The 90,551-nt window shown below is 59.9% G+C and carries 82 protein-coding genes (1 of these 82 only partly in view); 44 read left to right on the forward strand and 38 right to left on the reverse strand.

Annotated features, from left to right (window positions below):
• Both I7X13_RS17500 and I7X13_RS17505 read left to right on the forward strand, forming a co-directional pair.
• Positions 1-688, forward strand: partial view of a tyrosine-type recombinase/integrase gene (locus I7X13_RS17500; RefSeq protein WP_198076462.1) — the 3' portion only. Its footprint begins 563 nt before the window's first position; 688 of the gene's 1,251 nt are visible here — the last part of the coding sequence; its start codon lies beyond the left edge, outside the window; its stop codon occupies positions 686-688.
• Between the two features lie 92 nt (positions 689-780).
• Positions 781-1,398 carry a hypothetical protein gene (locus I7X13_RS17505; protein ID WP_198076463.1) on the forward strand — a complete coding sequence of 206 codons (618 nt, stop codon included), beginning with the start codon at positions 781-783 and terminating at the stop codon, positions 1,396-1,398.
• 65 nt (positions 1,399-1,463) lie between these two features.
• Here I7X13_RS17505 and I7X13_RS17510 read toward each other — a convergent pair whose 3' ends face one another.
• From I7X13_RS17510 to I7X13_RS17540, 7 genes are all read right to left on the reverse strand, one after another.
• On the reverse strand, positions 1,464-1,739 hold the full coding sequence (locus I7X13_RS17510; RefSeq protein ID WP_198076464.1) for a hypothetical protein: 276 nt from the start codon (positions 1,737-1,739) through the stop codon (positions 1,464-1,466).
• A 115-nt stretch (positions 1,740-1,854) separates the two neighbouring features.
• Positions 1,855-2,268, reverse strand: coding sequence for a hypothetical protein (locus tag I7X13_RS17515; protein ID WP_198076465.1), 414 nt, complete (start codon positions 2,266-2,268; stop codon positions 1,855-1,857).
• 478 nt (positions 2,269-2,746) lie between these two features.
• The gene (locus tag I7X13_RS17520) at positions 2,747-3,538 is read right to left on the reverse strand and encodes a hypothetical protein (RefSeq protein WP_198076466.1); all 792 of its coding nucleotides are present in this window, start codon (positions 3,536-3,538) and stop codon (positions 2,747-2,749) included.
• A 142-nt stretch (positions 3,539-3,680) separates the two neighbouring features.
• Positions 3,681-4,445 carry a hypothetical protein gene (locus I7X13_RS17525; protein WP_198076467.1) on the reverse strand — a complete coding sequence of 255 codons (765 nt, stop codon included), beginning with the start codon at positions 4,443-4,445 and terminating at the stop codon, positions 3,681-3,683.
• Between the two features lie 140 nt (positions 4,446-4,585).
• Positions 4,586-6,046 (reverse strand): hypothetical protein, encoded by a 1,461-nt coding sequence (locus I7X13_RS17530; RefSeq protein WP_198076468.1) that lies wholly within the window; start codon positions 6,044-6,046, stop codon positions 4,586-4,588.
• A 100-nt stretch (positions 6,047-6,146) separates the two neighbouring features.
• On the reverse strand, positions 6,147-6,728 hold the full coding sequence (locus I7X13_RS17535) for a recombinase family protein (RefSeq protein WP_198076469.1): 582 nt from the start codon (positions 6,726-6,728) through the stop codon (positions 6,147-6,149).
• Complete coding sequence (locus tag I7X13_RS17540; protein ID WP_198076470.1) at positions 6,725-7,693, reverse strand: TIR domain-containing protein; 969 nt, start codon at positions 7,691-7,693, stop codon at positions 6,725-6,727. The genes I7X13_RS17535 and I7X13_RS17540 overlap by 4 nt, the downstream gene beginning before the upstream one ends.
• A 220-nt stretch (positions 7,694-7,913) precedes the next feature.
• Here I7X13_RS17540 and I7X13_RS17545 point away from each other — a divergent pair, with 220 nt between their 5' ends.
• From I7X13_RS17545 to I7X13_RS17555, 3 genes are all read left to right on the forward strand, one after another.
• Positions 7,914-8,771, forward strand: a complete 858-nt coding sequence (locus tag I7X13_RS17545; RefSeq protein WP_198076471.1) for a S1 family peptidase — start codon at positions 7,914-7,916, stop codon at positions 8,769-8,771.
• A gap of 14 nt (positions 8,772-8,785) precedes the next feature.
• A complete protein-coding gene (locus I7X13_RS17550) occupies positions 8,786-9,367 on the forward strand; it encodes a recombinase family protein (RefSeq protein WP_198076472.1) in 582 nt (193 codons plus the stop codon).
• Between the two features lie 84 nt (positions 9,368-9,451).
• Entirely contained in the window at positions 9,452-9,742 is a 291-nt protein-coding gene (locus I7X13_RS17555) for a hypothetical protein (RefSeq protein WP_198076473.1), read from the forward strand.
• A 93-nt stretch (positions 9,743-9,835) separates the two neighbouring features.
• On the opposite strand, the gene I7X13_RS17560 is transcribed toward I7X13_RS17555, so the two are convergent.
• Both I7X13_RS17560 and I7X13_RS17565 read right to left on the reverse strand, forming a co-directional pair.
• On the reverse strand, positions 9,836-10,654 hold the full coding sequence (locus tag I7X13_RS17560; protein ID WP_198076474.1) for a DUF2971 domain-containing protein: 819 nt from the start codon (positions 10,652-10,654) through the stop codon (positions 9,836-9,838).
• A 24-nt stretch (positions 10,655-10,678) separates the two neighbouring features.
• On the reverse strand, positions 10,679-11,920 hold the full coding sequence (locus tag I7X13_RS17565; RefSeq protein ID WP_198076475.1) for a tyrosine-type recombinase/integrase: 1,242 nt from the start codon (positions 11,918-11,920) through the stop codon (positions 10,679-10,681).
• A gap of 254 nt (positions 11,921-12,174) precedes the next feature.
• On the opposite strand from I7X13_RS17565, the gene I7X13_RS17570 reads away from it, so the two are divergent.
• Positions 12,175-14,223 carry a HelD family protein gene (locus tag I7X13_RS17570; RefSeq protein ID WP_198076476.1) on the forward strand — a complete coding sequence of 683 codons (2,049 nt, stop codon included), beginning with the start codon at positions 12,175-12,177 and terminating at the stop codon, positions 14,221-14,223.
• 16 nt (positions 14,224-14,239) lie between these two features.
• Here I7X13_RS17570 and I7X13_RS17575 read toward each other — a convergent pair whose 3' ends face one another.
• Together I7X13_RS17575 and I7X13_RS17580 are read right to left on the reverse strand one after the other, a co-directional pair.
• The gene (locus tag I7X13_RS17575; RefSeq protein WP_198076477.1) at positions 14,240-14,443 is read right to left on the reverse strand and encodes a hypothetical protein; all 204 of its coding nucleotides are present in this window, start codon (positions 14,441-14,443) and stop codon (positions 14,240-14,242) included.
• Between the two features lie 73 nt (positions 14,444-14,516).
• Complete coding sequence (locus I7X13_RS17580; RefSeq protein WP_198076478.1) at positions 14,517-14,831, reverse strand: hypothetical protein; 315 nt, start codon at positions 14,829-14,831, stop codon at positions 14,517-14,519.
• A 275-nt stretch (positions 14,832-15,106) separates the two neighbouring features.
• Here I7X13_RS17580 and I7X13_RS17585 point away from each other — a divergent pair, with 275 nt between their 5' ends.
• Both I7X13_RS17585 and I7X13_RS17590 read left to right on the forward strand, forming a co-directional pair.
• Positions 15,107-16,303 (forward strand): lactonase family protein, encoded by a 1,197-nt coding sequence (locus tag I7X13_RS17585; RefSeq protein WP_198076479.1) that lies wholly within the window; start codon positions 15,107-15,109, stop codon positions 16,301-16,303.
• Positions 16,304-16,510: 207 nt separating this feature from the next.
• Positions 16,511-17,665: an AI-2E family transporter gene (locus I7X13_RS17590; RefSeq protein ID WP_198068900.1), complete on the forward strand. Its 1,155-nt coding sequence runs from the start codon at positions 16,511-16,513 to the stop codon at positions 17,663-17,665.
• A gap of 100 nt (positions 17,666-17,765) precedes the next feature.
• Here the strand turns inward: I7X13_RS17590 and I7X13_RS17595 are convergent, their stop codons facing one another.
• Positions 17,766-18,197, reverse strand: a complete 432-nt coding sequence (locus I7X13_RS17595) for a hypothetical protein (RefSeq protein ID WP_198076480.1) — start codon at positions 18,195-18,197, stop codon at positions 17,766-17,768.
• Positions 18,198-18,396: 199 nt separating this feature from the next.
• On the opposite strand from I7X13_RS17595, the gene I7X13_RS17600 reads away from it, so the two are divergent.
• The gene (locus tag I7X13_RS17600) at positions 18,397-18,810 is read left to right on the forward strand and encodes a hypothetical protein (protein WP_198076481.1); all 414 of its coding nucleotides are present in this window, start codon (positions 18,397-18,399) and stop codon (positions 18,808-18,810) included.
• On the opposite strand, the gene I7X13_RS17605 is transcribed toward I7X13_RS17600, so the two are convergent.
• A complete protein-coding gene (locus tag I7X13_RS17605) occupies positions 18,807-19,706 on the reverse strand; it encodes a DUF6929 family protein (protein ID WP_198076482.1) in 900 nt (299 codons plus the stop codon). The two genes, I7X13_RS17600 and I7X13_RS17605, sit on opposite strands and share 4 nt — an antisense overlap.
• A 126-nt stretch (positions 19,707-19,832) precedes the next feature.
• Here I7X13_RS17605 and I7X13_RS17610 point away from each other — a divergent pair, with 126 nt between their 5' ends.
• The 7 genes from I7X13_RS17610 (at position 19,833) to I7X13_RS17640 (ending at position 26,478) form a co-directional block, all read left to right on the forward strand.
• On the forward strand, positions 19,833-20,201 hold the full coding sequence (locus tag I7X13_RS17610) for an S-adenosylmethionine decarboxylase family protein (protein WP_198068904.1): 369 nt from the start codon (positions 19,833-19,835) through the stop codon (positions 20,199-20,201).
• The gene (locus I7X13_RS17615) at positions 20,198-21,487 is read left to right on the forward strand and encodes a DUF4178 domain-containing protein (RefSeq protein WP_198076483.1); all 1,290 of its coding nucleotides are present in this window, start codon (positions 20,198-20,200) and stop codon (positions 21,485-21,487) included. The genes I7X13_RS17610 and I7X13_RS17615 overlap by 4 nt, the downstream gene beginning before the upstream one ends.
• Positions 21,488-21,497: 10 nt before the next feature.
• Positions 21,498-21,698 carry a hypothetical protein gene (locus I7X13_RS17620; RefSeq protein WP_198068906.1) on the forward strand — a complete coding sequence of 67 codons (201 nt, stop codon included), beginning with the start codon at positions 21,498-21,500 and terminating at the stop codon, positions 21,696-21,698.
• A gap of 11 nt (positions 21,699-21,709) precedes the next feature.
• Positions 21,710-21,925 (forward strand): DUF350 domain-containing protein, encoded by a 216-nt coding sequence (locus tag I7X13_RS17625; RefSeq protein WP_198068907.1) that lies wholly within the window; start codon positions 21,710-21,712, stop codon positions 21,923-21,925.
• Positions 21,918-23,495: a polyamine aminopropyltransferase gene (locus tag I7X13_RS17630; RefSeq protein ID WP_198076484.1), complete on the forward strand. Its 1,578-nt coding sequence runs from the start codon at positions 21,918-21,920 to the stop codon at positions 23,493-23,495. The genes I7X13_RS17625 and I7X13_RS17630 overlap by 8 nt, the downstream gene beginning before the upstream one ends.
• 183 nt (positions 23,496-23,678) lie before the next feature.
• Positions 23,679-25,325, forward strand: a complete 1,647-nt coding sequence (locus I7X13_RS17635) for an NAD(P)-binding protein (RefSeq protein WP_198076485.1) — start codon at positions 23,679-23,681, stop codon at positions 25,323-25,325.
• A 118-nt stretch (positions 25,326-25,443) separates the two neighbouring features.
• Positions 25,444-26,478 carry a hypothetical protein gene (locus tag I7X13_RS17640; RefSeq protein ID WP_198076486.1) on the forward strand — a complete coding sequence of 345 codons (1,035 nt, stop codon included), beginning with the start codon at positions 25,444-25,446 and terminating at the stop codon, positions 26,476-26,478.
• A 29-nt stretch (positions 26,479-26,507) separates the two neighbouring features.
• On the opposite strand, the gene I7X13_RS17645 is transcribed toward I7X13_RS17640, so the two are convergent.
• Positions 26,508-28,556 carry an RICIN domain-containing protein gene (locus I7X13_RS17645; RefSeq protein ID WP_198076487.1) on the reverse strand — a complete coding sequence of 683 codons (2,049 nt, stop codon included), beginning with the start codon at positions 28,554-28,556 and terminating at the stop codon, positions 26,508-26,510.
• Positions 28,557-28,735: 179 nt separating this feature from the next.
• Here I7X13_RS17645 and I7X13_RS17650 point away from each other — a divergent pair, with 179 nt between their 5' ends.
• Entirely contained in the window at positions 28,736-28,951 is a 216-nt protein-coding gene (locus I7X13_RS17650; protein WP_198076488.1) for a hypervirulence associated TUDOR domain-containing protein, read from the forward strand.
• A gap of 75 nt (positions 28,952-29,026) precedes the next feature.
• On the opposite strand, the gene I7X13_RS17655 is transcribed toward I7X13_RS17650, so the two are convergent.
• Positions 29,027-30,610 carry an amino acid permease gene (locus I7X13_RS17655; protein WP_198068913.1) on the reverse strand — a complete coding sequence of 528 codons (1,584 nt, stop codon included), beginning with the start codon at positions 30,608-30,610 and terminating at the stop codon, positions 29,027-29,029.
• A gap of 272 nt (positions 30,611-30,882) precedes the next feature.
• On the opposite strand from I7X13_RS17655, the gene I7X13_RS17660 reads away from it, so the two are divergent.
• Complete coding sequence (locus tag I7X13_RS17660) at positions 30,883-31,314, forward strand: hypothetical protein (protein WP_198076489.1); 432 nt, start codon at positions 30,883-30,885, stop codon at positions 31,312-31,314.
• 170 nt (positions 31,315-31,484) lie between these two features.
• Positions 31,485-31,943 (forward strand): hypothetical protein, encoded by a 459-nt coding sequence (locus I7X13_RS17665; protein WP_198076490.1) that lies wholly within the window; start codon positions 31,485-31,487, stop codon positions 31,941-31,943.
• An 80-nt stretch (positions 31,944-32,023) separates the two neighbouring features.
• On the opposite strand, the gene I7X13_RS17670 is transcribed toward I7X13_RS17665, so the two are convergent.
• Positions 32,024-33,343 (reverse strand): T9SS type A sorting domain-containing protein, encoded by a 1,320-nt coding sequence (locus tag I7X13_RS17670; protein WP_198076491.1) that lies wholly within the window; start codon positions 33,341-33,343, stop codon positions 32,024-32,026.
• A 246-nt stretch (positions 33,344-33,589) separates the two neighbouring features.
• On the opposite strand from I7X13_RS17670, the gene I7X13_RS17675 reads away from it, so the two are divergent.
• Positions 33,590-34,969, forward strand: a complete 1,380-nt coding sequence (locus I7X13_RS17675; protein ID WP_213019101.1) for an MBL fold metallo-hydrolase — start codon at positions 33,590-33,592, stop codon at positions 34,967-34,969.
• Between the two features lie 87 nt (positions 34,970-35,056).
• On the opposite strand, the gene I7X13_RS17680 is transcribed toward I7X13_RS17675, so the two are convergent.
• The gene (locus tag I7X13_RS17680) at positions 35,057-35,989 is read right to left on the reverse strand and encodes a DMT family transporter (protein WP_198076492.1); all 933 of its coding nucleotides are present in this window, start codon (positions 35,987-35,989) and stop codon (positions 35,057-35,059) included.
• Positions 35,990-36,124: 135 nt separating this feature from the next.
• On the opposite strand from I7X13_RS17680, the gene I7X13_RS17685 reads away from it, so the two are divergent.
• Complete coding sequence (locus I7X13_RS17685) at positions 36,125-37,453, forward strand: replication-associated recombination protein A (protein ID WP_198076493.1); 1,329 nt, start codon at positions 36,125-36,127, stop codon at positions 37,451-37,453.
• A 105-nt stretch (positions 37,454-37,558) separates the two neighbouring features.
• Positions 37,559-39,331: a signal peptide peptidase SppA gene (gene sppA, locus I7X13_RS17690; protein ID WP_198076494.1), complete on the forward strand. Its 1,773-nt coding sequence runs from the start codon at positions 37,559-37,561 to the stop codon at positions 39,329-39,331.
• A 184-nt stretch (positions 39,332-39,515) separates the two neighbouring features.
• Here sppA and I7X13_RS17695 read toward each other — a convergent pair whose 3' ends face one another.
• Both I7X13_RS17695 and I7X13_RS17700 read right to left on the reverse strand, forming a co-directional pair.
• Complete coding sequence (locus I7X13_RS17695; protein WP_198076495.1) at positions 39,516-40,217, reverse strand: PKD domain-containing protein; 702 nt, start codon at positions 40,215-40,217, stop codon at positions 39,516-39,518.
• 172 nt (positions 40,218-40,389) lie between these two features.
• Positions 40,390-41,061, reverse strand: coding sequence for a hypothetical protein (locus I7X13_RS17700; RefSeq protein WP_198076496.1), 672 nt, complete (start codon positions 41,059-41,061; stop codon positions 40,390-40,392).
• A 35-nt stretch (positions 41,062-41,096) separates the two neighbouring features.
• Between I7X13_RS17700 and I7X13_RS17705 the strand changes: the two genes are divergently transcribed.
• Positions 41,097-41,921, forward strand: coding sequence for a purine-nucleoside phosphorylase (locus tag I7X13_RS17705; protein WP_394368600.1), 825 nt, complete (start codon positions 41,097-41,099; stop codon positions 41,919-41,921).
• A 93-nt stretch (positions 41,922-42,014) separates the two neighbouring features.
• Here the strand turns inward: I7X13_RS17705 and I7X13_RS17710 are convergent, their stop codons facing one another.
• The 5 genes from I7X13_RS17710 to I7X13_RS17730 all read right to left on the reverse strand — a co-directional run bounded on the left by I7X13_RS17710 (position 42,015) and on the right by I7X13_RS17730 (position 46,785).
• Positions 42,015-42,446 carry a lipocalin family protein gene (locus I7X13_RS17710; protein ID WP_198076498.1) on the reverse strand — a complete coding sequence of 144 codons (432 nt, stop codon included), beginning with the start codon at positions 42,444-42,446 and terminating at the stop codon, positions 42,015-42,017.
• Positions 42,447-42,536: 90 nt separating this feature from the next.
• Positions 42,537-43,391 (reverse strand): DUF4249 domain-containing protein, encoded by an 855-nt coding sequence (locus I7X13_RS17715; protein ID WP_198076499.1) that lies wholly within the window; start codon positions 43,389-43,391, stop codon positions 42,537-42,539.
• Between the two features lie 78 nt (positions 43,392-43,469).
• Complete coding sequence (locus I7X13_RS17720) at positions 43,470-45,830, reverse strand: TonB-dependent receptor (RefSeq protein WP_233454832.1); 2,361 nt, start codon at positions 45,828-45,830, stop codon at positions 43,470-43,472.
• An 86-nt stretch (positions 45,831-45,916) separates the two neighbouring features.
• Positions 45,917-46,228, reverse strand: coding sequence for a thioredoxin (trxA, locus tag I7X13_RS17725; protein WP_198068925.1), 312 nt, complete (start codon positions 46,226-46,228; stop codon positions 45,917-45,919).
• A gap of 107 nt (positions 46,229-46,335) precedes the next feature.
• Entirely contained in the window at positions 46,336-46,785 is a 450-nt protein-coding gene (locus I7X13_RS17730) for a hypothetical protein (RefSeq protein WP_198076500.1), read from the reverse strand.
• Between the two features lie 268 nt (positions 46,786-47,053).
• Between I7X13_RS17730 and I7X13_RS17735 the strand changes: the two genes are divergently transcribed.
• Both I7X13_RS17735 and I7X13_RS17740 read left to right on the forward strand, forming a co-directional pair.
• On the forward strand, positions 47,054-47,293 hold the full coding sequence (locus tag I7X13_RS17735) for an HNH endonuclease (RefSeq protein WP_233454833.1): 240 nt from the start codon (positions 47,054-47,056) through the stop codon (positions 47,291-47,293).
• 43 nt (positions 47,294-47,336) lie between these two features.
• Positions 47,337-48,395: a DUF6687 family protein gene (locus I7X13_RS17740; RefSeq protein ID WP_198076501.1), complete on the forward strand. Its 1,059-nt coding sequence runs from the start codon at positions 47,337-47,339 to the stop codon at positions 48,393-48,395.
• Between the two features lie 77 nt (positions 48,396-48,472).
• On the opposite strand, the gene I7X13_RS17745 is transcribed toward I7X13_RS17740, so the two are convergent.
• The 3 genes from I7X13_RS17745 to sbcD all read right to left on the reverse strand — a co-directional run bounded on the left by I7X13_RS17745 (position 48,473) and on the right by sbcD (position 54,032).
• Positions 48,473-52,186, reverse strand: coding sequence for an AAA family ATPase (locus tag I7X13_RS17745; protein WP_198076502.1), 3,714 nt, complete (start codon positions 52,184-52,186; stop codon positions 48,473-48,475).
• Positions 52,187-52,264: 78 nt separating this feature from the next.
• Entirely contained in the window at positions 52,265-52,717 is a 453-nt protein-coding gene (locus I7X13_RS17750; RefSeq protein ID WP_198076503.1) for a hypothetical protein, read from the reverse strand.
• Positions 52,718-52,772: 55 nt separating this feature from the next.
• A complete protein-coding gene (gene sbcD, locus I7X13_RS17755; RefSeq protein ID WP_198076504.1) occupies positions 52,773-54,032 on the reverse strand; it encodes an exonuclease subunit SbcD in 1,260 nt (419 codons plus the stop codon).
• Positions 54,033-54,323: 291 nt separating this feature from the next.
• Between sbcD and I7X13_RS17760 the strand changes: the two genes are divergently transcribed.
• Complete coding sequence (locus I7X13_RS17760; protein WP_198076505.1) at positions 54,324-56,210, forward strand: chloride channel protein; 1,887 nt, start codon at positions 54,324-54,326, stop codon at positions 56,208-56,210.
• A gap of 56 nt (positions 56,211-56,266) precedes the next feature.
• On the opposite strand, the gene I7X13_RS17765 is transcribed toward I7X13_RS17760, so the two are convergent.
• Positions 56,267-57,265, reverse strand: a complete 999-nt coding sequence (locus I7X13_RS17765; RefSeq protein WP_317191588.1) for a virulence protein RhuM/Fic/DOC family protein — start codon at positions 57,263-57,265, stop codon at positions 56,267-56,269.
• A 93-nt stretch (positions 57,266-57,358) separates the two neighbouring features.
• Positions 57,359-58,753, reverse strand: a complete 1,395-nt coding sequence (gene lpdA, locus I7X13_RS17770; protein WP_198076507.1) for a dihydrolipoyl dehydrogenase — start codon at positions 58,751-58,753, stop codon at positions 57,359-57,361.
• 219 nt (positions 58,754-58,972) lie between these two features.
• On the opposite strand from lpdA, the gene I7X13_RS17775 reads away from it, so the two are divergent.
• Positions 58,973-59,896, forward strand: a complete 924-nt coding sequence (locus I7X13_RS17775) for a tetratricopeptide repeat protein (protein WP_198076508.1) — start codon at positions 58,973-58,975, stop codon at positions 59,894-59,896.
• Between the two features lie 113 nt (positions 59,897-60,009).
• Here the strand turns inward: I7X13_RS17775 and I7X13_RS17780 are convergent, their stop codons facing one another.
• Positions 60,010-61,251, reverse strand: a complete 1,242-nt coding sequence (locus tag I7X13_RS17780; protein ID WP_198076509.1) for an NAD(P)/FAD-dependent oxidoreductase — start codon at positions 61,249-61,251, stop codon at positions 60,010-60,012.
• Between the two features lie 137 nt (positions 61,252-61,388).
• Between I7X13_RS17780 and fabG the strand changes: the two genes are divergently transcribed.
• The gene (gene fabG / locus I7X13_RS17785; RefSeq protein ID WP_198068935.1) at positions 61,389-62,138 is read left to right on the forward strand and encodes a 3-oxoacyl-[acyl-carrier-protein] reductase; all 750 of its coding nucleotides are present in this window, start codon (positions 61,389-61,391) and stop codon (positions 62,136-62,138) included.
• Between the two features lie 101 nt (positions 62,139-62,239).
• Here fabG and I7X13_RS17790 read toward each other — a convergent pair whose 3' ends face one another.
• Entirely contained in the window at positions 62,240-65,017 is a 2,778-nt protein-coding gene (locus I7X13_RS17790; RefSeq protein ID WP_213019102.1) for an InlB B-repeat-containing protein, read from the reverse strand.
• Positions 65,018-65,735: 718 nt separating this feature from the next.
• Here I7X13_RS17790 and I7X13_RS17795 point away from each other — a divergent pair.
• The 5 genes from I7X13_RS17795 to I7X13_RS17815 all read left to right on the forward strand — a co-directional run bounded on the left by I7X13_RS17795 (position 65,736) and on the right by I7X13_RS17815 (position 71,471).
• The gene (locus I7X13_RS17795; RefSeq protein WP_233454834.1) at positions 65,736-67,817 is read left to right on the forward strand and encodes a VWA domain-containing protein; all 2,082 of its coding nucleotides are present in this window, start codon (positions 65,736-65,738) and stop codon (positions 67,815-67,817) included.
• Positions 67,818-67,932: 115 nt separating this feature from the next.
• Entirely contained in the window at positions 67,933-68,607 is a 675-nt protein-coding gene (locus I7X13_RS17800) for an NAD-dependent epimerase/dehydratase family protein (protein ID WP_198076511.1), read from the forward strand.
• A gap of 4 nt (positions 68,608-68,611) precedes the next feature.
• Entirely contained in the window at positions 68,612-69,736 is a 1,125-nt protein-coding gene (locus tag I7X13_RS17805; protein WP_198076512.1) for an MBL fold metallo-hydrolase, read from the forward strand.
• 125 nt (positions 69,737-69,861) lie between these two features.
• Positions 69,862-70,449 carry a pseudouridine synthase gene (locus I7X13_RS17810; RefSeq protein WP_198068940.1) on the forward strand — a complete coding sequence of 196 codons (588 nt, stop codon included), beginning with the start codon at positions 69,862-69,864 and terminating at the stop codon, positions 70,447-70,449.
• Positions 70,450-70,457: 8 nt separating this feature from the next.
• Positions 70,458-71,471, forward strand: a complete 1,014-nt coding sequence (locus I7X13_RS17815) for an alpha/beta hydrolase (RefSeq protein ID WP_198076513.1) — start codon at positions 70,458-70,460, stop codon at positions 71,469-71,471.
• Positions 71,472-71,503: 32 nt separating this feature from the next.
• Here I7X13_RS17815 and I7X13_RS17820 read toward each other — a convergent pair whose 3' ends face one another.
• Positions 71,504-72,094 carry an HAD family hydrolase gene (locus I7X13_RS17820; RefSeq protein ID WP_198076514.1) on the reverse strand — a complete coding sequence of 197 codons (591 nt, stop codon included), beginning with the start codon at positions 72,092-72,094 and terminating at the stop codon, positions 71,504-71,506.
• Between the two features lie 233 nt (positions 72,095-72,327).
• On the opposite strand from I7X13_RS17820, the gene dnaK reads away from it, so the two are divergent.
• The 4 genes from dnaK to I7X13_RS17840 all read left to right on the forward strand — a co-directional run bounded on the left by dnaK (position 72,328) and on the right by I7X13_RS17840 (position 76,606).
• Entirely contained in the window at positions 72,328-74,268 is a 1,941-nt protein-coding gene (dnaK, locus tag I7X13_RS17825; RefSeq protein ID WP_198068942.1) for a molecular chaperone DnaK, read from the forward strand.
• A 153-nt stretch (positions 74,269-74,421) separates the two neighbouring features.
• Positions 74,422-75,150: a hypothetical protein gene (locus I7X13_RS17830; RefSeq protein WP_213019103.1), complete on the forward strand. Its 729-nt coding sequence runs from the start codon at positions 74,422-74,424 to the stop codon at positions 75,148-75,150.
• Between the two features lie 26 nt (positions 75,151-75,176).
• On the forward strand, positions 75,177-75,839 hold the full coding sequence (locus tag I7X13_RS17835; protein WP_198076516.1) for a hypothetical protein: 663 nt from the start codon (positions 75,177-75,179) through the stop codon (positions 75,837-75,839).
• A 104-nt stretch (positions 75,840-75,943) separates the two neighbouring features.
• On the forward strand, positions 75,944-76,606 hold the full coding sequence (locus tag I7X13_RS17840) for a hypothetical protein (RefSeq protein WP_198076517.1): 663 nt from the start codon (positions 75,944-75,946) through the stop codon (positions 76,604-76,606).
• Positions 76,607-76,705: 99 nt separating this feature from the next.
• Here the strand turns inward: I7X13_RS17840 and I7X13_RS17845 are convergent, their stop codons facing one another.
• Together I7X13_RS17845 and purE are read right to left on the reverse strand one after the other, a co-directional pair.
• Entirely contained in the window at positions 76,706-77,803 is a 1,098-nt protein-coding gene (locus tag I7X13_RS17845; protein ID WP_198076518.1) for an endonuclease/exonuclease/phosphatase family protein, read from the reverse strand.
• Positions 77,804-78,006: 203 nt separating this feature from the next.
• Complete coding sequence (gene purE / locus I7X13_RS17850) at positions 78,007-78,492, reverse strand: 5-(carboxyamino)imidazole ribonucleotide mutase (protein ID WP_232342362.1); 486 nt, start codon at positions 78,490-78,492, stop codon at positions 78,007-78,009.
• A 199-nt stretch (positions 78,493-78,691) separates the two neighbouring features.
• Here purE and I7X13_RS17855 point away from each other — a divergent pair, with 199 nt between their 5' ends.
• From I7X13_RS17855 to I7X13_RS17885, 7 genes are all read left to right on the forward strand, one after another.
• Positions 78,692-79,312, forward strand: coding sequence for a MarC family protein (locus I7X13_RS17855; protein WP_198068948.1), 621 nt, complete (start codon positions 78,692-78,694; stop codon positions 79,310-79,312).
• 68 nt (positions 79,313-79,380) lie between these two features.
• A complete protein-coding gene (locus I7X13_RS17860; RefSeq protein WP_198068949.1) occupies positions 79,381-79,815 on the forward strand; it encodes a MarR family winged helix-turn-helix transcriptional regulator in 435 nt (144 codons plus the stop codon).
• A 149-nt stretch (positions 79,816-79,964) separates the two neighbouring features.
• A complete protein-coding gene (locus I7X13_RS17865) occupies positions 79,965-82,409 on the forward strand; it encodes an outer membrane beta-barrel protein (RefSeq protein ID WP_233454835.1) in 2,445 nt (814 codons plus the stop codon).
• Positions 82,410-82,440: 31 nt separating this feature from the next.
• Positions 82,441-83,466, forward strand: coding sequence for a uroporphyrinogen decarboxylase (gene hemE, locus I7X13_RS17870; RefSeq protein ID WP_198076519.1), 1,026 nt, complete (start codon positions 82,441-82,443; stop codon positions 83,464-83,466).
• Between the two features lie 40 nt (positions 83,467-83,506).
• Entirely contained in the window at positions 83,507-83,812 is a 306-nt protein-coding gene (locus tag I7X13_RS17875; protein WP_213019104.1) for a hypothetical protein, read from the forward strand.
• Between the two features lie 25 nt (positions 83,813-83,837).
• Complete coding sequence (locus tag I7X13_RS17880) at positions 83,838-84,047, forward strand: zinc ribbon domain-containing protein YjdM (RefSeq protein ID WP_198076521.1); 210 nt, start codon at positions 83,838-83,840, stop codon at positions 84,045-84,047.
• Between the two features lie 89 nt (positions 84,048-84,136).
• Positions 84,137-84,949, forward strand: coding sequence for a carboxypeptidase-like regulatory domain-containing protein (locus I7X13_RS17885; protein WP_198076522.1), 813 nt, complete (start codon positions 84,137-84,139; stop codon positions 84,947-84,949).
• Positions 84,950-85,080: 131 nt separating this feature from the next.
• Here the strand turns inward: I7X13_RS17885 and I7X13_RS17890 are convergent, their stop codons facing one another.
• From I7X13_RS17890 to recR, 4 genes are all read right to left on the reverse strand, one after another.
• A complete protein-coding gene (locus I7X13_RS17890) occupies positions 85,081-86,085 on the reverse strand; it encodes a bifunctional heptose 7-phosphate kinase/heptose 1-phosphate adenyltransferase (protein WP_233454836.1) in 1,005 nt (334 codons plus the stop codon).
• Positions 86,086-86,222: 137 nt separating this feature from the next.
• Positions 86,223-87,446, reverse strand: a complete 1,224-nt coding sequence (locus tag I7X13_RS17895; RefSeq protein WP_198076523.1) for a pyridoxal phosphate-dependent aminotransferase — start codon at positions 87,444-87,446, stop codon at positions 86,223-86,225.
• A gap of 173 nt (positions 87,447-87,619) precedes the next feature.
• The gene (locus I7X13_RS17900) at positions 87,620-89,626 is read right to left on the reverse strand and encodes a glycosyltransferase (protein WP_198076524.1); all 2,007 of its coding nucleotides are present in this window, start codon (positions 89,624-89,626) and stop codon (positions 87,620-87,622) included.
• A 209-nt stretch (positions 89,627-89,835) separates the two neighbouring features.
• Entirely contained in the window at positions 89,836-90,450 is a 615-nt protein-coding gene (gene recR, locus I7X13_RS17905) for a recombination mediator RecR (protein WP_198068955.1), read from the reverse strand.
• Between the last annotated feature and the right edge of the window lie 101 nt (positions 90,451-90,551).

Genomic DNA, 90,551 nt, shown 5'->3' on the forward strand with positions numbered 1-90,551 from the left:
CCTAAAGAAGCACGTGCGCGGGCTGAACACGCGCTGGGGCCGGCACAAGGACGTGAAAACCTACCTGGCCCTGGCCAAAAAAGACCGCATGAAGTTCGAAGACCCCTACGCCGACTTCAAAAATAAGGATGTAGCCGGCCAGTGGCGGCCGCTGCGCACGGCCGAACTGTCAGACCTGGAGGCGTATTATAAGATGTGCGCGCCCCGCACGGTGCACCGGCGCGTGCTGGCCCGGTTTCTCTTCAGTTGCTTTTCCTCGCTGCGGCTGGGCGACTTGAAGAACATCGAGAACGCGGCCATCGAGAACCGGGAAATGACATTCAAGGCCCAGAAGACCTATAGCAAGACGCTGGCCGAAACGATGCTGCCGCTCACGCGCAAGGCCCTGCGCTACCTGGAGCAGGCCCAGACGGAGGAAGAGTTGCCCGGCTTCTACAACTACGCCGACCAGTACACCAACCGGGCGCTCACGGCCATCGGCCAGCAGCTCGGCATCGAGTCGCGCATCCACAACCATGTCGGGCGCGAAACCTTCGCCACCGAGTTCATCCGGCGCGGCGGCAAGGTGGAGGTATTGCAGAAGCTCATGGGCCACACCAAAATCACCACGACCATGAAGTATGTGCACGTGGACAACGATATGAAGCGGGACGCCATTAACAGGCTGGATGAGCAGGATAAGGACTGAATGAGAAGCGGTGACCTCTATTTATATTGAACAATATTGCACCTTATAAACGATGCTTTCACTACCTTCTGCACAAGAATTGAGCTTAACCCATGAACCCTCAACTATCCAATCTGATTATTCCCATTGTGTCGCTCTTAGGGTCGGTAGCAGTTGTGCTAATTTCTACTTGGGGCAATTTAAAATCAAAGAGTATCGATGTTAAAGAAAAGTTCGAAGACCGAAAGCAAGAGCTACGGAAGATTTATATCAGCCGCAAGCTTGATGCTGGAGAGGCAATCATTGGTCGTTACACGCAATTCATCCAACAATTGGATTTATTCAATTCATACTTAGCTTTCGTGAATTCAGATAAGCCGAATGTCGTATTCGAATATGGCGGAATCGATATTAGTATTCAGGCAGAAAATCTTTTAGCTCTTTCTCTTTACAACGAGAAGAATCACTCTTATTTTTATTATAATAACGATAGCACCAATGATAGGCTAGAAAATATTATCACACAGCATAACCTAGTACTGAGAATTTTAGCCGGTATGATTGCTACAAAGACAAAGGCAGATGGGACAGGTTCTGCGAATGCAAACGACGATATTCTCAAAGAAGCATTACCTCAGTATTTGTCATTGAATAGGATGTTAAGAGAGCTTTTGGGCGAGATTATGCAAGACATAAGGAATGAAACCGTGAAGTATGACATTCCTACCTAGGCAAAAAAAGCCCGACCGCTAGGCCGGGCTTTTTTGTGCATGATGAGATAAATCCGAAAAAGCCCCTAGTCCTCCAGCCCGGCGAAGTAGCCGGGCTCTTCGGCCAGACGCTCCAGCGTGTAGCAGAGTTCTTCGCGGGCGGGCAGTGGGTGGCGGGCCTCGTCGGCCCAGTACGCCTCCCAGTAGGCATCGGCTACGGCGCGGGGGCTGGTGATGAGCAGCTGCCGGCGCAGCTCGTCGAGCGCGGCCGCGCTGAGCACGCCCAGGGCACCGACGTAGCGCAGGCAGCCCTCCCGAGCGGGGGCAGAAGCGGGGGCAAAACCGGGGGCAGGTGCAATCATGATGCAATATGGCAGGGAAAAAGCAGGAGGAATGGTTACGCTTGCGCGAAAAAGACGCGCAAAGCAGCCCGCAGCCCCGCGATGGGGCCGACGTAGCGAAAAGCACCCGCCTTCATTAGTTCAGGATTTCGCCGTGATAGCCGATGCGTCCGGCGCGCTCCAGCACCATGAGCCACACCTGGCCCAGCACCTGCGCGCGCTTGGCCTCGGTGGTGGCCCGCGCGAAGAGCAGCGGCAGAGCGGCCGCGCACTGCTGGTCGAGTTGGGGGTGTTTCAGGAGCCGGGCCAGGTCGTGGGCCTGCGCGGCCTGGAGGCGCTCGCGGCGGGCGGCTTCGTGCTGCACGTTGCGCAGCCAAAGGGCTAGGCGCTCGGGGCACTCGCATTCGTAGGCCGAATGGTTGCCCACCAGCTGCTCGTCGGGCGTGAACAGGGGGTTGTGTACGAGGGCGGCCAGCAGGTCCGCCCGGAGCCCGCACACGCGGGCCGCGAGAACAGCGGCGGCTGTTCCCGGCGTTACATGAGTTTTCATGTAATTTTGGGGTAAGGTTTTCACGAACCCAATCGTAGTACCTGCGCTAACAGGTGCTATATCGGAGGTCACCCCTGCCAGGGGGTGGCCTCTTTTTGCTTACTAGGATTTGGGCGTTCCACTTGGAACTGAGCAAAGGTATATACGTTGTGAATACGAATCTAGTACACGGTACACAACTGTCTACCTTTTGTATATACTTTTGCAGCATGAAAACGCCTAAGCCCGTGCGAGAACTGCAATTGAATATTAAGGCCAACGAAGCTGAGAAAGCTTTGCTGGAAAAAGTTGCGAAGGCTCGTGCTCTTAGCTCGTCCGCACTCGTCCGTATGCTAGTATCTGATGAGGCTCGCCGGCTTGGTATCGAGTAGAACTGGTATCATATGAAGCACGAAGCCCCGCGCCGGAGAGGACGCGGGGCTTTTTTGTATTACTACGAGAAGTTGTGAATAACCTTACCTCTAATTGTACCGACCTATTACTCTATAAGCCCGGCTCGCTTTTTCAGTGCTGTCAACTTCTTGACATCTGGATAAAGCCCTTTGAAGAACTTCTCTACGTTCTGAATCTCAATTATTTCCTCAACCATTAATAGATAAACTCTTATCCTAACTTTATCTATGCTATTATAATATTTCAAACCAGCATTTATGAGCTCATCTCTATTAAAGTTTTGATTTTCGTACACTTTCAGTTCTTTTCCTATCTCAGAAAGTTTATTATAAAAATCGATAATTTCGTTTTTACATCCTGTACTAAGCCAAAAGCCTTTATGAATGACTGATTGCAGCTTATTCATAAAGGCATGAAATGATTCATCACTTTCGAAAAACTTAAAAATTGCTCCCACGCTCTCCGGTTTTTTATTGACAAGTTTTTCGACATTGACTACATGGCTTAAATTATTAAGTATGGACTCGATATCGTCGTATGCAGACAATCTCTTATCTATCATCTTTTTATAATAGTCGTTCTTAAAGTCTTTGTCCTTTGATTTAAGAGCGATATAAGCAGAGGTAAGAGAAGCCAAAGCAGCAATGATTGCTGCGAATAATGTATAGTTGGTGCCCGTTGACTGCTGGGGCTTAGCCTCAGAGGCAAGGGTCAAATAGATTGGCTGGTTGGGTTGGCTCTTCACCACCGCAGAGGCTGGAGCCGCTTTTGGAGCGACAGCAGGTCTTGGTGGGACCGTCTGCTGAGCAGGGGGTGCGGGTTGGGCATGACCAGCAAGGGCTGCCAGAGTTAGCAGGAGGGTTAAGAGTCTCTTCATGGCTGCGAAGTAAGCACTGATATCCTTGGAAATATAAAGCCCCGCGCCGGAGAGGACGCGGGGCTTTTTTGTGGGTATTAGCTTTTAGGAGGAATTAAGAATTTAGTAACAGGAAAATCCTGTAATTACACAAGGGAAAAATCTAGTCTTTATTGATTAAATCTGATTTCAACACTCTTTTAGCAAATTTATCAATGTAGTCAACCACTTTATTTGCGAAGTCAATGGGGCTTTTTTCTATGATATCTTTTCCAATACCAATCATATTCAGGCTCCCGGTATCGTCCCGAGTGACACGTATGATTATTTGTTCTTCCGGAGACACATTCTTCCGATTAAGGTGCTCTTTTTTAAAGGAACATCTTAGATAGAAATATTCTGGAGCCTGTGCACCAAATGTCAATTCTTCAAAAAGTGGCCTATAAGACATTGCATCTATAGATTTCATAAAACTCTTGAAGAAATCATTAGCCATACGTACATTCTCTTTTGTTTCATCTGAAAAAGGCCCTTTATTGAGATTGACCCCCTCAGCCTTGACAATCAATCTGTTAAGAACATTTTTATCCTCAACTCCAACTTCTTCAACCTTTGCAACATCAATTTGAATAGGGTCAAATTTTTCTGCCCCTTTTAATGTTTTTAAGAAAGAATCAGGATTACCATAATCACTAGGCGAATAAAGTTTTTCATGGTGAAAAGTCACAAGAAAGACGAAAGCTATTAATATTATCATCGGAAATCCGATAATAAACCAAATTAGCGGAAGTCTCTCTGATGCCCCCTCTAATTTTGAGATACTTATGCTTAATACTAAGCAAGCAATCCCGTATATTAAGGAAACAAATAGTGCAATTATACCTAATGGGTTTTGAGCTAATCCCTTAGCATTTTCTATGAACTTCATCTTTTTTAGGATTGGTGGTTAAATATTGATTTTGGAATCAAACATATATGCATCATCGCCACCGGCACGCCGGTAGTACATGAATTTGAACCTCTACTCGTTTACATGGTACACGAGAGGCCCCAGTTAGCAGCATGCCGCTACAAGGTATGCTTCCCCAGCCACTCCAGCGCCACCCCGCCCAGCGCGCCAAAGCCGGCAGATTCCAACTGGGCCGCTAAGTGGTTCAGCAAGCTGGGCTTCTCCTCCTTGATGGTGCTGAGGGCCGCCCTTATCTGGTCTTCTGCATCGACAGCGGCAATGCTAGCAGTAAGGTGACGCTGCAAGGTCTGGACAGCTTCGACGGCTGCCCGGCTGCCCTGGGCCTCCCCGAGCAGGTCTTTGAACAGGGTGCTGGTGTGGCCGATTTGGGCCATTTGAACATGCCCATGCACGGCATTCTGCTGGGCAGATAAGGCAATCAGGGAGTCGATATGGCCTGCCTGCCTGTCAAGCTGCTTGTCCTGACGGTCAAGTTGTTCAGACTGCTCGCCAATGATGCGCTGAAAGTTGGTCACTACCTGCTCATGGTCGGCTCTCATGGTATCGTTCGTTCGCAGCGCTAATTGATACATGCTCGCACTTGAACGCAACTCCAACTTTACCATTTCCAACTTTTGCTCAAGCATCGCCACCTGCAATGGGTTGTCCAGCAACGCGGAAGGCGGCTCCTGCTCTTGCACGACCTTCAGGTACTTATCTAGTACTTCCTCCGCGACCTTTACTTCGCCATCGGGTAATGAAACGTGCATCCGCACCGTATTTCCGTCCTGCTCAATGCGCACACGTGCGTTAATATTTGGGTACTTCTGCTTCAAAATATTCCCAAAATTTGAGAGCACTGTTACCCCAGCCTGATAGAACTCTGGCGGAAATACTAGAGCACGGTCCACAGATGAGTTACTATCAATTGGTAATTCCTCTACAATCAACTCGTTTTCATGCAAAGAGCAAAAAATAAAGGCCATAGGGGCACTGTTTTTTATTGGAGATAACTCCCCTAATCGTGCTCGACAATCATCTTCCACAAATGGATTACCTATGCCCATGTGGCCATTTTCATCTCGGGACACTTTAAATAGCTTTTTAACACTTTCATCTGGCACTATAACTATAATTACCTCAGCCTCATTCAGTGCAACAGCTCTTGGGGATAGGACATAAATTATCTCATTTAACTGACCGGCAATAAATTGATTGCTCAGGCAATAAACTAGCACCTTGTTTTTAGTTTGCCCACCAGCAAGATGTATAGTAGATTTCACTTTTTTATTTAGGTCGCTTTCTTCCCAACCCTTTTTACCAAAAATGTTATCGTAAACAAATCTCAGGAAGAAAGCATTGTCGGGTTCTGCCTCCGAATAGCCCTCATATAATTGACTTTCTTCACGCTCAGAACCTTCATGATCATCAGAATTTTCTTTTAAAAAAGCACTAGGCTGTATGATAACGTCAGCAGTTATCATGGACAATACTTGCTTGATGCTTTCCCATTCTTCAGGCTTATTGTTAGTCAACAAGTCCCACCCTTTGCCAAGGCTTAATACACGAACCGGGTACATAATTAGAGAAGTAGAATGTTTGGGACAAACATAAGCACTTCTTAACGAGATGATATAACAATGCTGTCCCGCTTTGCCTGGCACCTCAAATTAGCAACATTCAACCTGCCACATACTTCGCCACGGTACTGGCCGACATGCCCATCGCCTTCCCAATGGCATAGTTGCTCATCCCCTCCCCCTTCAGCCGGCGCACCTGCTCAATCTGCTCCGGGCTCTTGCTCGGTGGCCCCATCTTCACGCCCTGCGCCACCTTGCGGGCCATGCCGGCCTTGGTGCGCTCGCTCAGGCGCACCCGCTCCTGCTTGGCCAGCGTGGCCAGTATCGAGATGATGGCATCCTTGAACAGCCCGGTCGAGTCGAGGTACTGCTCGGTGAGTGACTTGTAGCCCACGCCCCAGCTTTCGAGCTGGTTCAGGTACTGGAGCGTCGGCAGCGCTCCCTCGCGGCTGAAGCGGTCGAGGCTCCAGAACAGCACCAGGTCGAACTTCTTGCGGTGGGCATCGGCAAACAGCGCCTTGAACTCTGAGCGGTTGCCGGTACCGCCCGATTCCTCCTCGACATACTCCTTATAAATAGAGTAGCCGAGCGCGGCGGCGAAGCGGCGCAGGTCGGGCAGTTGGTTCTCGGTGCTCTGGCCCTTGTCTTTGGTGGAGACGCGGGCGTAAATGGCGACTTTCATTGTATCCAAGCCGCTATTTTGGCCTGAAGCTGCGTTTCCAGCTCATGTTCCGAATTGTACAGGATATGCTGGAACGGCTTTAGGTCGAAGTGGCTATTGGCCAGAAAATCCTGGGTTTCGCAAGCGTATATAATGGGCTTACCTAATCCCAGCGCAAAGCCAGCCTCAAAATAGATGCCATTGCGCTGACCAGTAAAGTCAGAAACACAGAACTTACAAGCCCGAATTTCAGCGATAATGCGGTCATTTATTGTCTTGTCGCTATCAATATGCCGAGTATCAATCATGACCGGCTCATAGCCCGCAGTTTGGATAGCGCGCTCTATTGCTGCTCTGGCCTCTTTGCGGTCATCGGCGAATGACATGGCGACAAAGCAATTCTTTGAACTACTACCCTCTCTCTCGAGTGAACCCAGATAGATTAGACCATCAAAGGTCAGACCGGCATAAAAGTATGTCCCAGAATGATGCAACGTAATTAGCCCCTTTGCTTTCAGACTACTTAAGTAGAATTCAAATTCCGTGACATCCTTAATATACAGGCCCTGAACCTGCTTCTGGAGTCTTATGGTATTCCCATGACTACCAGCATCGAATTCAACCTTGTTCCCCGGTGATTCAGCTTTGTCATTGATGTGCTTCAACAGCCAATCCAGTTTCATTTGGGGCGTGTGCGGCACCGTTGAGGACATCAACCGCTGCCGCACCAAGGAAAGGGTAATTTCTTCTTTCGGCTCAAACAACCGCAATCCATTTTTTAGGGCGCTGGCTACCAAGTGCTGATTGCGCCGCCACCATTCGTCAGTATCCCATCGACCAGTGAAAGCATCTTGTTCAACGATATATTGAAAATAGCTGGAGCCATCCACGCTGAGTAGGTAGCTCCATAAGCCTTTTTGAAAATCGTAGTTTCGGTTAAGGTCTGAAATGGCAAGTCCGGATAGAGGACAAAGTATTTCGGGCATCGTGGAAAGTTGTAAATGGCAGTTCTCAAAGCTACAGGTTTTGAATGGAATTCAAGCACCTTTTGGCATCCAATAAGGGGTGTCGAAAACCACCTGCAAAAACGGCCTTCTCGGCCCCAAAAACGGCCCTAGCAAACTACGCCAAAAAGGGCCCGTTTTCTGGGCGGTCTTTGGTAGCTTTGAACAACAGTGTACACCTTAATGAATAATAAAACGGTCCATGAACCCACAACCTCCAACTCCACTATCTAATACAGAAAAACTGGCTTATTCTACTGTCCGAATCGAAAGCACTGATTCTAGCGGGGGGATTAGTAACGGCACCGGATTTTTCTTCAACTTCTTGCTGAATCCAGAAAAGAAAACCGCCATTCCCGTCATCTTAACGAATAAACATGTTGTAAATGGAGCTGTTAAAGGAAGATTCGTTCTGACAAAAGCAGATGCAAATGGTAAAGCCCTTGACGACCAGCATTTCCCCCTTGATGTTAGCGCATTTGGGCAACGCTGGATAAACCATCCTGACCCAGATGTTGACTTATGTGCATTTCCGATAGGCGCCTTGCTTACTCAACTAAGGTCCATGGGTCATCTGTTTGCCATTTCCTACCTTGATTCAAGTATCATATTAAAAGCAAGCGAAGAGGCATCCCTTGACGCAATGGAAGAAATCCTTATGGTAGGATACCCGAACGGAATTTGGGATGATGTCAACAATAAGCCTATTTTCAGAAGAGGAGTAACCGCCACCCATCCCGCTAAAAACTACCGTGGAAAGAAGGAATTCGTCATTGATGCCGCCTGTTTCCCTGGGTCCAGCGGTTCACCCGTTTTTATACATAATGTAGGCTCATATGCGATGAAAACTGGCTCCTTGGCGATAGGTAGCCGTACCAAGCTGCTGGGATTGTTGTATGCCGGTCCTCAACAAGATATAACTGGTGAAATACGGATTGTCGATGTCCCAACGGCGCAAATGCCCATGTCTATGTCAAGGGTGATGATTAACCTAGGGTTTGTCATCAAAGCAGAAAGGATTATCGAATTGGAAGAGAAGTTTAAAAATCCGACACAATAAATGTTGTTTGGGTCATGAGAGTCGCCATATACGCCCGCGTATCAACGAAGGACAAAGGCCAGACCACCGATAACCAGCTGCCGGACTTGCGCCGGTATGCCGAGGTGCAGGGGTGGCATATATATAAGGAGTATGCCGAGCAGGAATCGGGCGGCACCGCCAACCGCTCCCAATTCCAGAAACTCTTTGCCGATGCCCACCAGCGCAAGTTTGACATGGTGTTGTTCTGGAGCCTAGACCGCTTCAGCCGTGAGGGAGTGCTGCCCACCCTTCAACATTTGAACCTGCTGCAGAGCTACGGCGTGGGCTTCAAGTCCTACACCGAACAGTATCTGGACTCGACGGGCATATTTAAGGATGCCGTCATTTCCATTCTGGCCGTGGTGGCGAAGCAGGAGCGGGTACGGCTGAGCGAACGTACTAAAGCCGGACTGGCCCGTACCAAAGCCAAAGGCACGGTGCTCGGCCGCAAATCAGCGGCGCCGAATGTGATTGAAGAAATTCAGCGGCTGAGCAAGGAGGGGCGCAGTGAACGGGCCATCGCGCTGGAGCTAGGCGTGAGCAAGGGCGTGGTGGGTAAATACAAGGTGCAGTAGGGGCTTTTTTCTGTCCTTCGCTTCAGGCGGGCCGGAAGTGAGTTTTGGGGACTCAATCACCCCAACCACTTCAACAGCCTCGTTATGAAGCGCACGTTTTTCGCACTCGCTGCCGGTATGGCCGCTCTGATGGGTGCCAACCAGCCCACTACTACCACCGCACCGGACACCGCACAGCACAAGGCCGGCGCGACCACCAGTACACCCGCTAAGCGGGTACCCCAAACGGATTCCACCCAGCCCATGGCGCAGGCCACTCAGCCCCGTACCATTCGACCGCGCCCGATGGCGCTGGGTGGTCCCGTTTATTATCCTGCCAAACCCGGCCTGCGCAAGGTGAAGTATGGCAAAAGCCGCTGGATTATTTTATCCTAGTGATTTATAGCTGACTTATAATTCGCTTACAAGTCACTTACAAATGATGTCATAAAAAAGCCCCGCTCCATGATTGGAGCGGGGCTTTTTGCCTTAAATCGGCCTAATGCTTACCGCAAACTTAGCTTGGCTGGGATATGCTTTATCAAAAGTCAGATGCTCAAAGCCGTTGTCAGCTGCTAAGGTCTTAATTTCTTTAATAAAGGCGTCTGACGCTTTACATCCGAACGTCACACCAACCAGAGCAGCCTTTTTAAAGGAGTGTAGCCCTGCATCTTGAAATTTCATTACGCGATACTCGTTTTCGTATTCCCAGTCTTTTGATTTGGTCGTTACCATCTCCCTCACACTGGCACCTTCTGGCGCTCGGATATGATTCAAACGGGGATAATTGTCTCTGTATTTCACCTTAAATGGAAAGACAAAGGCATCGGGGTCAGCCGCAACATCAAATTTTAGGCAAAGGCCACGGTGAGAATCACTGTAATGCGCCCACATCAACAAACTATGATTATTAGGGCCAAAACAACAGATTCCAGTTCGCCCCAAAGACTCACGTGCGGCTTCATTCACAACAGTCCGCAATAGAGATGGGTTGTCCATGTATTTTTCTACCATTCTACGTCCTTCGGCGCGGCTAAAGTGCGAGTTATTACGCTTGATGAAGTGCATCAACTCAGCTTTCGTGCAGGTTGTGTCTATTGTTAGTTGGCAGTCGAATGGGTCATTGAATTGATGAGGTTTAGCAAAATACAATTTGCTCTGCGTGAAAATCTTTTTAGTGTTTTCTCCGGTATCGCGATATTTGTATAAATGGCCCGGAATCCTTTCATGAGCAATATCCTGTAATACCAATTCAGCTGGGGTAAACGGGGAATCAGAAGTTAGCCGGGTAATGGTAAGGGGTAGCATAAGAGTTAAATTTATGGGTTGTCGTTAATTATCTAAGGCATCCATTCTATCAATTTCAGCCTGCTTCATGGCTTCATCGACGTGCACATACTTCATCGTGGTGCTGAGCTTGGAATGCCCCATCAATTTCTGGAGCACGGCCACGTTGCCACCGTACCGGATGAAGTTGGTGGCAAAAGTTTCGCGGCCCACGTGGTTATGCAGGTGCGTCTGGATGCCGAGCACGGCCGCCATTTCCTGCAATTGGCGGTTGGTGTACTGGTCGGAGTAATCGAAAAAGCCCTCGGTGCCGTTCTCCTGCTGCGCCTCGCGCAAGTAGCGCAGCGCCTTTCGGGTGAGGGGCAACAGCAGTTCTTTGCCGTATTGCTCCCGGCCCTTGTGCGTTTTGATGTGCAGCTGGCGGTCATTGAGCTTGGCCTGGCCGATGGCTTTCAAATCACCGAGGCGCAGCGAGCTGGTGCAGGAAAAAAGAAACTTCTGTAGAACGCGGCGGTGGGGATGGCACGGGGCGCACAGCTTATAGTAGGCTTCGAGTTTATCAAACTCGTCTGGCTGCAGGGCCTTCCAGCTGCTTTCGCCCTGTTTGGGCCGAAAGTGCGCATACGGGTCTTCGAACGGGATTTTGTCGCGCTTGGCGTAGGCCAAATAGGTTTTCACGTCCCTGTGCCGGCCCCAGCGGGTGTTCACGTCGCCGTGCCCATTGCGTTTGAGCCAGCCCTCAAACTCATCGGCGAAGCGGTGGGTAAGCGTGTTAAACGGGATTTTCTTCCGGAAATCGGCCAGCTTGTTGTAGGTGGAGCGGTGGTTCTTCCATGTGCTTTTATTGATTTCGCCGCGGTCGAACCGTTCGTTGATGCGGGCGCTCATAAATACCAGAAAGTCGACTTTGCTGCCGCCTGTTTTGTATTCGGTGAGGAACCGGGCTTTGTCGAGAGCGACTTCGCCCATGCGTGCATCCCGAAAAACCTTGTTTGCCCGGCCGAGCGCCTGACCGATAATCAGGTTGTGGTCGGCGGCCTGTTTTTCCCAATCGGCACCAAATACTTTTTTGGCAGCAGCCACGGCTTCCGCATAGCTCGGGCCCTGCTGGGCCTTTGGCAGCTTTGTGAGGCAGGTGCCGGTGTCCTCATCAACGAGCAGCGCGGGCCAGGTGATGCCGAGGGCAACCGGCACCACTTCGCTATCGAGAACGACTTGCATTCGCACCTGGGTGGTGCCATCGGCGCGTGCCGGCGGGCGAACCCGAATCTTAGCTGAAGCCCCCATTTGGGATTTGTAAGCGAGTTGTAAATTTTTGTAAGCAGAAACGCCAGAAACAAAGCCCGCATAACTGCGTTGAGGCTCCATTTCTGGCGTTTTGTGGCAAAAAGTACCCGGAGCCGGAGTCGAACCGGCACACCTTGGCTAGATAGACTAGCCACCAGCAGCCACAATATTTTATAAAATACTGAAAACACCACCCTTCTCCCGAAATTTGCCCTCCCTATTAAAAGTAAAGCCCATTCCCCAAAAAACTGCCAGTGATACACGCAACGGAACGAGAAGAGAGAGAATACCTGGAAGAAATTAAGGAGAAGCTGACACTGGCCATCCGACGGGTGGATGGCTCCGTGAAGCAGTTTTCGGACGAGCTGCGGGAAAAAAAGCAGTACATCCACGAGCACCAGTCCGGCATGGACGATGCTGACATGGTGGCCGCCGGTCAGTCCGTCAATCGCATGGCGTTTACGGGCGAGGCGGCTGTGGTGCGGAAGCGCAAGCTCCTCAAGCTGGGCCAGTCGCCGTACTTCGGCCGCATCGATTTTGTGCCGCAGGGCAAGGCCAGCTTGCCGGTGTACATCGGCATTTACTCCTTTATCGACGAGCAGCAGCGCCAAAGCCTGATTTATGATTGGCGGGCGCCCGTCTCTTCCATGTTCTACGATTTTGAGTTGGGCGACGCCTCCTTTACGACCCCGGGCGGCGAGGTGAAGGGCACCATCGAGCTCAAGCGGCAGTACAAAATCCGGGATGGCCGCCTGGAGTTTATGATTGAAAACGACGTCAACATTCACGACGACGTGCTGCAGCGCGAGCTGGCCAAGTCTTCCGACGACAAGATGAAGAACATCGTCGCGACCATTCAGCGCGACCAGAACGCGGTGATTCGCAACGAGACGGCGCAGGTGATGGTCATTCAGGGCGTGGCGGGCTCGGGCAAAACCTCCATTGCCCTGCATCGCATTGCGTTCCTGCTTTACCGCTACCGCGAAACCATTCGGGCAAAGGACGTCCTCATCATCTCGCCCAATAAGGTCTTCGCCGACTACATCTCGAACGTGCTGCCGGAGCTGGGCGAAGAGCACATTCCCGAGCTGGGCATGGACGAGCTGGCGGCCGACCTGCTCGACCATCAGTACTCGTTCCAGACCTTTTTCGAGCAGGTATCGACGCTGCTGGAAAAGCACGACGCCGCGTTCATCGAGCGCATCCGGTTCAAGTCGTCGTTTGAATTCCTGAGCCAGCTCAACCAGTACCTCCTTCACGTTGAGAACAACTACTTCACCGTGAAGGAGCTGCGGGTCGGCAAAACCATTGTGCCCCTGCCGTTTCTGCTGGCCAAGTTCAAAACCTTCCACCGCGTGCCGCTCCTAAAACGGTTTGCCCTAGTGGCCGAGGAAGTGCGGAACTACGTGCGCGACGCCGCCAAGCGGAAGCTCACCAACCACGAGAAATCCACGATTGGGGAGGCGATTCCGCGCATGTTCCGGTTCCACCAAGTGCTGGACCTGTACCGGGATTTTTACCGCTGGCTGGGCAAGCCCGAGCTGCTGAAGCTCGACCACAGCCTGCGCCTAGAGTACGCCGACGTTTTCCCGTTGATTTACCTGCGCCTGCGCCTGGAAGGCATCAGCACCTACGACAACGTGAAGCACCTGCTGGTGGACGAGATGCAGGACTACACGCCCGTGCAATACGCCGTGCTGTCGCGCATGTTCCTGTGCCGCAAGACCATTCTCGGCGATGTCAGCCAGACGGTTAATCCCTACAGCTCGTCTTCGGCCGAAATGATTGAGCGTGTCTTTCCACAGGCCGAGGTGGTGAAGCTGTTCCGCAGCTACCGCTCCACGGTCGAGATTACGGCCTTCGCGCAGCGCATCACGCCCAACCCCAATATCATTCCGCTGGAACGGCACGGGCCGGAGCCGGTGGTGGCCCGCTACGGCATCCCGGACGAGGAGATACAGGCCATCAAGCAGTTAATCAGCAGCTTTTCAAGCTCCAGCAATCATTCGCTGGGCATCATCTGCAAAACCCTTCGGCAGGCCGAGCAGGTGCATCAGGCGCTGGAAGCCCCGGGCATTTATTTGCTAACCGACGAGTCCACAACGTTCCAGGAAGGCGTCATCATCACCACGGCCCACCTGGCAAAAGGGCTGGAATTTGATGCCGTTATCGTGCCGTTTGCTTCCGCCCGCACTTACAAAACGGAGGTCGATAAAAGCATGCTTTACGTGGCGTGCACCCGGGCCATGCACCAGCTCACGCTGACGTATTCGGGTGAGATAACCCCGTTTTTGTCAGTCTGAACAGGTTTCTCTACACCTACCGCTTCTCCCAGCGCGCGGTAAACTCCTGCTTGCTGCAATACATGTACTGGCGCGAAACCGGATTGATGATGACAATCTCGGCCGGGCGCTCCTCATCGGCCGGGCTCAGGCCCAGCTCGAGCTCGTATTCCTGGCCATTGCGGAAACCGGCGTAGCCATCCATGCCGCGAAACGCATACTTCTTTTTCTGAAACTCCATGCGGCAAAGGTAACGCCCCGGCGCACGGCGCGGCCAGGGGGTGCGGACCATTTCGGCGGCCGCCTAGGCGCGATTAATTCTGCGCGTTGGGGGCGGAGACGGGCAGCGGGGCTAATTCGTTTTCGGCCGGCGTGTAGCTCATCTGGAACAGGCGGTCCTGGCAAATGTGCTGTTCGCCGGTGGGCTCCGTGATAACCCAGTCGCCCGCGAAAACGGTGAGGCGGCCCTTGCGGTTGGTGAGGTAGGCGTGCGGCGGCACGGGCAGCAGGCTTTCGGTGCCCGCAAAGCCCGGCACCTCGTCGGTCACGCCGGCCACCTGCTGGCCCGGAAACCACTGGTGGGCTTCAATCAGGTTGGTATCGGTGGGGAGGCGCGTGAAAAAAGGCATGGCGGAGCAATGGGCAACGGGCTGATGGGCAGTGGGCCAAAAAGCGGTGTTGAATACAGTGTCAATGCCGCTTTTTCTACAAGATTAAGGTGCGTCAGGTGAATGTTTTATGAGGCGCAAAAGTGGATAGCTCGAGTTTTGGCCCCGCCCATCTGCTTTTTTTTCGCCCGGCAATTCATTGCTATTTTCTGTCGGCGGGGCTCGTTTTTTTGCGACTGAACTGCCGGGCCCGGCAGCTTTTGTGCATTTTTGCATCTTCTATTTTAACTTCTCTTATGACTGGTTTTCCTGCATATCGCGGCCGCCTACGCTTGCTAAGCGGGCTGGGGCTGCTTTCCATTACGCTGCTGGCGGGCTGCGCGCGGCCGGCCGGGGGTAGCAGCACCGCCGCCAAAGACTACTGGCTGTACGTGGGCACCAATGTGGGCAACGAGCAGGATAACACCATTTTTCTTTACCGCGTGGATGCCACCACCGGCGCGTTCACCCGCGTGAGCGCCCAGCACGGCGGGGCTAGCCCTACCTACCTCACGCTCTCGGCCAACCACCATTTCCTGTATGCCGTGAGCGAAACCCAGACGTACCGGGGCGCGCCGGGCGGTGGGGTCAGCGCCTTTGCCGTGGCCCCGCGCACCGGCGATTTGAAACTGCTCAACCAGCAGCCTTCCAACGGAGCCTCGCCCTGCTACATCAGCCTCGACCACACCGGCAGAATGGCCCTGGTGGCCAACTACGTGGGCGGCAACGTGAGCGCGCTGCCCATAGCGCCAGATGGCCAGCTGGGCGCGCCCACTACCGACCAGCACACCGGCAGCGGCCCGCACAAGAACCAGACCGCCTCGCACGCCCACTGCCTCCTCCCCGACCCGGCCAACAAGTTCGCCTTTGCCGTAAACCTGGGCACCGACCGCGTGTACGCCTATCGCCTCGACCCCGCCAAGGCCCAACTCACCCGCGAGGCCGCACCGGCCTTTGTAGCTAAGCCCGGCGCGGGCCCGCGCCACTTGGTTTTCCACCCCGATGGCAAGCACGCTTACCTCATCAACGAGCTGAATTCGACCGTGACGGCGCTGGCATATAATGCCACTGCCGGGCGTTTTCGCGAGCTTCAGACGCTGTCGGCGCTGCCGGCCGGCTACACGGGCGAGAATTCCTGCGCCGACATTCACGTGTCGCGCAACGGGCTATTTCTCTACGCTTCCAACCGCGGCCACAACAGCATTGCGGTGTTTGCCATTGATACCAGCAACGGCACGCTGGTGCCCATTCAGGACGTTGACACGCAGGGCAAAACGCCCCGCAACTTCACCCTCGACCCCAGCGGCCGCCTGCTGCTGGTGGCCAACCAGAACTCCAACAACGTGGTGAGCTACCGCGTCGACCCGCAATCGGGCCTGCTCACGCCCACCGGCCAGAGCACGGAGGTGCCTTCGCCCATGTTTTTGCAGACGACGGAGGATTTCGGGCGGTAGGCCGGCGCTGTCATTCCGACCGCAGGGACGAATCTGAGTAAAACCGCTGAACGGCAATGCTCCGATTCCTGCTGCGTCGGGAGGACGGCTGCTGCGCTGGCCGAGGATTCCCCGCCACTCGCCGAATCGCGGCAACGTGGCAGGAAGGGGCACGTAAGCGGGCGCACCGGACGGTATTTTGCCCCAACCGGCTCTTTCTTCCCTTTCATGCCCGAACCCTACGATACCCAAACACCCCGCGAGCTGCAGTTTCCGCTCTACGTAAAAGCCCCGCTGATACTGCTGGGCCTGGCGCTGCTGGTGTTCACGCTGCACATTGCCAGCGACATCATTTTCCCGCTGTTTTTCGCGGCCATTTTTGCCATCATGTTGCACCCGGTGGAGCAGTGGCTCATTCGCAAGCGGGTGCCGCCGCTGCTGGCCATCTTGCTCACGGTGGTGCTGGGCGTGGCGGCGGTGCTGGGCGTGGTCTATTTCATTAGCATGGAAGCTGCGCAGCTCTCGGACCAGATGCCGATGTTCAAGAAGAAGTTCGCACAGACGGCGGCCCAGGTGCACGAGTGGCTGCAATCGCGCTTCGGCGTGAGCGACCAGAAGCTGCAGGGCTGGATGAGCGAGGCCGGCACCAAGGCCCAGGGCCTGCTGGGTGGCACCCTTTCCACGGTTTCGGGCATTCTCGTATCGTTCACGCTCATACCGGTTTACATCTTCCTGCTGTTTCTATACCAGAAGCGGCTGGTCGATTTTCTGGTGCAGGCCTTTTCGGGCCACCGCCGCGACACCGGGGTGAGCGAGGTGCTGCGCGAAAGCAAAACCGCTATTCAAAGCTACATGGTAGGCCTGCTGATTGAGGGCGGCATCGTGGCCGCGCTCAACGTCACGGTGCTGTTCATCATCGGGGTGCCCTACGCCCTGCTGCTGGGCGTGATGGGCGCGCTGCTCAACTTCATCCCTTACATCGGCGGGCTTATTGCCATTGCCCTGCCCATGCTCATGGCCTTCGTGGCGCAGGACGGCTACGGCCACGCCCTGGCGGTGCTGGGGGCCTATATGCTCATTCAGTTTATTGATAACCACTACCTGATTCCGCGCATCGTGGCTTCCAAAATTCAGGTAAATGCCCTGGTGGCCATTGTGGGCGTGCTGGTGGGCAACGCCATTGGCGGTGTGGCAGGCATGTTTCTGGCCCTGCCGGTCATTGCAATTTTAAAGATTGTGTTCGACCGCATCGAGCCGCTCAAGCCCTGGGGCATGGTGCTGGGCGACGAGGAAACCCCGCGCGGCCGCAAAATCAACCCCGCCAAAAAGGAGGTGCGGGCCGCCGAAAAAGGCGAGGCAGTACCGGAAACCGACCCGGCGTAGCCAGAACAGACTTGTCATTCCGACCGCAGGGAGGAATCAGAGCATTGCCGTTCATCGGTTTTACTCAGATTCCTCCCTGCGGTCGGAATGACGGTTTTGTTTAGCGGCTCAGCTCGGCCCCGTACAACCATTTTTCGGCTTCTTCCAGCGTAGAAAAGCGCCGAAAAACCAGGCCCGCCGGCGCCGCGCTCACCACCGACTGCGTGGAGAGCCGGTGCATGGGGTCGGCCCCTTCCACGATGGCGCAATACTGCGCCCGCGCCTGGTTGATGGCCCGCGGAATCCATTGGCCGGTGAGCCACGCCTGGGCCACGCCGGAAAGTGGGGCGCGCTGGCCGTGGTCAGAAAGAATTTTGCGGGTGTTGGTGCTCAGCATCAGGCTCAGCACCTGCTCATAAAAAGCCTGAATGGCATCCAGCGCCGCCCGCTCGGGCGACCACGCCAGGCGCACGAATCCTCCGGGCTGGTAAAATACCTTGCCGGCGGCATTTTGAAAGAACAGCGTTTCCTGAGCGCGAAGCGGCAATGGCATAGAATGAAGGGCAGACGAAAACTGCGGCGGTAGTGCGCGGTTTGGGAAGTAAACAAAATTACGCCCGGGCCGGCCTCCCCACGCCTCTATGCCAACAAATTATGTAAGCTCCCGTAAGCAGACCCGGCCATTTATTATTTTAGGCTGAACATCTTATCCTGTTTCTATCTCTATCCCAACTTGTTATTTATCTAGTAGCATGCGATTATATTTTGAGAACCCGGTTGGGCGCTTGCTGGAGCACCCCGACGGCTATGCCCTGGTGCAATACACCGAAGCGCCCCGCGATTTCGCTGTTTTTCAGGCTTTTCTAACCCACACCCACCACCTACTGCGCCGCCACGGCTGGCACAAGATGCTGGCCGACCAGCGCTACATGGCCCCGTTCACCGACGAGGAGCGGCAGTGGATTGGCCAGGATTGGCTGGCCCGGAGCGCCAGCGACGGATACGCCCTGTTCGGCGCCATCATCATCCCCACCGACGTGTACGCCCGCTTGGCCTTGGACCAGGTGATGAGCACCATGCTGCAGCAGTCGGCCCTCACCTACCGCCTTTTTGCCACGGAGGAGGAAGCGACGGAGTGGCTGCGCCAACTACCCGAACCGAACTAGCCCAGCCGCAGGTGGGCCGTGGCGGCGGTGCTGCCGCCCGCATCGTCATCGGTCACAAGTAGCAGCTCGAACTGTCCGTCGGCCAGCTGCTGGCGCACGGCTAGCCCCTCTACTTTGCCGAAATACGGGCGGCCATCGGCCCAGGCCAGTCGCGCAAACGTAGCGGTGTGCGCCGCCACGTCTACCACGCCCACGAATGAGCCGAGTACCGCACCATCAAGCACGGCATCGGCGGTGTTTTCTACCGAGGCCGACACGAACAGTAGCCCGTCCACGAACGTGGCCCCGGAAAAGCCTGCCGGGCAGCCCTCAATCTGCGGCAGCTCGAATACCAGTTGATGCACAGCGGGCGGGCTTGCCCCCGTTGGATTTGTTAGAAAAGCCAGCGTTTCAGCCAGCGGCAGCACAAAAAGCAGCGCCGCATCGGCCCGGCCCACGGTGCGCTGAAACAGCAGCAGCTCGGTGGCAGTAGTAGCGGCAGCTTCGAGGTTGAGGAGTACGCCGGCGGGCAAATGGGCGACGAGGGCAGCATACAGAGCCGTTAGGTCCACCGTTTCGGGCAGCTGCGGCCCTTCGGCGGGCACAAACCAGCCGCGCGCCCGGTTGGGCCGGCTGCCCGAACCGAGCAGTAGCAGGCCGGCGCGGCCGTCGGGCCAAGCCAGGGCCACCATGCACTCCAGGTCGGGCTTTATCGGCTTGGCGATGCGGCCGGAGGCGAAATCGTCGGCCGCATCAAACAGGACGATGCGGCCCGTGGGGGCCAGCGTGGCCGCGTCGAGTTGGTAGAGATAGGGCGAATCGTCGCCGATGACATAGGCCACGGAGCCAATAATTTCGACGCCGGAGGCCGAAGGCAGGCCCGGGAGCTGGTTTTCGGAGATGATAGTGGCCGTCATGGTCGTGGAGCGGGACGTTTTTGTAATGCGCCGGCCAGGCCGGGCGATACAGCCCGCAAGCCCAGGCCAAATATCAACCCGTTCCGCTTCCTATCTTGCCGCCGCGCTCGCCCCACGCTCCTTTCCATGCCCGATTATACGCCCGGTCTGCACATCCTGGCCACTTTTGCGGCGCCGCCCGCCGCCCTGCGCGATGCCGACAGCTGTCGCGCCTTCTTCGATGCCCAGGTGCTGGCCTTCGGGCTCGAAAAAGTGGGCGAGGCCTACCACAGCTTCCCGGCCGATGAAGCCGGCCCGGGAGGATTCACCGCCGTGCTGGCCCTGACGGAATCGCACCTGAGCATCCACACCTGGCCCGAGCACGGGCTGGCCACGTTCGACGTGTTTCTTTCCAATTTCCGGCGCGACAACGCGGCCACGGTGCGCGGCATCTACGCGGCCACGCTGGCGTTTTTTGAAGGCACTGAGCTCACCAAAACCGAAGTGCGCCGATGAGCGAAACTGCTACGCCCCAGCCCGAATCGGCCCAGCTGGACTGCCCCGAGTGCCACACCAGCATCACGTACTACGACGTGGCAGGCAGCGAATACTACGCCTGCCCCAACTGCCACGCGTATTTTCGGTGGTCGGGGGAGGAAACGCCCGAGGTATTCGGGAATTACAAGGATGCGCCCAAAACTTCGCCGGTGCTGCCGCTGGGTACTTTGGGTATTCTGGATGGCGCGCTCTACCGCGTGGTAGGCGTAGTGAGCCGGTGCGAGGCTAACCACCGGCAATACAGTTGGCGCGAATACCAGTTATTTCAGCCCGAGACCGGCCGCTACGTGCAGTTGGCCGAATATAATGGCCACTGGACACTGATTTGGGCCGCCAGCCACCTCGACAAGAACCGTGAGGATTTCAAGCTGGCCGATTTTAAGCTGTTCAACAAATACCAGCCGCGCATAAACTGGGCGCTGGGGGAGTTTGACTGGGACATCGAGCGCGACGATACCCTGAATGTGGCCGAACATATCAACCCTCCGCGGCTGCTGGTACAGGAGCGCCGTGGCAAGGAACAGCAGTGGTACCGGGGCCGCCACGTAGCGCCTGATGAACTGGCCTCAGCTTTTAACATCAGTCGGAGTTCGCTGCCGCACCAGGAAGGTACGGGCGCGGTGGAACCCGCGCCGGGCAGCAACAGCCACTCGGCCCTCTGGACGCTGACAGGTATTCTTACCGCGGCATTGGTACTCATTCAACTCGTGCTGGCGGTGCGCACTACGTCCGTACTTAGCCAGACCATTCAGGTGGCTCCCGATACTACGGCCACGGCCGCGCCCGGCACCGGCCGCGTGCTGGTTTCACCCTCCTTTACCCTCGACCATCAAACGGCCCTCGATATTGAATTGAATGCCACGCTAAGCAATCAGTGGCTGGAATTGCCCGTGAGCCTCGTGAACGAGCAAACCGGGCGCGGCTTCGAGTTCACCAAAAACATTGAATTTTATAGCGGCGTCGAAGGCGGTGAAAGCTGGAGCGAAGGCAGCCGCAGTGCCGATGCCGTGCTTTCGCGGGTGCCGGCCGGCCGCTACCACCTAAATTTCTATCCTTTCACTGAAAAAGGTGTAACCCCCGAAATCAGGGTGAATGTATGGGCCGACCCGGCACTGCCTTCGAATTTTTTCGTGGTGCTCGGGCTAATACTTCTGGTGCCCGGGCTCCAGTTGTTGCGCCGCCACTCTCACGAGCGCAGCCGCTGGTCCAACAGCGACTACAACCCTTATGCGACCGAAGAATAAGTCAAACGGTATGCTAGAAAATCTGCTCAACTTCCTGCGCCCGGTGCGCTTCTACGCGCTGCTGTTGCTGCTGCCGCTGGCCTGGTTTGCCTGGGGCACGGCCACCGGCACCCGCCTGCTCGGCGACGACAACGAGAGCACCGAAACCCTGAACGCGCCCGGCTCCGGCGGCCACGGCCACGCCGGGCGCGGCCTGTATTTCCACAAGTAACCGCCTTTCCCATGGAATACCTCAACGCCAAAGCCCTCGCGGCTTCCGTCATTTATTCGCTGCTCGGCATCATCATTCTGGTGGTCAGCTTTTATGTATTCAACAAACTGACGCCGGGCACCTTGCGCAAGGAGATTATGGAGGAGCACAACACTGCCCTGGCTATTCTCGGCGCGGCCTTTATGCTGGCCGTGGCCATTATCATCAGCGCCGCCATTCATGGCTGAGTTGCTGGATGCACCCGCCCCGGCGGCCCCGGTCGATGCCCGCGCCGCAGGCGGCCCCGAAGCGCGGCTGCCGGGCCTGTTGCTGGCGGCGGTGGCCGTGATTGCCACCTGCGGGCTGATTTATGAGCTGATTGCCGGCACGCTGGCCTCCTACCTGCTGGGCGACTCGGTCACGCAGTTTTCCACCATCATCGGGGCCTATCTGTTTGCGATGGGCATCGGCTCGTGGCTCTCCAGGTTTCTGGAAGGCTCGCTGCTGCGCTGGTTTATCAGGCTCGAAATACTGGTGGGGCTGGTGGGCGGCTGCATGGCCCCGCTCCTGTTCCTGAGCTTTGAGTACGTGGCCTCGTTTCGCCTGCTGCTCTACACGCTGGTGGGCCTCACGGGCGTGCTGGTGGGGCTCGAAATTCCGCTGCTGATGCGAATTCTAGAGCACCGCTACCCTTTTAAGGACCTAGTGGCGCGGGTGTTCACCTTCGATTACGTGGGCGCACTGCTGGCTTCGCTAATATTTCCGCTGGTGCTGGTGCCGCAACTGGGGCTGATTCGTACCTCGCTGGTTTTCGGGGCGCTGAACCTGGCCGTGGCCGCCGTGGTGCTGGCCCGCTTCCCCGAAACGCGGCCCTACCGCCGGCGCTTCGGGGTGGGCATTGCGGTGGCGCTGCTGGGGCTGGCGGTGCTGTTTGGCTTCGCCAACAAGCTGCTGGCCTACACCGAAAACCTGGCTTTTCAGGACCAGGTTATTTACTCGAAATCAACTCCCTACCAGCGCATCGTCCTCACCCGCAACCCGCGCGAGCTGCGCCTGTTCCTCAACGGCAACCTGCAGTTCAGTTCCGCCGATGAGTACCGCTACCACGAAGCTTTAGTGCATCCGCTCATGCAGGCCTTACCCCAGGCCCGCCGCGTGCTGGTGATGGGCGGCGGCGACGGCCTGGCCGTGCGCGAACTGCTGAAATACCCGCGCCTGACCAGTATCAAGCTCGTCGACCTCGACGCGGGCATGACTGAGCTATTCAAGCACAACGAGCTGCTGCTGGGCCTAAACAAAGGCTCCCTCAATAACCCCAAAGTGCAGGTCATCAACGCCGACGCCTACCAGTGGATTCGGCAGGACACCACGCGCTACGATGCCATCATCGTGGACTTTCCCGACCCCGGCAACTACTCCATCGGCAAGCTGTATTCGGCCGCGTTCTACACGGCGCTGGCCAAGCGGCTGGCTTCAGGCGGGCGGCTGGTGGTGCAAAGCACCTCGCCGTTTCTGGCTCGGCAGTCGTTTTGGTGCGTGGCGCACACGCTGGCGGCCGTGGGCCTGCACACCATCCCCTATCACCTCTACGTGCCCTCCTTCGGCGAGTGGGGTTACGTGCTGGCGGGCCCCGACACGCACTGGCGAGGCGATATGAGCCCGCTGCCGGCGGGGTTGCGCTACATCACCCCGGCCACCATTCACGACATGCTGCGCTTTCCGCCCGACATGAGCGAAGTGCCGACGGAGGTTAACCAGCTCAATAACCAGGTGCTGGTGCGGTATTTTGAGGAAGACTGGGGGCCGTATGTGCATTAACCTTACCCCCCGCCCCCTCTCCTTGGGGAGAGGGGAGCCTGACTACCGTAGCGCATGCTTTAGCTTGTGATTAAAAATAAATTATAACCCGGCACAAACTAAAGCATGTGCCTCAAGCCGCGCTGCCTAGGCTCCCCCTCTCCCCAAGGGGAGGAGGCCGGGGGTGAGGTAAACCGCTAGATAATGCCCACCCGTCGCTCCTTCCTGGCCCAAAGCGGGGCGGCCCTCACCGGGGCGCTGTTGCTGCCGGCTCTCCCCAGCTGCGCACCCACCAACCCGCTGGCCCACATCAAAGGCCAAATGCGGGGCCAGGACGCTGCCACTGGCCACCTGCTGCGCGACCCCGGCCGGATTCCAGCGCCCACCCAAACCCTTGACACCGATGTGCTCATCATCGGTGGCGGGGTGGCGGGGCTGTCGGCGCGGCGCTGGCTGCACCTGCACGGCCAAACTAACACGCTGCTGGTGGAGCTGTCTCCCGAAACCGGCGGCAACGCCAGTGCCGGCCGCAACGCCGCCTCGGCCTACCCCTGGGGTGCGCACTACCTGCCCGTGCCTGATATGCGCAATACCGAGTTGCTGGAGTTTCTGCAGGCCGCCGGCACGCTCACCGGCTACGCGCCCGACGGCCGGCCCATTTACAACGATTACCAGCTCTGCCACGACCCCGAGGAGCGGCTCAACATCGAAGGCCATTGGCAGGAGGGGCTGGTACCCGCTTTAGGGCTGAGCGCCGCCGACCAGGCCCAGGTGGCCCGGTTTTTCAAGCTGACTGAAACGCTGAAAACCACTGTGGGCCGCGATGGGCATGACATTTTCCGCATCCCGCTCGACCAATCCTCAACCGACGAAGAATACCGCCAGCTCGACAAAATTTCCTTCGCCGCCTACCTCGACCGCGAGGGCTTTACCGCGCCCGCCCTGCGCTGGTACCTCGACTACGCCTGCCGCGACGACTACGGTGCCCACGCCGCGCAGGTATCGGCCTGGGCCGGGCTGCACTACTTTGCCAGCCGCAAGGGCAGCGCCCACAATGCCACCGGCGCCGACGTGCTGACCTGGCCCGAAGGCAACCACTTCCTGACGGAAAATCTGCGCCGCCAGGCCAGCGCCCCCATCCATACCCAAACCCTGGCCTACGACCTACGCGAAACTGCCAGCGGCATCGAAGCCCTGATTTACAGCGTAGCCACGCGCCAAAGCACCCGCGTGCGCGCCCGGCAGGTGCTGCTGGCCACGCCGCAGCACATTGCCCACCACCTGCTGGCCGCCGTACCCGGCCACCAGCTGCCGCCCCCCGGCGTGCTGCACCACGCGCCCTGGCTCATTGCCAACCTCACCGTAGCGGGCCTGCCGCAAGGCCCCGGCCGCCCCCTGAGCTGGGACAACGTGCGCTACGGCAGCGCCTCACTGGGCTACATCAACGCCACCCAACAGTCAATCAAACAGGACGATGGCAGCCCGAAAGTCATTACCCTCTACTGGCCCCTGACCGACGAAATGCCCGGCCCCGCCCGCCGCCGCGCCTACCAAACCAGCTATGCCGAGTGGCTGCCCCGCGTGGTGGCCGAGCTCGAAACTTACCACCCCGGCGTGATGCCCTACATCCAGCAGGCCGACCTTTGGGTGTGGGGCCACGGCATGGTGGCGCCCACGCCGGGCCTGCTCTGGGGCGCGGCGCGGGCGGCGGCCAGTCAGCCGGTGCACGGCCGGGTGTTCTTTGCGCATACCGATTACAGCGGCATTTCGATTTTTGAAGAGGGATTTTATCAGGGGATTCGGGCGGCGCGGGAGATGCTGGGTACCGGTAGAAAGCCGTTGTCATCCTGAGCGGAGCGAAGGACCTTATCACGTTCGCACCAACTGATTTACTGCTCATAGTTCAGACATGACAAGGTCCTTCGCTCCGCTCAGGATGACAAACAAATAACCTGCAACTCCTTCTTTCATGCCCCAACCCTGGATTCGCTCCCCACGCTACGACGGCCTGCTCATCCTCGCGCCGCCGTTTCTGGCGCTCCTGGTGGTGCTGGGGCTGCCGGCGCCCTACCGGCACTCGGCGGCGATGCCGCTACTGGCCTGGGTGGCGCTAGTGGTGCTCATCGATGTAGCCCACGTGTACGGCACGCTGTTTCAGACCTACTTCGACCCCGTGAACAGACGGCAGCGGCGCACGCTGCTGTGGGTAGCTCCGCTGGCCTGCTACGCGGCGGGCGTGGCCCTGCACAGCCTGGGCGGACTGGTATTCTGGCGGGCGCTGGCCTACCTGGCAGTGTTCCACTTTATCCGGCAGCAGTACGGGTTTCTGCGGATTTATAGCCGGCACGATGCGCCGGCGCCCGGCCGCTGGCTGGCCACGGCGCTGATTTATTACGCCACCATCTACCCGCTGCTCTACTGGCATTTTTCGCCGGGGCGCAACTTCAACTGGTTTGTTGATGGGGATTTTGTGCAACTCGACTGGCCGACGGGTCGCGCCATCGCCACGGGGCTTTACGTCGGATTGATTGCCGCTTACACGACCCGCGAAAGCTGGCTTTGGTGGCGTACCCGCACCTTTAATATGCCGCGCAATCTGCTGCTGGCCGGCACGCTGGTATCGTGGTACGTAGGCATTGTGCTCTTCAACGGCGACCTGGCCTTCACGCTGCTCAACGTGGTGTCGCACGGCATCCCCTACCTGGCGCTGGTGTGGGCCGGTGGGCCAAAATCAGCCCAGGCGCCCGCTCCCATCAGGCGCGGGGCGTGGGCCGGGCGCTACGGGCTGGCCGTTTTCATTGGGGCTGTCGTGCTGTTCGCATTCCTCGAAGAAGGCCTTTGGGACGGACTGGTGTGGCGCGAGCACGGCACGTTGTTCGGCTGGTTTCAGCACTTGCCCGCCATTGCCAGCCCCGCGCTGCTGATGTGGCTGGTGCCGCTGCTGGCGCTGCCCCAATCCACCCACTACGTGCTCGACGGGTTCATCTGGCGGCGGAAAAAATAGCTTGGACGCGGCGAGCCCGAGCTACTTTCTTACTTCACAATCACCAGTTCCACACGGCGGTTGAGGCGGCGGGTTTCTTCGCGGTCGTTGGCGTATTTAGGCTTCGAGCCGCCAAAGCCCACAGTGGTAATGCGGTTTTCGGCCACGCCGCGGCCCACAAGGTAGCGTTTCACTTCGGCCACCCGGTCTTCGGAAAGTTGCTGGTTTTTGTCGGCCGGGCCCACATTGTCGGTGTGGCCTTCGAGGCGCACTTCGGTGGCGGGGGCAGCTTGCAGCGCAATGGCGAGGCGGTTGAGCTCGGTGTAGGCCGAGCCGAGCAGCGTGGCCTTGCCCTGGGTGAAAATGATGCTGGGCAGGTCCACCTTGGCCCCCACGGCGGCGGGCAGCAGTAGAATATCGCGCCGGGGCGAGCCGGCCGCCACCAGCGTGTCGCCCATCGTGAGCAGGCCCGCGCCGTTGGCCGAGAGGTAGTAGCGGCCGGGCAGCAGCGACATCTGGTAGTTGCCCTGGTTATCGGCCGTGCTGGTGGCCAGGAATTGCGGACTGGTTTTGCTGGTGCCCAGCAGGTTGGCCTTCACCAGTGCCCCCGGCACCGGCTGCTTGGTGCGGGCATCCAGCACGCGGCCGCTCAGGAACGCGCGGCCGGAATTTTCATTGGCTTCGGCCACCACGGCCGGCTTGGGCAACGAGTCGGGCGGCACGGCGCGGCCCGTGCGCCAGATGTCTTTGGTGCCGTTAGGCGTGGCCGAGGACGAGTAATAAGCCGTTTTGCCGTCGGGCGTGAGGCTCAGGTAGGCGTTGAAGCCGGGGCCGTTCAGGGCCGGGCCGAGATTGCGGGGCTCGCTCCACTTCGTCCAGCTCTCATCGAGGCGCTGGCTCACGAACATATCGGCCGAGCCATAGCCCATGTGCCCGTAGGAGGCGAAATACAGCGTTTTGCCATCCGGTGCTAGCCAGGGTGCGAAATCGAAACCGGGCGAATTCAGCACCGGGCCCAGGGTTTTGGGCTCGGTGTAGCCGCCGCTACCGTCGGGGCGGCTTAAGTAAATATCGTTGCCGCCCTCCGAGTCGCCGCGCTCCAACGAGAGCAGCAGCGTCTGCCCATCGGCCGACATAAAGAACCCCGTGCCCGTCACCGCCGAATAGAAGTTGGCAATGCGCAGTGCCTCAGGGCGGGTGGTTTTGGGCGTGGCCCCGGGGGCCACGGCGGCGGCCTGGGCCACGCGGCTCAGCCCCTCGTCGCGGAAGGTGCCGTCGCGCTCGTAGGTACCGCGCACCAACAGCAGCTGGCCGCCGGTGCCGGTGGTGGCTTCCACGGCGTTGTTCTGCGGGGTGTTCAGGCCATCGAGGCGGGTGGGCGCGCCCCAGGTTTTGCCCTGGTCAGGGCTCTGGCTCAGCCAGGCGTCGCCCGAGTCGGTGTTGCCCTCTGTGTTGCCGGCAAACTTGGTGCGGGCGAAGTACAGCGTCTTGCCATCGGGGCTTAGCACGGGGTGCACTTCGTTGCCGGGCGAGTTCACGCCGCCGGCCAGCGGCTGCGGCGGGCCGAAGGGCGAGGGACCTTCCAGCACGTTCAAGCGCAGCCGGAACAGGTGCCACTGCTGGCTGGCGCGGCCGTTGTTTTTCTGGGCCACCACGGGCGTGCCGTTGAATTTGTCTGCCGCTGCCAGCGCGGCGCAGCGGGCTTCGCTGCGGTTTTCGAGCTGAAAGCTACCCGCCGGGCCGGCCGGCACCAGCCGCCACTGCTGCTGCTCGCTGCCCTGGAAGGGACGCTGCACCAAGCCCATGTTCTCGCCGGGCTTGTCTACGGTGAGGCACTGGCCGCTGTGGCGGGCTTCGATGCGAAAATATTCGCTGCCTTGCCGGATGGGCACCAAGCGCCACTGCTGGCTGTTGGCGTGCGTGAACTCCCACTGCACGGCCGCCGCGCCGCTGGCCGTGCTGGCGCTGGCAATGTCGAGGCAGCGCCCGCTGCCCCGGTCAATCAGCCCGTAGTAGGCCCGCTCATCGGGCACGAACGGCGTTTGGGCGGAGGCAAAAAGGGGCAGTAACAGCAGCAGCGACAGCAATCGAAACATCATGTGGGGCGCACCGGAAGGCAGCACGCGTGGTTGAATTACGCAAAAGAACGGCGAAATGACGGAGCACAGCGGCCCGCGCCACCGCCCGGGCCCGACTGACAACGCGGAACCGCCGTTGGCAGTACACGTAGTTCAACCTCCATTTATCAATGTAATTCCCACGCTTTCTTCTTGATTGTATGCGCAAAGGCACCCAAGTCACCTGGAAATACGGCACGGGCACGGCCACCGGCAAGATTGAGTCGGTGCACAAAGAACCCATCAGCCGCACCATCAAAGGCTCCGAAATCCACCGCAATGGCTCGGCCGATGACCCCGCCTTCGTCATCGTGCAGGAAAACGGCGACCGGGTGCTCAAGCTCAAGAGCGAAGTGAAAGCGGCCGCATCACGCTAAGACAATGGTCCATTAACGAAAAGAGCCCCACCAGCAGTTGCTGGCGGGGCTCTTTTTGAATCTGGGCAAACCCAATTAGCGGTTGTGCGGGTCGGGCTTGATGAACGCCTCTTCTTCCATCTCGGTGGGCACCACCACCACGCCCTTCTGGAGCATGGAGTTTTTCTTGCCGTAGAGGAAGTACACCACAAAACCGAGCAACATCCAACCCAAGGCCAGTTTCAAGGTGTTCGAGTCGAGGGCAAGAATCATGAGCGTGCAGATGGCCGCGCCCAGGATGGGCACCAGCGGGAAGCTGGCCGACGAGAGCGGCGAGCGGAACGGCCGGGGCTGGTCGGGGTCCGACTTGCGCATCAGCCACACGCCGATGCTCACCAGCACGAAGGCCAGCAGCGTGCCAAACGAGGTCAAGTCGCCGGCCACCGAGCCGGGCACAAACGCCGCAAACGCGCCCACAAATACCAGCAGCGCCAGGTTCGACTTGTAGGGCGTGTTGAAGCGCGGGTGCAGGTCGGAGAAGGCTTTAGGCATGAGGCCGTCCTTCGCCATCGAGAAGAACACGCGGCTCTGGCCCATGAGCATCACCAGAATTACGGAGGAGAAACCCAGCAGAATGGCCACCGTCACGGCCGTGCCGAGCCACTCGTAGCCGGGCATGTGCGCCTTGATGGCGTAGGTCACCGAGGCCTCGCCGCCCAGGGCCGGGTCGGCAAATTCGCGCCAGTTGGCCACCCCCGTCAGCACGTGGCCGAACAGGATATAGAGCACCGTGCACACGGCCAGCGAGCCGAGAATACCGATTGGCATGTCGCGCTTGGGGTTTTTGGCTTCCTGGGCGGCCGTGCTCACGGCATCGAACCCGATGAAGGCAAAGAACACAATGGCCGCGCCGCCGAGGACGCCGCCCCAGCCGTGCTTGTTCCAGGCTGTGTACTCGCGCACCACCACGCCAGCGGCGTTTTTCACAGGTGCGGCATTGTCGGGAATCAGGTAGGGCGTGTGGTTGGCGGGGTTGATGAACTGCCAGCCTACGGCAATGAACACCAGCACTATGGCTACTTTCAGAATTACCACAATGGCGTTGAACATGGCCGATTCCTGCGTGCCTTTGATGAGGAGCAGCGACAGCGCCACGATGATGAACAGGGCCGGCAGGTTGATGAGGCCGTGCTCCAGCGTGCCGTTCACCACGGCGCTTTCGAAGGGCGAGTGGCTGAGATTATACGGTATACTCGTCCCAAACACCTGCAACAGCTTGTTTAGGTATTCGCTCCAGGCAATGCTGACGGTGGCCGCGCCCAGCGCGTATTCCATAATCAGCGCCCAGCCGATAACCCAGGCCACAAACTCGCCCATGGTGGTGTAGGCGTAGGTGTAGGCCGAGCCGGCAATGGGAATCATGGCGGCGAACTCGGCGTAGCACAAGCCGGCAAACACGCAGCCGATGGCGGCCACGATGAAAGCCAGCGTCACGCCCGGGCCGGAAGCCTGAGCCGCCGCCGCGGCGGTGCGCACAAACAGGCCCGCCCCGATGATGGCGCCCACGCCCAGGGCCACGAGGTTGCCCGCGCCCAGCGTCCGCTGCAGCGTGCCGTGCCCGGTCGAGTTGGCCTCGCCCAGCAGCACAGACAGGGGTTTTTTGGCGAAAATACTTGCCATGTGTTAGGTGTAAAGAGAGAAGAGGTGTGAAATAAATGAAGGAATTAAACGCTCCCGCTAAGCCCGTTGGGCAATGAAACTGCCCCCGGGCGCTTGTGGCGGAGCCGAAATATAGGCAGCATTTTCCCACCGCCGGGGCGCTGACCCTGCGCCGGGCCGGTTATGGGGCCCGGCGCACGGTCAAAATCACGGCATTAAACCCGCTCCGGCAGTGTTCATCCAAGCGACGGCGCTACTTTCGCCTCCTTAATTTAGCAACACCTCCCCCTACCATGAAAAAGCTTCTCCTTATCCTCGCGGCCAGCGCGGCCACCGCCGGCACCGCCTTCGCTCAAACGCCCGCCACCGCTCCAGCCCCGGCCCAGACCGGTACCTCGGCTCCCGACCAGCTGGCCCAGCGCCGCGCCCAATACCTAGGCAAAGAGCTTGGCCTCACCGCCGACCAGCAAACCCGCCTGGCCCCCATCCTCATGGCCCAGCGCCAGCAGCTGCAGCTCCTGCGCGAGCAGCGCACCACTGGCGGCCGCAAACAGGGCACCGCCCAGGACCTAAAAGCCAGTGAGGCCCGCGCCGATGAGCAAATTAAAACGGTGCTCACCCCGGAGCAATTCACCAAGTTTGCGCAGATGCGCGACCAGCAGCGCGAGAAAATTCGCGAGCACCGCGCCAACAACGCCACAGCCCCAACCGGCCAACCCGAATAAGGCGGCGCTTGGTCAATGAAAAGCGGCCGTGCGTCGATGAATTGGCTTTTGGAACCGGCCGACGAAATGCTGGCATAACGCTTGTAATTACCCTGGCAGGCAGCCAAGCCACCTTCGCAATAGCTTGGCACGCTCCCTCCTCAACCACCCCATTTTTGCTTTTCCCCGACATGAAAAAGAACCTGTTTCTGCTTGCCGCCCTCGCTTTTGCTACCGCTGGCACCAGCTTTGCCCAAACGGCCGTGAAAACCACCGGCACCGATGCCAACCAGACCGCCCGCCACTACGCCAAAGGCAAGCAGGGCCCGAAAGACCCCGCCAAGATGGCCGACCACAAAGCTGGCAAAATGGCCAAAGAGCTCGGCCTCAACGCCGACCAGGAAGCCAAAGTGGAGCAGCTGATGCTGGCCCGCCAGCAGGAAAGCGCCGCCCTCAAAGCCAAGTACGCCGCTGACAAAAACGCTGGGCGTACTGAAATGAAAGCCGCCCACGACCGCTACGAGACCCAGCTCAAAACTATCCTGACGCCGGAGCAATTCGCCAAGATGGACAAGATGAAAGCCGAGCACCACGGCGGCCACGGCAAAGGCCACGACGGCGGCAAGATGAAAATCAAGGCCAAAGCCTAATCCAACGCCATACGAAAAAGCCCCCATTCTCGTCGAATGGGGGCTTTTTCGTATGGCGTCATTGCCAAATCACCCTACTGCTAAGGCCAAATGGTGATGCGCTGAGCCTTTTGACCCGCGCTTTCCACCTCCACAATGTGGTAGGTACCGGCTGGCAGACCGGCCAAATCTATTTCGGTGGCCCCGGCTTGCACGGTGAGCTGCCGCTGCACCCGGCCCATTGCATCGTACACAGCAAGCCGGCGGCTAGCGGCGGCTGCCGTCAGATACACCTTGCCGCTGCTAGGATTTGGGTACAGCGGGTTCGTTGCTTTGGCATTGGGGCTGGTTGCCAGCGCTTGCCCCTGGTACCTAGCAAACACGTTGTTCTCCCCTGCTTCGTTTCGGCCAAGAGCCCAGACCTGCGTCGGGCCGGCTACCACGAAAGCGCGGTGGCTGAACACCGCTTCCAAGCTTTGCCAGGTCCGGCCTTCGTCGGTACTGATGGCAGAGCCGATGCCAGTGGTGTATTCCGGAAAGCTGCCGCCACCGCTCAGGTACGTGCCGGCGCTGCCGGGAACCCCGGCAATTACGCCGGTGCGGAGGGGCCCGCTAAACGAGACTGGCAGCCAGGTAAGGCCTCCGTCGGTGGTAGCCGCGAGCTGGCCGGTATCACTCAAGGCAATTCCATTATCATGGGTACGAAAAGTAACCTGCTTCAACCCACTGCCGAAGCCTGACACGCCCGTGCCCCAGGTTTGCCCGGCATCGTCGGTAGTGAACACCCGGCCGGTTGTGGTGGTCACCCATATTTTACTGCCCAGCATGGTTACGGCACGCACGGTTTCGGCAGTGGTCAGGGCGGGGGCAGTACTGGCCGCTGCCCAGGTAGTGCCGCCATTGGTTGTTCGGTAAAAGAGCCCGCCCGCGGCTGCACTACAAACCACTAGCCCGGTATTGGCATCGATGAAACGTACCAGCCGCGGATTGGTGGGGCCAGCCACCGGCGCCAGCCCTCCCACACCTGAAGTTGTGCGCAGCAACTGATAGGTGCCCGAGGCCTGGTTCCGGGAAACTACCCAGGCCTGCGATGCATCAAGCGCGCATAAGTCAACGTATTCGTCGCCCGAAAGCGGATAGGAATTATGCCACGCAACCGTCGGTCCGGTTTGCCAGGTAGTTCCGCCATCCAGGGAGTTGAAAACCTGTGACGTCCCATTCCCCAAGCCATAGTATTGGTCCCGCAGTGCCCATAGCGTCCCTGGCACAGGCATCTGGGCCGGGAATATGGTCTGATTGGCATTGCTGGCGAAGGCGGACGGCATGGTCAGGCTTCGCCAGGGATTTTGGCCGTGGGCCGAGGTGGCGCAGGTCAGGGAGCCGGCAAACAGGAGGCTAACGAATTGGTTTAGGTGCTTCATGAGGAAGGATATAATGTGGGAAAGCGAAGTAAAAATAGTCGTTTTAGCGCTTTCTTTTATACCGGGAATAACGGCTTTTACGGTTCAGCCCACGAGTCCTCTGGCAAAAGTCTTAACCACAAAAAGTGGCCGGCCTAGCTGCCCATGTTTTATATTTGAACTGTCCCTTTTATCTTGATTGCCGGCCGATGGTAGGTGGTTAACACTCACTACCAGCGCGGTACATTCGTTTTAACCACCCATCTCATGCCTCCTCTTCCCAGTAGCACGGCTTCGGCCGTGCAAATCCAGCAGTTTTACGACAAGGGCCTGGCCCACGCCAGCTACGCCGTGCGCTGCGGCCGCCAGGTTGCCATCATCGACCCGGGCCGCGACCCGCAGCCCTACTACGACTTCGCCGACGAGCACGAGGCTCGCATCGTGGCCGTGATTGAGACGCACCCGCACGCCGATTTCGTGTCGTCGCACCTGGAAATTGCCGAAGAAACCGAGGCGCCCATCTATTGCAGCAGGCTGGTGGGGGCCAAATATCCGCACCAGAATTTCGATGATGGCGACCGCATCAAGCTGGGCAGCTACGAGTTGCACGCCATCAACACCCCCGGCCACTCGCCCGACAGCATCAGCATTCTGCTCATGGACGAGCTGGCCCAGAGCCGCGCCGTGTTCACCGGCGACACGCTGTTTGTGGGCGACGTGGGCCGGCCCGACCTGCGCGAAGAAGAGGCCGTGGGCGGCCACAAGCGCGAAGAGCTGGCCGCCCAGCTCTACCGTAGCACCCGCAACAAGCTCATGACCCTGCCCGGCAGCACCAAGGTGTACCCCGCCCACGGCCCCGGCTCGCTCTGCGGCAAAACCACCAGCCCCGACCTCGACTCCACTATCGGCAAAGAGTTGAAAACCAACTACGCCCTGCAGCCCATGTCGCAGGACGAGTTCATCAAAGTCCTGCTCGAAGACCAGCCCTTTGTGCCCAAATATTTCGGCCACGACGTGGCCCTGAACAAGCAGGGCGCCCCCAGCTTCGAGGACAGCATCCGGGCGGTGCCGCACCTGAGCAGCGATGCCCCGCTGACGCCCGGCGTACTGCTCATCGACACGCGGCCGGCGGCCAAATTCCGCGCCGGCCACTTGCCGGGCGCCATCAATCTGCAGGACGGCGGCAAGTTTGAAACCTGGCTGGGCTCGGTGGTCGGCCCCAAAGAGCCGTTCTACCTGCTGGCCGATTCTAAAATTGCGCTGGACACGGTGATTCGCAAAACGGCCAAGATTGGCTACGAAGGCAACATCAAAGGCGCGCTACTGGCCCCCACCGCCCTGCCCGCCACCTCCCCTGCCGTGGAGGTAGATGCGGTGCGCGAGCACCCCGAGGCTTTCACCATCGTAGACATCCGCAACCGGACCGAGGCCAAAACGCCGGTGTTTGACAACGCGCTGGTTATTCCGCTGCCCGAGCTGCGCGAGCGCGCCCACGAGATTCCGACCGATAAGCCCGTGCTCATTCACTGCGCGGGCGGCTACCGCTCGGCGGCTGGGGCCAGCATTGTGCAAGCCGCCCTACCCGGAGCAGAAGTGCTGGATTTGGGCGAGGCGATTACGGATTTTCAGAAGCAGGCGGCGCATTAACCATTCCTGGCTTCGTAACTAAAGAACGTCCTGCTTCGTGTAATCGAAGCAGGACGTTCTTCTTTTCAAACGGTTCACCCCACGGCCTCAGTCAATCACCGCATCCTCCGGCACGGCTGCCACCGGCGCGGCTTTCGGCTTCTGGCTCACCAGCCACACGCCTAGGAAGATAAGCACCGCCTGCCCGGCCTTGCCCCAGGTGAGGTGGTCTTTGCCCAGGCTCACGGCGATGAGTACGGCCAACACCGGCTGCAAATAGATATACACGCCCAGCAATGCCGGCGAGGCGTATTTCAGCGCCCAGTTATTGAGCAGATAGGCCAGGATGGTGAGGAACACCACCATGTAGCCGATTTCGAGCCAGATTTTGAGCGGGAAGCTGGCGTAGTTAGCATGTAGCGCCTCGCGCCAGCCAAAGGGCACGGCCACAACGGCCCCCACCAGAAACACCCGCGCCAGCACCGTAAATGCGTGGTACTTGCGCATGAGCGGCTGCACCAGCACCAGGTACAGGCCAAACACGGTGGCATTGGCCAGAATGAACAGGTTGCCCAGCGTGGCGTGCGGATAAATGGCCGCCTGCGCGTTGCGGCTGAGAATGAGCGAGGCCGCCCCCGCCGCCCCCACCCCAATGCCCAGCACGCGCGGCAACGTAATTTTTTCGCTCAGCAGAATGGCCGAGGCGATGACCACCACGATGGGCGCGATGGTTTGCAGCAGCGAGGCGCTGATGGGCGAAGTCAGGTTCAGCCCCGAAAAAAACAGCAACTGATTCAGTCCAATACCCAGCACGCCGCAGATGATGGACCGCCGGTTATCGGCCCAGCCGATGATTTTGTCCTGCGGGGCGATGAAGTATTTAATAAGCGCAAAGAAGCTCGACGCCCCCAGCACCCGCAGCGTTACGATGCCGAACGGGGTCATGTAAACGGGCATCACGTCTTTCGACAGCGAATAATTGGCTGCGTAGATGACCGCGACGAAGAACAGCGCCGCGTGAACGCGAAATTGATTGGGCATAAGTAAGGAGAGTAGCGCCAACTTTGTGGCTCGCGTCCGCGCGCTGTCTGAACCACGCCGAGCGAGAATCGTTCTAAAACACGAACCACAAAGTTGGCTCCGCCGTCTTCGATTCGCGCTCCTTCGCTACTTCCCATGTCCTCCCTCTTTCCCGACGACGAACCCGCCGCCTTCACCCCGCCGCCCGCGCCTGCCGCCGATGCCCCCCTGGCCGAGCGCCAGCGCCCCCGCCGCCTGGCCGACTACTCCGGCCAGCAGCACCTGGTGGGCGAAACCGGCGTGCTGCGCCGCTATTTGAATTCTGGCCGCCTGCCCAGCCTCATCCTCTGGGGGCCGCCCGGCGTGGGCAAAACCACCCTGGCCCACCTACTGGCTTCGGAGCTGAAACATCCTTTTTCGGCCCTGAGCGCTATCAATGCGGGCGTGAAGGACGTGCGCGACGTGATTGAAAAGGCCAAGCGGCAGCGCGGCACGGTCCTTTTCATTGATGAAATCCACCGTTTCAGCAAGGCGCAGCAAGATGCGCTGCTCGGCGCGGTGGAGCATGGCACCGTTACGCTCATTGGCGCCACCACGGAGAATCCTTCGTTTGAAGTCATTCCGGCTTTGCTCTCGCGCTGCCAGGTGTACGTGCTGGAGGCCCTGAGCGCGGAGACCCTGCGCGGACTGGTGCAAAAGGCCCTGACCGAGGACGAGGCCATGAAGCAGAAAAAAGTCAGGCTGAAGGAGGACCACGCCCTGCTGGCCCTGAGCGGCGGCGACGCCCGCAAGCTGCTCAATCTGCTCGAAATTGTGGTGCAAAGCACGCCGCCCGACAAAAAGGGCGTTATCGAAATCACCGATGCCGTGGTGCAGCAGGTGGCTCAGCGCCCCCTGGCCCGCTACGACAAGGGCGGCGAGATGCACTACGACGTGATTTCGGCCTTCATCAAGTCCATGCGCGGCTCCGACCCCAATGCAGCCCTCTACTACCTGGCTGTGATGCTGGAAGGCGGCGAGGACGTGAAGTTCATCGCCCGCCGCATGCTCATTCTGGCCGCCGAAGACATCGGCAACGCCAACCCCAATGCCCTGATGCTAGCCACAAGCTGCTTCCAGGCCTGCACCGTCATCGGCCTGCCCGAGTCGGACTTGATACTTGCCCAGACGGTCATCTACCTTGCCACTTCGCCGAAAAGCAATGCCGCTTATATGGCTATTCGCGCGGCGCAGGCCGAGGTGAAGGCCCACGGCGTGTACCCCGTGCCGGTGCCCCTGCGCAACGCCCCCACCCGCCTCATGAAGCAGCTCGGCTACGGCAAGGAGTACGCCTACTCGCACAACGGCGAGGGCAATTTCGAGGAGCAGGAGTTTCTGCCCGAGGCCCTGAGCGGCACCCGCTTCTACGAGCCGGGCCTGAACGCCAGCGAGGCCAAAATCCAGGAGCGCCTGCGCGGCTGGTGGGGCAAAAAATACGGGTACTAACGCCCCGGCCCGTCACATCGCGCCCCCGGGCTTTCTCACCCCGCCCAAGGGAGGGCCAAACGGCCCGCGCGGCCTACTTTTGCTTGTTCTCAATTTTCTGCACTCATGCGCCAGTTTTTTAAATACGTCCTCGCCACCATTGTGGGCCTTGCGGCTTTTGCCTTTCTCGGGTTTGTGCTGATGGCCATCGTCATCGGGGCCGCCGTGAGCAGCTCGCACGAGCCCAAGGAAACCGCCGCCAACTCGGTGCTGGAGCTTAAGCTCAACGAGCCGCTGAACGAGCGCGGGCGCGAAGGCCGCTTCGGCGGGTTTGGCGGGGGCGGCAGCACGGGGCTGGTGGAGCTGAAGGAAGCCATTCACCGCGCCAAAGGCGACGGCGACATCAAGGGCATTCTGCTGAACCTGGGCATTGTGCAGGGCGGCATGGCTTCGCTGGAAGAAGTGCGCAACGCCCTGCTCGACTTCAAAAAGAGCGGCAAATTTGTGGTGGCCTACCACGAAATCGCCTCCGAAAAGAGCTTCTACCTCTCTTCGATGGCCAACGAAATCTACCTCAATCCGCAGGGTACGCTCGAATTCAACGGCCTGAGTTCAGAGGTGATGTTCTACAAGCGCCTGTTCGACAAGGCCGGCATCCAGCCCTACATTTTCCGGGTGGGCTCCTTCAAAAGCGCCGTGGAGCCGTTTTTCCGCGAGAACTTCTCCGACTCAGCCCGCTACCAGACGGTGTCGTTTCTGAACTCCATCAACGGCTACATGATTGGCGAGGTGGCCAAAACCCGGGGCATTAACCCGGCCCGCCTCAAGGTGATTTCTGACTCGATGCTGGTGCACAACGCCCCCGACGCATTGCGCCTGCACCTCGTCACCAAGCTCGGCTACTTCGATGAAGTGCAGGACTATATGCGCCGCAAGCTGGACCTGGCCAAAAACAAAAAGCCCAGCCTGGTGAGCCTGTCCGACTACACCGACCACGACAACGGCATCGACGAGCGCGAAGGTAAAACCAGCGGCCGCCGCATTGCCGTGATTTATGCCGAGGGCGACATCGTAACCGGCAAGGGTTCCGACGACAATATCGGTAGCACCAAATTTGCCGAGGCCATCCGCAAGGCCCGGCTCGACGACCGGGTGAAGGCTGTGGTGCTGCGCATCAACTCGCCGGGCGGCTCCTCGCTGGCTTCCGACATCATCTACCGCGAAGTGCTGCTGACCAAGCAAGTGAAGCCCATTATCGCCAGCATGAGCGACGTGGCGGCTTCCGGCGGCTACTACATTGCCATGGCCTGCGATACCATCGTGGCCCACCCGAACACCATTACGGGCTCCATCGGTGTGTTTGGCGTGCTGCCCAACATCCAGCCGCTGCTGGCCGACAAGCTCGGCATCACTGTGGACCGCGTGACGACGGGCAAGTTCTCAGACCTACCCACCATCACGCGCCCGCTCACGGATTTCGAAAAGCGCACGCTGCAGGAAGAGGTGAACCGTATTTACGCCGACTTCACCAGCAAGGCCGCCCGGGGCCGCCACATGCCCGTGGAGCGCCTGCGCCGCCTGGCCTCGGGCCGCGTCTGGAGCGGTATCGAAGCCAAAAACAACGGCCTCGTGGACGTGCTCGGCGACTACGATACCGCCCTCAAAATCGCCGCCGCCCGCGCCCACCTCCAGGCCGACGATTACCGCGTGCAGCGCCTGCCCCGCCAGAAATCGGCGCTGGAGGACTTTGTGTCCATGTTCGAGGACGACGATGCCGCCAAGACCCGCGCCCTCAAAACCGAGCTGGGGCCATTGTATCCCGCCTATGCTCAGTACCAGCAGCTGATGCAGATGCGCGGCGTGCAGGCCCGCCTGCCGTACACGCTGGATATCCAGTAAGGCTATTTGCCGCTCAACCATCGATAAAAAAAGCCTGTCTATTGAGACAGGCTTTTTTTATCGATGGTTACGAAAACATGAGCTACGGTTCGTTGCCGTAGCCCCTTGCGTCATTTTGCCTGCGTCAGGGCAGCGCCAACAGCTTAACACTATAGTGCTTTGGAGCGCAGAATGCCTATTGCATTTATTTCGAACGATAAATATCGGTGCACCGGTAGCCATAGCTAGCTCCGGCGTGCGAGGTCTGCGTGAGGACGATGGAATCGCCCTGCGGATACATGTCTAGTATGGTATTGTCGAGCGATGAATAGATTCCCGGATTGGGGAATTTTGGCATATTGACCATATAGGAAGTATGGTTGCTATATGCAGACCGAAATGTGCCTGAATATCCGTTGATGGTCAAGGAATTGGCGGTAGTCTGAATAATATTCAAACTCATGAAGGGCAATGCTTCATAACTCGTAGTGTATCCTATCTGACCACTAGGCGAGTACGTCATGGATACGTTGGTACGCGTGCCCTTGGCATTATACGTTTTGTTGATAGGCGCAAACGCTACATTGAGGCTTTGGGTCACGGAATCAACGGCTGACTCCGCGTTGTAAGCCAGCAAGGTGACGCCGTAAGTTCCGGCTCGGTAATAAGTATGACCAGGGTTAGGCGTAGCATCCGTCGTGCCATCGCCGAAGCGCCAAACGTAGCGAGTTGCGTTTTGAGAGGTGTTGGTAAAAACCACCGCGCTACCGGTCTGGCTCGCAGCCGGAAGCGTAAAGCCTGCTTTGAGAATCAGCTTCTCTGCTGCCTGAGGTGACGAGTTGTCTTTTTTACAGGCCGCTACAGTAAGTGCTGTGCAGGCTGCTATGAACAGAAAGTTTATTTTCATGTGGAAAGGAATTGAGGTAGTGAAAAGCCGCTGCAATTTACTCTTTCTTGAGCAGTATTAAAGGTCGAAACCAAGCCCCCGATTCATGGCTGGTTAAAACATACTTAAGCCCGATGCGCTATTTCGAAAAAAGCTGTTTTAGCTATTTCAGGCTGCCTGGGTGCCTGCTGTGCTAGGGGCGGCGTTTGCCCCGGCCTACCTGCTCATTCGACTGATTGGAACCTCTGGTGTATAGCCTGATGAAGATGCTGTCCCCCTGGGTGAATCCCACATGGTTGTCTTTATCAAGCGCTCCATTGTTGAGCGTGAATGCAAAAGGGTAATAAAAGTGCGGGTTAAGGCCTTGATTCGCGGTATTATAGGTCAACGTAGGAGCCCAGCCAGTTGCTCCGAAAGTTGCGATTATCTGGTTTTGTCCATTTTTGCTAATTGTAACGGCTTCTTGTCTGGTAGTAGTGGACCCAGCGCCGGGAAGGAAGACTTGTGAAGTGGAAACAATTTGACAATCGTAGGTTCCTTCGATGGGCGTGGTGGAGGGCACCGCGAAAGGCACCTCGGGCGGAGCTGTCTCTTGCGAGCAAGCACCAATTCCGAGTGCCAGTAAGACGAAGTAGCGCTTAAACTTCATAACAAGGCCAGGAAAGGAAAATGAGAGAAGTTTCAGCAGCGGTGCATTGGCAAAATTCTGTCTGGAGGGTATTGCCAATGGCAAAAAATGTTTTTCGGCTGGGAAAGAGAACGTTGAAAGATGCGTTCTGCAAGGTAGCAGTACCTGCACTAATTTCAAGGCCGAAAGCACAAAAGCGACAAGTCTGCCAGCTGGTTGGTATTGATTCGTAATCATACCGTTACAAACAGGCTGCTTTTTCCATTTTTTAGATGCACATGCAACACCTCCGCGAAGCCGCTGCCTACATCCAGGCCAACTCCCAGGCCTTTCAGCCCGAAACGGGCATCATCCTCGGCACCGGGCTGGGCGCGCTGGCCAACGAGGTCGACGTGGAACACGAAATCAGCTACGCCGACATTCCGCACTTCCCGGTGAGCACCGTGGAAAGCCACGCCGGCCGGCTGCTGCTGGGCCGCATGGCCGGCAAGAAGGTGGCGGTGCTACAGGGTCGCTTTCATTACTACGAGGGCTACACCATGCAGCAGGTGGCCATGCCCGTGCGCGTGCTCAAGCTGCTGGGCATTGCCCGTCTGCTGGTGAGCAACGCCGCCGGCGGCCTGAACCCCGATTTCAACCTCGCAGATTTGATGCTGATTGACGACCACATCAACCTGCAACCCACCAACCCGCTCATCGGGGCCAATCTGGATGAAATGGGCCCGCGCTTCCCCGACATGTTCGCGCCCTACGACGCCGACCTGCTGCGCCGGGCCGAAGCTGCGGCCCAGGCGCTGGGCCAGGCCGGCACCACCCGGCGCGGAGTGTACGCCAGCGTGCCCGGTCCCATGCTCGAAACCCCGGCCGAATACCGCTACCTACGCACCATCGGGGCCGATGCCGTGGGCATGAGTACGGTGCCTGAAGTCATTGCGGCCCGCCACCTCAATCTGCCCGTGCTGGCCGTATCAGTCATCACCGATTTATGCGCGCCCGGTCATCTCAAGCCCGTGGTGCTGGCCGATATTTTCGCCGCCGCCGGCGCGGCCGAGCCCCGCCTCACGGCGTTGATAAAAGCGGTGGTGGCGGGGCTGTAGTGCCTGCTTTAGCTTGTGCAGAGCCCGGCTAGAAGCAACCAGGCCCGGACAATGTCCGGGCCTGGTTGCTTATTATCAATGCCCTACCTCCGCTTATGGCTGGGCCGAGAATGTGCGCTCTTCAACCGCACCGGTCTTGTTTGTGAACGTGTAGCGCAGCTCGGTGGCCGTGAGGGCGGCCACGGCGTAGTCGTTGCTGGTGCCTTTGTTGTCGAGGAGGTGAAGCACCGTGTTGTTGCTCATCAGCATCCAGGTGCCGGGGTAGGTGGTGCCGTCGGCTAATAGCTTCTGGGTGTAGGTGCCGTCGGTGCGGAAGGTGAGCGAATACTGGTCCTTGATGCTCGAGCCGGTGCCGGTGACCTGACCTCCTTGTTTGATTTGGTCGAGGCGCCAGCTGCCAGTGGTCAGCTGCTGGGTGGAAGAGGTGGCGGTGGGCTGCGGCGTGGCGGCCGAGTCTTTTTTGCAGCTGCCGAGGCTCAGGGTAAGCAGGGACAGGGCGAGAACGGGGTAACGGAGCTTGTGCATGGGAAGAAAGGAAATGGGGTTGGGAATGCACAGTAGATGCCGCCCCGGCCTGAATGGTTGCTTAGGTGCTGCCTAGTTTTTTCTGGCTGCTTACTTCGCCAGAATCTTTTGGGCCGTGGTGCCGCTCAGCACGCCGAAGATGCCAATGCCACCCTGCACGTTGCCGTAGATGGCGGAGGGCTGGGCAAAGGGGTTACCGTTGGCCTGGCGCGCGTCGCGCACCGATTGTCGAAAGCGGAACATTGCCCGCTCGGTGTGGTAGAGCGTGGCCGTTACGGTATCGCCGGGATAAAAACGGTAGCTGGTGCCCAGCACGAATTCCTGCCCGTTGAGCAGCCGGTCTTCTACCGACATATCCACTTCCGGGCTTTTGAGTAGTGCGCCCCTGGCCGGGTTGCCCTTGTGCAGCTGCAGGCGGTAGCAGTCGTCGAGCGGGGCCGGGTCGCGGAAGCTGGTGAGAAAGATGGCCTTGCGCTCGGAGCCGGTTTTGTCGTTGAACTGGTAGCTCACCGAATCGATGGGTACGGGGGCCAACATGGTGGTGGTGGCCGTGGCGTGGCGGCCCTTGGTGTCCACCACATCAAGCTTGAACACGTCGCCAGCCTTGGCCACCAGCGGGTCGCGGCCAATGTGGGAGTGAAATTTCACGCCCGCGGTGGTGTCAATCAGTGCCCGGTAGTTGGGGTTGAAAGGCAGCGGCACCAGCGTGCCGTTGGGCATGGTGAGCGTGACGGTGACATCGGTGGGCACCTGCGGCAGCACCGAGCTGATGTAGGGCACCGACGTGGTGACGGCCAGCTCCGGCACCTTGCCCGGCTGCAGGTAGCATTCCACCACCAAATCGGAGGAATAGGCCGGCAGCGGCACGTTGATGTCGTTTTGCAGCTTGCCGCAACCGGCCAGCGCCACACAACTAATCACCAGCCAATTCATCTTCCTTTTCATAACCAATTCGAATAAAAACACCTGTAATCAACGCCCCCAAAATCCGTGAAATCGGCCCTAATCCGAGCCAATCCGTGGTCAGAAACGGAAATTGTAGGTCAGCGAAGGGATGACCGGGAACAGCGACACCTGCTTGGCCTGGAAGCCGGTGGTGCGGCCGCTGGCCTTGTCCTTCACCGTGTCGAAAAACACGAAGTAGGCGTTGCGGCGGTTGTAAGCGTTATAAATGCTCAGGGTGAGGTCCTGGTCGCGCCGGGCCCCGATTTTGTACACCACGCCGAGGTCGAGGCGGTGGTACGGGATGAGGCGGTAGGAATTGCGGTCGGGGTACACGGGCACCGGGCGCGGGTCGATGCCCACGCTGGAGCCCGGAATGTCCTGCACCCCAAAGCGGCCCAGCGGCAGCGTGGTCAGGTTGCCCGAGGTGTAGATAAAGCTGGCCGTGAGGTTGATGCGCGGGTTTAGTTGATGTAGCACCACCACGGTCAGGTTGTGGCGCCGGTCGTAGTTGGGGTGGAAATCGCGGCCGCCGTTCACGCCGTTGGTGCCGTTCTGGGGCTGGAAATTGCGCCAGCTCCAGGCCAGCGTGTAGCCAATCCAGCCGGTGGTTTTGCCGGTTTTCTTCTCTAAATAAAGCTCGTTGCCGTAGGCCCAGCTCTTGCCGAAAATGAATTCCTGGTCCAAATCAGGGTTCACAAACAGCTGCGCACCATCGCGGAAATCGACTTGGTTGCGCCCCCATTTGTAGTACAGCTCGTTGGTGAGCAAATACTTGCCGCCGCCCAGCAGGAAGCTGGCCCCGCCGCTCACCTGCTGCGACTGCTGCGGCTTCACCGACAGCCGCGAGGGGTACCAGATATCCGTGGGCAACGACGCGCCCGAGTTCGTGACCAAGTGCACGTACTGGTACATCATGGCGTAGTTGAGCTTGAACGAAGTCTTGTCGTTCAGGGCGTAGCGGGCGGCGGCGCGGGGCTCGAGGCCGCCGTACTGGTCGGTGCCGCTGCGGAAACCGGTGAGGCGCAGGCCGCCTTCGAGCTGGAGCTTGTCGGTGGCCTTGTAGTTGTCGGAGGCGTACACCCCGCCGTCGAGGCCGAAGTAGTGCACGTCGGAGCCGATGCCGAGGCGGCCGTCGCCGGTGCTGGCGCTGAGGCGGCCCACCCCGAACCGGTGCTGCGTGAGCACGGCCCCGAACTTGATTTGGTGCCGGTCGTTGGGCGCGTACTCGAAGTCGGTGCGCCCGGTGTAGTCCGTGATTTGCGAGCCCAGGTTGAAGTTGAACACGTTGGCCAGCTGGTTGGTCAGCGTGTACTTGTAGTCCGACACCGACGCGGTGGTATTCACGAACAGCTTGGGCGAAAACGTGTGGTTCCAGCGCAGCGAGCCAATGGTATTGCCCCACTGGAAGCTGAACTTGAAGCCGTTGGGGCTGCTAAAACCGAAGATATCGCGGCCCAGGTAGCCGGTCAGGAACACCTGGTCCTTTTCACTGAGCGTGTAGTTGGCCTTGGCGTTGAAATCGTAGAAATAGTAGTCGGGAATGGGGCTGTAGTCCTCCTTGCCCTCGTTGGCCTTGTTGAGGGCCCGCGTGAAAATGTCGAAATACGTGCGCCGGCCGCTCACAATGAACGAGCCTTTGCCCTTATTGATTGGCCCTTCGTAGGTGAGGCGCGACGAAATTAGGCCTACGCCGCCGGTGGCCACGAAGTGCTGGCGGTCGCCCTCGCGCAGCTTCACATCGACCACCGACGACAGCCGCCCGCCAAACTGCGCCGGAAAGCCCGACTTGTACAGGTCCACACTCTGCACAGCATCAGAATTGAACACCGAAAACAACCCAAACAAATGGTTGGGGTTGTACACCACCGTGTTATCGAGCAGCACTAGGTTCTGGTCGGCCGAGCCGCCGCGCACAAACAGGCCGCTGGTGCCCTCGCCCCCGCTCTGCACGCCGGGCTTCAGCTGCAGGGTTTTCAGAATATCGACTTCGCCAAACAGCGCCGGCAGCAGCTTGGCCTCCTTGATGCTGAGGTGCTCGACGCCCATTTGCGTGGTTTTGAGCTTCTGCTCCAGCGTCGCGGCGCCTTCCACCACCACTTCGCCCAGCTCGTTGCCGCTTTCTTCGAGATTAAAGCTGAGGCGCTCGTTTTTTTTCAGGTTCACCTCGCGGGTGATTTGCTGATAGCTGATGAAGGCGATGACGAGCTGGTGATGCCCGGCGGGCAGGCTCAGCGAGTAGTGGCCGAGGGAATCGGCGGCGGTGCCGGTGTTGAGGGCGGGCACGGCCACGCTGGCGCCGGGCAGGGTTTCGCCGCGCCCGCCCCGCACCGTGCCGCTGATGGTGAACCGAACCGCCGTCTGGGCCCAGCCGGAGCGCGGCCATGCCATCCCCAATACAAACAATAACAAGTAGTAACGCCGGGCAGAGCTAAAAATCATACGGTAGCAATCGGGGAACGCGCAAAGGTAGCGACCTCCCCAACGCCGGTAACCGGCGGATAGTTTATCGCCCGCGCCCCGGCGGGCTACTTGCCCACGTAAGGCTGCAACACCTGGGCGATTTGGGCGGCCGGCACTACGCCCGCCTGCCGCCATACCGGCTGCCCCTGGTGGAACAGAATCAGCGTGGGAATGCTCTGCACGCGGTATTGCTGGGCCACGGCCTGGTTCTTGTCCACGTCGATTTTAATAACGCGCAGCTTGCCGCCGTGCTGGGCAGCCACCTGCTCCAGAATGGGAGCCATGGTTTTGCAGGGACCGCACCAGGTGGCGTAAAAATCGACCAGAACCGGCATGCCGGGGCTATTGATGAGTTCGGGAAAAGACTTGCGAGGCATGACGATGGATAATTAAGGCGAGAGGCCGAGGGGATTGAACCGGTTATAACGCAAAAAGCCCGGCACGTGGCCAGGCTTTTGGTTTTTTGCGGCCGGAATTGGCTTAGCTACTTGTTGATAACCGTTATGTCGTTGGCTACTTCGGGCAGCGTGAAGCGGCCGCCCACGGCTTTCACGCCCTTCACGCGGCACTCCCAGGTATAGCGGCCGGGGATGGCGGTGGCCGCCTCGCCGGTTTCGGCCTTGAAGTACTGGGGGTCGGAGGGGTCGGTGGGAAACAATACGTCTACGCCGGTCTGGCCTTTTTCAAGTTCTTTCACCAACAGATAATCCTTGCCGGTTTTTTCGCTGTGCACGATGAAAGTAGCCGTGTATGGGCCGAGTTGGCCGTATTTATCCAAAATACCCAGCTTGATTTGGGCGGTGGTGCTCACCATCCAGGTTTGCGCGCGGGCTTCGGGGGCTGAGCCCAGTAGCAATATCATCATCAGGGCCCCGGTCAGCCAGCCGGCCAGTGGCCACTGTTTGGGAATTAAGAAGGAAGGTACAGGTATCATCACGGTTAAAATAAGGAGAAAAAGGGTGAAATGCAGTGCAAAAGAACGGGTGGTAATATGCGCAGTCAGCGCACATTACCCGCCAAGATAGTGTGTTGATAACAAATCCGCAACTTGCAGCGAGCGCAGCCTGTTAAGGTTTCAGTCAAATTGTTCATGCCCGACTACTATTTGCGGTATGCCCAGGCAACGCCCAAGGTCCAATCAATGGCCGCCCAGTCCGGCACCCGCCGCTGCTGCTATACGCTGTGGCCTTTGCGAGCGGGAGGTGCAGGCCACTTCCCGCCACCACCTCGTGCCCCGCGAAGAGGGCGGCAAGCACGGCCCCACCGTCGACTTGTGCCAGCCCTGCCACAGCAGTGTGCACCGCTTCCTGAGCAACCGCGCCCTGGCCAGGCAATACGCTTCCGTGGAAGCCCTGAGGGAGGCCGAGGAGCTGCAAACCTACCTGCACTGGATTCGGAAGCAACGCGTGGAGCGCATCAGCAACCGGCGCGGGCGGCGGTAGCTGCAGTTGCGCGGATAAGGCATTTTTGACGGAGCTTTGCCGGATGAACCGCTATTTCGTGCCTTTCGCGCAGCTTCGGCAGCAGCCTAGTATTGTGGTGGATAGCGTGGGCCTGGGGGCCGTGCTCACGCTGGCGCACTGGCGCGGGGCGGCCACGCCCGCAGCCCTGCGCGACGATACCAGCGCTGGCTCGGCGTTGCGGGCCCTGCACCAGCCCGCCACGCCGGGTCTGGAGGCGGCAGCCGTGACAGCCAATCATTTTGATATCGACGGCTTTATCGGCGTGTGGAGCCTGCTGAATCCCGGGTTGGCCTTGGCACAAGAAGAACTGCTGCGCATGGTGGCCGTGCTGGGCGACTTCCGGGAAATCGACTTTGCCCACCCGCTGGCCGATGACGCGCTGAAACTGGTGTGCTGGCTGAATGCTGAGGAAAAAGCCCGGTTCTATGAGCCCTTCGGCGCGCCCATTCGGCGGCGGCGCGAAGACGAAGCTTCAGCGGAGAAGTTCGATTGGTTCTTGCCGCGCTTCGCTGAAGTGCTGCAAAACCCGGAAGCCGGCCGCGCCGCCTGGCAGCCCGAATACGACCGGGTGCAACAGGCGGCAGCCATCATCCAAAGCCCTGCAACCACGCAGCAGCACTACCCGGAAATTGGGCTGGTGGTGGTGAATACGCCCGCGCCAGTGCCGTACTACGCCCTCTTCGGCCCAACGGCGGGCTACGACATTGTGCTGAGCCAGTACGACGGCAACCGCTACGAACTGGAATACAAGTACACCACTTGGATTGACCTGGCCAGCCGCCCTACCCTGCCGCGGCTGCCGCTGGCCCCGCTCGTAGCCCGCCTGAACGCGCTGGAAACCAGCGGCCGCGCCTGGGCCGCCGATGGCATCACCGACACCGGCCCGCTGCTGCGCCTGACCGGCAAAAAGCTCAGCAAAGCTGAGCGCTACGCTGCCCCCGATGGCCGGCCGATTTACGCATCGTCCATCGCGCCGGAGGTACTGGAACGGGAAGTAGTGGCGTTTTTTCGGGCTGGCTACGAAGGGATTGAGCCGAAGAAATACTGGACCTGGCCGGAAGTGAAGGCGGCCGGAATGTAGAGACGCGACACTTCGTGTCTCGGCGTTCGCGCCATTTAAGCGTCTCATTCAACGGGAAGACGCGAAGTGTCGCGTCTCTACACCGCGCAGTCGGTTTCTTCGCCGCGCACGTCTACCAGGTGCACCGAGCTGTTGCCGCCCGCGCCGGGCCGCACCCGAATCTGAGTACCGATGCGGTCCTTCAGGTCGGAAACGTGGGAAATGATGCCAATCATTTTGCCCGAGTGTTGCAGGCGCTCCAGCGCATCAAGGGCCGTATTCAGCGCCTCGGGGTCGAGGGTACCGAAGCCTTCGTCGATAAACAATGACTCAATACGGGCCTTATGGCCGGCCAGCTCGCTCAGGCCCAAGGCCAATGCCAGGCTCACCAGAAAGCTCTCGCCGCCCGAGAGCGACGCCATGGGGCGCACCGTGTCGGCCTGGTCATGGTCGATGATTTGCAGCTCCAGGTTGCGATTGGGCGTTTTGAAAATGGTGTAGCGGCCGGTGAGCTGGCGCAAGCGCAGGTTTGCCAGCCGGGCCAGGTGCGAGAGCGTGAGGCCCTGGGCAAACTGGCTGAACTTGTCGCCCCGCGCCGAGCCGATTTGCTCGCTGAGGTCCTGCCAGCGCTGTTCTTCCTGCTGGCGCAAGAGCAACTCCTGCAAGCCGGCCGCCTGCTGAACCCGGGCGTCGTCGTCCAGCTTCAACTGGTTGCCCACGGCTCCCAGCTTCTGCTGCAGGATGTCGTCAGCAGCCGAAAGGGTGTTGAGCTGGGCCGTGAGCTCGGGGGCGGAGTGCGGCGTGAGGCCTGCTTCGGCGTGGTGGCTGAGCTCGGCGGTGAGGTCGGTGAGGCGGCGGGCAGCGGCAGCCTGGTTGGTCAGGTGCTCCTGCCGAAGCTGCTGGAGGCGCTGGGCTTCGGCGGCAGGCAGCAACAAGGCGCGCGCTTCGGCGGCGCTGGCGAGGCCGGCAGCGGCCAGGGCCGCGGCGAGCTCGGCCTGGCGCTGGGCAAAGGCGGCGCGGTGCGTCACCAACTGCGTTTGCAGGCTGTCGCGGCGGTTTTGTTGGATTTCGAGAGCCTTCTGTTGTTCAGCCAGCTGATTTTGACTGATTTGCTGAGCGTTGGCTAGCCGCAGGGTGGCCTGACGCAGCAACTCCGCTTCGGCGGCGGGGTCAGGCCCGGTGTAAGAGGCTTGCCGCGCCTGCTGCTGCTGCTCAAGCGCCTCCTGGTCGGCCGCAAGGACAGCGGCGGCAGCGGCAAGCTGTGCTTCCTGCTGCTGCAGCGCCTGCAGATGGGCATTGCGCTGGCTGTTTTTTTCCAGCAGCTGCTTCCCCAGTTCGCTGAGCGTGGCCACCTGGGCTTCGTAGTGGTCGGCCCGCTCCCGCAGCGTGGCCAGCAGGCCGTCGTAAGGCGGCTGGGCGGGCAGCTGCAACTTGTGTGGCTGGAGGAAATCCCGAATCGAGCTTTGGAAAATTTCAGCCTGTTCCTGCCAATGCACCAACTCATCAGCCAACTTGGCCAAGTCGGTTTCGATGGCCGCCAGCCGGTCCAGCAGGCGCGGAATCTCGCGCTGCGCAGCGGTAATAGCCTCGCCGGCCTGCAGGTATTTTTCGCGCAGCTCGGCCAGCTTTTCATCCAGCACAGCCAGCCGGCGGCGGGCGGCTACCGCAGTTTTCTGCTCTTCGTCAGCGGCTTCTAGCAGCGCACGCACGGCGGCGGGGTCAGCCGGCTGGGCAGGCACGGGCACCAGCGCTGCGGCCATTCCAGCCGCTTGCTGACGGGCAGTTTCGGCAGCAGCAGCGGCATTTTCCCGAAGCTGGTGCCGCTGGCGTTGCTCGGTTTGGTGGCGGGTGAGGGCTGTGGTGGCCTGGCGCAATTCCTCGTCGAGCGCGGCCAGGGCCTGCGCCTGCTGGGCCACGCGCAGCTCCTGCGCATCGGCTTCGGCCGTAAAATCGGGGGTGAAAGCATGCTCCAATGCCCCGCACAACGGGCAGGGCTGACCAGCTTCCAGGTGCTGGCGGTGGGCGTTGAGGTCGGCCAGGGCCTGCTGCGCCCGAAGCTCGCGGCGGTAGCTGTCGAGGAGCTTCTGACCATCGGCCCGACGCGTCTCGAGGTGGGCAGCGGCGGTTTCGGCGGCGGTCAGGGCCGGGGCTTGCTGGTCAATTTCAGCGGCCAGGGCATCGGCACGGGTCTGGTGTTCGTGGGCGGCCTCGGCTTTAGGCAGCAGTTGTTGCAGGGCTTGCCGGTGGGCAGTGAGGTCGTCGGCTCGCTGAACGAGGGCGGCGGCCGTCGTGCCGACTAGCAGGGCGTCGCGCTCGGTGCGGCAAGGCTGGCCTTCGTCTTTAATGGCCTGCTGGCGGGCCTGAGCCTCGGTTTCGAGGGCCCGCTGGCGGCGCAGGTCGGTGGTGGTTTGGTCTTGAGCTTTGCGCAGTTCAGTGCGGCTGGCTTCGCGGGTGGCTATCTCCTTCTGCGCATTTTGCAGGTCAATGATTTCGCGGTCCAGCGCCAGCACCTGGTTTTTCAGGTCGATTTCGGCACTGTGCTCGATGAGCCAACGGTCCAAGGCTGCGTTGCGGGTTTGCAGAGTTTCAATGGCCAGCGTCTCGCGGCGCAGGTCGGCTTCGGCCTGGTCGTAGGCTTTCCGGTTTACATCGTGGGCTTCGCGCTTTAAGTTGAGCTGATGCAAGGCCGCGGCAATTTCGGCGTCCTGCTGCTGTGCTTTGCTGAGCAGCGGGCGCAGGCGGTTTTCGTCGGCCAGCGCGGTGGCGTGGGCGGCAGCAGCAATGGTGTGGGCAGTGGCGGCAGCATCAGCGGCCAAGCGCAGGCGGGGTAAAGATTCGGCCAGCTCCCGCAGTTGCGCTTCGTCGCTGGTCACTTCCTTTTCGGCGGCTAGTGCCAGCTCCAGCGGCGTATCCACGGCGGCGGCGCGGGCGTGGCCGTCCAGCCGGGCAAACTCGGGTTGCAGGGTTGCGCCGTCGCGACGCAGGCGCTCCGTTTCGCGGGCTGTGTCGCTTAGCTGGCGGTCGAGTTGGTCGAGAATGGTGCGCCAGGTCAGGCACACAGTCAGTTCCTGCTGCTCCAGGTGGTGCCATTCGGCCTGCTGGTGCAGCACATCAAGCTGGGCTTCCAACTCAGCCCGCTCCTCTTCGGTCAGCAGCCGGGTAGCGTCGAGCTTGGCGCGCAGCAGCTTGGTTTTCAACTCTTCTTCCTTGGCCTTCTCAAATGCCGCCACGCTCAGCCGCGAGTAGATGCCCACATTGGTCATCTTTTCCAGCAATGCGCTCCGCTCCTTTTCGGGCGCGTGCAGGAAGCGCGCAAATTTGCCCTGGCTCAGCAGCACCGATTGCTCAAACTGCCCAAAATCCAGCCCCGACAGCTCCCCCACCCGCTTCGGCACCGCCTCCTTGCCGCTGATGACGGCTACATTGGAGGGGCTCATTACCAGCGTCATGGCATCGGCATTTAGCGCACCTTTGTCTTCGCCGCGCACCTTGCGCTTCACTTCCCAGCGCGAGCGGTAGCGTACGCGGTCCACCACGCCGGTGTCGGGGTTGGTTTCGTGCACTTCAAATTCTACCTCCGAAAAAGCGTCTTTGGCGTGGCGGCTCACCATCTCGCCCACCTGACGGTCGTGGCGCGGCACGCGGCCGTAGAGGCCCACGGCAATGGCGTCGAGCAGCGTGCTTTTGCCCGCGCCGGTGGGGCCGGTGATGGCGAAAAGCCCCGTGTCCGCCAAGGGCGTTTCATCAAAGCGAATCAGGAACGGTCCGGGCAGCGAGTTTAGGTTAGCAAAGCGGACGCTGATAATTTTCATAGCATAAAATTAAGCCCGCAGCTACCAGCAGTGGGCTGGCGACTGCGGGCAAAAAACCGGCCCAGGCCGACCGCCGGGTTATTTGGTGGTCGCTTTTTTGCGGCGGGCATCTTCCGCCAGGTAGAACGTGGCTTCCTTCTGATAGGCCTGCAGGTCCCAACTCGATTGGGCCCGGGCCAAGTTCACCATCGCCGACTGAATGGCGGTACGTTGCTCGGGAGTGCACAGCTCACTGGTCGAATCGGCTAGCAGCGCGGTGTGGAAGCGGTCGAGCTGCGTTTCTATAGCGGTTACCTGCTCGGCTCCTTTTTTGGGCAGCATTGCGGCCGGGGTGCGCTGCATCGGAAAGGTTTGGCCCCGATAGGTTGCCGTGGTGGTATTGGTGGCGATAGGTTCTCCTTTTTTGCCGGCCCGACTAGCCAGCCTGATGCCGGATATAATTCCGTTGGCGAGGGCCACCTGGGCGTAGGCTTCGGTTGCCGTGCTCAGGATGAAAGTGAGAGCAGCAATGGTCAGTACTATTTTTTTCATGAGTAGAACGAATACGAAAGTCAAAAGTACCGCCTAAAATTCACTATGGATAGGGCTACGCATCCGTTCCGCCCCAGGCCAGCGGGTCAGCTTCGGCCAGCAACTGGCGCAGCTCGCCGAAGGTGGCGGCGAGGGCGGCAGCCCGCTCGGGCGGCAGGCTGGCTACGCGGCGGCTAAACACTTCGTCCACGGTTAATTCATGCAGCAAGGCCAGCGGTATCGTGCTTTCGGCCAGGTCGGCAGCTTCGGTGGCGCGCTGGTGGCGCACGCCGCGCGGGGCCAGCACCTGGGCTTTCTGCAGCTGCAATACGGCCTGCACGCGGCGCTGCACTTCGGCGGGCGTTTCGTCGGAGCGCACCAGCACATCGGCCCAGGCCACCAGCGGGAAAGCCGAATTATCAAAAGCCAGAATGTCGGCCTCCACCTCTTCCAGCGTGCCGTGGAAGCGCTGCAAGCGCCGCGTGACGGGCACGGGCAGGCTGGTGATGGCAGGCGCGCCGGCCCCGCTAAACTCCAGCAGCAGCACCTGCTGTTTGTCGTCGGCTTCAGTAAAGGACAGCGGCACCGGCGAGCCCGAGTAGCGGATGTGCGCCCGCCCGCCCACCACCTGCGGGCGGTGCAGGTGGCCCAGCGCCACGTAGTCGAACGTGGCCGGGAAATGCTCGGCCCCAATCAAACCCAGCCCGCCGATGTGCACATCGCGCTCGGCTCCTTCGCGGGCCTCACCGCCGGCCGCGTAGAGGTGGCCGGTGGCCAGCACGGGCACGTCGTGCTCACGCTGACGCACTACTGACTCGTGGTCGGCCAGGGCAGCGTAGTGGCCGGCAATGCTCTGACGGATACGGAGCTGGCGGTCGTCGGAGGTTTCGCCGGCCACGGCCAGGCGGATGTCGCGGTCGCGCAGGAAGGGCACGGCGCACACCACCAGCCCCGGCCGGCCATTGGCCGCGCTCAGGTGCAGGATTTGCTCGGCCGCGTCGGTGGGCACGCCGCCCACTACGTGGATGCGCAGCTGCCGCAGCAGCCGCCGCGAGGCGTTGAGCATGGTGGGCGAATCGTGGTTGCCGCCCACCACCACAATATCGCGGCAGCCGGTGGCCTGCATCTTCACCAGGAAGGTGTAATACAGCTCCTGCGCGGTGTAGGACGGCGTTTGGGTATCGAAAATATCGCCGGCTATTACCAGCACCTCAATGGCCTGGGCCTGCACCGTCAGCAGCAGCCAGTCGAGAAAAGCTTGTTGCTCGGTGGTGCGCTCCTGGCCGGTGAGGAAGTGCTGGCCGAGGTGCCAGTCGGCGGTGTGAAGGACGCGCATTTGAAAAAGTAGCGGTAGTTGAGAAAGGCGAAGCACTGCTGCAACGAAAACCGAAGCAGAAAATTCACCCACAAAGTTCGGCCAAAGTCCACAGACGGATTTGGCTTTCTGGCTGGCCTGTTCAATAAAACCAGCCAAAGGCATGACGCCCTGGTTTTACAACTGCCCTAAGGAGCACCCCGTTATTCTGACGAATATCCGGGTGGCGGGGCACTCATCCCGCTTTCATCAAGTTGGTATTAACATGCACCGCCAATTCGTTGGTCTGCGCTTCACCCTATTCCATTCTCTATGAAACATTCGCCGCTGGCCCTGGCCGGTATTCCCATTGCCCCCTCCCTCGACTCTACCTTGGCCGACGACGGCGTGCGCCCCCGCCTGGCGCCCGACAAGCAGCGCCTGGTGCGCATTTCGGCCCTGGCCGTGCTGGTGGCCGTAGTCATCAGCTTTGTGGCCCGCCTGCTGGTGTACCTTATCAACCTGGTTACCAATCTGGTTTTCTATGACACGGCCTCGGTAGAATACCATAGCCCGGCTGATAACCACCTCGGCCTCTGGGTTGTCCTCATGCCCGCGCTGGGCGGCCTGCTGGTCAGCCTGATGGCCATTTATGGTTCAAAGGCCATTCGCGGCCACGGCATTCCCGAGGCCATGGAGCAGATTCTGACCAACCAGAGCCGCATCAAGCCCTCCATTATGTACCTGAAGCCGTTGTCGGCGGCCATTTCCATTGGCACGGGCGGGCCGTTTGGGGCCGAGGGGCCGATTATTGCCACGGGCGGGGCGCTGGGCTCCACGCTGGGCCAGCTCATCAAAATCACGCACCACGAGCGCAAGGTGCTGCTGGCGGCAGGCGCAACGGCGGGGATGTCGGCTATTTTCGGTACGCCCATCGCGGCGGTTTTTCTGGCCATCGAGCTGCTGCTGTTTGAGTTTTCGCCGCGCTCGCTGCTGCCGGTGGCGCTGGCCTGCATCACGGGGGCGGCAGGGCACCACTTGCTGTTTGAGCAAGGCCCGACGTTTCCCATGCCCGCGCTGCTGGCCCCCAGCAATGGCGCGCTGGCGACCTACAGCGCCATTGGCCTGCTGATTGGGCTGGCCTCGGTGGGCATCACCAAAATCGTGTATTTCATTGAGGACCTGTTCGAAGAGCTGCCCATTCACTGGGCGTGGTGGCCGGCGCTGGGCGGACTGGCCGTGGGCGGCATCGGCTACTTTGCGCCGCGCACCATGGGCGTGGGCTACGAGAATATCACCGCCGTATTATCCGGCAATGCTCCCCTGAGCTTGCTGCTGACCCTGTGTTTGTTGAAGTTTGCCTCGTGGGCCATTTCGCTGGGCAGCGGCACGTCGGGCGGCACGCTGGCGCCGCTGCTCACCATTGGCGGGGCCACGGGTGCGTTGCTGGGTGTGGCCACCCGGCACTTCTTTCCGGCCTCGGATATCGTCATTCCGCTGGCGGCGCTGGTGGGCATGGCCGCCATGTTTGCGGGCGCGTCGCGGGCACTGCTCACGTCCATCGTGTTTGCGGTGGAGGGCACGGGCCAGGCGCAGGCCTTGCTGCCGTTGCTGGGTGCCTGCACGGGCGCTTATCTGGTGTCGTTTCTGCTGATGGGCAATACCATCATGACCGAAAAAATAGCCCGGCGCGGCGTGAAAACGCCCGTCGACTACGAACCCGACCTGCTCGACAAAGTAAATGTGGGCCGCGTGCTGCAAAACGGCATGCTGGCCATCAGCACCGACAATACCATTGCCGAAGTGCGCACCTGGACCGAGCGCGAGGCCGAACACACCGGTCCGCACTTGGTGGTGGTGAACCCCGACGGCGCTTTCGCCGGCATTGTGAGCACGGTAGCCCTGGCCGGCTGGCACGCCGACGAGAACGCACCCATCAGCGCCCTGCTCCAGCCCCGCTCCTCCACCCTGCTGGCCACCGATACCCTACGCACCGCCGTGGAGCGCATGGCCCGCGAAAACGTGGACGTACTGCCCGTACTCGGCAGCAAGGCGCAAGTGAACGGCGTGATTTCTTACCGCGACATCCTGACGGCCTACAAAAACCGCCTCGACGATGATGGCAATATGGTTCCCAACATTTCGCTCAAACGCAAGAGCCTACGCGTGTTGCTGCGCGGCCAAGCCATGTTTCAGAAGCAGAAATCGGAGATTGAGTAAGCCGCTCGAAATTGGCTAATTCATCAAAAAGCCTCCCGCATGGTGCGGGAGGCTTTTTAATTGTCCTGGTTAATCAGGTTCACCACCAACGTTACCATTGTGGCTTTGTCCTCCGGCTTGCTCTCAGCAATAAGCAGCGTGAGGGCCACCAGCGCATTGTCGGCCAGCCGGCGCGAGCCGTCAGGATGATACAGGCAATTGTTGCGGTCCAGAAACCAGACGAATAAGAAGGCTGCGATGCGCTTGTTGCCGTCCGAAAACGAGTGGTTTTTCACCACGAAATACAGCAGGTTAGCGGCCTTCTCTTCCACACTTGGGTACAAATCCTCACCGCCGAAACTCTGGTAAATCGAGCGTACAGAGCTTTGAAATGAGGCATCCTTTTCCCGCCCAAACAGAGTGCTGCCGCCGAACTGCGTGCGCAGGCTGTCCACTGCTTCCAGCCCAGCTTCATACGTCAGCTCGAAGGGCTCTTCAGTAGCTGTGCCGCGCACCCGCAGGCGTTGATGGTCGTATTGGTCGAGCACGTCGAGGGCCCGGGCGTAGTCGCCCAGCACCCGCAGCAGGGCATCCGACTGGTCCGAAGTCAACTCCTGATTCGCGGCTACTTCGCCTTGCAGCTGCACCAGCCGCTTGAGGTCGGCCAGCTGGCGGGCGCTTTCGCGCAAACGCTTCTCGTTTAGCGCGTAGCCTTGCACCAAGTATTGGCGCAGGATATTGGTGGCCCATTGGCGGAAGTGCGTGCCACGCAACGATTTCACGCGGTAACCGACAGAAATAATGACATCCAGATTATAATACTTTACCGAGTATTTCCTGTCTTTTGAGACAAGTGTCAAGGAATCCTTGACACTTGTCTCATCGCTCAATTCCCCCTCACGAAAAATATTTCTAATGTGCAGGCTCACGTTCTGCTTCGTAGTATCAAACAACTCAACCATCTGGGCTTGCGACAGCCAAACAGTCTCGTGGTCCAACTGCACTTCCAATTTAGTTTGCCCATCAGGCGCTTGATAGAGGAGAATGTTATCGGTATAATTCATAGGAGTCAGCATTACTAAAGCAAGGTAATGGATTAAAATTATGCCTAAACGCAAAGAGGCCCGACTGAATCAGCCGGACCTCTTTGCGTTTTAAGAAACTCGTTTCTACAAATGAATCACCTCGCCATACGCCGCCGCGGCGGCTTCCATAATGGCTTCCGACATGGTGGGGTGCGGGTGCACGGCCTTGATGATTTCCATGCCCGTGGTTTCCAGCTTGCGGGCCACCACTACTTCGGCAATCATCTCGGTCACGTTCATACCAATCATGTGGGCGCCGAGCCACTCGCCGTATTTCTTGTCGAAGATGACTTTCACAAAGCCGTCTTTGGCACCGGCGGCACTGGCCTTGCCCGAGGCCGAGAAGGGGAATTTGCCCACCAGCACGTCGTAGCCTTTGGCCTTGGCTTCGGCTTCGGTGTAGCCTACGCTGGCGATTTCGGGCGAGGCGTAGGTGCAGCCGGGAATGTTCTGGTAGTTGAGGGGCTCGGGGTGGTGGCCGGCGATTTTCTCAACGCAGATAATGCCTTCGGCCGAGGCCACGTGGGCCAGCGCGGGGCCGGGTACGATGTCGCCGATGGCATAGATGCCGGGCACGTTGGTCTGGTAGAAGTCGTCCACAATCACGCGTCCGCGCTCTACTTTGATGCCCAGCTCTTCCATGCCGATGTTTTCGAGGTTGGTAGTCACGCCCACGGCGCTCAGCACCACGTCGCAGTCAATCTGCTGCTCGCCTTTGGCGGTTTTGATGGTCACTTTGCAGCCTTCGCCGCTGGTGTCCACTTTGGTTACTTCGGCGCTGGTGAGCACGTTCACGCCAATTTTGCGGAACGACTTCTCCATCTGGCGCGACACTTCCTCGTCCTCCACGGGCACGATGCGGGGCAGATACTCCACCACCGTCACTTCCGAGCCCATGGTGCGGTAGAAGTAGGCAAATTCAACGCCGATGGCGCCGGAACCTACTACCACCAAGCGCTTGGGCAGCTGCTCCATGCTCATGGCCTTGCGGTAGCCGATGATTTTCTTGTTGTCGACGGGCATGGTGGGCAGCTCGCGCGAGCGGGCGCCGGTGGCCAGAATGATGGATTTGGCCTCCACCGTTTCCTTGCTGCCGTCGGCCTTGGTTACTTCTACTTTGCCGGGGGCCAGCACTTTGCCGGTGCCCATCACGGTTTCGATTTTATTTTTTTTGAACAGGAAGTTTATGCCCTTGCTCATGCCGTCGGCCACGCCACGGCTGCGGCCGATGACGGCGCCAAAGTCGTAGCCGATGCCTTCGGCTTTCAGGCCGTAGTCGGCGGCGTGGTTGAGGTACTCAAACACCTGCGCCGATTTGAGCAGGGCTTTGGTGGGGATGCAGCCCCAGTTGAGGCAAATGCCACCCAGCGACTCGCGCTCGATAACGCCCACTTTCAAACCCAGTTGCGACGCCCGAATGGCGGCTACGTACCCGCCGGGGCCGCTGCCGACCACGACCAAATCAAATTGCAATGCCATAGAATACTGCGAAAGAAAAAAGAAAACCGGGCCCGGCTGGGGGGCCCACCCATTTCGAGCCGTAAAGATAGCCGCCGCGCCGCGTCGGGATTGTAGTCGCCGCCGGGTTATCTTGCCAACAAGATTTTGGCGCGCTTTTGGCCGGCAGCCAATTTTCTGATTTTCCCGTATAAGGCCCGGCTACGGCACAGCTTGCCGGCGCTCCTCACTCTGCATTCCATGAAATTACATTTTCGCGCTCCTGTGGCGGCCCTCGGGCTGCTGGCTTTCCTCACCAACTGCGCCACCACCGTCACCGAAAAGGAGAAACCGACCAACACCAGCCAGCTCATGACCATGCCGCCCGTGTCGGACGCCCGCCGGCCCGATTCGACCGGAGCAGCCACTTCGGCCACCGACGCCCGCACCACTGGCGCTGACAACGGCATTGCCGCCACACCTGCCACCGCCGTGGCTTCGGATGCGGCCTCGGCCGCCGCGCTGGCCGCCGACCGGCCCGACCCGAACGCGCTGTCGGCCTCGGCCGCCTCGGCCGAGCGGGAGAAGGAGAAGAAAATGACGGCCCTAGACTACCGCAACATGCTGGCCAATGCCGACGCCATCATTAAGGTTGAGCCCAAAAGCTCGGCCGCTTACCTGCAGCGGGCCAAGGCAAAAAGCTACCTCAAGAACTACGCGGAGGCCCTGCCCGACTATGCCACGGCCATTAAGCTCCAACGCAACAACCCCGACGCGTACTACAACCGCGGCGTGAACCGCCTGATGATGAAGCAGTACAAAGCCGCTTCAACCGACTTCTCGGGCGCTATCAAGTACCGGCCCGATGACAAAGAGTCGTACTTCGGCCGGGGCGTGGCCAAGATGCAGATGTACCAGTACAAGCCCGCCGTGGCCGATTTCACCAAAGCCATCCAGCTCGATTCGACCTACGCCGACGCCTGGGAGTACCGCGGCATCAGCTATTCATCGTTCGATAAGCTTTCCGAAGCCCGCCGCGACCTGGAGCGCGCCACCAAGCTGAACCCCGAAGCCGCCAAGAGCCTGCGCCGCTACGTGGGCAACGACGAGGGTCACGCGCCCATCAAGCCCGCCCCGGTGGCCAAGCCCGGTACCGGCTACCACCCCCGGCCCGGCGCGCACTAAAACGGCGCTCACCGTCTGCCATGCCGAACGCAGTGAAGCACCTTAGCACGCTCGAACGACTTGTTCGGACGTGATAAGGTGCTTCGCTGCGTTCGGCATGACACTTCCCCGTGCTACTTCCCCCCGAAAAACAACTTGAAGTAAAAGCTGGGCTGGCGCAGCCGCTCGCGCAGGTCCAAATCCATGAACATCATGGACAGGGTTTCGGCCAGCGTGGGATTGTTCACGGCGCGGTTGGCCACGATATTGAACAGGCTGGGAAAGTTGAGCAGGCGCTGCATCACGCGGCTCAGGCGCAGTTCCTGGCCGAGGCGGTTGTAGACGGCCTTATCGTAATTTTTCAGGAACTCGGGGCTGAAATCGGCTTTTTTCACGGCTTCTGCGGCCCAGATGGCGGCGTGGCGGCCGCTCACCATGGCGTGCGAAATGCCCTCGCCCGAAAACGGGTCGATAAGCGAACCGGCATCGCCGAGCAGGAAATAGCCCGCACCGGATAGCGCCCGCCGCTTCGAGCCCAACGGCAGCCCGAAACCTTTGACCGAACCCAGCCGCGTGGCACCGGCGAAGCGCGGGGCCAGCGTGGGGTGCGTGGCCAGAATCTCGTCGAGGCGCTGGCGCAGGTTGATTTTCTTGGCGGCCACGGTTTTGGAGAGCATCCCCACACCCACGTTGGCCTGGCCGTTGGGCAGCGGAAACACCCAGAGGTAGCCGGGCAGGAAGTCTTTGATGAAGTGCAGCTCAATGAAGTTATCGGGGCTCATTCCCGCCACGCCATTGTAGTAAGTGCGCAGGCCGGCGCAATAGTGGTCGGGCTCGAGGGCGTGGCCGGCTACTTTGCGGGCAAATTCGGACTGGGCACCGTTGGCCACGAGGAGCAGGCGGCAGGTGGCGATTTCCTGGCCGGCTTTGTCAAGGAGCTGCCAGCCGGCGGGGGTGCGCTCGGTGCGGGCCACGTCCACGTTTTCGCGGAAGTCAATTTCGGGGCGCTGCCGCACTTCCTCGACCAGGAAATTATCGAAGTCGATGCGCTTGGCGACGTGGCCGGCGGTGTGGTCGGTGGCTTTGTCGAACCGGGGCTTGAAGGGTATGCCGAGCTTGCGGCCGTTGGGCGCGATGAAGTCGATGCCCCAGCTCGGAATCTGGATGGGCGAGGCAGCCAGCTTGGCGTGGAGGCCGGGCGCAATGCGCTTCAACTCGTTGATGACCTTGCCACTGAGGGCGTCGCCGCAGGTTTTGTCGCGCGGGAAAGCGGCGCGGTCCAGTAGCAGGCAGGGCTGGCCGGCGTTGGCGAGGTGCAGGGCCGCGGCGGCCCCGCCGGGGCCCGCGCCCAGAATGCAGATGTCGTAAGTTGTCATTCCGAACATATTGCGCCTCAAGCAATGTCGAGGAATCTGAGTAAAGTGGAATACAAAGGACGCTACACAATTCAGATTCCTCGACATTGCTTGAGGCGCAATATGTTCGGAATGACAGGCGGCCTTACCTTCGCCCCATGACCAACACACTCACCGGAAAAGTGGCCCTCGTGACGGGCGCTTCCAAAGGAATTGGCCGCGCCATCGCGGCGCATTTTGCCCAGCTCGGCGCCGATGTCGCCTTCACGTATTTATCCTCGGTGGAGAAGGGCCAAGCCCTCGAAACCGAGCTATCGGCCACCGGCACCAAGGTGAAAGGCTACCGCTCCGACGCGTCCGAGTACGCCCAGGCCGAGCAATTAATTGACGCCGTGGTGGCCGATTTCGGTAAGCTCGACATCCTCGTCAACAACGCCGGCATTACGCAGGACGGGCTGCTGATGCGCATGTCTGAGCAGCAGTGGGACCAGGTGCTCACCGTCAACCTCAAGTCGGTGTTCAATCTCACCAAGGCCGCCACCAAGCCCATGATGCGCGCCAAAAGCGGCTCCATCATCAACATGACCAGCGTGGTGGGCCTCAAGGGCAACGCTGGGCAGGCCAACTACGCCGCCAGCAAGGCCGGCATCATCGGCTTCACCAAATCGGTGGCGCTGGAGCTGGGCTCGCGCAACATCCGCTGCAATGCCATTGCGCCGGGCTTCATCGAAACCGAAATGACCGACGCCCTCGACCCCAAGCAGGTAGATGAGTGGCGCAAGGCCATTCCGCTCAAGCGCGGCGGCCGGCCCGAGGACGTGGCCAAAGCCACGGCGTTTCTGGCTTCGGATGACTCGGCCTACATCACCGGCCAGGTGCTGCAGGTGGACGGCGGCATGCTGACGTAAGAATTTCAGCTTATCGGACTCAACAGCAAAGGGACACCGCACCAAAGTTGTGCGGTGTCCCTTTGCTCTAAGGCCTCTTTGCGCTGCTCCAAACAACAGCCTCACGGCCTTATCAGCTTGATTTGAGCGCGCTGCTTCCGGCCTTCCAGCAGCAGATAGTACAGGCCGGAAGTGATTAATTCGCGGGAGAAATTGAGCGGCTGGGTGGCCTCGGTCAACTGGCCGCTCGCCAGCTTGGCTCCCAGTACCGACACCAGCGAGTAGGCCACTGGCCCCTCAAAATCACTGGGCAGCAGCACCCACAGCCGGCCGTCGCCGGTTGGGTTGGGGTATGCTAGAGGGATGGCGCTGCTGGTAGGGCCGGTTGCTCTCACCTCATCCGGGCGGCTGCTAAGACCGGCTGACGGGGCCGGCTGTGTGGAGCTGTTAAAATCTGAGTTAAGGATAGTTCGGGCCGCGTCGGCATTCTGGCGCCATACTTCTACCCCCGACAGGTTGGCGTAGCCGCCACTGGTGCTGAGCACTAGGTTCCCGTTGTCAGTGACGGTGGCGGGGTACGGTCCCAGCCGGCTCCAGTGGCCGGCCGTGCCACTGTTGTAGCTGGCCAGCACTACCTGGCCCTGCACGCGCACATCGAAGGTTTCCGGGCTGTTGTCCTCCCACACGTAGGCGTACACGGCGTAAGTGCCCGCCGGCACGTTGCGCAGAGTAGCGTCAATGCTGGGACCGTACACCGACGAGCGAATCATGCCGGCGCGCAGGGCGTCGGTGGCGGGGTTCAGGCTTACATTCTGATTCGTAAATTCAGTACCCGTGACGGTGAAGTTGGCCGCGCCCGTAGCGGCTTCCCAGTTTTGGCCGTCCAGCACCAGCGCGTTGCCATTGATATTCAGGGCGCGGTAAAAAGTTAAGTCAGTGCCGCTGGTGGTTGTAGCCGTAAAGGTGGCCGTGATGGCCTTGTTGGCCGTCATCGTGACGGTGAGCGGGTTGGTGCTGCCCGTGGTGTCGCCGCTCCAGCCGCTGAACTGGTAGCCCGCTGCCGGTGTCGCCGTCAGGCTTACGCTCGCGCCGCTGGCATACGTGGCCTGGTCCGGATTTTTGGTCACCGTGCCGCTGCCAGCTGTACTAACAGTGAGCGAATAGTTGGCCGGAGCGGCCTGGTTCGATACGCTAAAGCTAATGCTGAGCGGCGTGCCGGCCGTGCCACTGCCACTACCCGCCGTGTAAGGAGTAGCCGTGAGCGTATAGTTGCCCACTGCCGGCGTCCAGGAATTGAATTTGCCCGCGCCATCGTCTCCAAACAGCGCATACGGGGCCACTGATTCGGTCTGGCTCCGGGTTTGCGTTCCGCTCAGGGCAAAGACAACACTGCCTACCGTGGCCGGATTGGTTGTGGCCCGAATGTTCAGGTTGCGGGTGGACAAGGCGGCCAGGTTGAGCGTCGCGCCTGCCAAAATCACTTGAATATCCGTGTCAGTATCGGCATCTACCAGAACATAGCTCACCACACTTTGGCCGGCAGCCGTGAAAGTAGCGGTGACAGTCTTGTTGGCCGTCATCGTGACGGTGAGCGGGTTGGTACTGCCCGTGGCGTCGCCACTCCAGCCCGTGAAGGTGTAACCGGTGGCCGCCGCCGCTGTGAGCATGATGCTGCTGCCGCTGGCGTAGCTGGCTTGGTTAGGGGTCTTCGTTACCGTGCCGCCGCCAGTGGTGGCAGCGGTCAGCGTGTAAGTCGTTGGGGCCACGGCCGTGAAGGTGGCCGTGATGGATTTGTTGGCCGTCATGGCCACCGTGAGCGGGTTGGTACTGCCCGTGGCATCGCCACTCCAGCCCGTAAAGGTGAAGCCCGCTGCTGGGGTTGCCGTCAGGGTCACATTGCTGCCGATGGCATACGTGGCCTGGTCCGGATTTTTGGTCACCGTGCCGCTGCCGGTGGTCGCTACCGACAGGGAATACGTGGAGGGACTGGTCATAGCACTTAGCTGGTTGTAAGCTACTTGCTGCAATGCCACGGCATCGGCCGGCGCAATGCCCAGGTCGGCAGCGGCAGTTTCACCGCTCCCCAGGCTACGCGGGTCCGCCCCCGTGATTTGACCAAACAACACACAGGCGCTCAGGTACGAGCCCCATTTGCTGGCGTGGAAATAACTGGTCCACAGGTCGAGCTGGCCGGCTGTGGGATTATAAGGGTTGGGCATGGCCACCCCCGTTTGCATGGCCAGCTGCCAGGCATCGCCCACCGGCGCCACTGCTTCAAAATGCCCGTTCTGTGCAAATAGCTGGTTATAGGCGTTGTGCAGGTCCGTGCCCATAGCGCTAATGGGCTGCCCCGAATATGGCTGGCCGGCCGGGTAAGTGAGGTCTGCGCGCGCCCAGGTTTCGTATAGGTACACCTTGGCCGCCGCGTTTGCCGAATGAACCGCCTGCTCCAGCTGCGTAGCATAGGTAAAAAAGTCGGTCGGGTTGCCGCCCTTATTTGTCGGCAACGGGCCGGTGCTTAGCTCCTGCAGCACCACTTTATCCCAACCGGCTGCACGCCCGATAACCGAGAGGGCGTTGGTATAATGATAGGAAAGGCCCACGCCATTGATGGCTTCGATGTGCACTTCATAGGCCAGGCCCGCTTCGTCGGTGAACCGCTTGAAAATGCCCGGTACGCCACCCCACGGCCCCGTGTCGTCGCTTTCGTGCCGCGGGGAGTTTGCGGGCACCCCGTAGTTCTCGTCGAAAATAGCCGCGGCGTTGTAGTTGAGCACGGGTGCGACGTAGCCGTGGGTGAAGCTGTTGCCCACAAATAGAATGCGGGTTTGGGCCAGCGCCGTGCCGGAACCGGCCAGCATGGCCAAGCCTGTGCATAAGGCGGCAATCAGTAATTTCAAATCACGGCAGGAAGCGTACGGAATGTGCATGGCGCATCGATTAATCAGAGTTAGAAATTATATGTTACTATGTTTTTGGACATGGGCATACGCTGCCAGACCTTGAGGCATGGTTTAGCAACGGGCTGTTAGTAGAAAGTAGAAGAGGCAACGTGGGCCGTTCAGCCGCACCTGCCCGCAAGCAGCGCCTAGCTTTGGCGATGCGCGGGTCGCACTCCCTCCATTTTCATGGGCTTATACGACCTTATCCGCCACGAAGTCGACGATTTGTCATGCCGGAGCTTTGGCGCCAGTCGAATAGCAGCAACCTTGGCCCGCCAGGCAGACGCGCCTTTCCATGATAAATATTATTGTTTTTCAATTATTTGCATTAGTAAAATGTCCACCTTTTCAAGCACAAGCGCGCTTTAATATCATCGATGAAATATTTAATTATTATTATTAATTATCTATACTCTCAATTCAGGTATGCTTCGGCGGCCCGCTGGTGCTAGGTTGGTGCTGCTTTATTCCGAAAAGGGATTTTCAAGCGGCTTCACAGTCCCGCTCCTGTCCCCGGCTTTGGCCACAGCCAGTAAGTTCGCGGGGCGTATAATTTTGTTGGCAAACCGTGCGCCCGGCACCAAACAGCCAGCCACGCCCAGCCGTTGAAGCAGCGGCCGGCTGCAACTTTAGCGGCGCGGGCCGACCTTTAACGCTGATTCAATCCGATTTTCGTTTGCTGACCACTCAATATTCCTCCTGGTTTATCCTGCTCTGCCTGGCCGTGGGCGCGGGCTACGCGGCCCTGCAATACTCAGCCAACGCGCCCTGGAGCAAGCAGCGCAACTACGCGCTGGCGGCCCTGCGCTTTGCGGTGGTGAGCTTTTTGTGCTACCTGCTACTGGCCCCGGTCATCCGCACCACCACTACGCACACCGAAGCGCCCGCGCTGGTGCTGGCCGTCGACAACTCACAGTCGGTCGAATTATTCACGCCCAAAAACGTGCTCAGCCAGGCCACCACCGGCCTCGCCCGCCTTGCCGAAACGCTGCGCAGCAAGGGCTTCACGGTCGAAACCCGTACGCTTACCTCCACCCCCGCCCGCCCGGCCCGGCTCGATTCGCTGCGCTTTTCCGCGGCCACTTCTGACCTCGACCAGCTCCTTAGCGGCACCCGCGATGCCTACGAGGACCGCAACCTGGCCGGCGTGGTGCTCCTGAGCGACGGCCTCGTGAACCGGGGCCGCAGCCCCGCCTACTCCGATTTCAACTTCCCGATTTACAGCGTGGCCGTAGGCGACACCATCCCCAAGCGCGACTTGCGCCTGACTGGCCTCACCTATAACCGCGTGGCCTTCAGCGGCAATAAATTCCCCATCGAGGCCGAGCTGGGCTTTGAAGGCTACGCGGGCGGGGCAGCTACGGTGGAATTGCGCGAAGGCAATAAGGTGCTCGACAGCCGCCGCGTGGGACTGCCGGCCGGCCGCCGCCGCGTGCGGACCACTTTCCAGCTCACGGCGCCCGCGCCCGGCAAGCGCCGCTACGAGGTACACATCGTGCCCCAGGCCGGCGAGTTTACCGAGTTGAACAACGCCCGCACGGCCTTCATCGAAATTGTGAAGGGCAAGCTGCGCGTGCTGCTGGCCGGCGCGGCCCCCCACCCAGACCTGAAGGCCCTGCGCGCCGCCATCCTGGCCAACGACAACTTCGACCTCACCCTGGCTCTGCCCGGCGTGGCCCCGCTGAAGGACGGAGCCGACTTCGACGTGGCCATTTTGCACCAGCTGCCGGCCCAGGGCGGGCTCGGCAATGAAATTCTGGCCCAGGTGAAGGCCCGCAAAACGCCGGCGCTCTACATCATCGGGGCGCAGTCTGATTTGGGCGCTTATAATCAGCTCGGGGCGGGCCTCACCGTGCAGCCGCGCGGGGCGCAGACCGATGAGGTGACGCCGCTGCCCAACCCCGGCTTCGCCCGGTTTGCGACGGACGAGGAATCGGCCCGCCGCTTTGCGCAGTACCCGCCTGCGCCGGTGCCGTTTGGCGACTTGCGGCTGGGCACGGGGGCCGAGGCGGCGCTCTGGCAGCGGGTGGGCCGCGTGCCCACCCAGAAGCCACTGCTGGTTTTTGGCGGCTCTACGGACCACCGCCAGGCCACGCTGCTCACCGATGGCAGCTGGCAGTGGCGCCTGAGCGAGGCCGTGGCCCACGACGACAAGCCCGAAGCTTACGACCGCCTCATCATCCGCACGCTCCAGCTCCTCACCCAAAACGCCAACAAGAAGCGCCTCGACGTGTACCCCACGCAGGACGTTTTCGGCACCCAGGACGACGTGACCCTCGGAGCCGAAACCTACAACGCCGTATTCGAGCGCCTCTACAACCAGCAAATTGACCTGACGCTAACCGACGAGAAAAAGCAGGCCCGCCGCTTTTCCTTCGCCAACCCCGAGGACGGCTCGCCCCTGCACCTGGGGCCGCTGCCGGCTGGTCTTTACCGCATTCAGGCCCGCGCCACGCTGGGCGGCCAACCCCAGCAGGATGTGGGCGAACTGCTGGTGCAATCGCAGCCGCTCGAAGCCCTGGAATCGAAGGCTGACCACAACCTGCTGGCGCAGCTTTCGCGCCGCAGCGGCGCGCGACTGTATTACCCGGCGCAACTAGATAAGCTGGCGCAGGACATCATCAAGGCCAACTACAAGCCGGTGATTACGGCCGAGGAAGACCTGAAGGACCTGATAAACCTGAAGTGGCTGTTCTTCGTGATTATGGCTTTCCTGACGGTGGAATGGGCCGTGCGGAAGTATTCGGGCAGCGTATAGGCGGAACGTCGAACGGTGTAGAGACGCAAGTATGCGTCTCTACACCGTTCTTTTGGCATCTGCGTAAAGTAGAAACGCCCTCACTGCGTCCTCTCTCCTACTTTACCGAACCGATATGAAACTACGAGTCATCCTGACCGGGGCCACCGGCATGGTGGGCGAGGGCGTTCTGCTCGAATGCCTGGCCAACCCCATCGTGGAGCACGTGTTGGTGCTCACGCGCAAGCCCACCGGCCGCACCCACGCCAAAATGCGCGAATTGCTGGTGCCCGACCTTGCCAACCTAAGCGACGTGGAAAGCCAGCTCACGGGCTACAACGCCTGCTTTTTCTGCGCGGGTGTGTCGTCGCTAGGCATTTCGAAGGAAGAATACGAACGCATCACCCACGATATGACAGTGGCCGTGGCTGAGACGCTCGCGCGGCTAAATTCGGATATGACTTTCATCTACGTATCCGGCGGCGGCACCGACAGCAACAGCCGTCAGCACTGGGCCCGCGTGAAGGGTCGCACCGAAAACGAGCTGCTGACGCTGCCCTTCTATGCGGCTTATATGTTCCGGCCGGGCTTTATGAAGGCCACGCCCGGCCAGCGCAATATTCTGAAGTATTACGGGGCCATTGCCTGGCTTTACCCGCTGGCCCGCAAGCTGACCCCGCAGTTTGTGAGCACCATGCAGGAAGTGGGCCAGGCCATGATTAACGCGGCCGATTTCGGCTACACCAAACCCGTGCTCGAAGTTCGCGACATCGTGGCCCTGGCCCACAGCACTGCCGCACCGCGCGACTAAGTACATGCGCAACTTCTTAAAGAAACTCCTGATGGCAACCGGCGGCATCCTCGGCACCTTACTAATTGCGGTGGTGGCCTTCACCAGCCTCAGCCCGCAGCTGGGGGGCACGCCCACCAAGGCCGACAAAGCAGCCTACCTCAAATCGGGTCATTACGATGCGCAGGAGGACAAATTCGTCAACCTGATTCCGACGCGGGAAATGACCGGCGGCAGCATGCCCTCAGTGATGTGGAAATTCCTGTTTCACAAATCGCCGCAGGCCGCCCCGCCCGCTCCCCTGCCCCAGCAGCCGCTCGATTCGCTGGCCATCACCCGGAAGACGCCCGAAATGGTGCGTGTGACGTGGTTCGGCCACTCGGCCAGCCTGATCGAAATAGCGGGCCAGAACATCCTGCTCGACCCCATGCTCAGCGTGAAAATGGGCCCCGTGAGCTGGGCCACGCCCAAGCGCTACAACCCCAGCTTGGCCATCCGGCCCGAGCAGCTGCCGCCCATCGCCGCCGTGCTCATCTCGCACGACCATTACGACCACCTCGACTACGCCACCATTCGCAAAATCAAGGACAAGGTGGGGCATTTTTACGTGCCGCTCGGCATTGGCCCGCACCTGCTGGCGTGGGGCGTGCCGGCTGCGCGCATCACCGAAATGAACTGGGGCGACAGCGCCACCATCCCCGGCCTCGTGCTGCGCTGCACGCCCAGCCGGCATTTTTCAGGGCGCGGCCTCACCAACCGCAACTCCACGCTGTGGTGCTCCTGGGTGATGCAGGCTCCGGCCAAACGGGTTTTTTACACCGGCGACGGCGGCTACGGGCCGCATTTCGCCGCCATTGGCCGGCAGTACGGCCCGTTCGATTTGGCGTTGGTGGAATGCGGGCAGTACAACGAGAGCTGGGCTGAAATCCACATGAAGCCCGAGCAGAGCGTACAGGCCGCCCGCGACGTGCGCGCTGCTGTGATGCTGCCCGTGCACTGGGGGGCCTTCACCGAGAGCCTCCACGCCTGGAACGAGCCCGTGACCCGCGCCACCGCCGAGGCCGCCCGCCTGGGCCAGCCCATCACCACGCCCCACTTGGGCGAGCCCGTAACTTTGGGCACCGAGCTGCCGCAGCAACGCTGGTGGTAGGAACGCGCCACGGCATGTTCAATCGTCGGCAGCGCATAATCTTTCCTTGCCGCCAAACGCTTCCTTACGTGCCCTGCCGCCGAACGCGCCATGGCGCGTTCCCACACCTGTGCATTACTTGAAGCATGCGCTACATTCTGCTCAATAAGCCCTACGAAGTCCTCACCCAGTTCACCGACGAGCACGGCCGCGCCACGCTCAAGGATTTCGTGCCCGTGCCTAACGTGTACCCCGTCGGCCGCTTGGATTTCGACAGCGAGGGCCTGCTCCTGCTCACCGACGACAAGCAGCTCCAGCACCGCCTCAGCGACCCCAAATTCAAAGTCCCGAAAACCTACTGGGCGCAGGTCGAAGGCACCGTTTCGGCCGAAGCCTTGCAGCAGCTACGGCGCGGCGTGCAGATAAAGGAAGGCCTCACTGCCCCCGGCGAGGCCACCGAGCTGCCCGAGCCGGCCCACCTCTGGGCGCGCAACCCACCCATTCGCTACCGGGCCAGCATTCCCACCAGTTGGCTGGAAATCCAGATTTCGCAGGGCATGAACCGCCAAGTGCGTAAGATGTGCGCCGCCGTGGGCCTGCCGTGTCTGCGGCTGGTGCGGGCGGCCATTGGCCCGTTGGGGCTGGGCAAGTTGCAGCCCGGCGAGTGGCGCGATTTGACGGCAGCGGAGGTGGATTCGCTGCGCAAAATATCCGGGGTAGGCCGGCGTTTCTGAGCCCAACTATGCTCAAACCCTCCCGCCGCTGGCTCCTGTTGTTGCTCCTCACCGGCTTCACCGCCATGAACGCCGTGGCCTTCTTCCACGCCTGGCGCTTCACACATTTCTCCAACGAGCCCGGCCTGCACTCGCCTAATCCCGAGCAACTCAGCCCCGGCCAAAAGCTCTGGCTGCTGCTCACCGGCATCCGCAACCCCAAGCCCCACAACGGCCCCCGGCCCGGCTTCCCGGTCGAAACCGTGCGCATCGCCAGCCCCAACGGCCCGCTCGAAGCCTGGTATGCCCGGCCCGACAGCGGCCGGGCGCGCGGCACCGTGGCCCTGTTTCACGGCTACACCAGCAGCAAGTCGCACCTCACCCACGAGGCCGGCTACTTCCGCCGCCTGGGCTATAACGTGCTGCTCGTAGACCAGACCGGCAACGGCAACTCGGCCGGATTCCGCACCACCGTGGGCTACCGCGAGGCCGACGACGTAGCGGCAGTATATCACTGGCTAAAAGATTCCACAAAGTCGTCAGGCTCCCCTCTCCATCGGAGAGGGGCCGGGGGTGAGGTTCCGGCGTCAGGCGAGCTAATTCTCTACGGCGTGAGCATGGGCGCCGTAGCCATTCTCCGCGCCGAGGCCGAGCTAGGCATCCACCCCACTGCCAACATCCTCGAATGCCCCTACGGCAACATGCGCCAGACGGCCTACAACCGCTTCGCCTCCATGCACGTGCCCGGCTTCCCGATGGCCGATTTGCTGGTGTTCTGGGGCGGCGTGCAAAACGGCTTCTGGGCTTTCGGCCTCAACGCCGAGCATTACGCCAGCCAAATCCACACGCCCACCCTTCTGCTCTGGGGCACCGCCGACCCGCGCGTCACCCGCGCCGAAACCGATGCCATCTTCGCCCACCTCGCCGGCTCTAAAGTGCGCCACGATTTCGAGGGCATTGGCCACGAACCTTATTGGAAACGTTATGGGGCGGAATGGGAGCGGCAGGTGTGGGTGTTTCTGAGTTCAGCACATCTAGAATAGCGGTTCAATCAATTTTCTTCCGGCTGCTCAATTCAGGTCTCGTAGCTTGAAAGAAACTTCCGTTGCCAATGCCTCTTTTCGATGCTCCTGATATTCTCAGCTGTTTTTAGTGAATCCAGAAAATGGCTTAAAATCTTCAATTCATTATCGTCGGGGTTACCCAAAAACGGCGTGGGATAAATCGCATTTCCGTAGCAGTTACGCACTTTTTCCGGAGTGTCGTCCACTATTAAAATTCTGTTTATATCAAACCCGAGCCGCCGCACTTTTTTCAGCAGCTTGGCATACTCGTAGTGGCTGGCTCCGTCCAGATTATAGTAGCCATATTCATCAATTTGGGGCACAACCAGTGGTGTGCAGCGCGAGCGACCCCACACGAATACCAGCTTTATTTCAACCGGAAATATTTGCTCAACCACCTGCTTCACGTAATCGTCGCTAGCCGATGACCAAACGGCTATATCAAATATCTCCGCGCAAGAAGCCAGAAAGGCATCCAATCCCGGCCTTCTGTACACGTAATAATGGTAGAGCTGAAACGCGTAATCGTCGCCCAGCTTGGTAGCAGTTGCGTGGATGAGTGTTTCGTCAAGGTCCAGAATCAATAGAATTTTACTTTCCATAGCTAGTAGCAAGGTAATCCAGACTTCACTTCCGCCCCCTTGTCAGGAAAATTTTGGCTGTTTGCAACAAATCCCGCCACCGCGTCGGATAACCTCCACCTTACCCGCCGAAGCGGTGACAATCTGTCACCAAAACGACGCTGGTACGTTGCTTGTAATCCCCCGGTAGCGGCGGCAACGCGGCACTCCAACCTGACAAATTCCACTCTTCTTAACCCAACACACCCCCTATCATGGGCAAAATAATCGGCATTGACCTCGGCACCACCAACTCGTGCGTAGCCGTAATGGAAGGCAACGAACCCGTTGTAATTCCCAACAGCGAAGGCCGCCGCACCACCCCCAGCATCGTCGCTTTCCTCGACGGGGGCAAGGGCGAGCGCAAAGTGGGCGACCCGGCCAAGCGCCAGGCCGTGACCAACCCCAAGAATACGATTTCCAGCATCAAGCGCTTCATGGGCCGCCACTTCAACGAGGTGACTGCTGAGCAGAAGCACGTTTCCTACGAAGTAGTGGCCGGTGCCAACAACACCGTAGCCGTGAAAATCGGCGACCGCAACTATACGCCGCAGGAAATCTCGGCCATGGTGCTCCAGAAAATGAAGCAAACCGCTGAGGACTACCTCGGCCAGCCCGTAACCGAAGCCGTTATCACGGTACCCGCTTACTTCAACGACGCCCAGCGCCAGGCCACCAAAGAAGCTGGTGCCATCGCCGGCCTCGACGTGAAGCGCATCATCAACGAGCCCACGGCCGCTGCTTTGGCCTACGGCTTGGATAAGAAGCACAAAGACCAGAAAATTGCCGTGTACGACCTCGGCGGTGGCACGTTCGACATCTCCATCCTGGAACTCGGCGATGGCGTGTTTGAAGTGCTGAGCACCAACGGCGACACCCACCTCGGCGGTGACGACTTCGACCAGGTTATCATCAATTTCCTGGCTGACCAGTTCAGCAGCGAAAACGAAGGCCTCGACCTGCGCAAAGACCCCATGGCCCTCCAGCGCCTGAAAGAAGCCGCTGAGAAAGCCAAAGTGGAGCTTTCGAGCTCGACCGAAACCGAAATCAACCTGCCTTACATCACCGCCACGGCCTCGGGCCCCAAGCACCTGGTGGTGAAACTGAGCCGCGCCAAATTTGAGCAGCTCGCCGATGACCTCGTGCGCCGCTCGATGGAGCCCGTGAAAAAGGCCCTGCAAGACGCCGGCTTGTCGACTTCCGACATCAACGAGGTTATCCTCGTGGGTGGCTCGACCCGCATTCCCCGTATTCAGGAGGAAGTGGAGAAGTTCTTCGGCAAGAAGCCTTCGAAAGGCGTGAACCCCGACGAAGTGGTGGCCATCGGTGCTGCCATCCAAGGCGGTGTACTGACCGGCGAAGTGAAAGACGTGTTGCTGCTCGACGTGACTCCGCTTTCGCTCGGCATCGAAACGATGGGCGGCGTGATGACCAAGCTCATCGAGTCGAACACCACCATCCCGACCAAGAAATCGGAAACCTTCTCGACAGCTTCGGACAACCAGCCTTCGGTAGAAATCCACGTGCTGCAAGGCGAACGTCCGCTGGCCGCGCAGAACCGCACCATCGGCAAGTTCCACCTCGACAGCATCCCGCCCGCACCCCGTGGCGTGCCGCAAATTGAGGTAATCTTCGACATCGACGCAAACGGCATCCTGAACGTAACCGCCAAAGACAAAGGCACCGGCAAGGAGCAGAAAATCCGTATCGAAGCCAGCAGCGGCCTGAGCGAGGACGACATCAAGCGCATGCGCGACGAAGCCGCCGCCAACGCCGAAGCCGACAAAGCCGAGACCGAGCGCATCACGAAAGTGAACGCCGCCGACTCGATGATTTTCCAGACCGAGAAGCAGCTGAAAGAGTACGGTGAAAAGCTGAGCGGTGGCAACAAAACCGCCATCGAAGGCGCTCTTGCCGACCTCAAATCGGCCCACGAAGCCAAAGACCTCGCTCGTATCGACACCGCCATGGAGGCCATGAATGCCGCCTGGCAGGCTGCCTCGCAGGAGATGTACGCCGCTGGCGGCGCCGAAGGCGGCCAGCCCGGCGGGGGCTTCCCCGGCGGCGACGGCCAGCCCCAGGACGGCAACGGCCAGGGCCAGCCCGCCGGCGACCACGTGACCGACGTGGACTACGAAGAAGTAGACGGTAAATAAGGACCGCAGATTGTAACGGATTTGACTGATTACACAGATTCAGATTCGTTTTAGGAAAGGCCGGAGGCGTATGCTTCCGGCCTTTTTTTGTAGGTTTATGGCATGTTGACTTGCTGGAATTGTAAGCTTTGGCTGATTGGGCTTCTGGTGTTTTTGAGTAGTGCTGCTGCAATGGCGCAGGATAAACCAGCGCTAGGAGGCTCGGGGGCCGCACCAGCTGCCAAGATTTCGGTGCGGCCGCTTCCTGGCCACGCCAGCACGGCCGACACTTCCCGGTTTCCGCTTACTTACTGCATTGCATTACCGACCATTACCCCTGCCGAGCAGTGGGAGAAAGACTACGCCCGCTACCAGCGGCTACTGCCTCCCGAAATCAAGAAGACCCAGCTGGGCCTTGATTTTATGGCACCCAACGGCGTAGATACCTGGTGGTGCGCCAACTCGGCCAGCCCCTACGCCCAGTTGGATACGGCCACCCGCATTGCCGACGCCCAACGCCTGGTTGGCGAATGGCACGGCGTGGCCAACCGGCTTATCACGCACATCGACTCGTTTTCGATAGCCGACCAGAAGTTTTACCGCAGCGTGGCCGCGAAGGACACCCCCGGCCCGTTCACGGTCCGGTTCACGGAGAGTAAGCTGGAGCTGAAGCCGGCCTCGCTGCGCCGAAACCGAAACCACCGCAACTACGTGCTGCTCAACCAGCGCTACCTGCTGCTGTACGGAACAGCGAAAAGCAGTGGCAACGTGTCGCTGGTGGGGCTGGACCCGGCGGGCCGGCTCGTGTTTCACACCAGCACCGTAGTCGAGCGCAAAGTGCGCGGCCAGTTTCTCACTTACCAAACGGTAACCCGCCAGCTCATTTGCGAGCGCACGCCATAAATTGGCAGTCCCCCATAGCTTTTTCCATGCTTGACTTTCTACCATTCCAGTCGTTTCCCTCGGCCGAGGCGGCCCAACCGTTGCTGACGATGCTGCGGCAGCGCGCCATTCCCTTCGAAACCGGCACCGACACCGGCGAGCCCGTTTTCAACCCCGCCTTCACCTTCAACAACACCTACGCCACCTTCGTGGTGAAGCTGCACGGGGCCGACTTTGAGTGGGTGCGCCGCTTGCAGGAAGAGGCTAACCGCGACGCCCTCGCTTCGCTCAGCCCCGACCATTACCTGTTCAGCTTCTCCGATGCCGAGCTGTTCGACCTGCTGGCCAAGCCCGACGAGTGGAGCCCCCTCGACGTGAGCCTGGCCGGGCAGCTGCTGCGGCAGCGGGGCCGCGATGTATCGGCCGATGCCGTCCGGCTGCTGCGCGAGCACCGCGTGGTGGAGCAGAACCAGCCGGAGCGGAACAACACCGGCCGCATTCGCCTGGGGTATTTGTTTGCGTTGCTGGGCGGTTTTGGGGCCATTTTTATGGGTTGGGAGCTGTACTCGCACAAGAAAACTCTGAACGATGGCCGCCAAATCCCCGGCTATTCGGCCCGCGACCGGGTGCACGGCCTGCGCATTATGACACTTGGGGCGGCCAGCCTCATCCTCTGGATTGCGTGGCGCGTGGCGATGATGCCGCAATAGCCGGGCTTACCTTTGCAGCCATTGGCCCCGCATTCGCGTAAGCACGCCCACGGCGGCGCTTAGTGCCAGTCCTGCGTCTATTTCGATTTTTTGCTTCCCTTTTTATGAAAGTTTCTTCCTTCCCGTCTCCCGCCCGCGCTCTGGCTTTGGGCTCGCTGCTCATCACCGCCGCTTCGTGCAGCGTGAGCGAACAAGTAAAAGACAAGCCCACCGGCAAAAACGTCTCGACCGAAGCCCTCGAAAACGAAGCGTACAGCCTGATGCAGTACCGGCTCAATTTCATCGACGAAGCTAAGCTCGGCGGCCAGGACATCTTGTTTGTGCGCCAGGCCACCGACATTGCCTCGCCCCAGCAGGCCCAGCTCCAAACCGCGCTGCAAAAGGGCAACCTGCCCCTGCACCTCAAAATGCGCGTTTACGCCAAAAATCCCAGCGCCACTACCAGCGTCCAGCTCAAGCAGCTCGACTACAAGCTACTCCTCGACGGCAAGGAGCTGACCACTGGTACCACCGGTGCGGACACCTCCGTAGAGTCCAGCGCAATCGAAACCCTGCCCATCAGCGTTGACCTCAACGTGAAGTCGGCGCAGCTCGCCGGCAGCACCCCGGCCGCCTTCGCCGCCGGCCTCACCGATTTCACCGCTGCTAACCGCCGCCTCACCGTGCAGATTCGGCCTATGTACGTGGGGGCCAACGGACGCCAGGTGCCACCCACCAACTTTGAAACCGTGGAACTGGTGACGGCGAAAAAAGCCGCAGTAAAGTAGCGCGAAACGCACGGCGCTACCCGCGCTGCCTAAAAAAGAACGTCATGCTTCGAGTTTGCTCGGCATGACGTTCTTTTTTTAATAGCCCTTCGGCCCGCATTACTCATTGCCGGCCGCCACGTCTTCCACGCCTTCTTCAATCTTCTCCTCGGCCTCCTGGTGGTCGTCGGAGTCGGCGGCTTCGAGTTCGTTTTCCTGTTCCTGCCAGCCCTGCGGCTCGTAGCTGAGGCGAATGTAGATGGGGTAGTGGTCGGAGCCGATGTGGGTGAGGCGGCGCAGGTCCTGCAAGCGGAAGTGGGCCGAGTGGAACACGTGGTCGAGGGGCCAGCGCAGCAGCTTGTAATCGGCGTGGAAGGTGGGCAGCAGGCCGCGCCCGATGCGCGGGTCGAGCAGCCGCGACAGCCGCCGGAACAGCTCCGACGTGTGCGACCACGCCACGTCGTTGAGGTCGCCGGCCACGATGGTGGGTCCGTCGTGGTGCTGAATGACCTTGCCCACCACTAGCAATTCCGCGTCGCGGCGGGCGCTGGTTTTCGATTCCTGCGGAGCCGGCGGCTTGGGGTGCAGAAAGTGTAGGTTGACGGTGAGGCCGCTGGGCAGCCGCACGCAACCGTGAAACGACGGAATATCGGGGTCGAGAATGTAGTGAATCCGCGGTTCCACCAGCGGCAGGCGCGAGAACACCAGCATGCCGTAGGTGTTGGGCAGCGGGGCGTGGCAGGTGTAAGGGTAGTCTTTTTCGATGCGCTGAAGCTGGCTTAGCCACCAGTCGTCGGTTTCCACGGCCAGCACCACATCGGGCCGCAGGTGCTTGATGTGACCCAGCAGGCGCGAGGCATCCCGGTTATACATCAGCACATTGGCCACAATAATGCTGAGGTGGTGAGCGTCATCATCGGCCGGGCGGCTGGCATCGGACACCTGTTTGCGGTGCAGCGGCGTGTAGGGCCAGATGCGGCTGAATTGGTACACCACCGCCACCGCCAGACTCACCACAAACAAGCTGTTGCCGAAGCTACGCGGCGTGGGCAGGGCCAGCGCCGCACCCAGGCTCAGCAGCAATGCGGCCACAATTTGCAAGCGCGGAAAGTCGCAGATGCGAATCCACCACGCGGTTTGACGGAACACGGGCAGCAGCGTCACGAGTAGGCCCGCGCCTCCGATTACCCATACCACCCAGTGGCCAGTGGTCAGCATTGCAGAAAGAAAAGTGGGCATTAAAAGGGAAGCGGGTCGGATTGAATTATTGAGTATAGTGGGCCGCCGTCTGTCATCCTGAGCACGGCGAAGGACCTTGTACCGCTGAACAATTGCTGTAATCCGGCAGTGCGAGCGTGATAAGGTTCTTCGCGGCGCTCAGGATGACAGACGGCTGCGCTCGGCATGGCGTTTACCGCTCCCTACACATCATCCTGAAACCCACCCTTGCGCAGTTCCTCAATCGTGCGCATCACCCGGTCCTTGAGGGCAGTACGGTATTTTTCCAGCGCATCGGCCAGCCGGGCGTTGCCGATGGCCAGCATCTGAATGGCCAGCACGGCGGCATTGGCGGCGTTGTCGAGGCCCACGGTGGCCACTGGCGTGCCGGCCGGCATCTGAATCATGCTCAGAATCGAATCGAGCCCCTGAATGGACAGCGTGCTGTTGATGGGCACCCCAATCACGGGCAGCGTGGTGAACGCGGCCACCATGCCCGGCAGGTGGGCCGCCCCGCCCCCACCCGCAATCAGCACGCGCAGGCCGCGCTTGCGGGCGCTTTCGGCGTATTCTACCATGCGGTGCGGCGTGCGGTGCGGCGACACGAGCGTGATTTCGTAAGGCACCCCGAACTGGCGGCACACCTCGGCGGCGGCCGACATAATTTTCAAATCGGACCGCGACCCCATAATAATGCCTACCAGGGGCGTTTCGGTGGTCGGGCGGTCGTGGTCAGGGCCGTTCTGGGGGGCGGCCGAAGCGTCAGGAATCATAGCAATGGGTGAGCGGGGAGCGGAAATGCAACCTATGGGCAAAGCGCCCCGGCTGTTGAGGCGGCAAAATAGGGCTTTTCTGTCCGGTCCGCCCCTTCTCCTACCTTTGTTGCCTATGGAAATTCTGCTCGCCACCTTCACCACCCTGTTTTCCATCGTCAATCCGTTCGGGGCGATGCCGGTTTTCCTCACCCTCACGGCCGACGACCGCGCCTCCGAACGCGCCCGCACGGCCCTGCGCGCCTGCATTTATATGGTGGCCGTGCTGAGCGTGGCGTTCTTTGGCGGGCAGTACATTCTGAATTTCTTCGGCATTAATATTCAGCACCTGCGCATCGCGGGCGGCATTCTGCTCATCCGCTCGGCGTTCGACCTGCTCACGCCGGGCGGCAACCGCGACCGGGTGGGCCCCGAAGCCCTCGAAGAAAGCAAGCAAAAGGACGATATCAGCTTCACGCCACTGGCCATGCCCATGCTCTCCGGCCCGGGCTCGATGGCCATCTGCATCGGCCTGATTCGGCCCACCTACGTTGACAAAGCCATGACCGTGGCCGGCTTCGCACTGGTGGCGCTGGCCGCTTTTATTGTCCTGATTTTTTCGCTGCGCCTCACGCGCGTGCTCGGCAAGCCCGGGATGGCGGCCATGTCGCGCATCATGGGCTTTATCACGCTGGCCATCGGAGTCAACTTCCTGGCTTCGGCCATCGGCGTGCTGTTTCCGGGCCTGACGCGGTAAGCCAAGTCAGTTGTTAGCTGGACAAGGCGGACTGCTCCGTGTCTGTCCGCGCTACTTTTGCCCCGCCCATGCTCAACTCTGTCATCTTCTATTCGCTCGATAAGGCCATTCGCAGCTACCGGCGGCTGGCTCAGGCCAACATCGACCGGGCCGGGCTGGACATTACCATCGACCAGTGGCTGGTGCTACAAGTGCTGCTGGAGCACGACGACCTGACCCAGCAGGAAATCGCGGAGCGGGTGTTCAAAGACCAGGCCTCGGTGGCGCGTATGCTGAGCCTGCTCCTGAAGCGGGGCCTGCTCTCGGCCGTGCCCCTGCCCCACGACGGCCGCCGCACCCGGCTGCGGGTAACGGCCGACGGCCACGGCATGCTCGCCGCCGTGCAGCCCATTGTGCTTAGCAACCGGGCACTGGCGCTGGCTGGCATTCCGGCCGCCGACCTAGCCTTATTGCAGCAGGTGCTGGAACGCATTGCGCGCAACTGCGCACCGGCCGCCGAATAACGCACTTTTCTGGAAAGACCATTTGCCTGCGGGCTAATGGCAAACGCACCACCGTGCAACCTTTATGATATATCATAATCTTTTACTTGTTGCTGCCTCAAACTGCTTTCTCTGACCGTCATCTTTTTCTCTGCAATTCCTTTTTCATCATGAAACGTCACCTCTTTCCATCCGCTATTGCCAGCCTGTTGCTGCTGATGATTGGGCTGCTAAATGGGCAGCCGGCCCAGGCCCAAACGGGCACCGCCGTGCGTGGCAAAGTACAAAGCGCCGGCAGCAAGCCTGTTGAATTTGCCACCGTTACCCTGCACCGCGCCGCCGACTCAACGGTGGTGAAAACCGAGTTCAGCGACGCGCAGGGAGTCTTTTTGTTTGAGCGGGCTGCGGTGGGCCGCTACCTGGTTTCGGCGGCACAGGTGGGCTTTGACCGGCAATGGACCAAGCCCTTTGAAGTGGCCGACCAGGCGATAGAGCTGCCCGCGATGCAGCTCGCAACCAGCGCCGCAACCCAGCTGAAGGAAGTGAAAGTAGTGGGCCAGAAGCCGCTGTACGAGCATGAGGCCGACCGCACCATTGTGAACGTGGAGGGCTCGACGCTGGCGGCCGGCAACACGTCGCTGGACGTGCTGCGCCGCTCGCCGGGCGTGACCGTGGACGGCAGCGACAACCTGGCCCTGCGCGGCCGGCAGGGTGTGCTGGTGCTCATCGACGGCAAGCGCCAGCCCATGACAGGCACCGAGCTGGCTGACTACCTGCGGGCGCTGCCGGCCGAACAGCTGAAAAGTATCGAGCTGATAACCAACCCACCGGCCAAGTACGATGCGCAGGGCGGCGCCGGCATCATCGCCATCAACCTGAAAAAAGACCAGCGCCTGGGCAGCAACGGCACCCTGAACCTGACCTACGGCCGCAGCCAATACAACAAATACACGGGCGGCCTGAGTCTGAACCATCGCCAGAAGAACCTTAACCTGTTTGGCGCTTACAACTATGCCGACCGCTCGAATCTGGCTCAGCTCACCATTCACCGCGACTTTTATGGGCGGCCGGTGGGCGCCGACCGGCCCCTGACCGGCACCACCGACCAGGACAACCGCCTGCCCAACCGGCAACGCTCGCAGAGCTGGCGCGGCGGCCTAGACTACAACCTGTCGGAGCGCACCACGGTGGGTGCGGTCGTGAGCGGCCTCGACAACCACAACTCGGCCGATGGCACCAACTTTTCGGTACTGCACGACCTGGTGCGCGGCACCACGCAGAACTATAACTCCCTCAATACGAGCACGGGGCTTTCGGGCAACGTAGCCGGCAACCTCAACTTCCGGCATACCTACACCAATGCGTTTGGCGCGCAGGAACTCACAGCCGACGTGGACTACGCCCGCTACCGTTCCAGCCGCGACCAGCTGCTGACCACCTTTTTGGTGAACGAGCCTAACCAGGCCAGCAGCAGCGACCAAGAGGGACATTTGGCCATTCAGTCGGCGAAGGTGGACTACACGCACCCGCTCAACAAGGAGCTGCGGCTGGAGCTGGGGGCTAAATCCAGCCTCGTGACGGCCGATAACGACCTGAAGTTTTTCACCAATAACCTGCTGGATTTGAACCGCTCGAACCGCTTTCGCTACGACGAGAACATCAACGCGGGCTACGCCAACCTGAGCTATAGCAAACCGAAATTGACCCTGCAGGCCGGTCTGCGCGGCGAGCACACCCACGCCGTGGGCCGGCAGGACCGCGAAGTGGAGTTTAAGGATTTCACCCGCAACTACTTCCAGCTGTTTCCGAGCGCGGCCATAAAGCGCCAGCTCAGCGAGAACCACGAGCTGGCCCTGTCGCTCAGCCGGCGCATCGACCGGCCCAGCTACGGGCAGCTCAACCCCTTCCGCCAAATCATCGACCGCACCACCTTTGGCAGCGGCAACCCCACCCTACTGCCCCAAACCAGCTACAACTTTGAACTCACGCACACCTTTCGGCAGAAGTATAGCGTGGGACTGAGCTACAGCCGCACCACCAATCCGCTCATCGGCGTGGTGCAGCCCGAAACTGACAGCACGGTGCTCTCCACCACGCGCAATCTCTCGCAGCAGCACTACTACGCCCTCACCCTCACGGCCCCCGTAGACATAACCAAGTGGTGGAAGGTTTACAACAACGCGGTGCTGTACTACAACCGCTTCACCGGCGAGCTGGCCGGCACCAACCTCAACCGCGGCGGCGTGAGCGTGGAACTGACGTCGAACCACACCTTCACCTTCGGCAAGGGCTGGACCGCCGAGCTGAACGGCAGCTACGAGTCTCAGCAGGTGTACGGCTTCCTGGTGCAGCAGCCCAACGGAGAAGTAAGTGCCGGCCTCCAAAAAAGCCTGTGGGACCGCAAGGGCAGTCTGAAGCTGACCATGGCGGACATTCTTTACACGCGGCCGGTACACGTCACTTCCACCTACGACAACTACGTGGAGCGCTTCTACCAGCGCCGCGATAGCCGCTTCGTGACGCTGGCTTTCAGCTACCGTTTTGGTAATGATAAGCTGGCGCCCACGCGCCGCCGCAGCGGCGGGGCCGAGGACGAAAAGCGCCGCGCCGGCTAAGCAGAGGCTGGTCGTACCTTTGCGCTTCCTTATGCTGAAAAACGACCTTTTCCTGCGTGCCGCCCGGGGCGAAGCCACCGAGCGCACCCCCGTCTGGCTCATGCGCCAGGCCGGCCGCATCCTGCCCGAATACCGCGCCCTGCGCGCCCGCCTCTCCGGCTTCAAAGAGCTGGTCGAAACCCCCGACCTGGCCGCCGAAGTCACTATCCAGCCCATCGATGCGCTGGATGTGGACGCCGCTATCATCTTCTCCGACATCCTCGTGGTGCCCGATGCCATGGGCCTGCCCTACGAAATGGTGGAAGCCCGCGGCCCCCTCTTCCCCGCCACCATCAAGTCGGCGGCCGACATCGACAAGCTCCGCATCCCCGACCCCGAGGAGGGCCTCGGCTACGTGCTCGAAGCCCTGCGCATCACCAAAAAAGCGCTGAATGGCCGCGTGCCGCTCATCGGTTTTGCCGGCGCGCCCTTCACCATCCTGGCTTACATGATTGAGGGCCACGGCTCCAAAACCTTCAGCAAAGCTCGCGGCTTCCTCTACAAAGAGCCCGCCCTGGCCCACCGCCTGCTCGCCAAAATTACCGCCACCACCATTGCCTACCTGCAAGCCCAGGTAGCCGCCGGTGCCCAAGTGGTGCAGGTGTTCGACTCGTGGGCCGGCATTCTGCCGCCCGCGCACTACACCGAGTTTTCGGCCCGCTACATCGCCGAAATCTGCGAAGCCCTGGCCCCGCTCGTGCCCGTTACGGTGTTTGCCAAAGGCGCTTGGTGGGCCGTGCCCGAGTTCGCCGCCATGCCCTGCCGCACGATAGGCCTCGACTGGAACCAGACGCCCGCCCAGGTCCGCCTCGAAGCCGGCAACAAAACCCTGCAAGGCAACCTCGACCCCTGTGCCCTCTACGGCACCTCCGAGCAGGTACGCGCCGCCACCGAAGCAATGCTCCGCCAGTTCGCCGGCGGCCCCCACATCGCCAACCTCGGCCACGGCGTGTATCCGGATACGAATCCGGACAATGTACGCGTGTTTGTGGAAACGGTGAAAGCCTGGCGGGGCTAGAGCAACATTTCCTCGCTAAATAGAGATAGTTGTGAAGCCGTTGGCAGACAAGTTCAATTCTTGGTGGTTGTATCAGGCTTCATTCAAGAATCTGCTGCACGATGCCAATGACCCAGACGACCAATTTGATGGATTTAATGCTTTTATTGCAATAGAAGCTCGTTCCATCGAAGATGCCATTGAATGGGGTGATTATCTATCAAAACGTTATGCTGCGGAAGCCCCTAATTTACCATTTATGGGCTCTTGCGCAGAGCTTTTTGTTGAAGACCCTAAATTAGATACTTCAGGAATCCCCTTTATCGAGTATGGGTACGACGCATCAGACGAGGAAATTGGCTGGTAAACGCAATAATTCATAACCAACCCGAATGGACGTAAAAGACAGCAACGGCACCCTGCTCGCCGAAGGCGACTCGGTCACCCTCATCAAAGACCTCAAAGTGAAAGGCTCCTCGCTCACGCTCAAGCGTGGCACGGTGGTCAAAAACATCCGCCTCACCAACAGCATCGCCGAAATCGAAGGCCGCACCGGTGGCAGCACCATGGTCCTCAAAACCGAGTTTTTGAAGAAGGCTTAGTTCGGATATAACTGGTGAACAGAAGGAGGGATTTCTGTGGCTTACTTTAGGCCACAGAAATCCCTCCTTTCACTTTTCAGCCAGTGCATATGCTTCCTCAATTACCTTCCCGAATCGCGGCTTCGTGCGCCGCGCTAGCTTTATTCGCAGCCTTGGCCAGCTGCACTAAGCAAAAAGAGGACGCGGCTCCTACGTCAACATTTACCGGCAAAGTAGTGCTTCACGACTTGACAGGAAACCTACTTACAGACCACAGCGGCACCGTAGTCAAACTTTACGATGCCCCCGGTACCAGTACCACCACGGCTGCCGACGGCACTTTCTCCTTGGCGAATGTCGCGGCGGGCCCTCACCGCTTACAGTTTGAAAATTATGTGAAGGCCACGCCAGTGACCATTATTTACGGCACATATTATACCGATGAGATATCAACTGCTGCGCCGGTCTATGCACTACCTGCGACGATACATCTCGGACAGAAACCTTTCTATACCTCATATAAAGTCACTTATCGCAGCGACAAAGACAATCAGCGCTTTATCATCAACGGCATTCGTAATCTGATGACTCCGACCATTACCCCATCCCAATATCACCGGGTTTTCCTAGACATTCCAGTTGGCTACGATGGTGGAATAGACTTGCATTACTTTAGGTATTCCAAATTATACCGCAATAACATGCCGTCGGGCTTTTCAGATACTATTTCGTTTGCAACCCTCACAGCCAAAAATGTCCGACAGTCCTCTGCGATGATGGTTATGAGCGATAACCCCAAAGCAGACTCCTGCATTGCGCCTTTTCCCAGCGGCTTTCCTAATAACAATAGCGTTACGTTCGCGCGTTCATATCCGGCAGCGTCAGGTACTTCTGGTTATATTTTCTTTTCATGGGGGCGATAGATGCACCGAAAGAAAGATGGCACGGTTAAAAGCTTTTTAGCACGTTTGTTTATGAGTCATGAAAAGTCCATCAACGGCTTGTTGTTGGACTTTTTTGTGGGTATTGCAGAGAGAAAATCCAGTTTGTGCCTTTACCGCAACCCCGCCTCCCCTGCTTCTTCCAGCAGCCGCTGCTTCTCGATGGGCACCACGCCCACCTGCTCGCACACCAGCCCGCCGCCCAGGTTGGCCAGCGCCGCCGTGAAGGCTGCCGGCTGCCCCAGCGCCACGCACAGCGCCGCGATGCTGATGACGGTATCGCCCGCGCCCGACACGTCGGAAATGGTGCGCAGGTGGGCGGGTAAGTAGGTTTTTTGGTCGTCTTGCTGGGCAAATACGCCGTATTCGCTCAGCGTCACCAACACGATTTCGGGCATCAGTACCTCGCGCAGCCGGGCCACGGCGGCCTCGAAGCCGGCGCGGTCGGTGTTAGGCTCGCCAAATTCTAGCTTCAGGCCCTCGCGCAGCTCTTTCAGGTTGGGCTTGAAGAGAGTGCAGTGGCGGTAAGCCAGGAAATTCTTTTTCTTGGGGTCCACTACTGTGGGGATGCTGCGCTGCCGGGCCCGAGCAATGCACTCGGTGATGATGGCCTCGCTGAGCACGCCCTTGTCGTAATCCTCGAAAATCACCACGTCGGCGCGGGCCAGCAGGTCGTCATAAGCGGCCAGGAGCTGGTCGGCTTCTTCTTGGTTGAGGTCGGTTTCGATTTCGGAGTCGATGCGCAGCAGCTGCTGGCCGTGGGCCAGGATGCGCTGCTTCACCGTAGTGGGCCGCGCTGCGCTGCGGATAAGGCCGTCGGCGGGCAGGTCGTGGGCGTGCAGCAGGTCCAGCAGCTGGTCGCCGCCTGCGTCGTCGCCAATCACGGCGCAGAGCAGCGGCGTGGCGCCGAGGGCCTGCACGTTCAGGGCCACGTTGGCGGCCCCGCCGAGGCGGTTTTCGGTGCGGGCCACGTGCACCACGGGCACGGGCGCTTCGGGCGAGAGGCGCGTGGCGCGGCCCCACACGTAGGCATCCACCATCACGTCGCCGATGATGAGCACGCGCAGGTTATTGAAGTCGTTGAAAAGCGTTTGCAGGGAAGAATCGGAAGTAGGCAAACTCAAAACAAAAAACTGTCATCCTGAGCGCAGCGAAGGACCTTATCACGTTTGTGCTTGTCGTAGTAGTTACTGCAAACCGTTCGTGAGAAGGTCCTTCGCTGCGCTCAGGATGACAAAAGTTGATACATGATTAATTAAACCAGCTTTGCCAGGCTGGCTTTTATGCGGCGAAACGCCTCCACCAGCTTGTCATCGGCGGCAGCAGTGCTAAAGCGCATGCACTCCGGCGCACCGAATGCATCGCCCGACACAGCCGAAACGTGCGCGTCGTTCAGCAGGTACAGGGCCAAAGCCATTGACGATGCAATGGTACTGCCGTCGGGCGCGGTGCGGCCGAAATAAGCCGAGACTTCGGGGAAAATGTAGAACGCGCCGCTGGGCGTGGGCGTGTTGAGGCCGGGAATGTCCTTCACGATATCCAGCACCAAGTCGCGGCGGCGGCGGTAGGCGGCCACCATCTCATCGGCGGAGGCGCGGCCCCCACGCAGGGCGGCCAGGCCCGCCCGCTGGGCAATGGAGCAGGTACCGGAGGTAATCTGGCTCTGCATTTTCTCGCAAGCCGAGGCGATATCCTGCCGGGCGGCCAGGTAGCCCAGGCGCCAGCCCGTCATGGCGTAGCCTTTCGAGAAGCCATTCACCGTAATAACCCGGTCCTTTATTTCATCAAAATGGGCCAGGCTGGCGTGCTCGCCCACGAAGTTGATGTACTCGTAAATCTCATCGGCCAGGGCGTACACTTGCGGGTGACGGGCCAGCACTGCGGCAATTTCGCCCAGCTCTTCGCGGCTGAAAACCGCGCCCGTGGGGTTGCAGGGCGAGGAATACATGATGAGCTTGGTGCGCGGCGTGATGGCGGCTTCGAGCTGTGCAGCGGTCACCTTGTACTCGTTTTCGAGGGTGCCCACCAGCGTTACGGGCACGCCTTCGGCCAGCTTCACCATCTCCTCGTAGCTCACCCAGTAGGGCGCGAACACGATGACTTCCTCGCCCGGATTGACCAGGCTGAGCACGACGTTGGCCAGGGCCTGCTTGGCCCCAGTGCTCACCACCACCTGGCTGGGCTGGAAATCGAGCTGGTTGTCGCGCTTGAATTTGTCGCAGATGGCCTGCCGCAGCTCCGGGATGCCGGGCACGGGCGTGTAGAAGGTGTAGCCGTCGTCGAGGGCCTGCTTGGCGGCGTCCTTGATGTACTGCGGGGTTTGGAAATCGGGCTCGCCAAAGCTCAAGTTGATGATGTCAATGCCTTTGGCCATCAGCTCGCGGGCTTTTTTGACCATGGCGATGGTAGCCGATTCGTTCATCGCCAGCAGGCGGTGCGAGAGGGGGGAAACGATGGCGGAAGTGGCGGTATCGGGCATATCTGACAATGGCGAGTGGGACGGCAAAGGTAATTCAATTGTCAATGGTCCATCTGTCATCCTGAGCGGAGCGAAGGACCTTATCACGTTTGAAGGAGCAATTCGCGCAAACGTGATAGGGTCCTTCGCTCCGCTCAGGATGACAAACGTAAGCCAGATGACAGGCGAGACGGCTACTGCCCCAGGCGGCGCCAGCAGCGCCAGAGCACGCTCAGGTCGGTGCCCGGCTCGTAGTCTTTGGCGTAGAGCAGCTCCAGGCGGCGGAGCGTCACCTCGTTGAGGGGCGTGGCGGAGTTGGCGGCATCGGCGGGCGATAGCACGGCGGGCACGGCGCGGGCCGGACCTTCGAGGTGACGCAGGCCTACCCAGGTGCGGCGGCCCAGCAGCACCGACGCGCAATTGCGCAGGAAACCGGCTTTTTGCGCTTGAAACCAGACCAGCACCGGGCTCAGCGCCAGCAGGGCGGCGCTGCTGAGCAGGTCGAGCAGGCGCTTGGCGCGGGCCTGCTGGGGCTGATAGAGGTTAAGAGCAATGTCGAGGGTGTAATAGTCGCCGGGCGCGTCTTTGCTGCTGCTGCCGATGATGTACTGGCTGTCTTCAGGCAGGATTTTGTAGGCCACGGGCGGCTCGGCGGGCAGGCCCAGCATGAGGGCGATAATCTGGCTGGCGGGCAAATCCTTGCCGCAAAATATCAGCTCATTCAGCCCGTAGAGACGGATAATGTCGTCGAGTTGGCGCAGCTCACCCAGGGCTTCGCCCGATGAATGAGTGACTGAGTGGCTGAGCGACGGGATATCAAGTCCGGGTTCAGCCGGCTCCTCCCCCACGCTCACGTAGCCAATCACGCGGGCCGACACCTGGGCGGCATCCAGCAGCTGGCGCACGCGGCGGCTTTCGGGGCCGGAGCCCACGATGGCAATGTTTTTCTGCCGCCGCTCGCTCAGGTGCAGGTTTTTATACTTGATGAAGTGCGCCACCAGCTGCCGCCCCACCAGTGCCGCCACGGCCCAGGCGCCGCCCAGAATAATCAGTGCCTTCGAAAACCGCCAGGCATCCAGAAAATTCGAGGCGGCCGAAATCAGCAGCGTGCCGATGAATATGCCGCGCACCACCCGCGAGGTGCGTACCGGCTGGTCGTAGCCGCCGCTGAGGTAGGCCGAGGTGAGCCAGACCGCGATGTAGGCCGGCACCGCTACCGCCATGTATTGCGGCGGGTACGCGCCCGGCACAAACTTGTGGTTGTGCTCCCAGTAGGTTTTCAGAAAGTACATGCCGCCCCAAATCAGGCCGGCATCGAGCAGCAGCGGGGCGGCGCGCACGGCCAAGCGTTCGGCCACGGCGGCGCCGGCCCGCAGCCAGATGGCCGCGTTGATGAGCAGCGAAAACAGGCCCGCCCGGCCAGGTGCGAAGTGCTTCTGAGCAAAAATCACCATCGCCCGGTAGAACACAAACACGTAGTTCACGCTGGTGCGCTTCGTGCTTTCGCCCTTGTAATGAATGATGCGGGTGCCGGGGAAATAATAGTTTTTCCAGCCGCCCTGCGTAAGGCGATACGAGAGGTCGATGTCCTCGCCGTACATGAAATAGTCCTCATCAAGCAGCCCCACCTCGTCCAGTGCGGCCTTGCGCAGCAGCATGAACGCCCCACTCAGTACCTCAATTTCGTGCGTTTCCTCTTTATTCAGAAAGCCCAGGTGATAGCGGCCGAAGGTGCGCGATTTCGGAAACACGCTGGCCAGCCCAAACATCTTGTAGAATGCCACGGCCGGCGTGGGCAGGGCGCGCTTGCTTTCGGGCAGGAATTTGCCTTGGCCGTCGAGCATTTTCACGCCCAGGCCGCCGCAGTCAGGGTGCGCGTCCATGAAATCGCAGCAGGCGCGGAAGGTGTCTTCCTCCACCACCGTGTCGGGGTTCAGCAGCAACTGGTACTGGCCGGTGGCGCGGCGCAGGGCCTGATTATTAGCCTTTGAGAAGCCTGGATTGTCGCGATTGGCAATAAGGATGACCTCCGGAAACCGCGCCCGTACCATCGCCACTGAGCCGTCGGCTGAGTTGTTATCGACCACAAATACCTCCACCGGCTGGCCCAGCTTCTCCACGGCCCGCCGCACCGAGAGCAGCGCCTGCTCCAGGAAATAGCAGACGTTATAATTAACAATGACGACGGAGAGCTTGACCACGGGGCGCGAAATTACGGGCATAACTGTCATTGCGAGCGTAGCGACGCAATCCGTCCTGTTCTCAGCGCCCAACTTGAAGATGTGATAAGCTTTTTTAATCCAACCAAAAAGCCCTGACACCAATGTGGTATCAGGGCTTGTCACGTTAGAAAGAGACTGGCATTGACAGGACGGATTGCGTCGCTGCGCTCGCAATGACAGGCCAGCCCCTACCGGGCCTGACGCAAACGGTCGACGATGCTGCGGCCGAGGGTAATTTCGTCGGCGTATTCCAGTTCGCCGCCCATCGGGATACCCCGGGCAATGGTGCTGATGTGCACGTTGGGCAAATCGCGCAGGCGGCGCGAGAGGTAGAAGGCCGTGGTGTCGCCCTCCATCGTGGGCGAAATGGCGAGGATGACCTCGCGCACTTCCGAGTCTTCGGCCGAAGCCCGTTCCACCAGCGAATCAATGTGCAAATCGGACGGGCCCACGCCTTCAATGGGCGAAATCACGCCGCCCAGCACGTGGTACACGCCCTTATACTGGCCGGTGTTTTCGATGGCAATGACGTCGCGCACGTCCGAAACCACGCACACCAGACTGTGGTCGCGCAGCTTGTTGGCGCAGATGCCACACTCCTCGGCGTCGGAAATGCTGTGGCAGGTTTTGCAGTAAGTTATTTCAAAACGCATCTTGGCCAAGGCCTCGGCCAGGGTGGCCGTGGTGTCCATTTCGGCCTTCAGCAGGTGCAGAGCCAGGCGCAAGGCCGTTTTGCGGCCAATGCCGGGCAGACGCGAAAGCTCGCCAACGGCGTTTTCAATCAGTTTGGAGGGGAATTCCATTCAGAGGATTGGTGGATTGGTGGATTGGTGGAGTGGTGGGCTGGCGGATTGATGGATTGTTGATGCAGCACCAACAATCCATCAATCCGCCAGCCCACCAC

The sequence above is a fragment of the Hymenobacter negativus genome (genome assembly GCF_016056375.1).
Classification (GTDB): domain Bacteria; phylum Bacteroidota; class Bacteroidia; order Cytophagales; family Hymenobacteraceae; genus Hymenobacter; species Hymenobacter negativus_A.

Bases quoted from the DNA above. Each gene is read 5' to 3' on its own strand.
- I7X13_RS17505 (WP_198076463.1), top strand. From the start codon at position 781: ATGAACCCTCAACTATCCAATCTGATTATTCCCATTGTGTCGCTCTTA.
- I7X13_RS17510 (WP_198076464.1), bottom strand. From the start codon at position 1,739: ATGATTGCACCTGCCCCCGGTTTTGCCCCCGCTTCTGCCCCCGCTCGG.
- I7X13_RS17515 (WP_198076465.1), bottom strand. From the start codon at position 2,268: ATGAAAACTCATGTAACGCCGGGAACAGCCGCCGCTGTTCTCGCGGCC.
- I7X13_RS17520 (WP_198076466.1), bottom strand. From the start codon at position 3,538: ATGAAGAGACTCTTAACCCTCCTGCTAACTCTGGCAGCCCTTGCTGGT.
- I7X13_RS17525 (WP_198076467.1), bottom strand. From the start codon at position 4,445: ATGAAGTTCATAGAAAATGCTAAGGGATTAGCTCAAAACCCATTAGGT.
- I7X13_RS17530 (WP_198076468.1), bottom strand. From the start codon at position 6,046: ATGTACCCGGTTCGTGTATTAAGCCTTGGCAAAGGGTGGGACTTGTTG.
- I7X13_RS17535 (WP_198076469.1), bottom strand. From the start codon at position 6,728: ATGAAAGTCGCCATTTACGCCCGCGTCTCCACCAAAGACAAGGGCCAG.
- I7X13_RS17540 (WP_198076470.1), bottom strand. From the start codon at position 7,693: ATGCCCGAAATACTTTGTCCTCTATCCGGACTTGCCATTTCAGACCTT.
- I7X13_RS17545 (WP_198076471.1), top strand. From the start codon at position 7,914: ATGAACCCACAACCTCCAACTCCACTATCTAATACAGAAAAACTGGCT.
- I7X13_RS17550 (WP_198076472.1), top strand. From the start codon at position 8,786: ATGAGAGTCGCCATATACGCCCGCGTATCAACGAAGGACAAAGGCCAG.
- I7X13_RS17555 (WP_198076473.1), top strand. From the start codon at position 9,452: ATGAAGCGCACGTTTTTCGCACTCGCTGCCGGTATGGCCGCTCTGATG.
- I7X13_RS17560 (WP_198076474.1), bottom strand. From the start codon at position 10,654: ATGCTACCCCTTACCATTACCCGGCTAACTTCTGATTCCCCGTTTACC.
- I7X13_RS17565 (WP_198076475.1), bottom strand. From the start codon at position 11,920: ATGGGGGCTTCAGCTAAGATTCGGGTTCGCCCGCCGGCACGCGCCGAT.
- I7X13_RS17575 (WP_198076477.1), bottom strand. From the start codon at position 14,443: ATGGAGTTTCAGAAAAAGAAGTATGCGTTTCGCGGCATGGATGGCTAC.
- I7X13_RS17580 (WP_198076478.1), bottom strand. From the start codon at position 14,831: ATGCCTTTTTTCACGCGCCTCCCCACCGATACCAACCTGATTGAAGCC.
- I7X13_RS17585 (WP_198076479.1), top strand. From the start codon at position 15,107: ATGACTGGTTTTCCTGCATATCGCGGCCGCCTACGCTTGCTAAGCGGG.
- I7X13_RS17590 (WP_198068900.1), top strand. From the start codon at position 16,511: ATGCCCGAACCCTACGATACCCAAACACCCCGCGAGCTGCAGTTTCCG.
- I7X13_RS17595 (WP_198076480.1), bottom strand. From the start codon at position 18,197: ATGCCATTGCCGCTTCGCGCTCAGGAAACGCTGTTCTTTCAAAATGCC.
- I7X13_RS17600 (WP_198076481.1), top strand. From the start codon at position 18,397: ATGCGATTATATTTTGAGAACCCGGTTGGGCGCTTGCTGGAGCACCCC.
- I7X13_RS17605 (WP_198076482.1), bottom strand. From the start codon at position 19,706: ATGACGGCCACTATCATCTCCGAAAACCAGCTCCCGGGCCTGCCTTCG.
- I7X13_RS17610 (WP_198068904.1), top strand. From the start codon at position 19,833: ATGCCCGATTATACGCCCGGTCTGCACATCCTGGCCACTTTTGCGGCG.
- I7X13_RS17615 (WP_198076483.1), top strand. From the start codon at position 20,198: ATGAGCGAAACTGCTACGCCCCAGCCCGAATCGGCCCAGCTGGACTGC.
- I7X13_RS17620 (WP_198068906.1), top strand. From the start codon at position 21,498: ATGCTAGAAAATCTGCTCAACTTCCTGCGCCCGGTGCGCTTCTACGCG.
- I7X13_RS17625 (WP_198068907.1), top strand. From the start codon at position 21,710: ATGGAATACCTCAACGCCAAAGCCCTCGCGGCTTCCGTCATTTATTCG.
- I7X13_RS17630 (WP_198076484.1), top strand. From the start codon at position 21,918: ATGGCTGAGTTGCTGGATGCACCCGCCCCGGCGGCCCCGGTCGATGCC.
- I7X13_RS17635 (WP_198076485.1), top strand. From the start codon at position 23,679: ATGCCCACCCGTCGCTCCTTCCTGGCCCAAAGCGGGGCGGCCCTCACC.
- I7X13_RS17640 (WP_198076486.1), top strand. From the start codon at position 25,444: ATGCCCCAACCCTGGATTCGCTCCCCACGCTACGACGGCCTGCTCATC.
- I7X13_RS17645 (WP_198076487.1), bottom strand. From the start codon at position 28,556: ATGATGTTTCGATTGCTGTCGCTGCTGCTGTTACTGCCCCTTTTTGCC.
- I7X13_RS17650 (WP_198076488.1), top strand. From the start codon at position 28,736: ATGCGCAAAGGCACCCAAGTCACCTGGAAATACGGCACGGGCACGGCC.
- I7X13_RS17655 (WP_198068913.1), bottom strand. From the start codon at position 30,610: ATGGCAAGTATTTTCGCCAAAAAACCCCTGTCTGTGCTGCTGGGCGAG.
- I7X13_RS17660 (WP_198076489.1), top strand. From the start codon at position 30,883: ATGAAAAAGCTTCTCCTTATCCTCGCGGCCAGCGCGGCCACCGCCGGC.
- I7X13_RS17665 (WP_198076490.1), top strand. From the start codon at position 31,485: ATGAAAAAGAACCTGTTTCTGCTTGCCGCCCTCGCTTTTGCTACCGCT.
- I7X13_RS17670 (WP_198076491.1), bottom strand. From the start codon at position 33,343: ATGAAGCACCTAAACCAATTCGTTAGCCTCCTGTTTGCCGGCTCCCTG.
- I7X13_RS17675 (WP_213019101.1), top strand. From the start codon at position 33,590: ATGCCTCCTCTTCCCAGTAGCACGGCTTCGGCCGTGCAAATCCAGCAG.
- I7X13_RS17680 (WP_198076492.1), bottom strand. From the start codon at position 35,989: ATGCCCAATCAATTTCGCGTTCACGCGGCGCTGTTCTTCGTCGCGGTC.
- I7X13_RS17685 (WP_198076493.1), top strand. From the start codon at position 36,125: ATGTCCTCCCTCTTTCCCGACGACGAACCCGCCGCCTTCACCCCGCCG.
- sppA (WP_198076494.1), top strand. From the start codon at position 37,559: ATGCGCCAGTTTTTTAAATACGTCCTCGCCACCATTGTGGGCCTTGCG.
- I7X13_RS17695 (WP_198076495.1), bottom strand. From the start codon at position 40,217: ATGAAAATAAACTTTCTGTTCATAGCAGCCTGCACAGCACTTACTGTA.
- I7X13_RS17700 (WP_198076496.1), bottom strand. From the start codon at position 41,061: ATGATTACGAATCAATACCAACCAGCTGGCAGACTTGTCGCTTTTGTG.
- I7X13_RS17705 (WP_394368600.1), top strand. From the start codon at position 41,097: ATGCACATGCAACACCTCCGCGAAGCCGCTGCCTACATCCAGGCCAAC.
- I7X13_RS17710 (WP_198076498.1), bottom strand. From the start codon at position 42,446: ATGCACAAGCTCCGTTACCCCGTTCTCGCCCTGTCCCTGCTTACCCTG.
- I7X13_RS17715 (WP_198076499.1), bottom strand. From the start codon at position 43,391: ATGAAAAGGAAGATGAATTGGCTGGTGATTAGTTGTGTGGCGCTGGCC.
- I7X13_RS17720 (WP_233454832.1), bottom strand. From the start codon at position 45,830: ATGATTTTTAGCTCTGCCCGGCGTTACTACTTGTTATTGTTTGTATTG.
- trxA (WP_198068925.1), bottom strand. From the start codon at position 46,228: ATGCCTCGCAAGTCTTTTCCCGAACTCATCAATAGCCCCGGCATGCCG.
- I7X13_RS17730 (WP_198076500.1), bottom strand. From the start codon at position 46,785: ATGATACCTGTACCTTCCTTCTTAATTCCCAAACAGTGGCCACTGGCC.
- I7X13_RS17740 (WP_198076501.1), top strand. From the start codon at position 47,337: ATGAACCGCTATTTCGTGCCTTTCGCGCAGCTTCGGCAGCAGCCTAGT.
- I7X13_RS17745 (WP_198076502.1), bottom strand. From the start codon at position 52,186: ATGAAAATTATCAGCGTCCGCTTTGCTAACCTAAACTCGCTGCCCGGA.
- I7X13_RS17750 (WP_198076503.1), bottom strand. From the start codon at position 52,717: ATGAAAAAAATAGTACTGACCATTGCTGCTCTCACTTTCATCCTGAGC.
- sbcD (WP_198076504.1), bottom strand. From the start codon at position 54,032: ATGCGCGTCCTTCACACCGCCGACTGGCACCTCGGCCAGCACTTCCTC.
- I7X13_RS17760 (WP_198076505.1), top strand. From the start codon at position 54,324: ATGAAACATTCGCCGCTGGCCCTGGCCGGTATTCCCATTGCCCCCTCC.
- I7X13_RS17765 (WP_317191588.1), bottom strand. From the start codon at position 57,265: ATGCTGACTCCTATGAATTATACCGATAACATTCTCCTCTATCAAGCG.
- lpdA (WP_198076507.1), bottom strand. From the start codon at position 58,753: ATGGCATTGCAATTTGATTTGGTCGTGGTCGGCAGCGGCCCCGGCGGG.
- I7X13_RS17775 (WP_198076508.1), top strand. From the start codon at position 58,973: ATGAAATTACATTTTCGCGCTCCTGTGGCGGCCCTCGGGCTGCTGGCT.
- I7X13_RS17780 (WP_198076509.1), bottom strand. From the start codon at position 61,251: ATGACAACTTACGACATCTGCATTCTGGGCGCGGGCCCCGGCGGGGCC.
- fabG (WP_198068935.1), top strand. From the start codon at position 61,389: ATGACCAACACACTCACCGGAAAAGTGGCCCTCGTGACGGGCGCTTCC.
- I7X13_RS17800 (WP_198076511.1), top strand. From the start codon at position 67,933: ATGAAACTACGAGTCATCCTGACCGGGGCCACCGGCATGGTGGGCGAG.
- I7X13_RS17805 (WP_198076512.1), top strand. From the start codon at position 68,612: ATGCGCAACTTCTTAAAGAAACTCCTGATGGCAACCGGCGGCATCCTC.
- I7X13_RS17810 (WP_198068940.1), top strand. From the start codon at position 69,862: ATGCGCTACATTCTGCTCAATAAGCCCTACGAAGTCCTCACCCAGTTC.
- I7X13_RS17815 (WP_198076513.1), top strand. From the start codon at position 70,458: ATGCTCAAACCCTCCCGCCGCTGGCTCCTGTTGTTGCTCCTCACCGGC.
- I7X13_RS17820 (WP_198076514.1), bottom strand. From the start codon at position 72,094: ATGGAAAGTAAAATTCTATTGATTCTGGACCTTGACGAAACACTCATC.
- dnaK (WP_198068942.1), top strand. From the start codon at position 72,328: ATGGGCAAAATAATCGGCATTGACCTCGGCACCACCAACTCGTGCGTA.
- I7X13_RS17835 (WP_198076516.1), top strand. From the start codon at position 75,177: ATGCTTGACTTTCTACCATTCCAGTCGTTTCCCTCGGCCGAGGCGGCC.
- I7X13_RS17840 (WP_198076517.1), top strand. From the start codon at position 75,944: ATGAAAGTTTCTTCCTTCCCGTCTCCCGCCCGCGCTCTGGCTTTGGGC.
- I7X13_RS17845 (WP_198076518.1), bottom strand. From the start codon at position 77,803: ATGCTGACCACTGGCCACTGGGTGGTATGGGTAATCGGAGGCGCGGGC.
- purE (WP_232342362.1), bottom strand. From the start codon at position 78,492: ATGGGGTCGCGGTCCGATTTGAAAATTATGTCGGCCGCCGCCGAGGTG.
- I7X13_RS17855 (WP_198068948.1), top strand. From the start codon at position 78,692: ATGGAAATTCTGCTCGCCACCTTCACCACCCTGTTTTCCATCGTCAAT.
- I7X13_RS17860 (WP_198068949.1), top strand. From the start codon at position 79,381: ATGCTCAACTCTGTCATCTTCTATTCGCTCGATAAGGCCATTCGCAGC.
- I7X13_RS17865 (WP_233454835.1), top strand. From the start codon at position 79,965: ATGAAACGTCACCTCTTTCCATCCGCTATTGCCAGCCTGTTGCTGCTG.
- hemE (WP_198076519.1), top strand. From the start codon at position 82,441: ATGCTGAAAAACGACCTTTTCCTGCGTGCCGCCCGGGGCGAAGCCACC.
- I7X13_RS17880 (WP_198076521.1), top strand. From the start codon at position 83,838: ATGGACGTAAAAGACAGCAACGGCACCCTGCTCGCCGAAGGCGACTCG.
- I7X13_RS17885 (WP_198076522.1), top strand. From the start codon at position 84,137: ATGCTTCCTCAATTACCTTCCCGAATCGCGGCTTCGTGCGCCGCGCTA.
- I7X13_RS17895 (WP_198076523.1), bottom strand. From the start codon at position 87,446: ATGCCCGATACCGCCACTTCCGCCATCGTTTCCCCCCTCTCGCACCGC.
- recR (WP_198068955.1), bottom strand. From the start codon at position 90,450: ATGGAATTCCCCTCCAAACTGATTGAAAACGCCGTTGGCGAGCTTTCG.